A 91660-nucleotide genomic window follows, 5' to 3' on the forward strand; every position below is an offset into this window, starting at 1 on the left:
TATATAACTATTGCTAATTGGGCTTTTTACCTGACGATTAATACTGTACAAGGCGCGTATTGTACGACTCTGGAACTTACACTTCCCATTGGGAAATCCTGCATGAGACTTTGGCCGCGGCTGCCAATGACAACCAGGTCATATCCTCCTTCTTTGCACTCATTAAGTAGAACCTGGGCAGGATGGCCCGTTAACATTTTTTTATTGGTCAATACACCCTCAATTTTAACCTCGTTGATGACATCCTCCAACATAGCTTCGCCCTGTGCCATATATGCCGATTGCAGCTGGTTGTAGTCTTCATTGGAAAGTCTGGAAGAACTATAAATGTCGACCGCTACATAGACAAATGTCACCTCTGCACCGTAATCGGTGGCTATTTGCATTGCTTTCTTAGCGGCTGCTTTTGAACCGATTGAACCATCCACGGGAGCTAAGATCTTTTTAAACATATTTTAAACCTCCTATAAATAAGTAATTAATCAATTATCTTAAGCATATCGACGGTGGACAATACTGTCAAGGTAGAACATTAGATATTTAAAGCAACCAGGTTATGTAGTACATAACAAATAATGTAATGACCTGCTCCGGATTGATAGAGATGTTGTACAGCGTACTGAAAATGATAGCGCTGAAGGCGGGATTATTCTTAAGTTTGTTCGAGGCTTTGATGTGAACAATTATACCTTATTTGTAATAATATGTTACCCAAAAGGGGGTTTTAAAAATGTCTACCGCCATCATAAAGGGTTCTGGATACTCAGTAAATCGATCATCCCTAAGGAAATGGCGTACGTATTTTATGGCCTCCATATATGCCTGTTCAGGAGAATTATCCATTTCCCTGGCTTTAGGCCTCGTACTCCTGGACTTTCCACTAACACCCTTTTTAAATTCATTTTGTTTCCTCCCTCCTACAATGATAGTTATTTTTATTGTTATTTTAATAATAGTAAAATCCTATTGCTATATCAGCGTCACACAAAGCGCAGTTATCAACATAATTTATTATAGGTACCGGTGTATACCGGCTATTGATAAATTTGCAAGGAGAACTGAAAATCATGGCCAAGATAATGGAAGCCCAAATAATTGACCGCAAAATTGAAAACCAGTGCATTGATATCACTTACCCACAGGTTTACGGGTTAAAAGATAAAGAAGTTGAAAATATTATTAATGATTTGATAACAAAACAGGTTAATAGACAAATTCCCCGGGAAGGCTGCGCTGTTTACGCCAATATTTTTGGCAAATACGAAGTGAATTTAAACAATAATGGCGTATTAAGTCTCAATCTTCAATTTTATACCATCAGAAAACAAGCCGCTAACGGCCTGAATGTACAAAAGTCCATCAATGTAGACTTATCAACCGGTAGAAACTACCAACTCTATGAATTATTCAGACGCAACAGTAATTACAGGATGACCATCAATAAAATGATTCAGGAACAAATCAAGAATAAGGATTTGCATCTCATTAAAGAATTCACTGGTATTACTGACTTTGAAGATTATTACCTAACAAATAATGCCCTGGTTATTTACTTTCAGGAACTGGAATACACCATACACGCCGAAGGGATTCCCGAATTTACCATCCCGTATGCCAAAATAAGAAATTTGATCGATGAGGAAGGTCTTTTGAAAAACTTAATTAATTGACAAGGCAGGTTTATTGCGACACGGCTTGAACCCCTAAAATTGGAGAATATACACTTAAGACTTAAGCTTATATAGAATACAACATTTTATCTTGAGCAGCCGCCCTTGACATGGGGCCCCTGGTGTCCGTGTTTCTTTGGGCCGGCCAGGACCCGCTGCAGCTAATGCTTTTGCGGCCCTTTGCCAAAGGCAGGCTAACACGGACACCTTCCCATGTAAAGGGTCTTCGATGAACGGCTGCTAGGCAACCATCTTCTTCCCTGACATCTGGCTGTTCATGATAGCTTTATAATATTTAGCAGGTGCCATGTACCCAATGCTGCCATGCCTGCGACGATTGTTGTAATAATCNNATAAACGTCTATAAGTGATAGCTGGAAAAAGAATCTGTCCATACCCTCAATATAGCCATACTTTAGATCCATTTGCCAGTGTTGGTTCGAGGCAGTTACTTTCTCTCGCTTTGCCAGCTTTATCGGGCGGTTTAGGTATATTTTTCTCTGAGGGCGCAATACATTAAGTTCTTTACAGAGCCTATATGTTTTCTTGTGGTTTATGACAAGCTGGTAATCTTCTTTTAGGGTTGCGTTAATTTTTTTATAACCGTAAGGGAAACCATCTCCGGTAACTATTTCTTTAATGTATTGCTTAATCAATTCGTTAGAAATTTGCTCACCTTCTAGGTTTAGTGAGTACTTTGATATCTTACGCCCCGGTTTATTTTGGGGTAATTCCTTAACGGCAGTTTTAGTTTCTTTGATTTTATTATAGTAGGTGGATGAAGCCAGGCCGACAGAGCTAAGGACCAGAGAAGCTTTATAGCCCTTATCTATCCACCTTTTAGCTATAGCGACTCTGTCGGCTACCGAGGGTTTTGAATGTCTCTTAACTCTCTTAAAATAGCCAACTCAAGCTCTTTATCAGCAAGAAGACGTTTTAGCCTGTCATTCTCAGTACTAATTTCTTTAAGCTGTTTTTCCATAGCTTTTTGACGTTCATCTTTTGCTTTTGGCAGTGTCTTTACGGAGCCGTTCTTGCGTTGTTTGTTTAACCAAGTATGAATAGTATTAGCTGACATTTCATGCCTGCGGGCTACCAAGGCAACATTACCTGTTTCTTGACATTCTTTTATAATTAATTCTTTAAATTCATGACTATATTGCTTGTTTCTCATTAGAACCTACCCCCTGATAATATATTAATGTATTACACGTAGTTTCTCCAATTCTATTAGGGGGCTATATAGGACAGAATTACAGCATACAGGTTTATTACAATAAACCCAGGGGGCGTGTCTATGAATAAATTAAAGCTTTTCGATGCTGAATATAAATTGTTGGATATTGCGCCTCAAAACTTTTTTCCAATGTGGTTATAATAATATTTGTATATTTGAAGTGATTGATAATGAGTTAAAAGTGAATGTTGGTGCATAGATATCTCCCGGTAGCTTCTATTGTAGAGGTTCACACACAGCTTAAGGTTATAAGCGCTTATGTTTACGCATAATAATCCGAGAACTACCCGGCACACGGTACAAGCGCATTAATTGCCTGGAGGGATAGTAATGTATCATAAAGGATATAACTTTATCGACCCTTTACTGACTGAAGCACTCACAAATTTGCAAATTGCTCAAAACCAATTTGACAACGCCAGCACTCCGGCTATGGTAGACATAGCAATCTATGAATTATTAGCTGCCGAAATGCACCTGAGAGCTGTATTTAAAAAAGTGCGCAATGACGACAATTGGCTTGAACATAGGCATGGAAGCGACAATTTCGAAGGAACTTGCTATTATTAATAGAATAATAATAATTGTAAATGACCTGCACATTAAATAATAAATGTGATTGCTTGAATGTTGCTTTAAAGGGGGTCAAATTTTTGAAGGATGTCGTTTTGTATACCACGAAAACCTGACCGCATTGTACAACGGCGAAGAAGTTTCTTGCCCAAAACAAAATTTACTATATTGAAAAGGATATTAATACTGATGCCCAAGCGGCCTCCGATTTAATGAGTAAAGGTATAATGGCAGTACCGTCCTTTAAAATTGGCGAGGATATGGTGGTTGGTTTTGACCGGGCAAAAATCCTGGAGCTGGTCGATCATCGTTTAATTGAATGTGAAGAATGCGGGGCCAAGCTGCGTGTGCCAATCGATAAGGGTAATCTTAAGGTTACTTGTCCAAAGTGCAAGCACGTTTTTGATATGATACCGCAAAAATAGAAATGCAAGCCTCTTAGCACAATGGTGCGCAATGAGGAATGGATATACTATTGGCAATCATAATGAAAGGGGATTGAATTATGTACAAAACAATGGATATTGCAGTCATTGTATATAACAGGGAGGTGTGTGTAAGGTAAAATAAACACATAAAGCCTCCCAAAAGGTGATTATGAATATCATTTTTTAGGAGGAAATAATATTGATAGATAATATTCTTAAAAAATATGGTGTAAGTGAACGTTTTATACAAGAGGCAACTCTATATCCAAATTTGGTCATCGGCCGAATTTGTTTGCAATACAAGGATTTATACCAGGCAGTTACCTGCCAAGGGGAAGTTGTGGCGGAAATATCCGGCAAGTTACGATATGCAGCTGCCAGCTTATCCGATTATCCCGCGGTGGGTGATTTTGTAATGCTTGATCGCAGCGATAATAAAAATGGAAACGCGATTATTCAACATGTTCTAACCAGAAAAAGTTCCTTTGAGCGTAAGGCGGTAGGAATGGAGAATGATGTTCAGGTAGTTGCCGCAAATATTGATACGGTATTTATTTGCATGGCGCTGAATAACGACTACAATCTGCGCCGGTTGGAGCGTTACCTTTCTATAGCGTGGGACAGCTGCGCTATTCCCGTAGTTGTGCTGACCAAATCTGATATTTGCCATAACTTACAGGAGAAGTTAACACAGGTTGCATCTGTGGCAATTGGTGTAGATGTATTGGTCACGTCGGCTATGTCGGAGGACGGGTATAAAAGTATCCTGTCGTATGTTCAGCCCGGTAAAACCGTAGCTTTTATTGGCTCCTCAGGTGTAGGCAAATCCACATTAATTAATCGCTTGGCAGGCAGAGAGATTTTGCATACCAGCGAAATCCGCAGAGATGGTAAAGGCAGGCATACCACTACACGGAGACAATTACTGGTTCTCCAAAATGGTGGAATTGTTATTGATACACCCGGAATGAGAGAGCTGGGCTTTGAAAACGCTGATTTATCAAGGGCATTTGCAGATATTGATATGCTTGCTGAGCAGTGTAAATTCCGTGACTGTTCTCACCAGAGTGAACCGGGGTGTGCGGTGCAAAAGGCTATCCAGAATGGTGAACTTATGGAGCAAAGATTGGCAAGCTACCTAAAGCTTAAAAAAGAAGCGAAGTACGACGGGCTAAACTCAAAGCAAATTGAAGCAGAAAAAATAAACACTATGTTTTCAACCATGGGCGGTATAAAAAACGCCAGGAAATTTATCAAAGCAAAAAGCAAAAAAAGATAACGATGTAAAAAGGCCAGGAAGTCTAACTGATTTCCTGGCCTTCTTCTCTAATACATACAAAAAAAGTTTGTTTATTTAGAATTTAATTCAAGCATGATGACCTTTGGAGCAGCGGAAACTTTTTCAGCCTTTAATGTAAGCTCCTGGTTCACCTGGTAACCGGGGTAGTATTTAATAAATTCGTCAGGTGTACTGATAGGAAAATCAATATAATTAGTTTTGTAATGCATTGGTATTACGTAATTTGGTTTAAGTTGCTCAACAACTTTAACGGCATCCTCTGCGCCAATGGTAAAGTAACCTCCCACAGGAATAAACAGAACATCTGTGCTACCAATTTGTTTAACCTGTTCCGGGTCAAGGATGTGGCCAAGGTCTCCCAGATGACAAGCTCTTAAACCCTCTGCTTCAATAATGAATATAATATTACTACCCCTTTGCTTTCCTTGCCTGGTATCATGATAAGATGGAATACCCGTAATATTAATATCATTAAATGCATATTGGCCTACTGCCTTAACAGCAACCGGATTCCCGGGCACAAGTTGGACAGCATTGTGATCAGAATGCTGGTGGCTTACCGTAACAATATCTGCAGTTAATTGGGGCTGTGGGTAGCCAACATTTTTATCAAACGGGTCAGTAATAATTCTTTTACCATTGGAGAGTGTCAAACTAAAACAGGCATGCCCCAACCATTGGATTTGCATTATTTTAACCTCCTTTATATGGCAATATATGCTTATTATACAATAATTAAACAACCAGCACCAGCCGGCAAGAAACCTGCCTAGCAGCAGATGCTATGAACTTGCATCCTGTCTATCCTTGTCGTCTTGATCATCCGAGTAGGCTTCATGATAGGCCCGCAGTTTGGCAATAACCCGGCCGTGCACGGATTGCGCCGGGTAGACGTCATCCCGGCCCGCCTCGCCGGCAGCGACGCCGGTGAGCAGTTCAATCCCTTCATCCACACTGGTGATTGCATAAATGTGGAATTTACCTTCCCCCACAGCGGCAACCACCTCTTCATTTAACTGCAGATCCTTAACATTCCGGCTGGGTATGATGACACCCTGCCGGCCGGTAAGGCCTTTGATTTTGCAAACCTCGAAAAACCCTTCGATTTTTTCGTTAACCCCACCGATGGGCTGAATTTCTCCTTTTTGGTTTACCGAGCCCGTGACGGCAAGGTCCTGGCGCAGCGGCAGCTCCGCCAGGCTGGACAGAATCGCGTACAGTTCCGCACTGGAAGCACTGTCGCCGTCCACACCGTCGTAGAGCTGTTCAAAGGTCAGGCTGGCCGTGACGGATAGCGGCGTATTCTGAGCATATTTATGACCCAAATAGCTGCTAAGAATGAGCACCCCTTTGCTATGGCTGGCACCGCTCATCCTGGTTTCCCGCTCGATATTAATCACGCCCTCCCGGCCTAGATAAGTGTTGGCGGTAATGCGGGACGGCTTGCCGAAGGCATATTCCCCTGCTCCCATTACGGCCAGGCCATTTACTTGACCCACTTTCGCCCCGTCCGTATCGATGAGATATATTCCTTCCTTGAACATTTCCTGGATACGTTCTTCATAGATGTTGGCCCGGTAGCGTTTTTCCGCGATGGCTTGTCGAACATGGTCAGCATCTATAATTGCTGCCCCTTCCATTGCCGCCCAGGAATCAGCCTCGTAAATGATATCTACGATTTGGTTGAAACGGGCGGTAAACTTGGTTTGACTACCGCTTAACCTTGATGTATATTCGATCACCCGGGCCACCGCGGCGCGAGTGAATTCCCTGAGCTTTTCTTTTTTAACGGTGGCACTGATAAAGGCGGCCAGTTTGCCGATATTATCCGATGTATTATCCATTTGCACGTCGAAGTCTGCGTGAATTTTAAACAGTTTGCGGAAATCCTCGTCGTATTGATACATTAGATGGTACAAATAAGGACTACCCAGCATAATGACCTTTACGTCCACCGGGATAGCTTGAGGCTTCAAAGAAGCCATGGCAATCAGGCCGTATTGTTCGCCCAGGCTTTCAATAGACAGTTTTTTCGTTTTCAAGGTCCGTTTCATCGCTTCCCAAACCCCGGGATTCATCAGCACATCCTTGGCATTTACGATCAAGTACCCGCCGTTGGCCAAATGGAAGGCCCCGGCCTTGATCATGGTGAAATCGGTGCTCACTACACCCATGCGGCTGGAATATTCCACGCGACCGCACAGGTTGTAATAATTGGGGTTGGTCTCAACGATAACCGGCGCGCCCTCACAGTTGCGGTTGTTCACCAGCAAGTTAATTGCATGGCGTTCTTCCACTTTTTCTCTGGTAGTTTTACCGAACATAACCATCTGCCCTTGTTCTTCGCTGGATGAAGTTCGTTTAAAGTCCTTAACATTCTTCACCACATCCTGCTTCAAGGCTTCCAGGTATTTGATCACCTCGGGATTATCCCGGTATTTTTCCTGCAGTTCCTCGATCAGGTTACCTACGACAAATAGCGCCACCTTTTTGACCAGTGCGCGGATCTTGTCCTTCGCTTCCCGCTCCTCGAGCTGCGCTTGCCGTACCTCGGCTATGGTTAGCTCCTGCACCGCCTGCAGGTTAGCTTTGATTATCTCTTTCTGCTCTTCGTCGAGTTTATCAAATTCTTCCTCTGAAACCGGCTCGCCATTCAGCAGCGGCACCAGCATATAGCCGGTATTAGACCACCTGATGGTTATTGATAGCGCTTTAGCCTTTTCAGCCAGGGCCTCCTGCTTGGCGATCTGTTGTTCCTGAAAGGCTTTCCTGATGGCCGCTCTTTTCCGTTCAAAATCCTCGCTGCTCAAGGCTTCAGGTAAATCATTGCGCAGGTTGTCCAGCAGTTCCTTCATATCCTGGCGGAAGGCCTCGCCTGTACCCGCCGGTAAACTGATGGCAATAGGCTGGCTGCTGTCTTCAAAATTATTGACATAGCACCAGTCCCGGGGCACGGGCTGCCCTTTGGCCAGCTTGTGCACCACCTGTTTGGCGTAGGTTAATTTCCCTGTTCCCACCATGCCGGAAACAAAAATATTATAGCCAGGTTTTTTTGTATGCAGGCCGAACTCCATAGCCTTCACCGCACGCTCCTGGCCGATCATCCCTTCCAGGGGAGCGACGGTGGCAGTTGTTTCGAAGTCCAGGTATTCTTCTTTACAAGAAAAGCGAAGCTGTTCTAGACCTAATTCCATTATGGGCAGCAGTTCGATTTGGTTTTTTTCTTCCTTTGACATTTAGTTTCACTCCAATTTAAAATGCTGTTTGTTATGCAAAATAATGTCACCCATACTACATTTTAACTTATTTCCGCTAATCTGTCTGTCTTGTTTTGAGGAAACATTATAGTATATTAATTAGTATATAAAAACCACCAGTTAAAGAGTACATCTCTTTAGCTGATAGTCCATGTACATTGACTATGATGCATGCGAAAATAATTTTATCATAAAATCCTTCTCATAATATATTATCAATAGCTATTTTAATACTTTTAATATTCAATTAAAATGGAAAGCAATGCTATCTTTAACCCTTGTTAATGAAGGCTGTAAGATTTAACATGGAATCTAAAATTAGTGCATTTTCGATTTAAGCCCGAGTCAATCGGGCTTACAAATATTTTCAAGTAACATTTGGTCTACTTATTCGTTTTTAAAGGAAAAGGGATACACCTCACTATGGAGCATAGCCTTAAAGTCGAGGATATCCCAACGATGTAGTAACCGGCAGGGAGAGAAGGTGTCAGGACTTGTGATGACTGTTAATTATCTTAAGAAGGCTCAAGAAGGTGATATCAAATCAATTGAACAGATTTGCATGGCCACTTGGGAACCTCTTTATCGTTTTATATATTTTAAAGTGCAAAACCGTGAGGAGGCAGAGGATATTACCCAGGAAACCTATGTTAAAACCCTGACTTATTTGCAAGAGCATAATATTTCCGTTCAAGATTTTCCGTGTTTTATGAAGACTGTAGCCTTAAATGTATTACGTGACCGTTGGCGCCAAAAGAAACGCCGGGGAGTACCGGTTAATTTTGATGAAATAAATCCACAAGAAACAGTTAATTTGGAACAGGACCAGCAAATTGCCATTACCCAGCGTATGCAAATTGAAAATGCTTTAGCTAGATTAAACGCAAAGCAGCGTACCGTTCTTGATTTAAGAATTATTAAAGGTTACTCGGTAGCTGAGACAGCCAAGCTGGTAGGAAAAACAGAAGCTGCTGTCCGCACGGCTCAATACCGGGCTTTGCAGGCTTTGGCAAAGGTCCTGGATAGCAATGACTAGATAAGGAGGGATGAAAAATGAATAATCCCGAAAACAGACTTTCCGATTATATTGATGATTTGAATGCGGAACACGAGCCCAAAAAAAACCGGGGAATTGCCGATACTCCGGAATTAGAAAAATTGTTGCAAACGGCCAGGCTGGTCCGTACTTTAAGAGAGCCGGCACTACCAAACTCCGGGTATCCACAAAAACTGGCTAAAGCTATAGCCACCGAAATACAAAAAAACAAATTTACCGATGGCCAACAAACGATTAACCCGAATATAAAACGCGACAACCCAAACCGTGAAACCACGGCCGGGCGTCCGCGCCGCAAGTGGGCTTTACCACCTGTTGCGGCATTGGCAGCAGGTATACTATTACTTGCGGTGTTGGCAAGCTGGACCGGCTTATTCAACCGCGATGTGGTGTACGCTATGGAAAAGGCAGTAGCTCAATTATCCAATTATCATGGTGTCCTGGAGATGCGTTCCCAAAACGCAGCCGGAGAGGAATGGATGATCCGCCGGGTGGAACTCTGGTCAGAAGGAGAAAAGTATGCCGTGCGGCTAGACGACGGTACTTTAACCGTCAACAATGGCGAACAAAAATGGCAGGTAAGGCCACAAAGTAAAGAAGTGGCCTTGTTACCGTTGGTACCGGACCCCACACGACATGGGTTTGACTTGCGGGATGAGGCTAAACGGGCTAAACAATACCCTCATACTGTTGCCGGTTCAGATATTGTTGCCGGACGTAAGGCCACAAAGCTTGAAATATTGCCACCGGGAGGCTTAGCCTACTATCTTTGGGTTGATATAGAAACTAATCTTCCCATTCAATTGCAGACAGCTATGCAAAATGCGCTTCAAACCACCTATACATTCGTTAGTTTTGAACCAAACACCAAGATAGATTTTCAAATCTTTGCCTACCAGCCGCCTGAAGGATATAAGTTGGTAGATAAGGATCCGGGACAATTGGTGGCTACAGTGGAAGAAGCGGCTGTTATCAGCAGTCTAACACCATTGCCCCCGAAGGAAGCACCGGACCGTATCTTTGCTTTTAAAGACCGTATCGTTTTGGATTACGGTGATACTACAATTGTTGAAACTAAGGCCCAGGGAGCATTTGAGCCGGTTGCTAATTCAGCCCTTGGCACCGCCGCCGGCGGCCCTCTGGAAATATGGTGGGAACGGTTACGGTGGCGGCAGAATGGCATTGAAATCAAAGTTGAAGGGCTGCGGCGACTGGAGTTAGCCCGTCAAATTGCTGCCGATCTCACTCTGCCGGATACGGGTGCAAATATGGTGAACAAAGCCCAGGTCAAGGTGCCGGTGGATATGGAAATTACCAGCGCTAGCCAGCAGCAAGTGGATAGAGGAAGCAGCCCCTGGCAGCTTGATCCCTTACAAGTATCACTTACTTTTGTTAACTTAAAGGTGACGCCGGAGGGGATTAGCGGCGAACCCGAGATGCCAATGTCATCCTTTAAACTGGTAACAAATAACGGCGCCGAAGCAGTAGTAGAGGTTGCCAATGGCCCGGTTAAACAAGTTTACCTGCAGCGACTTGTCCGGCAGGACGAGACCGGAATTTGGTCGGTTGTTGGGTATGACCCGCGTTAAATGGTTGTAACAAGGTATTGAGTCATACCCCGCATTTCGGAACTTTCTTTAAGTATCCGATATGCGGGGTATAGTTCATAAAAAACACTTAAATCTGTGAATTGTACCATGGACTCCTAGACTTGCTACTGTTTAGAGTTAACACCTGATCTATAAGCACGGCCAGACCGTGCCGGTGAGACTCATTAATCATTTCTCTGAAATCATCCGGAGTGCCGAAGTCCTTTTCCACAGTCATGAAGGTGCACGGCTCATAACCCAGTCCTTGCTTCATAGGCACTTCGGCTGTGGGCATCAGCGCCAGGGCGGTTATGCCCAGCTTATCAAAATAACCGTCTTTGATACGCCGGGTAACAGGTGCATAGCAGCCTCCCTTAGTTTATGGTATATATTTTCTGCTATTTTACACCATCTATACATATTAGTATCTGTTAGACATTGACTCTTAGAATGTTTAACGAGATTTGATTTGGTTGCTGTCGATACATTTTTTCCAGCTTTGTAAAAACGAAAACGCCCCATTTCTGATATTACTGTCAAGTAATGCAGGAACGGGGCGTTTTTAGATAGTTAAAAAAGCATCTTTCCCATGTTATGATCAATGGGTATATAGCCTAGAGCTCTGCTGTCAAGGCTATGATTACGATTATCTCCCATCACAAAGATATGGCCTTCAGGAACAACCCACTTTTCTTCTGGATTATAAAGCATAGCCTCTTTGATATAAGGCTCTATTAACTTTTCACCATTTCGGTATAATACATTGTCTTTAAACTCTATTACATCACCAGGTTTCCCAATTACTCTCTTCACAAAATAAACATGCTCCGTTTTTCCTCGTATCGCTTGAAAAATAGGAAACTCCATAATATCATCCTTTATAGAACGATTGCGGTTAACCCGGCTATCAATAATGACGATATCACCGTATTCCGGCATGCAAGAAAAGGTGTGTTGCAGTTTAGAAACATAAATCCTCTCCTGATCATGCAAAGTCGGGTTCATTGAATGCCCTTCAACCTTATAAGGTTGGAAGATAAAAATGCTAATGAATAATGTCAAAACAAAAACTATTCCACAAGTGCTTATCCAATCCCAAGCCTTGGTTAAAGTTATCATGTCACTATGCTTTCCTTTCAGAGAAATCTATGTAAATAATTTATCTATTTAATTTTATCATAATGCTTTTTAATGAGAAGTTTAATGCAATGCTGTAACGACATATACTTGTAACGACATATACAAGGAACAAAGGTGAGCCAATGCAACTATTATAACATTATCCGGTCTAAAGAAGAAATTCTGTCTGTACAAATCTAGAGTTTGATTGGCTAAAGCCTGGCATTTCGTAGAAGAAGACAGAATCATTCTCGACCAATCCAGGTACTGGCGTTGTGTGATAGCGAGTTTATTAACTATTTAGTCAAGTAAAATAGCTCTCCTTGACCTATTAATTTGCTCAATAATTCGAAAAGCCTTGTTTGCACAAGGCTTTTCAAGTGCATATCCAAGTCAAAACTATTGGTGTAATTAATCGTTTAACGCATCCGGAACAAACAACGGCTGGCCGAAGCGCTCCTCACCATAAGTCAATATAATATTTTGAACTTGCTCGCTGACCATAAATTCAACAAAAGATTCTGCACCCTCTGCGTTTACCTGCGGATTCTTAGCGGGGTTAACTTGCATGACATGATAGTAGTTTTGCAAAATGGGGTCACCTTCCACCAGCAGCTCTAGGTTTAAATTATTTCGTTCGGCCAGGTAAGTACCCCGGTCTGATAAGGTATAACCATTTTGTTCAGAAGCTATTTGCAGAGTATCGGCCATTCCGGCATTTGATCTTCTGTACCATGTTCCCTGGGGTTCAATGCCTGCTTTAGACCAAATTTCCATTTCTTTTTGATTGGTCCCGGAATTATCTCCACGTGATATAAAGGTAGCCCTGCGCTCAGAAATTTTCCTGAAGGCCTGAGCGGCAGATGTTTGCCCTCTTATTGCTGCCGGGTCTGAAGGGGGTCCGACTATAACAAAATCGTTGTGCATTACCGGCCTGTAATTAATAAACTCACCGCTTCTGACCAGAGGCCTTTCTTCTTCTGGAGTGTGGGTAAGCAGTACGTCCACCTGCCCTCTTTGACCCAATGAAATCGCCCTGCCTGAGCCTACTGAATACACCCTGACATTATAGCCATACTCTCTTTCAAATTTAGGGATGAGAACCTCCAGCAAACCGGTATCTACTGTGCTTGTTGTAGTGGCTAAATTAATTGTACCCCTGGTTTCCGTCATTTCATCTTCTACCAGGCTATCTTCTCTAGTGCCCTCTCTCTCCATCTCCTGGCCGTTTTCTGCCAATTCGCTTTTGGTTTGCCCCATGTCTTCTTCCGCGCGTCCCGGAACACATAACACATCGCCAGGCATAATCTGAGCAGGGTTCGTTATATGTGGGTTGGCAGCTATTAAAGAATCCATACTTGTATTATAGCGCCTGGCAATTAAATAAAAAGTATCTCCAGATATTACAGTATATTGCCGATACCCCACCGGGCATGTGGATGGAAATAATGGTTGCCTTGCCATATAAATGCACCTCCTGTGTACATATTATGAATTAATGGTCAATCACGTTACTCAATATACCAACTACGCTAATATTTTCCAGTCCATGTTAATTAGTTAAATTAATGACATGCACCTTTTGTCGCGTATTGCATAACATGAAGTGTTGGTAGAATTAATTAGCTTTTTGAGAGGGCTTCCAGTGGCATATGGTGCTAGTTTCAATCTTTACCAATTCCTATACGTGTTTGGTATTGGCTATTGGGGCCGGCCATGATACTGTGACTGAAGCGTAATTATCTTTTCTTATTGATGTGGAAATGAAAGGAGGGTTGTAAATGGCTTACGGTGGTGGAGGTAGCAGTTCTATTATCTTGTTTCTACTGTTATTGTTAATATTCTTTCCACTTTTTGGTGGTTATGCTGTGGAAGATAAATAATAAAAATTAACAGCAGTATATTATTGATGAGCGGAATGATATAAACGTAAGGTTCGTAATGGCCGAGCCAAGATTGCTACATGCTGGTCATTACGGCTTGAAATAGAAATCCCCCCCCATTTTTTGGGGAAGGGGATTTCTTATTACCTAAGATAGAGGTGCGAAGTTGTGCACAGCTAGGAAGAACAACAGTACAAGGATAAACTAAAGTACGACCCTGCTGGAGCCTGCGATTATGTCTTTTGTGATATAAGCCGGGGCCGCAGAAGCGGGTGGAATTATATCATGGCCTACAATGCCTGGTTAAATTAGAAGTTAATCAAAAATCAATTCGTTTTTATGCAGTAAGCGCATGATAAAACCAGTCAGACCGATAAATAAATTAATCACACCAAAAATAAGGTATATGACACTGAATAAGCCTGTTTGTAAGGCAGCAATGACTATAAATACCACTCCGAGAATGGTGAATAAAAGAGCTCTTTTTTTGGAAGTAATAATATTTTCCTTAATGGAAAGGGCTATTTCTTTCCCAGTCATTCTGATGTCCCTTTCTTCCTCCCATTTTTCCATCGTAAATATGGGGTGCTGGGTACGCTTAGCTAAATGCAATAAACCGTATCCGTCGATCAGGAAAATTTTCACCCGTCCATTCATCCTCCGTACAAACCGGCGAGCATCTTCTGTAAAAGAGCCGCTGGTGATTACTATGCCTTTAGCGAGATGAGCTTGCTTGACTTCCTTTAAGAAGCCTTTAATCTGCTCAGTGTGTACCCTCTGTTCTTCCCCGTTTAGATTTAAGCACATGACACCTATTTTTTGATTGCGCAGGTAACCGGAGATGTCAATTGTCGAATTTACGCCAGGATTGAGGTTTATTAACTTTTCAAAGGGGGCCAGGCCTTCGAGCAGCTGCTTGATAAGCTGGGCAAATTCTCCCCGGTCCTTGATGTTATAGATATTTTGCCGGCATTTGCGGGCACTAAACCAGATGTCCCGGTGAATGTCCAGTGCTTTACTTCTGATCACTTTTACTTTAGTGATAAAAATTAATTCCATTAGCATGATGACGATAACGGTTACTTTGGCTGCAGTTAATCCCAGTGGTAAATACTGAGCGGCAATAATGGTGAGCAACCAGGTAACCAATACTGTCAGTGCAAAATCTACCGCTCTGGCTAACCGTGTGCGTTCATCCCGGGGCGGGTGCTGCATATAATAATTTATGCGATTTTTAGAAATATTTAAAAACCTCCTTGTCAATCTTTTCTATGTGTGCTAAACTTTAATAAGAAAATTATTGCCAATATTGAATTTTTTCATTCATTTTCCATTCCATTAAGCTTAATTACATGAACGTTTTGCTAATTTATCGAATAGAATATAGCAATAATTTATCTATTCAGAGATGTCAAAATTTTCAAGTAAATTAAGTTAAAGGAGGTGTTTTGAATGGAATTATTCAAAATGGTTATAGCAACATCGGCTTACAATAAGCAGCTTGGTTACCTCAATACATTGGAATTTATGCATTACTCAATATACTATTGATTACTCACTTTTAAATTGTCAGAATTTTCGAATTGAACTAAATGGCTTTAAGGGGGGTGATCATTATAGAAAAGATTATATTGGTCGCCAACACCGGCCTTCTGCTCTTGCCCTAGATACCGACCCGCAATTATTATATTTGGCTTAAAAAGATGTTAAATTTCCAGAAAGTTTAAACATGTTTATCATTTCAAAGGGCAACGAAAGGAGATATATAATGTTATATACATCCAAAATGGCAGCAGTCACGGCAGCTTATAGTTCTCATCCTAACTATTATTGTAATACTTTGGAATTTATGTATTACCTGACGTATTGTTAATTTTTTTGGGGTAAAAGTCAAATATTCTGTTTTGAATTGCGATACTTAGTGGAGGGTTCCTTTAATGATATACTGGTTGGCATGGACTCGGGAGGATGCGGCTGCGTTAAGTCTAACGGGTAGTCTGTTAGTAGCCGAATCCCCCTTAGCCCATAGTATAAAGCCGGACCCGTTTAATGGGCCGGCTTAACTATTTTCTCTGCTGCAGGGTTCTTTAGTTCGCCTATCTTAAAGTGTTGAGTCATAACTTCTTCTACAAATCTCCAGGTTTCTTTGGCATTAGTACGCCAGTTAGTGGGGCAGGCAGCAAGTGCTTCGACAAAGGAAAAGCCTCGCCCGTTCATCTGGTTTTCCAGCGCTTTTTTAATGTAGCTTTTTAGCTGCCTTAAGTTGGCAATAGTGCCCCGGGCTACATAGGCGCCTTCCTGGGTGATAGCGGCTACCATTTCCGGTCCCAGCATCGGATAGCCTGTAGGGCCGGTTTCGCGCCCATAAGGGGTGGTTTCAGTTTTTTGGCCTGGCATGGTGGTTGGGGCCATCTGCCCACCGGTCATGGCATATACAGTATTGTTGGCTAAAATCACCGTAATATTTTCATTGCGGCCGGCTGAGTTGACCAGGTGCTGTGAGCCAATGGCATACCCGCCACCGTCGCCCATGTAAGCAATACATATGGTATCAGGGTTCGCCCTTTTAATGCCGGTAACCACCGGGGTGGTGCGCCCGTGGTGAGTTTGCACGCTGTCCACGTTGAAAAAATTATAGGACAGTAGTGAGCAGCCGATATCGCAGCCATAGATGGCGCGATCTTGGATACCCAGCTCGTCGATGGCCTCACCCAGGCATTTTAAAACCAGTCCGTGACCACATCCCGGGCAAAATTTATGCGGCTTGGTTTCTGTGCGCCAGCTGCGGGGCATTACCGGTTGGGGTTCAGGCATAATAGTTCCTCCTCGTAGTTTCATCTTATTTCAATATCACCCGGTTAAGCCCGCGCTATACAATTGAGGGGATTTTTTTTACAGGTAAAGTTCCTTTATTACGGCTATTTCATCGCAATTAGGGAATTTGGGGCAGTTAATGCATTCCTTCCACACCTTTTGGGGCAGGTTTTCTTTATCAATGATTCGAAATCCACATTTGATAAAAAAGGGTGCCTGGTAAGTAAGGGCAAAAACCCTGGGTATTTCCAGGTCTACTGCCTCGGCCAGGAAAGTGTCCACCAGGCCTCGACCGACATTTTGGTTTTGGTAATCTTCATCGATTGCCAGGGAGCGTATTTCTGCTAAATCATCCCAAATGATATGCAGTGAGCCTGCCCCAACCACGCGGCCGCCTACATCAGCAACGCTAAACTCCCGTAAACTTTCATATAAAGACGAACGGGAGCGGGCAAGCATTTGGTTCTTGTCGGCAAAGTAAGTAATTAGTTGATGGATGGCTTCAATATCCGAAATTTTAGCTTTACGAAAAAGCAATTTAATCCCCTGCCTTTTAACGGTATATGCTCGAAAAATTTGCCGGCGCGTCAGCCAGGATACCTGAGACCTGACTTATCTAGTCGTGCCTGCAGTGATAGTTACCACCGGTATCAGCCTGCTAACACCCGGCCCCGGTTTGAGCGGCGTAGGCCACGGCATTACGGAACAGGGGCAGGCCGTGGGGCTCACCCAGTTGAACTCGGCGCCAGTTGGGATGGTGGAATGTTTCCACAAACCTTTCCGGATGTGGCATCAACCCCAGTACCCGTCCGGTTTTATCGCAAATGCCGGCGATGGCGTGCAGCGAACCGTTGGGATTTTGCGGGTAATCCTGTGTCGCCTGCCCGCTGGTAGTGCTGGCATAACGAAACACCACCTGCCCCGACTGCTCGATTTTCTCTAGAGTGACCTCGTCGGTGTAGAATTTGCCCTCCCCGTGGGCCACCTGGTACTGTATCACAGTTCCGGCCATACCCTGAGTGAATACGCAGTTGTTTTGTTCCACTAATAGGTTAGTCCAACGACATTCAAAATGTCCGCTGTCGTTTTCCATGAGCGTAGCTTGAATAGTACCCAGCTCGCCCCAGGGCAAAAGACCGGTGCGTACCAGCACCTGAAAACCGTTACAGATACCCAGCACCAGTTTGCCGTCGTCAACAAACCGACGCAGTTGATCGTTTAAAAAAGAGGCTAGCTCAACAGATAACACTTTACCGGAGTGAATATCATCACCATAGGAAAATCCTCCGGGCACGGCCAGTATTTGGTAATCCGAAAGCTTTTCCGCACCGCTTCTCAGCTGGTTAACATGTACCAGATGGCTTTCCCCGCCTGTTTTATTAAAGGCGTATGCCGTTTCCTGGTCACAATTAGTGCCGTCGGTGCGCAGTATACATACCCGCGGTTTAACTTGGCTTGTATTTAACATCCGCCGAACACCTCCTGCATGGGTTTTTGCCAGGCTGCAAACAGTTTGGCTGTAGCTATATTAAAAAGACTGTTGTTGTCTTGAGTTACTGAAATATTTGGCTCAGCGGTAGTTTTACCCAAAATGCTATAGGGCACATCCATGAAAAGCTCAACGGCCTGGGTTAGGTCGTCCAGTTCCACCAGGAAGCAGCCCGCTGTTTCGTTAAACAGGTAGTAATCTGCCCGCTCGCCGGCAGGTACTTCTATAGAGGCACCCACGCCCCCGCCCAGGCACATTTCAGCCAGCGCAGCCAGCAGCCCGCCCTCGCTGATGTCATGACAGGCCAGTACCTTACCGCTGCGGTTAGCCTGGTAAAGACAACGCAGTGTGGTGATTAGCCGGTCAGGGTCAATTACCGGCACATGGGGCGAGGCTGCACCGGTTATGTCAAAATAGGATGAGCCGCTCATTTGTTGTACTTCGCGTTGGCCAACCAGAACGATAACGCTGCCTGTTTGCTTAAAGTCGGTAGATACAGTTTGAGTGACGTCTGGTATCCGTCCAAAGCAGGAAATGCAAAGTACGGGTGGTATTTTAAGCACTGAGCCGTCCGGTGCCCGGTAGGTACTGCTCAGGCTATCCTTACCCGAAATAAAGGGCATGCCTGTAGCCCGGACAAAATCTACACAGGCATCTACAGCCCTGTCCAAGTCATACATGGATGCTTCATCCGGGTACGGCCAAATGAAATTGTCGATTAACATCAGTTCGTCCGGATTAGCGCCCGAAGCCACAGCGTTAGCCACTGCTTCGGTAGCTGCCCAGATGCTGCCCGCGTATGGGTCGATGGCGTTAAGCACGGGGTTTAACCCGTGAGCAATCACAGCCCCGTATTTTTTACCGGGCACCGGGGCAATGATCACCGCGTCATTGGGGGCGTTCCCCGCTTCTCCTGCAAAAGGCGGCAGTGCGCTGCTGCCCTGAACACCATGGTCGTACATACGCACAATCGGCTCTTTGGAACATACATTAAGGTGCTGCATTACTTGTATACAGGCATGTTCCCAATCCCTTGGATAATCAGGTTCAATCATCTGCACCGGGCGCTCCTGGGGTACTGCCCTCATAACACGTTTGGGCAGGCCGTGATGCAAGAACTCCATGGTCAGTTCCCCGACCAGCTCATCATGATAGAATAGTTCCAACTTACCGGTATCGGTGAACTCACCGATCACGGTTACTTCAACATTATGCTCCCGGCAGATGGCCTCCAGGCGCTCCATATGCTCCGGGGGCACAGCCAGGCCCATTCTTTCCTGGCTTTCCGACACCCAGATTTCCCACGGTGCCAGCCCCTGGTATTTCAGCGGCGCTCGGTCCAAATAAATGCGTACACCGGTGTCCTCACCCATTTCCCCAAAGGCGGAAGCGAAACCGCCCGCCCCGCAGTCGGTGATAGCCCGGATTAATTTTTCCTCTCGTGCCCGCAACAAAGCGTCGCTCATGCGTTTTTCTTCAATAGCATGGCCGATCTGCACAGCGCTGGAGTTGACGTCCATTGTTCGGGAAGTCATTTCACCGCTGGAAAAAGTAGCCCCGTGAATGCCGTCCCGTCCTGTCCGACCTCCGATCGCCACTGCTAGATCACCGGTGACCGGCCGCCTTTTGCCGGCGTCTGCGGCAGGAATAAGCCCGTAGGCGCCCACAATAACAGAGGGTTTAGCTTTAAAATCCCGGTGGAAGTGAACCGAGCCATTGTTAGTGGGGATGCCCATCCGGTTGCCATAATCCCGCACCCCGTCAACCACCCGGCGCAGCAGGTAATGGGGATGCAGACAGCCCGGGGGCACCTCATCATCGGGCAAATCCGGTGGTGCAAAGCAAAACATATCTGTAGAGGCGATTACCTTGGCGCCGGTGCCGGTGCCCATGATATCCCGGAAAACACCGCCGCTGCCTGTCATGGCACCGCCATAGGGCTCAATGGCCGACGGGGAGTTATGGGTTTCCACCTTGCCGCACAGGGCCAAACCGTCGTAAAAGTGCATAACGCCTGAATCGTCTTCGAAGGCGGACAGTACCAACGGATGCGCAGCTTGGTTGGTGGACTCCCGCAACCTTTGGTATAAGGGCTTTTTGGCCTGGCCGTTTACCAGCACGGTGGCCTTAAAGGTTTTATGCCCGCAGTGCTCAGACCAGGTTTGAGCCAGTGTTTCTATCTCGCAGTCGGTGGAGTCGCGATCCAGGTTGATAAAGTAATTACGGATTGCCTGCATTTCTTCAAGACTTAAAAACAGGTTGTCCTTACTCAGCTCCAGCAGTGCCGCGTCATCCATATTTCTTATCGGTATCACCCGTGTGCCGCCGGGCTGGCCTTGAATGATTAAGGTGGCCGGTTTTTCCGTTACCACCTTTTCTACCGTTTCATTAACCAGTAATCTGGATAAGATAAGCTCAGTATCAGTATCTGTTAAATTGCCGTAAAAACCATATTCATAGCTGGAGTCTGCAGCCACCATTTCAGTAATGCCTAAATCAGCGGCTGCCTTTAAAATAGAACCTGCCTCCGGGTTCATCACGCCCGGCTTGTAAGCTACTTCAACCAGTTTATCGGCGTCTTTGATTATGGTTTCGTTGACCGTATAATTCTGAAATACTTCTTCAGCCAGCAGGCGGCGCGCTAAAAATTCAGCCTGCTGGACAGAGATGCCTTCGAGACGGTAGACCTTGGCGGTAACCAGCCCGGTGATACCGTTAATATGCAATGTGTTTTGAATTTCACGCAGCAAATATTTACCCTTGATATCTTCCAAGTAGGGTGTGGTTCGGACTCGCACTTCCTGAATTGCCATGTATAAACACCTCCGGGGTTTTATGCGGTGTTGAAAAAATAAAAATTCCGGCCTGTTCAGGCCGAAAACCATGCAAATTGAAAGGTACTACTGTATTTTATTATATTCCGGCTCTAAAAACAATATCGACTTATTTCTATCTAACCACTAACACCGGACAAGGGGCGTGCTTGGTGACCCGGTTGCTTACGCTGCCCATCAGGTAACCCTTAATTGCACTCAGGCCACGACTACCAGTTACAATTAGATCATACCCGCCCTCATTAGCCTCCTGAATAATCTCCTCGGAGGGATAGCCCCAGACCAGTTTTTTATTGATGTTGACCTGTGTATCTGGAAATTTTGCCAGGGCATCAGCCAGTATCTTTTCACCCTGTACTGTAAACTCTTCTTTAAGCTGGGTATAATCTATGGCCGCATGCATGCTAAATTCGTTCATGAAATTAAAATTAGGGCAGACATGTAATAAAGTTACCTGTGCGCTGTATTTCTCTGCTATATCAATGGCCTGCGCTGCTGCCATCATCGCAGTAGCCGAACCATCCAGGGGAACTAAAATTTTTTTGTACATATTTTAAGCCACCTTTTATGTGCGAATTTTTGTAATTATTGTACTTGATTTTGATTAATTATACAATAATTTAAACCTTTCTATGTTCCGATCAGGCTGGCTGTTGATAAAAGGCATGAAGTTATTGCCAGGAAATAACAGGTGTGATAAAATTACCAGCATGACATAAAGCATGTCCCAGCCTGCAGCACAGTGGTCGGACATGCTGAAGCCGTTTCTGTTTTGTACATTAAGGTGGGTGAAGGAATGAAGGAAGTAGAAATATATACGGATGGGGCATGCAGCGGCAATCCCGGACCCGGTGGTTACGGAACGATACTTAAATATGGTGTCCATGAAAAAGAACTGTCCGGCGCTTATGAAAATACTACCAACAACCGCATGGAGTTGATGTCTGTGATTAAAGGCCTGGAAAGTTTAAAAGAGCCTTGTAAGATTACAATTTACTCGGATAGTAAATATGTAGTTGATGCCGTAACCAAAGGTTGGGTGACCAATTGGCAGTCTAAAGGTTGGATGCGCAATAGTAAAGAAAAGGCAAAAAATGCGGATTTATGGCAAAGACTGCTGCAATTAGCGGAAGGTCATCAGGTGCGGTGGGTGTGGGTAAAAGGCCACGCTGATAACGAATATAACAATCGTTGTGACAGGTTAGCGGTTAACGCTATTAAAAACAATACTCGTTTACCTGACAACCATATTTGACAGTAATTCATTTGAAAGGACCAAGCAGGTAAAGCGCATGCTGTTCACATTAGCTTAACCTGCTTGGTCGTTAGTTAAACAATAATTACAGCTTGTACTTTCTACCTGACTATTAATACTGCACACGGGGCATGTTTGGAAACCCTGCTTGCCACGCTGCCCATTAGGAAATCTTGTATACCGGTAAGGCCACGACTACCCATGACAACTAAATCATATTGTCCTTCTTGGCTCTCTTCAATTATCTGCTTGCCAGGGTCGCCTGATGAAAGTTTCTTAAATATGGTTACACCCTGTGCATCAACTTCTTTAATTGCATTATCTAAAATAGCTTCTGCCTGTGCTTTTAATTCTTCTCGTATTTGATTGTAAGTTTCTGCGGCAAAAATATGAGGAAGGTTTATATAACTTTCTAGACTGTGTTGAACATGAAAAAACGTTACTTCTGCACCAGAACTCTCGGCAATTTTTACTGCACGCTTTGCTGCTTTAATTGAGGGGGTTGAGCCATCTAGCGGAACTAAAATCTTCTTGAACATATCTCTTCCTCCTTTGTAAAAGTGTTAGTCATAATATACTTGGGAAAAAGGTCTTTGTCAATGTTAAAAATTTGAATTTTCAAAATATTAACATTGATACCATTTCTACGTTTTATATATGAGGTGGACGCTATTTCAAGGTCGGAAGCAAAAAGTAGGCAAAGCGTATGCGTTTCAAACATACACTATGCCTACTTGGAGATACTTAACTATTTAATTCGAATATATTAATATATTGTATCCGTGTTAACCATTTAAATAATCAAATTAAGAGCCGGTTACGCTTTTGCTTTCTACCTAACTATTAACACCGGGCAAGAAGCATGATCGGCAATCCTGCTGCTCACGCTGCCCAGTAGAACTTCCTTAGCGCCGGAAAGGCCGCGATTACCCATCACAATCAGGTCATAATTTTCTTCTCTAGCTATTTCCAGAATCTTCATGGCAGGATCGCCCGATTCAAGTTTTCTATCTATGGATAGACCCTTAGTATCAATTTCCTTAAGTGCATTATCCAATATATGTTCACCCTGGGCATAAAATTCTTGGAGCAGCTGGTTGTAACTTTCAGAGGCGTACAACCGCGGAAGGTTAATATAGCTTCCCAGAGTGGGGAGGACATGTAAAAACGTTAATTGCGAGCCTAATGCTGCAGCTATTTCTATAGCTTGCTTGGCTGCATCTAAAGAGGGTGCTGAGCCATCTAGAGGGACTAAAATTTTTTTGTACATAGTTGAATCCTCCTATTAGTAAAAATTTTATTTTAAATATACTATTAATGGAACTACTTGTCAACATAAAGAATTTAGAATTTTCAAAAGAATCATCAAATACTTAATCTCTGGCGCTGGTTTTGTGACTTTATGCTAGTGGTAAAGAGCCCAGAAAAACCAGATTATCATCATAATTTGAATGACCAGCTTGATGATGGTGCCGCTAAGCAGCCCTAGCAGTGTGCCTACACCGGCTTTGAGAGCCATGTCCAGTGGTTTTTGGTTTAGCAGCTCGCCAATGATAGATCCGGCAAACGGACCAAAAATAATACCGGCGGGTCCCATCAAAATAAGGCCGACCACGGTGCCAATAATACTGCCGTAAACAGCATAGCGGGAACCGCCATACCTTCTGGCCCCGTACGCGCCGGACAGGTAATCAAGGGTATAAACCAAAGCAACTGCCAGAGCTTGCCCGATAAAAAAAGCAAGACCTAGCGTGGCAAAATTAGTTAATAGCCCGTAAACCAGCATACCGATCCAAATTAAAACCGCTCCTGGTATTACTGGCAATAACGAACCGGCCAGCCCGACGATGAAGAATAAAATCGCCAGTATCATTGCCAAAACGTGCATGCTTTCACCTCCGAAATAAATTTTTCTATGTAAGATTTTATTTTATTTTATATTACTTAAGGTAGATCGTCTATATTCAGGTAGTTTTTCCGTGTATGTTAAAACGGGGCCAGAGGCCCCGTTTTAACTACTGAATTCTTTTTGTTATGTCTGATTTTCAATATTTTTAAATACAATTTAACTGTTTACTACAGGTCTTCCATTGATTCCTCTGATTCTTCACATGAAGATTCAGATTCTTCTAATGGAGATTCTGATATTAATGATTCATCTTGCTTGGCTGTCTGAATTTCACACCAATCACCCGAGCTAGAGTTTGAACATGAACTTGAGCTTGAATTGGATAAACTATTTTTATCTGACAAAAGTTCGTCACCTCCTGCCTTTATTTTGCCCTGTCAGGTCAGGTTAAATACATATTAATTGCCTTGCGAAACAGCCTTTTCCTGAACCAGTACCTTAAAAATACCGCCCATACCACCGGGCAGTACCAGTTGTTTGATGGCAGAGGTTATTTTAGCAAATTCCGGATCTTGAGTGTAATCCGGTTGTTCTTTTAGGATATCCAAAATGCCCAGATTTATTAAAAACTGAGGTTGGCTTACTAGTTCTTTTTTGCGCAGTTCTAATTGCTCGCCCCAGGTGATTAGGGTGGAAAAATTAACGTGGGCAGTGATATCCTGGCCGCCGAGGTTAGTTAACGGGTTATCCACTAAGTGGTGCTTGTGAAAACATCTCAGAGTTCCGTCATGGCGGAAAGGGGCGTATAGCTCTTCCGAGGTAGCACCGTAGTCGATGGTGAGCAAGTAACCCCGTTGCAGGTGGGCGGTCACCTCGGCCAACCATTCCCTGGCCTGCAGGTTAACTTCGGCTCGCTGGCCTTCTTCAAGCTGTACGTTCTGACTGTTAAAGTATTCAGCCAGCTCCGGAGTGGACAGAGGGCCAGGCACAAATGTGAAGACGCTGTCACCTTCCTTATTGCTTAAGCTTACGTACATTTCCTGCAGCTCGCCGCCGCTTTGCCTGACCAGGTGCACCGGAAAGGCATCCACTAATTCATTGGCTAATATACAGCCGTTTGTTATGTATCCCGGGCTTATTTCTGCCAGTCGGTTAACCCAGTGAAATTTATGGTCTGCACCAGGTTCCCCGGTGGTCAGGGTCTGCTGCTGTAACTCTTTTAATGTGTCGCTAATTTCGATTAAATAATAGTTCAGGGTTGCATATAAATCAGGGTGGTTCCGGCGCAGCGCCGCGACAATGTCCCGGGCCAGTATACCGGTACCGGGGCCGTACTCAGCCACCACCCATTGGGCAGGGCGATCTGCTGCATCCCACATTTGGTAAAGCCAGCGTGCCAGCATAGTTCCAAACAGAGGATTAACAGTTGGCGCAGTGTAAAAGTCTCCGGTGCGGCCGATTTTGGTGCCCGGTGATGTATAATACCCCCATTGTGGATGGTAAAGAGCCTGTTCCATAAACCAGGCAAAGGTTATGGGACCGCTGGTCGCGATTTCTTGCTGGATAAGCTTGGCCAGATCAGACACAAAACCACTCCTTATTTGGTTGCTATTTATTGTTTACAACATTTTCTACTGAGACAATGCCCTGCCTGCCACGCGTTTGTCACCCACCCGGCGGGTAATTTTCTCCTTGTCCATGTACTCCAGCAGCGGTAGTGCGTATTTGCGGGAAGTTTGCAGTATGTCCCTTAATTCCCCCAGCATTAGTTCTCCTTTTTCTGCCAGGTGGTTTTTAACGAGAGCTAATATCTCTGCCAGTGCCCGTTGATGGAAGAACATGCCATCTGCCACTTTCACCAGGGTACCCTGGTTGAGTAAATAGTTTAAAACCTCCTGCTCATCCTTGGTAAGGCCAACTTCCTGAACTGCTTCGCTCCAGCCCGGGGGTTGATAGGGGTTGGCCAGGAAGAATTCCTCAAGCTGTTTAATAGCGATGCTTTGAGCTGAGCTAGGCGTTGGCGTAAAGCCATATATGGCTACGCTGTTAGCCTGTAATTCCAGGTTGCCCGACTGCTCCAGTCCCAGCAGCAGCATCTGAAAATGTTTGTTGCTCAGGGCAGGGAACAAACGGGAGCGCAGCTCTTCCTTGGGATATCCCTCGCGCAGGGGGAATTTTTTATGGTATTCGACCAGCGCTTGCTCAAGCTTGTCCTCCCACTTGGCCAGTACCTGGACAGACAAGTAGGTCTTTTCACCTTCATAGGCCAGTTCCACAGCATCTCCCTGCTCAAGAAGGTCCGACAGGGCGTCCAACACCGTTTCTGTTGTTAAACCGGTGCCTGAAACTAAATCATCTTTGGTACACAAGCGGGCGTTGGCGGCCAGGTATTGCTCTAGCAGCTCGCCAGGGGTGCCTTTTTCCGCCGTGCTCAGGGCTTTAATGAGCTCTTCCCGGTAACGCTTGTGTTTAATCGCGTTGGGCTCGACCACTACTCCCCCTCCAATGGTGCGCATGGGTGAATAGGAACGGATTACCATGTGGTCGCCTCTGGCTGACGCTACCGATTCTTCCATTTGTAACTGAATAAAAGCCTCAGCGCCCGGCTCCAGTTCCTCGCGGTCCAGCAGGATAACCCGGCCCAGTAATTCGGCCGAACCCAGGTAAACCCGCACTCTGGCCCGGTTTTTCAGCGGTTTGGGTGCGCTGGCTAAATACTGCAATTTAACATCCAGCCGGTGGGTGGGCCGCATACTGCCCGGAGCAGCCAGGACCCGCCCGCGTTCTAGCACTCCGGTTTCCAGCCCGGATAAATTAATGGCCACTCGCTGGCCGGCCTCGGCAGTTTGTACCTTTTGCCCGTGCACCTGGATATTGCGCACCCGGTAGGTCCCGCCGTTTGGGTAAATCTGCAGGGTGTCGCCGGTGTTGATTTGTCCTGAAAGCAGCGTGCCCGTGGCCACTGTGCCAAAGCCGGTGATGGTGAAAACCCTGTCTACAGGCAGGCGAGGCGGTCCATTATATTTTTTGGCCTGTTGCTCAGCTTCAACGGCCAGTTGATTGATCACCTTCAGCAGTTCGTCCAGGCCTTCACCTTTGATGGCGGACACACTAACCAGCGGAGCGTTCTCAAGCACGGTATCTTTGACAAAATCACGGGTATCCTCGATAACCATTTCCAACCATTCTTCATCCACCAGGTCTTTTTTGGTGATCACTACCACACCCCGGTCAACCTTGAGCAGCTGAATAATATCCAGGTGCTCTCTGGTTTGAGGCATTACCCCCTCGTCAGCGGCGATGACCAGTAAAACAATATCTATACCGCCAACCCCGGCCAGCATGTTTTTAATAAACCTTTCGTGTCCGGGCACATCAATAATGCCTACTGTCCGACCGTTGTTCAGCTTCAGGTAGGCAAAGCCCAATTCAATGGAAATACCCCGCTCCTTTTCTTCCTTGAGCCGGTCGGTATCCACGCCCGTCAACGCCTTAATTAGCACTGTTTTGCCATGATCTACGTGGCCTGCCGTACCAATAATGATATGTTTTATGGTAAAGCACCTCCCTTAAGCACTCGGGTAAGCACAGCCACTAGGGTGGTTTCCTCGCCCGGCAGAATAGTGCGCAGGTCGAGCAGCAATTTTTCATCCTGCAGCCTGCCAATTACAGCCGGTTCTTGCTCCCGCAACCGGCCGGCTAGATCGAAAACAGTCATGTCCCTGGGGGCTACTTCTACTCCCCAGGAAGGGAGGTCGGCAGTGGGTAGTGCTCCCCCCCCTACGGCTGAATTTGTTTGCACCACTTTGCACAAGGCATATTCACCGGCAGCTGTGTTCAGCTCTGCGGTTACGGCTTCCGCTCTCTGCTTGAGCAGGTTGTTATCGGCGGAGAGCATGGCCAGTGTTGGGATGCGCTGCCAGGCCATCTGTGGCTCAATGTATTCACGCAGAGTGGCTTCTAAAGCGGCAATAGTAAATTTATCTATCCGTACTGCCCTGGTGAGCGGGTTCTTTTTCATGCGATCAATGTATGACTTTTTGCCAACGATGATCCCTGCCTGGGGGCCGCCCAGCAGCTTATCCCCGGAAAAAGTGACCACATCGGCGCCGTCTTTGACCACCTGTTGTACGGTAGGCTCGGCGGGAAGCCCGTAAACACTCAAATCCTTCAGTGAACCGCTGCCCAGGTCAGACATTACCGGTAACTGTCCGGACAAGCCCAGGTCAACAAGCTCGGCAATTGTGGTTTCCCTGGTGAAGCCCATAATGCGGTAATTGCTGGTATGTACGTGCAGCAATAAGGCTGTTTCCGGCGTAATGGCTCGCTGGTAATCGGCGGGATAAGTTTTATTGGTGGTCCCCACTTCTACCAAACGGCAACCGCTCTGGGTCATGACGTCGGGGATACGAAAAGAGCCGCCGATTTCCACCAGTTGCCCCCGGGAGACAATTACTTCCCTCCCGCTGGCCATAGTGCCCAGTGCCAGCAGGACAGCGGCGGCGTTGTTATTGACTACCAGCGCTGCCTCGGCGCCGGTTAATTGGATCAGCAATTGTTCCACCGGGGCATAACGCGAGCCGCGCTTGCCGGTAGCCAAATCCATTTCCAGGTTGGAATAACCCGAGGCGGCATCATTGATCGCTTGCCGGGCACTCTCCCCCAGCACTGCCCGTCCCAGGTTGGTATGCAGCACCACACCGGTGGCATTAATCACCTTGCGCAGGTTGGGACGGTTTCGGGAATGGGCTAGTTTAGTTGTTTTTTCTACAATCAAGGCTAGCAAATAATCCCTGGCTTGGTGCTCAAGCGGAGCCTGCAGCCGTCCGGCCGACAGGTCTGCTCTCAATAAGGTAATCGTGTCCCGAATAGCTTGTAGCACTAAAGGACGCGGTACTGATTGTGCCAGGGTATAGATAACCGGGTTTTGCAGTACCTCATCCACCGGCGGTATATGCCTTAATAGGCTGTTGGGGTTATGTTCATACATAAGAGTCCTCCTGCTATGACTATCTATAATACAGTATATGGCTGTGGCGGCTTATATCTTATAGACCCGCCCGCCGACGTACCCGTTTAATTGCCTCGTTGCACCGCACCAGCAAGTCAGATTCGTCAATAGTAGTTAACCGGTCATTGGCAAAAACTATTTGCCCATCTACCATCGTCAGGGTGACATCGCTGCTTTTGGCTTGGTAGACCAGCTGGCTGTAGATGTTATTGTAGTCAACCGGCGCGCAATGCAGGTTGTTTAAATTAACCAAAGCCAGGTCAGCTTTTTTACCTACTTCCAGGGAGCCAATCTGCTGTTCAAGCCCCATCGCCGCCGCTCCACCCAGGGTAGCCAGCTCAAAGGTTTGCCAGTCAGGCATGGCTGTTGGTCCATGTAGCGGTTTTTGGATTAAAGACGCCGTACGCATTTCTATAAACTGGTCCAGGTTATTGTTGCAAGGGGCACCGTCGGCTCCAAGAGCTACGTGGATGCCTTGAGCCAGCATTTGGGGGATGGGGGCGATGCCCGAGCCAAGTTTCAGGTTGCAGGAGGGACAGTGTACCACTTTTGTACCACTGCGGCGCAGTATTTCAATTTCCTCTTCATCTACCCAAATACAGTGAGCCAGGATTAGGTTGGTGTCGGTTAGACCCAGCTGATCCAAATAAACAATATTGCGCGTGCCCTTTTCAGCCTGCACAATAGCGATTTCGTTCCGGTTTTCCGAAGCGTGAGTATGCACTGCTACGTTATACCGGTCGGCTAAATCGCGCACCTGCACCAGTAACTCCTCACTGCAGGAAATCGCAAAGCGTGGGGTAAAGGCATATTGCAGTCGCCCTTCGGCGGCACCGTGCCATCTTTCCAGCAGGTCGACACTTTGCTGCAGGGAATTACTGGTATTTTCCAGTAAGTTGCCGATACTTGGGGGGCCGCAGTCCATCATAATTTTACCGCTGATAGCCCTGATGCCTGTATCCACAATAGCCTGAAAGGCGTGCTCAGCGTAGTGCACAGACTCCATGTCAATGATGGCGGTGGTACCGCCCCGGAATAATTCGCCGATGCCTAAAAGAGCCGAGTAATAAACCGATTCGGGGTCATGAGCCCCTTCCAGCGGCCAGATGCGGGTTTGCAGCCAATCCATTAACTGCATATCGTCAGCTTGTCCCCGGAAAAGAGTCTGGCAGAGGTGCACATGGGCCTGGATCAACCCGGGGATTAATACTTGCCCCCGGGCATCAATCACCCGGTCGGCGTCCTGGTTAATATCGCCAATAGAGGAGATACGGTCATCTTCGACCAGTAACCCACCCTGCAGTACCTGGCGGTCCTGGTTCATCGTAACGATAAAGGCGTTATTGATTAGAATACTGGACAATCGGTAGTTCTCCTTTATAAGTTTTGCTTGAAAGTTGCTGTAATTTATATTCTGACCTGGTAACTATTTTACACTTCAAGATGATTAAGGTAAATTCCTCTAATGATATTGTTCTGCAAGTTGTTAAAATAAATTCAGACTGTAGCAGTTGTCCATTGACTTCACCCCGTTACAGATATAGTAAATAGTACCGTGGACAAGGACTAAATAAAAATGAGGTGCCGGTCTCTTACACCTGGTACCTCTTGGGTAGATCATCATTTAGCATTAGTATGTTATAACTTCTTATTAACGTGTTTTATTTTTCGATTTCCCATATTGGCTTCTTCAAATTTTTGCAGCTTCGTATTTTTGCCAAAGACCACAATGCTATCACCTTGTTTAAGGAGGGTGTTAGCGGTAGGCTGAACAGGTTCGTAATCATGATATACCAGTAAAACCCACATACCGAACTTTTCAAAGGTATTAATCTTTTCCAAGGTTTTATTAGCAAAGCCCGGTCCTACTTCCAGCTGTTCAACCACAAAGCCCTGGGGCAGTTCCAGGGTTTCAATTTCTGCCTCGGTGGAAATTGCGTGGGCTAGCCGAAGACCCATATCACGCTCCGGGAAAACAACCCGGTCGGCGCCCATCTTCTGTAAAACAGTGCCTCTCCTCTGACTTGGCGCTTTGACAGATACTGTAACACCGGCATCCTTTAATATGCTGGTGGCAATTAAAGCGCCTTCAAAATCTGAACTCATCGCGACCACTGCTTCATCAAAATTTTTTTCGCCTATAATTCTAGCTAATTCATCGTCATTATTGCCCACGTCAAGCACGGCACCCGAAACAATCATATCCCGTACATCATCCAGTTTATCTTCATTCACATCGATAGCGAAGACATCATGCCCTCTGTCATATAGACCTTGAATCACACCCCGGCCAAAACGACCGGCTCCGATGACTAGTACAGATTTTTTCATGATAATTAAAGCACCTGCCTAACTTGCATGGATTGGGGGCGGCTTACCCGATGAGGATGTTTTCCTTCATGAAATGGGATTGACGTTTCTCCCTGCCGGCCAGGATCATTACTGTTGTAAAAATACCTATACGGCCGATTAACATTAAAAGTCCGAGCAGTATAAGTCCAAAGGGAGATAACTGGGACGTTATACCCATTGATAAGCCCACCGTGGACAGTGCAGAGACAACTTCAAACATTACCGGCATCAGTGGCAGGTCTTCTACCGTCATCAGCAGCAAAGTACTGACCATGACCAGCATACCTGCCATGACTACCACGGCAAAAGCTTTGCTTACACTCTTGGGGGCGATTTCCCTTTCAAAAAAAACGACTACCTTTTTGCCGCGTACCAGAGACCAGACCGCTAAAACCACCGTTCCCAGGGTGGTAGTCTTGATGCCCCCACCGACTGATCCCGGGCTGGCCCCAATGAACATCATAATAATCATGAGAAAAATAAATGGTTCGTTCCAGGACGTTACCGGTATGGTAACGAAACCGGCAGTACGAGTAACTGTTTGAAATACGCTGGTCATTATCTTGTCCTCCAGTGGAGTGCCCTCCAGGAGGTGATTGAACTCACTGGTTAAGAAAAACACACTACCCACCAGTATAATAACACCGGTAACCAACAAAACCATACGGCTGTGCAGGCTGAGCCTTTGCCAGTTGCGTATCATAAAAAGTTCTTGTAAAACAACAAAGCCAAGGCTACCCAGAAAAATCAGGACAACTATCACCAGATTGACGCCAAAATTATGGCGGAACGATTCCAGGCTTTGCCCGGTTAGGTCAAACCCGGCGCCGTTAAAGGCGCTAACCGCATGAAAGGCGAGGAACAGCATGCCCTGAATGATCCCGTCCTCCCATACGTCAGGAATAAGAAAACCCATTATAATTGCGCCGATGCCTTGGATAACCAGGGCTAGGAGAATAATGTGACGTACCAGTCGTATAACCCCGGACATGCTATAAGTATTACGGTCTTCGGTAATCAGCATGCGCTGGCCCAAATGAATCCGCAGACCCAGCATAGTCATGATGATAGTGACCAGGACCATGACCCCCAGACCGCCAACTTGCATAAGCACTATGATAACCACATGCCCAAACGTGGTCCAGTGGCTTAATGTGGGAACTACTGTGAGCCCGGTTACCGTAAGGGCTGAGGTGGCGGTAAACCAGGCTTGCATCAAATCGGTTGCTCCAGGCTCTGTAGAGGCTATGGGCAGCATCAGCAGTATAGTGCCAACCAGGTCAACCAGTGCGTAGCCTATTAGCAGCGGTTGACCAAGTTTTATTTTTCTTCGCATTATGACCTCTGTTCGTCAAGTGCCGTTTGAATTATAGAATACCAAAATATAAGTAGTGTCACAAGAGTTGGCATGCAAAAACCCTGCTGCCGTCGGACGGTGCAAGGTTTGGGAAATTTCTTATGTTAACCGGGGTAAAATATGTTTAGTTTGACTCGTCCGTATTCGTGAAGCAAGTTAGCAATTTTTTCAATAATGAGCTGTGTTGTATGGACAAGTTCGAACAATTGCCGACCCTCTCCCATTACATGTAATGAAATCTAATTGACTAGTTGTTCTAACTTATACAACCATGAGCTGCAACTCGGGTTTTTCCGCAGCAAATAAACTCAGCAATGCTTGCAGTGATTCTTTATCTTTGCCCGGCGGCAGCTGATGTAAAATATACTCGGCTTTACCAACATATTCATTGATTTGTGGGGCAGAGTCGTTTCTTGACCAGAGTCCGAAAGCCATGCCAAGATTAAGTCCTAATTGATACAGCATATCTTTAGCCAGGTTGTCTGCACCGGCTAAATCAGCGGCAAGATAGGCACCACAGGCCAGCAGTTCCGCACTCTCGCCGCGGATAGCGTCATTGTAGGCCAGCGGATCAGTGATGGCCAGGTCCGGATTGTTCAATATGGTTACTTCATTTTTATTAATGGTGCAAATCAGTTCCGCCATGTTTCTCAAATAGTGTACTATACCGGCATTGCACAGGGTGGTAAAGAATTTGCCATATAGGAAGTCTCCCACCAGCACGGGAAACTGGCAGTCAGTCCGTGTATCTGTTGGGTTATCTTCATCTGTGCCATCTTCCGAAAGTTTTTCATGCACTTGGGATGCCATAAAAATAAACTGCAGTACGGCTGCCAATGCTACAGTCTGTCTGTTGGCCGGGCTGAACAATCGATGGCAGATCAGGACCAGAGCGGGTCGCAAGTTATTATATAAATAACTAACGTCTTGCTTAACATAATCCTTAATATGACCGTTTCGAATATACAGATTTTTGTGGATTAGATTTTGTACCTGGTCTAAATCATCGTTGATATGCTGGAATATTTGCATTTGGTGTGCAGCCTCCTTTGCTTAAACACTATTATATTCGGTGCTGCGATAGAATTTCCTTCTGCCGGTTTTTTTTTGCCTATAAAAAGCAATAACCTTGCGTTTGTTTGCCAAACAGCAAGGTCATGCTAACCTCCACTTAAGTTGGTACTAATAAATATCCCTCCTAAAGATTTACGGCTTCCTGGTGCAAAATATCAGGAAAAATACCCCGTTTTGTCTCTTTAGCTGTGAGATGCTTGGCGCAGAATTGCTCTGTTAAATAGTTGCACGCATCCCAGGGATCCACCTTGTCTCCACAGGTAAATACATCAACAGCTGCATAACCCAATTCAGGCCAGGTATGAATGGCTAAATGTGATTCAGATATTACAACCACTCCACTGACCCCCTGCGGGCTGAATTTATGGAATACAAATTCTCTGATCTCGGCGCCGGCCTCAAGTGCCGCGTTAACCATGATTCTTTCCACCCTGGCGATATCATTGAGAATATCATATTCACATCCATAGATTTCAGCTAATACATGGCGGCCCAAAGGTTTCATTCCTATTATCTTCCCCCTTTATTTAATTGTATTGGCTTGCTTATGTCAGCAAAAAGCAGCTACCTTATACCAGCCAAACTCAATTTTAGCATAAAATCATGTAATGTCAACAAGATTTTAAGCTTAGTTTGGGATTTACTTTGATTATGTTGTGTTTCAACGTGCTTCCTTTACTTTGCGCAGTTTTTCCTTATTTATAAAAGCAATGTACTTACTTTTGCGCAGGTATTTCCGAGTGCAGCGAACGAATGACCAGGTAAAGCAGCGGTGGGGCGCCAAAAATCATAGCGGTTGCTGCAGCAACTACTCCTGAATCATTGAAAATAAGTGCCATAATACTGGCCGTAGTCACACCGATAAACCCTATATACATATCGGTGTAATGGGAAAATATCCGTTGTATGACTCCTATCGGCCGGTAAAATAAGATGACTAAACTGGCCAGGCTGGCCAGAAAAACCCGGCTCCAAATGGTATATTTGATTAGTTTTATATTCATGCTCAGTTTGCGGTGAATTATGTTTAGCATTTCAACAGGCCCGCTTTGTAAAATCAAGTTGGCTGTACGGCCAATATGAGATTGGCTTTCTAGCGGCCTTTGCAGATCATAGATGATTAATAGCAAAAGCAGTATGCCTACCGAGCCAACCGTTTTGAGGATTGTTTGAAAATTAAATTTAACACGAGCCAGTAGTAAAAAGGTCACCAGTAAAGCAAAAGCTCCGGCTAGCGACCCGCCAACGTTGGTACCATATTCCGGAGCCGCAATGGCATATAAAGTAATTATAAAGTACAAACCAGTACCGGCTAAGATTGCTTTGCGACTGCAGGTAGTAAAACGGGTAATTAAGGCGGTAATACCGATAATGGTAGAACCGAGCAGCACGCCCATATATTCATTGCCAATGCCATAAAATCTAGCCCCGGCTATAGGGTCGTAGCCCAGCAATGACTGCTTTTGCAATGGTGCGCCACAAAACAAATCAATTAAAATACACAGCGATGTAAACAAGCTGATGATAATAAAAGGCTCCCAGACATTAGTATGTCTTACCATCCTTAAACTAATCGCAGCGGTAATACCTATGGTTAAAGTGACTATTTCCAGCACAAGCACCACTAAAGAGTCGTGGGGCAGCAAGGTAACCATCAGTAAAGATACAGGTACGGCCATTATCGCTAGCAGCATTGGTTTGAGCAACTGAACTAGTACCTTATTATGGGGTAGAAAGATAGCTGCCAGAGACAGCAGGACCAGTATCAGCAGGACCAGCACATAATTATGCAATACAGGGGAGCGGGACTGGTATATTAGCTCCAACTGCCCGTACAGCGAGGTTAGCCTGGCTAGGCTTTGGTCGGTGCTTATCACCTGCAATGGGCGTCCATACATTTGAGCCGGCGCGTTTAATTGGTAATAAGCCAGTATTGTTGGCGCCAGGTCGGTGTTTCTGACGATACCCGGCCGCTTGGTGGTGGGTGAGGTTAACAGGCCGGGCGTGATGGAACAACCGGCGGCCAGCACGGGAGTAACATAGTTAGTATCCGGCAGATATTCACCCCTGGGTGTGGGTGAGACCAACAACAGCAAGTCCTTTTCCCGCTCCATTTGCCCTAGCAATTGAGTAAGCAAATTAGCCACCCCGGCCAAGGCTTCCCGACGCTTGATCTGCAGTACGCTTTCTTCGAGAAATTTCCCCTGCACTTCCAAACGCTCCAGGTCACCCAGTTCCACAACCGTCAAACCAGGGTGTCGGTGCCGTTCGAGCAGCAAAGGCAGCAACTTGTCATAATCGGTCCGCATCCCCCCGGGAAAAGACGGGTCATAAACCAGTAAATTATCGCTTACGTCGCCGCTGTTCACTATACCGTCTTTATTCATTGCTAATGCCACAACCGGGCGGGCTGTTTTCCCATTGCTGTCGGCACTGCCCAGTACGGATACGGCAACCCGCTGCTCCTGTAGTAGTGTACCCAGCAAGCCGGGTACGGCCGAGTAACGGTTAGCTTCATTTATTTTTTTGATGCGGGCAATATCCAGCTGCAGCACAGCATCGGCTTGTGCTATAAGTCCGGTCCTCTGCCGGAATATTTCACCGGCCGGAATACCTTGCAGCAGCTCATGGTTATTTAATCCATGTGCACCGGTATCTGATGCATTGACGGGGGCTCCGGCACCGATAGATGTATAAGTATTGTCTGCTGTTAAGCCGCCCTCTACTCCTACACTCATTAGACCAAGGGCAGCCTGCCCGGTTATTTCATTAAATAAATCCGGGTGGCCGGCCAGGTCTTGTAAAGCCAGACGGTCAACTGTGATCAAATAAACATGGCCTGGCCGGGAGGGATAATCCACTGCTTCCGGTTGGAACAATCCGTAGCCATACACAGCAGGCACTTTGGCTGCTTTGTCTGTGCCGGAAGACCAGACAAAGACGGTTAGTATAATAGTTATAGATATGATCATGATAGCCCAGAGGTACGACTTTTTCACGTTAAAATTTTCCTTTCGCAAATTAACATGATTTATTATAGCTAAATTATGGGCGATTGGCCAGACAACAAAACAAAAAGCCCGGCTACTTGAGAGTAGTACCGGGCTTTGTCTGGGCTGTTTTAATTAACGCTGATAGCTTCAGTGGGACAGCCATCGGCGGCCTCTGATGCAAGATCCTCCAAATCACTTGGCACTTCATCCACTATGGAATGGGCTTTTTCATCATTGTTCCAACTAAATACATCCGGGCATGTATCAATACAAGCCCCGCAGCTGATACAAAGGTCCTGGTCTACTTCTGCATGCATTGTGATGCACCTCCGCAAAATTATTGCTGAAACGGTACTATTCTGGCACTTTTTTGCTCATATTATACCTGCAATCAGCATTTTTTAGATATTTTTGCTACAGGTTTGTTGCTCTCCGGTAAGTGCTCCAGAGTTGCTGGTTGACAAAAATTGCTGGTCGGCCAATAATTATAGGCAGGGCTGTCCCGTGATAAGACAGGTTAAATGGAGATACTGGCAGGAAGGAACGGTGGAGAAATGTCCCAAAAGGAAGCTGATCAGGCTAAAAGAAAGATGCTGATGTTTTTAATCTTTGCACCGGGGATTTTTTTTCTTGTTTACTGGCTGTACACTCAGACAACTGATCGGGTCGGAGGCCAGACAGTAGAGCTACCAACCCAATATGTTATGCTAGGACAGCAGGTTTACGTAAACGGTGAACATTACCTGGTCAAAAGTGGTCAGCCACTTTTTATCGATACGGTGGATTTAAATAATAATGTGGCTGTTGCTGAGCCGGGCCGAGTGTTTGTTGGATTAAGCCTGGTTACCGGAGCTCAAGTAGACAAGACTCGAGTCCAGGTAATTGATGACCGGGGACGCTCCTACAGTCCTTTAGATGTGGAGCAAACTGTGGTGTCCAATAATTTTAAACTGCCGGACAGCGAAGGATACCTTTATATGTTCAAGGTCGACTCCCGGCCGGAAGCTTACTATCTGCAGGTAAATAATGATGCAGACTTAACCTGGCGCTTTAAAAATACCTATTCTAAGCATAAGCCGGCAGCATAAAACAGCCAAAAGCCGTTCCTATGCGGTATGAAGCAAGGGAACGGTTTTTTTTAAAACCTGGAGTTAGCAATATAAGCTGACTTTTATTTTTAATTTATATAATTAAACTCATTAAATAATGATTTATTAAGTAGGAATAATAATGAAAGGTGGCTTTATATATAATACCTGGGCACCCGCCGGCAGTTGATGGCACATAGCACTTCATAGGAAATAGTGCCAATTTTTTCGGCGATGTCATCGGCAGTGATTTCTTCACTTCCCTGACGACCCAGCAGCACCACCTCATCTCCTGGTTCCGCATTAGGTATGTTTCCCACGTCAACCATGAACTGGTCCATGCAGATGCGGCCGATGACCGGCATGCGCCGGCCATGGATCAGCACTTCCCCGCGTGATGAAAGCAAGCGGCTGTATCCATCTGCGTAGCCAACCGGGATGGTGGCTATAACTGTGGGGGCAGGGGTGATATAAGTTGCTCCGTAGCTTACCCCGAAGCCTGCTGGCACTTGCTTAATGTGGGCGATCCGGCTTTTAACTGCCATCACGGGCCTCAGGTCTAGGTTCCGATTAACTACCTCGCTGGAAGGCCAAACACCGTATACCGCTATGCCGGCCCGCACCATGTCCAGGTGAGTTTCCGGCATATCCAGGATGGCTGCGCTGTTAGCTGCATGCCGGCAGGGAAATTCAATTCCCGCCCGGGCTAGATCAGCCATAAAGCCGATGAATTCTTGCCACTGCAGCCGGGCATAGCTTTTATCCCGGCTGTCCGCAGTAGCGAAATGGGTAAAGATACCCGCCAATTCCAGATGGGGAAGCCTGGCAATTTCAAGAATATCCCGCATTCCGCTGCGGTCTGGCAAAAAACCTAAGCGGCCCATGCCGGTGTCCACTTTAATGTGTACCAGCGCTTTTTTATTAGCCCGGGAGGCTGTTGCCGATAGCCCCCGGGCTATTTCCACGTTATAAACGGTTTGGATCAGGTTATTATCCAACAAAAGGGAGTATTCTTCCGGCACGGTAAAGCCCAACACCAGTATTGGTGCATCAATGCCGGCTTTGCGCAGCTCAAGCCCTTCGCTAACCCTGGCCACACCAAGTTGGGTAGCCCCACTGGCCAGCGCTATCCTGGCCACCTGTTCAGCGCCGTGGCCATATGCGTTGGCTTTGACCACCGCCATCAGCTCAGCCTGCGGGCTCGTAATGTTCCTCAGCTGGCGAATATTGTGAGCCAGGGCATTAACGTTGATTTCCGACCATACCGGTGTATGGTAGTCCATAATTAAACCTCCGGATATTTTTTACTCCATAATTTTTAGAACAGTGGGCAGCTGCTCCAATAAGTCGCCGGCTAACAAACCGGCCAACCCTTTATCCCGGGCAGCTATATCTCCAGCCTGCCCGTGCAGGTAAACACCTGCCGCTGCTGCGTGCAAGGCAGACATACCCTGGGCTATAAACCCGGAGATGATACCCGTCAGTACATCACCTGAGCCTCCTGCGGCCATGCCCGGGTTACCCGTGTTATTGATAAAAAGCGTGTTATCAGGAGAGGCCACAACTGTACCTGCCCCTTTAAGTACCACTACAGCTCCCCACTGGGCGGCTTTAGCGGCTGCTATACCCAGCCGGTCGTTTTGAATCTGGTCGGTATTGCGACCCGTCAAACGGGCCATCTCTCCCGGGTGTGGAGTTAGTACCAGTTCTGGTTGCACCGCTTTAAAAATATCAGTTTTGCCGGCCAGTACATTAAGTCCATCGGCGTCCAGCACACACGGTATTTTTAATTTCAACAGTATCTCTTTAACTAACTCTGCGGTTTCGTCTCCAGTACCCAGCCCGGGACCTAAGGCCAGTACATCACTATTGCTGGCCCGATCCATAATTTCATCCAAGGCTGCACTACTAAGAGCTCCCCGCTCATTTTGGGGGAGCGGGAAAGTCATCACTTCGGTTAGTTTAGTTTCGGCGATATCGTGGATGCCGGCGGGCACACCTAGCGTGACCAGTCCTGCACCCGACCTGGCTGCTGCCTGTGCGGTCATCACAGCCGCTCCGGACATGCCCCGCGAGCCAGCAATGACCAGCACCCGCCCGAAATTGCCCTTATGCTCGTCACCCGTGCGTCGGGGCCACCAATCGCGCACCAGCCTGTCAGTTATTAAGTAGCGGAAACCGCTGGTGATTTCGCTTTCAGCTGCTGTATAGCCCTCTTTTTTACTCGAATTGGTGATCTTTTTCTTATCTTCTGTACTACCGGTGGTTACTGCTGCGGGTATAGATATATCCGCCACATGCAGCTCTCCTACATATTTTGTAGCTGTAGGCAGTACCAGGCCCAGTTTAGGCAGGGCAAAAGTCACCGTGTGGTTGGCGATTATGCACGGGCCGTTAGCCTTACCTGTATCGGCTTCCAACCCTGAGGGGATATCAATGGCTACAACAGGCTTGCCGCTGGCGTTAATTGCCTCGATAACTGACACCATTTGGTCCCGAACTGTACCTGTGAAGCCTGTACCGTATAGGGCGTCCACTACCAAATCAGCCTTCATTAAGGACAGCCGAAACAGGTTGGTGTCATTACTTTTCAAAAGCGGTAAAACCTTTTGGCCCATCTTCCGCCAGATATTTAAATTAATCAAGGCGTCGCCCTTGATTTTTTCGGGCTCCGCAGCCAGGAAAACCTGAACTTCGGCTCCCCGGTTTAATAAATGCCGGGCCACTACAAAGCCGTCACCGCCGTTGTTGCCCTTGCCCGCAACAATGATAATGGTACGGCGGGTCAGGTTGTCAAAAAGTGCTGAAACTAAATCAGCCACTTTAAGACCTGCATTTTCCATCAGTACCACGCTGGGTATGCCGTATTCCTTGCTGGCTTTTTGGTCCATTGCTCCCATTTCTTGCGCAGTTACCAGCCGCATTCTCATCACTCTCCCTTAGATATCGCCGTGGCAAAGGCAATCGCCCGCTCCCGATCATGGGATACTGACAGCAGTATATTATCAATATGCCTTGACCGGGCAATTTGTGCAGCCGCACCGGTGAGGATTGCTTGCACCGGCTGATTGCCGCCGCCATGGATTTCTACTTCCCGCCAGGCCGTTACCCCACTGCCCAGGGCTTTAAACACCGCCTCTTTGGCGGCAAACCTGGCAGCCAGGCCAGGCCAGGGATTGCGGCGGCGCATGCAAAAAGCAATTTCTCCGGCTGTGAAAACACGGCCGAGAAACCGCTCCCCCCTGGAGGCCGCCGATTTAATTCTATCGATTTCTATTATATCAGTACCAATGCCAATTATCCCATGTAAAATCAACACTCTTTCCAAATATAATTAACTAATCCTTTTCAGGGTTTCAACGCGCAAAATGAAAAACCTGCCTTTAAGCAGGTTTATAGAATATATGCTATTTATATTCTTAACTGGTAATATCGCACCTAAACCTTCTAAGAGAAATGTCGAGTTGTTTAAAACCCCAGTATTTTTCGCAATTTTTTTGCCTGTGCTCTGCTCACGGGTACCTCGCTATGTTCCTTGTCCTCCATCACCAGGTTATAGGTGCCGTTAAAAAAAGGTACTATTTCTATCACTTTGTGTAAATTAACCAGGTAGCAGCGGTGGGTTCGGAAAAAGATCTGGGGATTAAGCTTAGCTTCCAATTCTTTTAAAGTAAAGCGGGTGACCAGCTTGTCTTGATGTGTTTTTATATAAATGTAGTCCTGCTCGGTAAAGGCATAAAAGATATCTGATTCGGGAACCAAAATAGTTTTACCATGGTTTTCTGCCGGTAAACGGTCAATTTTAATTAGAGGTACAGGTTCATGACTGCCGTCTTCCTCTCCGGGGAATTCATCACTGACTGCAGACACCTGGCATATCCTGGTTAATTTTTCAATAGCTTTTTTTAGTCTTTCAGGTTCAACTGGTTTTAACAGGTAATCCACTGCGTTAACCTCAAACGCTTTGTAAGCAAATTCATCATAAGCTGTAACAAATATCACCTTAGGTGGTTTGGGCAATTCCTGGACGGCAGCACCTAGTTCCAGACCTGTCATGCCAGGCATGGACACGTCCAAAAAAAGCACATGGTAATCAAGTGCTTTCACCAGCGCTAGCGCTTCTTGTCCATTGGCAGCCTCACCTAAAATTTCTATGTTTTTAAAGTTGCTTAACATGCAGCGCAGTTCATGGCGAGCGGGGTATTCATCATCAACAATTAAAGCTTTTAGTTTCAATTCTATCCCCCTCCTTTGCGCTGTGCCGCATAATTTCAAAGATTCAAGTTTTCAAAATAAGATTCGACAGTTAAATAACGATTCCTGCAGAAATACAGTTAAAAAGAACCGGTCACCTGTTGGTGATACCGGTTATTCTTAACTATTAACGGTTATAGGTATTTCATTTTGGGATCCGGTATGGTCATTTCCATGATGGCTGTAGTTAACTTCGCTGTCATTGCCCTGGTTGATAATTTCATAACAAATATTGTAGATATGCTCACTGATACGCAAGAATGAGTTAATTAAATCCAGGTGCAGAGAGCTGGCGGATATGGACAGCGCAGTGCCGTCTTTAAGTCGTTTGAAATGTTGTGCCCGCAGGTGTCTTTCCATGCTTGCAAAGGCTGGACACTCTTTAATAGCCTCATTGGCCAACTCGGCATCGTTAGAGGCCAGAGCAACATTAGCTATGCGCATTACATCGACCAGCCGACGGTGCATATCCTTGATTTCTTGCCAGCCCTCCTCAGAAAATTGACACTGCTGGGTGATCTTAGAGCTGGCAAGGTAAGTAATATCCTTTTCAATAATATCGCCAATGTGCTCCAAATCAGCTGCGATATGCATATTACTCATGCATCGTAAAAATTCTTTACGAGACAGTGGCTGACGCATTATACTGGTCAAGTAATCTGACAAGGACTTGCATAGTAAATCCAGGTAGTCTTCTTTTTTATTAATTCTTTCTAAAAGCTGTGTATCGCTTTTTTCAAATATTTTAATAACAGATTGGATCATCATGTAAACCTGGTCGGCGGCGTTTCCGATTTCCTTAGCGGCCAAGCCCAACGCAATGGACGGCGTATTAATTAATTTATCATCCAGGTATTTGGGTTCAAACTGTTTATCAAGGGTTTCTTTACGATCCGGGACAATTATTTGCAGTAATTTAGCGAACTGATTAATAAACGGTATAAACAATATGGCGATACCAATATTAAAAAAAGTATGGGCATTGGCTACTTGATAGCCCGGTACGGCTGTAATTTTGGCCATTAGCAGGGCATAGGCATTAACAAAGGGCAGCAGCACCAGCACACCAACGACTTTAAACAGCAGGTGCGCAGCAGCCACTCGCTGGGCTTCTCTTGACGAGCCCAGGCTGGATAACAGCGCCGTAAAAGAAGTACCAATGTTAGCCCCGAACAAAAGGTAAATGGCGGAGTGCAGCGACACCAGGTCCTGCATGGCCATGATCATGATAACACCCAAGGATGCCGCACTGCTGTGGATTAAAAATGTAAATAAAGCGGCGGCAAAAATGGCCAGCAGCGGGTAGTCACTGGCACTCATCAGCATTTGGCGGAATAAGGGTTCATCTTTCAAAGGATGCATGGTGTCAGCCATAATTTTAAGGCCTAAGAAAAGCAAACCGAAGCCCATCAACACCTGGCCAACTCGCCTGTATTGATCCTTTTTGGTAAAAAATATAATAACGGCACCTATGCCCACTATTGGTAAGGATATTTCAGTTACTTTAAGGGCGATCAACTGGGCTGTAACGGTGGTGCCGATATCTGCGCCCAAAATTACTCCCAGGGTTTGTTTTAAAGACAAAATCGAGGCACTGGTTAAACCAACCAGAATAACTGTGGTGGCGGTACTGCTTTGAAACAGCATAGTTACCACTGCACCCACAATCAGTGCTGTGAAGCGGTTATGTGTAAGGGTGCTCAAAACGCTCCTTAGCCTGTGTCCGGCAATTTTCTGCAGGCCTTCACTCATGATGTACATGCCGTACAGCAAAAGTCCCATGCCGCCCAGCAAGCCCCAAAGTACGGTTTTACCAAGCTCCATTGCCCGACACCTCCTTTGGAGCTTTTTATAATTATATTGCCTCTTTAAAAAAATGTTAAGGGTATCATCTAATATGTATTAAATTGTATCAAAGAAATTGTAACACAATTCCCATTATTTATGCAATATAGCAAGCTGACTATTCAAACTTAGTTTAGCTACATTATCAATTATTAAAATTAGGTGTCAATACTATTTGTTTAACCGGTTAGTGATTATTAATTTTGTATTTTCTTTAAATTTATAATATCTTGCGGGTGTTATATTTTGGGTGACATGATTAAATTTTTTGGCTTTCTTCTTCTCTAAGTATACGCCTGAGTACCTTGCCCATTACGTTTTGAGGCAATGCATTACGGAATTCCACATATTGGGGCACTTTGTACCTGGCCAGATTAGCTCTGCAGTAATGGATGATTTCTTTTGCGTCGGCCTGCATGCCTTCTTTGAGTACAATAAACGCTTTAACGGTTTCACCACGGTATGGATCGGGCACACCAACCGCTACAGCTTCCCGAATTTTAGGATGTTCATACAAAACTTCTTCAATTTCCCGGGGGTATATATTATAGCCTCCCGCGATGATGATATCTTTTTTACGGTCAACGATATAACAATACCCTTCTTCGTCCATTTTAGCGATATCGCCGGTGTAAAGCCATTCATTTTTTAGTGTGTTAGCGGTTTCTTCGGGCATATTCCAATAGCCCTTCATTACCTGAGGTCCTTTGATGCAAAGCTCGCCGATTTCACCTGGCGGCAATTCCCTCAAGCCCGTTTCTAAATCCACTATTTTACAGTCCGTATCGGGCAGCGGGATACCAATGGAACCCACCTTGCGCCGTTCGAGCAGAGGATTACAATGCGTCACCGGGGAGGCCTCCGACAGGCCATAGCCTTCGACCAATAATCCTTCCGTTAGTTTTTCAAATTGCTCCACAACTTCCATCGGTAGGGGAGCTGAACCGCTCATACAGCTCTTAATGGATTTAATGCCGTATCCCTGTGCATTGGGATAGTTATTCACGGCAATGTACATAGTGGGTACGCCCGGGAATATAGTGGGCTTTTCGTGTTTAATCAATTCCATGCATTCCTTGATATTGAACTGGGCCATAATAATCATGGTAGCTGCGTTAATAATACTAAAATTCAGGCAGCCGGTCATGCCGTAGGAATGGAAAAAAGGCAGTGCACATAGCACCTTATCCTTGCCGTACTTCATAGTTTCCATCCACTCTGTTACCTGCAAGGTGTTAGCGGTGAGATTGCGATGGGTCAGCATGGCTCCTTTGGATACGCCGGTGGTACCTCCGGTATACTGGAACACTGCTATATCTTCATCCATGTCTAAGGGCACCTGCTGAAATTGGGTCGGGTACTGGGGCAACAATTCTTCTATTTGAAGGGCGTTACTATCAATGGCAACGGAACCCTTGCCCAGTGTAAAAACAAGCACATTTTGCAAAGCTACGCGGCTGCGCACGTTTTTAATACGCCGGTATAGGGCATCGTAGGCGATGATAGTTTGAGCGCCCGAGTCTTTTAAAATATATTCCAGTTCCCTTTCAACGTACATGGGGTTAACCTGCACCACAACTGCACCTAATTTCAAAGTGGCTAAAAAACCAAGGATATACTGGGGACAGTTGGGGCTCATTATAGCCACTCGGTCACCTTTTTTTACGCCTAAAGCATTCAGAGCACCGGCGCATTGATTAACCAATCCAGCTAGCTTTCGGAAGGAATATTGGGTTTCGGCAAAAACAATAGCAGCCCGCTCCGGGAAATCCTTGGCCGATTTATCCAGATACTGGGGCATAGTCAAGTCCGGGTAATGCAAACGCGGACGTACACGGGGAGAGTAAAATTTATACCAAACCTTGTTTAAATCGACCATTTATTTACACCTCAAATTTTTTTTATTCACCTCCATACTATGTTTAAAATAAAACTTATGCTGTTTGGAAAAATTGGTACAAAAAACAGGCGGAAGCTGGTGTCTCTACCTTGTATTTTGCACCACCTGCTGGTGCAGAAATTAACATGCCTTCTCTACCTTAACAGCGCAGACCTTCAGTTCCGGTATCTTGGATACCATGTCCTGGGCTGGATTGGTTAGTTTGTTGAGGTGGCCACCTCCGGGAATAGAAAGGAGGTAAATACCAACCCTTGGGGCACCACTTTGGAGATGCGGGTTTCTACTTTCACAAGGCCGCAACGGGAAGATACCTGGGCAATATCGCCGTCAGTAATGCCAAGGGCAGCGGCGTCAACCTGGTTAATTTCAAGGTATTCGTTGCCATAGTGCACTTCCAGGGCACCGGTGCGCCAGGTCATGGTACCGGTGTGATAATGGAAATATCGCCGTCCAGTGCTCAGCAACAGCGGGTAACCGGCATCGGGCAGTTCCGCCGGTGGAACGTATACCACCGGATTGAACTTACCCGGGCCATGTGAAAAATTATCCTTGTGCAGGTAGGCCGTACCCGGGTGACCGGAATGGGGACAAGGCCACTGGATGCCGCCCCGCTCCAGACGGGCATAGGATATACCTCTATAGGAAGGGGTCAACGCGGCCATTTCATCAAATATGTCCGAGGCGGTAGCATACTGCATGGGATAGCCCATTGAAATGACATGATTTCAAGTTGTTCCCTCCTTCCGAATATGGTCATAAATTATTAAAACCCGGGTAGCTTCGTTTAACCGCCCGGGTCATGTAATTAATTAATTATATATTCTAGTACCTGTTTTTCACTGCTGATTATTACGGAAATGCAATACCCGTTCCTCGGTAACCAGTATGTGGACTGGTACATCGTGCTCGCCCGGATAAACATCGGACCTGACTTGTAGTTCAAAAGCCAGGGCTACTAGTGTTGTGTTTTCACTAGTGCAAGGCAGAAAACGGTCATAAAAGCCACCCCCATAACCCAATCGATTACCCATGGTATCGAAGGCCACCCCTGGAACGATAACCAAGTCGATTTCTCTTGGGTCTACTGGTCGCATGCACTGGGAACTTGGTTCTAAAATGCCCCAGGTGCCTGGTGTCAAATCTTGGGGATAATGAAGTACCTGCGACGGAATCAACTTTTTATGGGACACGTCTGTAACAGGCAGCACCAGACGTTTGTTTTGCCGCAGTGTGTTTTCCAGGATTTGTGCAGTCTGCACCTCGTTGCGAAAATCTGCGTAAGCCATTACCGTGGCGGCCTGGCGGTATTCAGGCAAATCCAAAAATTTGGTGACAATTGCCGTGCTCAAATCCTGTAAATTCTGCTTGGTCAAGGTGTTGCGCTGGGCTATTACCTGTTTTCTTAATTCAAGCTTTGACACACTTACTCCTCCAAAATCGCCTGTGCTGCAATTAGCAGCGGATAGCATATGGTAGTGACAAAAAAATATGACTATATTAAATATAGTATATCATAGAAATGCATTATTTTGTTAAAAGAAAATAAATCCTCCCTTATTAAGGGAGGTTTTTACCTCGCTATAGTTATGCTGTTTTACCCAACGGCATGTTTACAAGGCATACACCTGGCTGCCCGGCAGAATATTGATGTCTTTTTTCTGCAACACTTCAATAGCTTTGTCGATTTGCTCCACCTTGACTACTACCAGGGCAGCGTTAGATGCTTTTTGTACAAATGCATACAGGTATTCAATGTTAATATCGGCTTGCTGCAATAAATCCAGCACATTGGCCAGACCGCCGGGCTCATCTTTAATTTCCACAGCAATGACATCGGTGGTGCTGCCGGTAAAGTTGGCTTCTTTAAGCAGCCGAATGGCCTTATCGGGGTCACTGACAATTATGCGCAGGATCCCGAAATCAGCAGTATCGGCTATGGACATAGCTCTGATATTAATGTTGTTATCGCCCAATACTTTGGTCACCTGGGCAAGACGTCCTTTTTCGTTTTCCAAAAAGACTGATATTTGTTTTACCTTCATCCAATCCACCCCTTTCTACTCGTTTATAAAAACACTTGTTATTGCATTTCCCGCTCGTATAATATCCTTTTGGCTTTTCATTAATCGGTGCAGCCCATAAAACGCTGCATGCGCACAAAGATACGACCACAGCCGCAGGGAACATCTTTGATTACGGTAATATCTCCAGTATGGTAACTTTACTATAAAAGGATAGCATAACTTTTTATGAAAAAAAAGGTTTATCACAACTTTTCCAATACCTCTTGTACGGTTAGATACTGATATGGTTTTTGTAGCCGGTTGCGAAATTATGCTGCCCGGTAATATGGAAAATAGCGGCTCGTAATAGTTCGCCTGCCAGGGCAGTGAATTTTCACCCACAGTTCAAACTCCTGATTTTAAAGTTATCAACAAACTTATCCACATTATCCACAGGGATAACTAATCAGAACCAGTCTCAGCATAACTATGATCAGCAAAATATAAGAATCTAGATAATTTAATATTCTTAAATCGTAAGGATTGGCGGTTATGTTCCCAACTTTTTTTGTGGATAAGTTGTGGAATCATTTGTGTATAAGTTTAATAACGGTCCTGTCCCAGCGGTAAGCTTGGTACCGCATTTAAGGTCAGGGGGGCGAAATCGCCGCGCCGGTATTTATGGTAGGCGGCGCAGGCTATCATAGCCGCGTTGTCGGTGCACAGTACCGGCGGCGGGTAAATAACTCTCTTGCCCTCCCGGGCTGCATGGTAGGTTATTTCCTGCCTTAAAAGCCGGTTAGCCGCTACCCCGCCGGCCAGCATTATGGTGCTGATCTGATGCTTCCGGGCGGCCAGCAGTGTTTTATCCACCAGCACATCTACAGCGGCGCGACGGAAACTAGCTGCTACATCGGCTTTATTTACCGGCAGCCCTTTTTGTTCAGCACGGTGTAAGTAATTAATCACCGCTGTTTTAAGGCCGCTGAAGCTAAAGTCCAGGCTGCCTTCAGCAAGATAAGCCCGGGGCAGGTGTATAGCAGTATCATCGCCGGATGCAGCTAATGCATCTATTAATGGCCCGCCTGGATAACCCAAGCCCAGCACACGGGCTACCTTATCAAAAGCTTCCCCGGCGGCGTCGTCCCGGGTGGCACCTAATAATTTATACTGGCCAATACTTGTAATTAGTACCAGATCGGTATGACCTCCAGATACCACCAAGCAGATAACCGGTAAAGCAAGTTCTGGTTCAGACAAAAAATTGGCGCTTACGTGACCTTCCAGGTGGTTAATGCCGATTAACGGTTTATCCAGTGCAAAGGCAATTGCCTTGGCGGCGGATACGCCCACCAATAGCGCGCCAACTAAACCGGGGCCGTAGGTTACGGCTACGGCGTCCAGACTGGAAAAATCAAGATTGGCTTCATCGAGTGCTTCCCGGATTACGTGGTTAACCAGCTCCAGGTGCTTGCGAGAGGCGACCTCCGGCACAACACCGCCAAATTTACGATGCACGTCCACCTGGGAGGAGATGATATTAGATTTGACGGTGGTACCGTCAACTACAACGGCCGCCGCGGTTTCATCGCAGGATGTTTCCACGCTTAAGATGGTTACACTCATTTAAATTAATTTCGCTCCTTTAAAATATCTATTGCATTGAATGTATTAGCTACTGTATTAATTTTACTAAGCTTTTGTAACACAGGTTTTGTTTATCTATCGCTTGCATAATAATAATTAAAAACTTTAAGGTGGTCTAATGAGATTACGCATACTTTCTTACAACATCAGACACTGTCGCGGTATGAACGGCAAGGTTTGTTTAAAAGCGGTGGCCTCCACCATTGCCGGTGCGCAGCCTGATTTAGTGGGTCTTCAAGAAGTGGATTATTTCAATCCCCGAAGTGCCTTTGCCGACCAAGCAGCCAAACTGGGGAGAATGCTGGGTATGTACCATGTATACGGGCCCAATGTTACCTGGGGTGGTGTAGCCCGGTTTGGTAACGCCGTACTCTCCCGTTATCCAATAGTAAGATGGCATAACTACCTACTGCCCAGCAAGGGTGAACAAAGAGGCCTGCTCCGGGCGGAAATTCAACTTAACGACCTGTCTGTGGTTTTTTTTAATACCCACCTGGGGTTGGACCATCAAGAACGGCTGCAGCAAGTAGCCAAAATACAGGACATTGTCCGCAGTATGTTCGGGCACCAGCTGCTGGCCGGGGATTTAAATGCTAATCCGGACAGCAAGGAAATAGCCATCCTGCAAACCGTATTGCGGTCCGGTGATTTGTCCGGGACAAAATTTACTTTTCCTTCCAACTATCCCAAATATAAAATTGATTACATTTTTTATTCTGACCACTGGAGGCTGATTGAAACCAAAGTTTACACCAGCCGGGCGTCAGATCACCTTCCGCTGTCAGCGGACGTACAGCTTGACCGGCTTCATTAGTAGCTTGCCGGCATTTTGGGGCGTATTTCTTGCAAGTCTTGATATTTAAAGTGTAACGCCAAGCTTGTGCATGATGTCCCGGAAAACCTTACCGGCACTTTCATGGACAACCACCGCAGCTTCATTATCATAAGGGGTAGAAGTGTTGTTAATGATTACAATTTCCTTGGCATAACTAGGCAAACCGGCCACGGGATATACGGTGAGGCTGCTGCCGACGACCAGCAGGAGCTGGCAGCCCGAAATCTCAAAAGTAACCTGGTAGTAATCATCGTTCATTTGGTCTTCAAACAATACAACATCCGGCCGCAATACACCTCCGCATTTAAGGCAGCGGGGAGGATTTTCACCGTTATCAAAGCTTTGCACCAGGTGGTCAAAACTATGGGACGCCCGGCAATCCATGCAGCGGCAGGTGCGCAAATGGCCATGCACTTCCCATACAGTTTTAGAACCGGCCTTCACGTGCAGGCTGTCGATATTTTGAGTAATTACCCCGTCCAACAGACCCATCTTTTCCAGTTGAGCCAAAGCTGTGTGGGCGGTATTGGGCTGGGCGTCGTTAAAAGCGGTCCAGCGTTTTAAATTGGTGCTGTAAAAAAAAGCGGGATCTCTGCGCAGTGCGGACAGACTGGCCGTTTTAGCCGGGTCTTGCTTTTCCCACAGACCGGTTCCCGGGCTGCGATAGTCGGGAATACCGCTTTCTGTACTGATGCCTGCCCCGGTAAGAGCAAATGTTTTATCGGATCCCTTAATTAAACGAACTATTTCTTGGATTTTGTTTTCATATAACAAATTAATACCTCCATTCTCCTCAATGGTATAATTATTTTGAATACATTTTTTACTGTCAACTTTTAATCATGCAGGAACTAGTATAGTTTTGTTGAAAATTGTAATGATTACTTACAAAAGGAGGAAAGTTTCATGCCTACATTTATTAATAACCTATTAAGCCGGGTCGGGCTGGCTAAAAAGTCCGAAAAAGAAACAAAAAAAGCAGCTACTCCTACTGTAGCAAAGAGTGATGCTTTTTTACAAATTGTCGCGGTAATTGATGCTATGGTTGAAGAGGGTGTTACCAGGCTAAGAAAAGTAGAAGATCGTTATGCTGTTATTTACTTGCTGGGTGATAAAAAGATTTTGCATATCCCTAAAAATGTGGATCCCCCCCGTACATTTTTCCTTTTCTCCGGGGCTAACCGGGTAGCCAAGGGGATGGATGTACCGGGTCTGCGGGTGGTTTCAAAAAATGAGGCTAAACAAAAAAAATATGGGCCAATTAAAGCAGTCTACACGGGTATCAATACAGAAGTGGTGAAGGATATGCTGAAGTTGATGGATAGCGATAAGACGGCCTAACACAAATATTACACCGGTACGATAAGCACTTTAGTACCGGTGTTTATTTTACAATTGTTACATGGGCTATTTGTCAAATAGCGATAATTCAATAACTACTGTTACTCCACCACTTGTTTGCCGCAGAAACTGCAAAACTTACCGCCGGCGGGCAGAACTTTGCCGCAATCCGAGCAAACAGGCACTTCGGGCTGCATATCTTCAATTTGCTTTTCAAGTTCTTTCATTTGCTTTTCCAGTTCCCTGGTGTCACTAAGTAGCCTGGACAATTCTTCGCCTAAACTCACGTCATCCATCCCAGACTGCTGTTGGTAGTACAATGCACCAATGCCGGCCAGGTTATTTTCCATTTCCCTTTCCATCTTTTTAATTTCATATTTCAATTTGGTGACTTCAAACAGTTCTGAAGACTTTTTGGAAATGTCTCTGGCTTTGTCGCCGGCTATACCGCTAAGATCTTTTGCCTGGTTGCCTAAATGCTTGGCACTTTCGGCCATTTTTTGAATAAAACCCATACAATCACCTCCACAAGTAATATTCTGCGTGTTAGCAGACAATCCTTTTCTGAAATTACCCGAAAATACAAAAAAAGAGCGGCTAATTCCGCTCCTTGTTTGATACTTAAAGCAATGATTAGTTACAATTGATGTGGAAGTGATTATGCTGGAGCCTGATCGTATGCATTGCTCCGCAATCAGGACATTGCTTGGACTCCCCGTCCTTATAACGAATCTCACCAATATGTTTGCCACAGCAAGTTATTTCAACGCTGATGATCTGGCCATTCTCACGAAAATTCACCCGGTAATCCATTTTTTTATGGTCCAATTTCAATCACTCCATTTTACCTTATTTTACCTCAATAGTGAAAATATTAAACCTGCAAAGAACTGTTAAATATTACCTTCAACATGGGTATGAACATAAACTCCGGCATATACATTCACTTTAGGTAGTGATCCGCTTAGGTAGTGCTCTGCCTGTTCTGCCTGGAAACTGCAATATTAACGGCTATCAGAGCTTCATACGCCGTATCTATCAAGTGCACACAGCCATCTCCCCGGCCAAGAACTAAGGCGATTTGTTTTTTAACCGGATTGTTGGCATCAAAACCTTGTAACTGCTTTAGAAAAACATTGGCTTCCATGCAAACATCATCCGGTGCACGAAGTAATACACCGTCAGACTTGGTGATTAACAGGTTGCTATCTGTTTCTAGCTCAACGCTCATTTCGTGATAAGAGTCGCTAAATGTAGCGATTACTCGGTAACCACCACCAAGCAGCTCATAAACAGATTGCGAAACAAACCGGTTAAACAAAACATTGGTGCGTGTATAATCAGAATAATCCCATACTTTAGTTATTCTGTCCAGATTGCTATAATAGCGGCAGGTATTGAGATAAAATTCATCCCAATATTTGTTGTAATCTGCAGCTGAGGCATAACCTCGTTCACTTAATAAAAAAGTTTCCGATTGAATAACGCCCCGTACTGTTTCTTTAAACAGTGCTCGTGATAAAGAACCCAGGTGAGCCACTGCCTCACTTATGGCCGGCCCTGAGTTAAAATAGGCCTCTACGCCTTGCAGCCCGGGAATGTCCGTAATGGTCACAGGTAGTGAATAGGTCTCCCAGGTGGCTTCCATGATTTTAAAGCTGATCGGGTCCACCCGCAAACGGGCGCCAACCTCACAATCTGTACCGCAATAAATAGTTTCTGCTTGCAGTTGTCCAATATTGGTCTGCTGCCCTGCACCAATTTCGGCAGCAGTATCATTTAAATTGACTGCACTGGCGGAAGTAGGCGGGTTCAGACGCACAGAGGTATGCCAGTGGCGTTGTAGAATATTTATCATGGTTTCACCCCTTTGACTCATTATACCGAAAAATGTACGTTTTGGTAGACCATGATGCAAAAAAGTAAAAGTAATTATTAATGTGCCTGCCCAAAATGAAAACACCCCGTCTTAACGAAGTGTCTGGAGTGTAAATTTACTTATTGTCCGCGCTGTTTTTTTCTAAGTAGTTTAATGGCCTTGGCACTAAGGACAATGGGGAAATTGTGAATATACTGGGGACGCAAAAACACAGACGGTAAAAAACCTTTGGTGGAAATTAGCTCCTCTTTCATCAGTAACCTGGCTAATTCAATGGCCTGCTGTTCCGATAAACAATACCGATCCATGGTTTTTTTCATAGCATCTTCCATGAAGAAGGAACACTGCTGGGCGGAGTAAAGTTCGTACAGCAAACGAGTTAGGTTTAGTTGAGCGAGATCTAGAATGCCGGCCATTGAATGCACAGCCCCTTGATTGTTATCTTAAACGCAACTCAAAAAAGTCTAACTAATTAGTATTTGGTAGGTTAACCTGGTGTGATAATTTCACATATCTGTGACCAAGAATGCACACGCTGCACCTGACCAATCAAAGGCGCCCGGTTATAAGGAGCATCCAGAAGTATAACCGGTATACCGCGGGAGCTAACCTGCAACGCGTTATTCAGATTGTCTTCAATGAATACATCCAGCTTCAGTTGAACACAGGTATCTGCTTTATCATGGCTGCCCAGCAGGATAAGCTCATCCCAATGAAATCCATACCGTTCAAGCCATTGTTGCGTGCGGTCACGTGCCTTTTCGAAGCGTGCCGATATTAAAACCACATACGCTTTGCCCCTCCAATTATTGATGCAATCCACCGCCTGAGGCACGGGCAGAGGGCCATCCTGCAGAAGACTCCCTTTGGCCTGGATAAACTCTGTGAGTTGATCTTCATTTAAATTATAAATCTTAGCAAGGTCATAACTGATAATGTCATCATAGCTCAAGTTTTTATCAAAAAATCTGTTTAACTCATTCACCAGTAAGGGAAAAGTATTGGCAATTACGCCGTCAATATCAATTCCTATACGCATTTATAGCCTCCTTATCTTTGCCTATACCTGCGCTCTGGATTAAAGGTCTGTTTGCTCCGGGGATGATACTTCATAAAGCTGCGCATCTATACTCTCCAGGAGGCTCAGACCAGAGCCGGGCCGAAGTGAAAATACTCTTATGTTATCCTTATTTACAGCCACCATTGCTACCGGGTCCATGCGGAATCCCCCGCCCCCCGCGCCCTGGAGTGAATTGGTTCCACCATAGGCAGCGGATATGGACAAAACGGGTAACAATGTGGTTTCTTGGACTACCACAGGCTTACCCAGCACCATACCTGCAAATGCATTTTCCAGCCCGGATAACAGGCTGGATAGTTTGTCATCACTCAGCATAATAAATACCTGGTACTTAGGAACAAGCAAAATTTGTCATGGCTCTAATTAAGCTTTCCCTCCCTGACCAGGTGTGCTCCTTTCGGTTTATATATAATTCAGCGATAAATTGATGTCTACTCGTTAAAACTAGTATATCAAGATTTTATGCAAATTACAAAATATGTCCAAATAGATAATCATCGAAATATTTCATAAATATATTTTTATGTATCAAATATATCCAAATTGTCAATTAATAATGTACAATAGAATTAGTTATTATGGAGGGCAGAGCATGCAAACCGCCAATATACTCGAATTCCCCACTACTGATGACCAGCATGTTATGAGAGCTGCTGTTGATACATTTTTAATTGCCCAAACCGGTAAAACCCGGGAAGTTATGTTGAAGACCATCCGGGCCGTACTGGACCGCTATCATATCTCCAAGTTTAGCTTTACTGATTATTATGTATATGCTGCCCGTGAACCGAAATGGTCATTAATTAAAGCAAAGAGTATAATCAACGGAGATAAATGTCCTGGCTGCGGAGACCCAATTTATGACTATAAAAGTAATGTGCGTATATTAAGCATTGAAGAAAACCTTCGGCGCCATTATGTAACCTACGGTTGCCGTTGCGGACGAGTATTCGGTAAATGGGAGCCTGCATCGGAGGACGAGCTCTGAGAATGTGACATTTGGATGGGCAGCTAGCTCGAGCAATTCCGACCGATGCCTAGAACCTAAGCACCAAGGTTTGGGTGGTTGAGGTATATTTGCCTTATGGCCGGTGGTTCCTTTAAGTAAAGGGGAACACTGGCTTTAATTATGACTTTACCTAGTTTCATTGACTACAGCAGCTTTTTAGGTGTTTAATGTAATTGTAAATGAGCGATTATTGGGCAGGAGGAATTGTGTTATGTTATATTCAAGCACTAGAGGCAATTATGGGCCGCTGCCCGCCGCAGAGGCCATTAAATTGGGCATTGCACCCGACGGGGGGCTGTTTGTGCCCATCGAGCGGGTGCAGCTGTCTATGGATGAAATTGCTGCCATGGTTCCGCAGACTTACCAGGAACGAGCTGTTAAAATACTGGAACCTTATTTAACCGGGTTCACTACGGAGGAAATACTCGGCTTTGTAAATGATGCCTATAACAAAGCCAGCTTCGATCATCCTGACGTAGCTCCGCTGACTGATTTGGACGCCAAACTCAGCGTACTGGAGTTGTGGCACGGCCCCACCTGCGCCTTTAAAGATATGGCTCTGCAGATACTGCCTCACCTGCTGGTTAAATCCATGGAAAAAACCGGTGAGAGTTCCGACATTCTAATTTTAGTGGCTACTTCAGGAGATACCGGCAAGGCGGCCCTCGAGGGGTTTAAAGATGTGTCCCACACGGCCATCATGGTGTTTTACCCGGAAAAGGGGGTTAGCGAAGTTCAAAAAGCCCAGATGGTCACCCAGGAGGGCGGTAATGTAGGCGTTTACGCCGTTCGGGGTAACTTTGATGATACCCAGAGCAGTGTCAAGGCTATCTTTGGCGATGCCGTTATGCAACAGTCCGTTGCGGATCTCGGCTTTAAATTTTCCTCAGCCAACTCAATTAACTGGGGCCGGCTAATGCCCCAGATAGTATACTATTTCTCCGCCTACGCCGACCTTTTAGCCCGGGGACGGGTGCAGCTGAGCGAGGCAGTCAATTTTGTCGTACCTACCGGGAACTTTGGCAATATCCTGGCCGGATTCTATGCTAAGCAAATGGGCTTGCCCGTACACAAGCTGGTGTGTGCTGCCAACGAAAACAATGTACTCACAGATTTCATCACCAGCGGCACCTATAACCGCAACCGCGATTTTAAGCGCACCATCTCGCCTTCCATGGACATCCTTATTTCCAGTAACCTGGAGAGGTTGCTGTTTGAGCTCAGTAACCAAGACGCCGACCGGGTGCAACAGTGGATGGCCGACCTTAACGTTAAGGGATACTACACGGTGGATGACGCCACCCGGGATCAGGTACAGTCAGTTTTCTGGTCGGACTATGCCGATGACAAGGCTACCATGTCAGCCATTAAAGAAACCTATCAACGGTACGGTTATGTCGTGGACACCCACACAGCGGTTGGATTATATGTTTACAACCGTTACCGGCAGGGCACCGGTGATGACCGGCCTACCGTGGTACTGTCCACAGCTAGTCCTTTTAAATTCAACGCTAGTGTGGCTAATGCACTAATGAGTGAAGAGCAAACTGCCGGCCGGGATGAATTCGCCCTTCTACAGTTGCTGTCTGATTTCAGCGGCCTGCCTGTACCCTCCGGTTTAAGCGGTTTGGCCAGTCGCCCGGTGAAGCATAACACTGTGGTCGACCGTGAACAAATGCCTGAAGCTGTTTTAGATTTTGTTAAGAAAAGGCGGTAGGAAGTAAAATGAGCAAAACTTTCATGCCCATGCTACTGATATCCGTTGCAGCAATGGGTACATACTACCTGTTAGCGACAGAGGCAGGACTTTCAGAGAGTTTAAGCATGGCCGGTGGCATCGCCATTGGGTTGTTGGGTGCTGTGGTAACCACTAAACTGCTGCGAGGAAAAGGTTAGCACTAAAGGAGGAATTGCATTGTTATGCATTCTTTATTAAACCAAACCCGGGTAGAATTTGTACGAGGTGATATAACCAGACAGGCTACCGAGGCTATTGTGAATGCCGCAAATTCCAGCCTATTGGGGGGCGGCGGAGTGGATGGAGCCATCCACCGGGCTGGTGGTCCCAGGATACTTGAGGAGTGCAAAAAAATCAGGGCACAGCAGGGCGGTTGCCCTACCGGTGAGGCGGTAATTACCACCGGGGGCAATTTACCCGCCCGCTACGTTATTCACACCGTAGGACCGGTATGGCACGGAGGCAGCCATAACGAGTCGATGCTGCTGCGGTCTGCTTACTATAACAGCCTGCGGTTGGCGCAAGAAAACGACATTAACAGCATTGCCTTCCCTTCCATCAGCACCGGGGCTTACGGCTATCCTGTTAAGCAGGCGGCCGCTATTGCTGTGGCTGCGGTGCTTGAATTTGCTGATTCTCATAGCCAGCCCGGACTAATCCGGTTTGTACTGTTTAGCGACCAGGACCTGGTGGTTTACCAGGCGGCTTGGGAAGAGGCAGTTAGCTCCTTTTAATCTTGTAGTCTAACGAACTGAATTGCGTGACTTGAGGGACACGGCAAAAAAGGACAGCACTGGCTGTCCTTTTTTTATATGACTTTGATAGCACTATCATTTAAACAGGTGCATTATGCTTCCGGTCGGGGCTGAAAAAACATGCCTTCCACCTGGACACCTAACTGTTTGGGACTGTAGCTTTGCAAGGTGATGGCCTTGTTGGGACACTCGCCGGCGCAGGAGCCGCAGCCCTGGCAAACAACAGCTTCTATTTCCGCTTTGTGTTCTTTAATGCGAGGGGCCTTAAAGGGACACAAACGCACGCAAGTGAGACAGGCCGCGCAGAGGGCCGGGTCTACTACCGCCACGACTCCGCTGGACTCCAGCTCATCACGGCTTAAGATACTGGTGGCTCGTCCGGCAGCCGCCTTGGCCTGGGAAATGCTCTCCTCTATGGATTTGGGGCCATGCGCCAAACCACACATATAAATACCCTCGGCAGAAAAGTCCACCGGGCGCAACTTCATATGGGCTTCCTGGTAGAAGTTATCCGGGTTCAAAGGCACCTTTAGCAGTTGTGAAAGTTTATGGTTGGACTCGGGCGGTACAATAGGCGCTGCCAGAGTGAGCAGGTCCACGTCGATATCATAGGTTTCGCCCATGATATGATCGGTGGCGGTCACCCGCAGTTTGCCGTCTACAAGTTGCACTTTCGGCTTATTCTCCACATCGTAGCGGAAGAATATTACGCCTTTGGACCGGGCCTCACGGTAAAAGTCCTCGTTAAAGCTGTAAGTACGGATATCCCGGTACAGTACTATAATGGACGCATCGGGATTGATTTCCTTCAGTTTGAGTGCCAGCTTCATGGTCTTAGTGCAGCAAATTCGGCTGCAGTAAGGCCGGTAATCTTCACGGGATCCTACGCATTGGATCATAACAATGTTTTCGGCCGACTTGACTCTGGGATCGTTATTGACGATGGCCTCGTCCAACTCCAACTGGGTCATTACCCGGCTGTCCTGGCCATATAAATATTCGGTGGGCTTGGACTCTTCGGCCCCGGTAGCGATGATGGATATACCGTGCTCCAATACTTCTCCGCTATCTAGTTTAGTTTTAAAGTTGCCTATATAACCGGTTACTTCTTCTATATCATTACCCATGTATAAGTTTATGCTTGGGTTGTTTTTAACCTTGTCAACTAACTGCTGTACAAATACAGGTATGTTTTCACCGTTAAAACCTTCATGGATGCGCAGTGCCATGCCGCCCAGCTGATTGCTCTTTTCCAGCAAGTGCACATTATAACCCTGGTCCGCCAGACTCAGTGCTGAAGTCATTCCGGATACGCCGCCGCCTATGACTAGTGCGGTGTGATTTACTCCCACCGTTATCTTTTTGGTTGCATTCAGGGTAGCAACTTTGGCCACGGCTCCGCTCACCAAATCCTTAGCTTTAAGAGTGGCCTTTTCGGGTTCCTGCGAGTGCACCCAGGAACACTGGTCCCGTATATTGGCCATTTCGAACAAAGCAGGATTTAAACCGGCCTCCTTCATGGTTTCCTGGAATAAGGGCTTATGGGTGCGGATAGTACAAGAGGCTACCACGATGCGGTTGAGCTTGTACTCCTCGATTAATTCTTTCATGGCCAACTGGCTGTCCTGGGCGCAGACATACAAATTATTGGTGGCATAAACCACATAGGGCAGCTGCTTCACATGTTCAACTACTGCGGGCACATCTACCACGCCGGCAATGTTAGTACCGCAGTGACATACAAATACCCCGATGCGCGGCTCTTCCCGGCTGACATCCTTCTCTTGGGGGAATTCCATTGGGGTTACCTGGGTATTGCGTACGGCTGCCAAAAAGGCAGCAGTGTCACCCGCGGCCGCGCTGGCCTGCATAACGGTTTCCGGGATATCTTTGGGACCGCTGAACACACCGGCGACGTAAATCCCTTCTTTGGAGGTCTTTACACCGGACAGTTCCTTAAGTTGGCAGAAATTATATTCGTTTAGCTCAACACCCAGTATTTTAGCTAAATCCACGGCTTCCTGAGTGGGTTTTAAACCAACGGACAGCACCAGCATTTCAAAATCTTCTTCCATCATACCCTCAGGGGTGCGGTAGCGGACCCGTAAATCTTTAGTCTTGGGCAGCTCTTTCACCGATGAAATCATACTCTTAATGTAGCGCACGTTGTATTGATTCTGGGCACGGTTGTAATACTTTTCGTAGTCCTTACCGAAAGCCCTGATGTCCATATTAAAAATAGTCGTGTTCAGACCGGGAACGTGGTCTTGGGCAATCATAGCCTCTTTTGTGGCGTACATACAGCACACCGCTGAACAGTAACCATTGCATAAAGATACATCCCTGGATCCTATGCACTGGATAAAAGCAATTTTCTTGGGGGTAGTACCGTCTGCCTTTTGTACGTGGCCTTCATACGGCCCAGAAGCGCTCAGCATGCGTTCAAACTGCATACTGGTGTATACGTTTTCATACACGCCGTAGCCATATTCACCCCGCAGCTCGGCGTTAAATAATTCATAGCCCGCGCAGAGAATAATCGCTCCCACATTTAAGGTAACGATTTCTTCCTGCATATTATGGTCAATAGCTTTAGACTGGCAGACATCGATACATTTGCCACAGGCTTTGGGATTTTTCTTCCGCAAACATTTGGTGGCGTCAATCGCATAGGCGTTAGGATACGCCTGGGGATAAAGTTTGTAAATGGCTTTGCGCTGGCCCATGTTCTGGTTGAACTCGTTGGGCACTTTTACCGGGCATACCTCTGAGCAGGAACCGCAGCCCACGCATTTTGTGGCATCTACGTAACGGGGGTGTTTTTTTACCTGAACCATGTAGTTGCCGGCCTCTCCAGACAGCCCGATTACTTCAGAGCAGGTTAATATATCTATATTGCGGTGACGTCCGCATTCCACCAGCTTGGGGGAAAGGGTACACATAGCACAATCGTTGGTGGGGAAAGTTTTGTCCAGCATAGGCATGCGGCCGCCAATGCCCGGTGATTTCTCCACAATATAAACCTTGTACCCCACCTCCGCCAGATCCAGGGAGGATTGCATGCCGCTAATGCCCGCGCCGATAACCAGCACGGAGCCTACCATGTTATTACTCACAATCAATCCAGACCTCCATTAATATTTAGTCCGCCAGTGACAATGATTGCAGTAGCGGGTTGGGGTTCACTAAATGCAGATTAGACCATTTTTTAGTGGCAGGCAGTCCCAACGCCAGACCGATCAATTCGGTGAAGTAAAAGGCCGGCAGGTCTGTGCCCTTCGCCTGGCGCATTTCCAGATTAGATTGGCATAATGGACAGGCAGTAACAATAGCCATTGCTTCAACTTCTTTGGCCGCATCAATTATCCGGCCAACCATACCATGTACAACATCTTTGCTGGTTAAACTCAAGCTAGCCCCGCAGCATTCCGTTTTATACGACCATTGAATAGGTTCGGCGCCCAGAGCTTTGACTATATTATCCAAAAACATAGGGTGTTCCGTATTGTCAAAGCAAGTAACTTGGGGTGGCCTGACCATTAGGCACCCGTAATAACAGACAACCTTTAGCCCTTTTAGTGGTTTTTGTACCTTCTCGGCAATGGCCTTTTCACCTAACTGGCCAACCACCTCTACTAGTGAATGAACATTAACGCTGGCGTTGTATTTAAAATCAACGATGTCCTCAACTTTCTGGCGCATAACATCATCATTGCGTAAAACATAATCAGCCTTTTTAACCCGGCTGTAGCAAGCCGCGCAGGGAATAGCCAGGTCCATGCCTGCCCGCTGGGCAAGGGCCACGTTTTGCGAGGGTAGTGCGATAGAAAGCATGTGGTTAGTGCTGTGGGCACAAGTAGCCCCGCAGCAAACCCAGTCATCGAGCTCGACCAGCTCAATACCAAGTCCTTTGCAGGCATCCCGGGCGGACATATCATATTCTTTAGCGGTGGCCTTTAAAGAACATCCGGGGTAATAGGAAAGTCTCAATTTATGTAACCCCTTTCCTTGCATAGCAAATTAATAGTTTGGTTGATAAATCAATGGGCAGTCTTGTTAAAAATATCTTTGATTTTGCCCCTCGCTTTGATCCGGTGTGGCAGCAAGGGTAGTTTGCCTTTTTTTAACATATCCATACCAAAATCCATGTCGGACATTAAATCGCCACTCTTAAGCTTATATAAGCCCATCATACTGGCCTCATGCACCCGGCCGAAAGCTCGTACCGAGCTTAAAAAGGTATTGTGGAACAAGAGAACGTTCTTTTCTTTCACCGTACCGGCCGCAATGGCCATTTCCTTCAGCGCGTCCATCACCTCAGCAGTGTTAATGCCGTTGGGGCATCGTGCCCCACACATTTCACAGCTGGAGCAAATCCAGATGCTGGAGCTGTTTAACACACGTTCTTTTTGGCCTAGCTGAACCAAGCGGATAATCTCATTAGGGTAATAATCAGCGAAACCCGTCGCTATGCAACCTGACGCACACTTCTGGCATTGGTAGCAAAGATCAATAGGTTGTCCACTTTTTTCCCTTACTTCATTGAAGAACTTTCTTTTATCGGCGTCAATGAAGCTCACTTGAATCCCCCTTCCCAAATAAATTAATTTTTATTTATTTATAAAGATTAATGAATAGGTAGATAAATTGTTTAAAATTAAATAGTTGCTATATATTCGTATACTGTATAATATTTATAGTGTCACTATAAAAAAACATAAAAAAAGGCTCACCCGCAACTAAATTATATGATAATTCCTATTAAAAGAAAAGGATTATCTTATCTTTTTACGTATATCCATAAAACTTGAAAATGGCCAATGCGGATAAATTTTTCATATGTATGTATACTGATTAATTTGTGCAATAAGATGGAGATTATCTACAAATGTAGTGACAAATAAAATGAAAAAACATAAATTTCGGACACATGTAATATGCTGACTGAAAAATGCCTTTAGTGTCAAAATATTACCTTACATGACGAATAAACTTTGAATTATGAGCAGTTTTTTCGCTACAAAAGCATAATATAATAAACGGTTAATTTTGTCCACTACCCCTGCTAAGGAGATGTATACTTGAGATCTTAATTTTGTTAACCCTGGTATTTTTTATTAAAATCACCATTAAATAATTAAGATAAATTACATGATAAATGAACCTAAGAATTTGATAGTTCTTGTCATATATATAAACCTGTGGCAACTATAAATAGCACCACAGGTTTATAAAATTCATAAAAAAAATCCTTCTTCGTTCCCGCAGTATTCTTAGAAGGAGTTCGAAGGAGGAATTTAATATGTCTCGTACTAACGTAATGGATTGGTAACTACAAATCCACTGCTAAATTCACTTCTGGTGCGGGCGAGAGGATTTGAACCTCCACGAGTTGCCCCACTGGATCCTAAGTCCAGCGCGTCTGCCGTTCCGCCACGCCCGCAATAATATTACCTTAATCGCGAATACTAATATAACATTTTTTACTCGAAATTACAAGGACCAGATGATGATAAATAAACTAGCTTCGGGAATAATAACAGCGGAATTAAATTATAAAAAAAAGGAGGGATAAACAGTTGAATCAACACATCCACTGCATTATTAATAATTGCCATTACTGGGCAAATGGTAACAAGTGTGAGGCTAATGAAATTTTGGTAGCCAACGATAGCTTTGCCTCAAAGCAGCAGGACAGCATAGATGCCACAATGGCTAAACAATTGACTCCAGCATCAGCCGATTCCTGCATGTCTACTTGTTGTAAAACATTTGTTCATAAAAACTCTGACCAAATTAGTGCCGACAGTATTTATAAAATGTCATAATACCTACCTACACAGGCTGCTATTGGGTGGCCTGTGTAGTATTAATTTTACGGCACAATGATTATTAAAAAACTACACAAGCTTATCGAACCTGCTAATTACTAATTAAACTATCGCGCTGTGAGGATTTCACTTTCTTATAAGATTAATTAAACGCCCCAGTAAAAACCTGCATGATTGGTAAACAGCCAGCAACACCAAAAAGCCTAATAAACCGGCCAAAATATCATCGAGTTCCATGCCGCCGCGTCCCGTCAGCTTTTGTTCAATCTCCAAGACTAAAACCAGGATGGATATAATTGCTGAGGTAAATAAAAAAGAAATCAGGGAAATATTAATTTTAGCCAACCATCTTAAGAAAAAATCTGTAAAGATAAAAAAAATTACGCCCAGCAAGCCGATTATCCAAAAGTGCAAATCCTTATCCGTAAAAGGCAGTCCTAACTGTTCGCTATATCCCCAGATTTGATCATGCAGGTCATTGATTAAATTGACAATTTGATTAATAATCGTTATCATATAAAGCACCAGCTTTCAATGATAAGAGTATGCTTTAAGATATTATTTTGTTAAACTTTATAAATTCCTTTATTCTAAAAATTTAACTTTGACTCAAGAAGAATTTTTCTGTATAATAATATTGTTCGCTTCAGATGGGCGGGTGTAGCTCAATGGTAGAGCGCTGGCCTTCCAAGCCAGTTACGTGGGTTCGATTCCCATCACCCGCTCCAAATAATCTCCCGGTAGCTCAGCTGGATAGAGCAACGGACTTCTAATCCGTAGGTCGCGGGTTCGAATCCCTCCCGGGAGGCCAACAAAGCCAGTATCCGCAAGGTTTGCGGGTACTGGCTTTTTTATTTGAGCAAAAGAACAGCATAATGGGGATTTATATTCGTTAATTCTCTGTCGGCTGTTCATAAATCATAAGTGGTATTTAATGTTCCCATATATAATATTTGAATTACTGAGAGCTTAGTGAATGAACTAGATTTGTGCAATCCATTTGATATACACCTTTATTTGTAGCGGCCAAGGCTATATTATCTTTAATTGCTAAATCAAGAACATCAGCATTAATTTTCGTTTTTTGCCATGTCTGCCCTTTATTCACGCTATAAAAAACAACGCCGTCAAAAGTGCCTGCTAATATTAAGTAATTTGATACTGCTACGGAGGTGATTCTTGAAGGAACGGTACCTTCCCGCCATTTAAAACTGTCTTTCTTAAGGGTTAACCAATTATTACCACCATCAGGGGAAATACAAACCGAACCCGTAGATGCCGGATTAAATGCTACTACAGTATTGTCTTTGGGATAATCTATAGAGGGTACAGCTTTACCAATTATACTCTCTTCAGAAAAAATATTTCCTATATAATATTTGCATATGTTTGCGTCCGAGATTTCAAAGCCTGTATCTTGCCAGTCTTCTAAGTCATTACTAGTTTTTAGTTTATTATCTAAAACTGCAAATATTTTATCGCCCATAAAAGTAACATTATCCCATGGTGCACACCTAGAAGTTATATCGTAATTCCAGCTATTACCACCATTTAATGATTGTTTAAGCAGACCTCTTGAGTTAGCTAACAACGTCTTATTCTTAGGCGCGGTTATCCAATACCGGTAATAATCTGAAGGAGGGTTTAAACCATCACTAACCCATTTAATGCCGTCATTACTAACAAGTAATTTATTTTCATTTTCATAAAATATTGACATATACATTTTTTCAGGTGTTAGTGCCACACCGTAAATATAAAAATGTGCATTTTGGGCGCTTAAATAAATATTATCTGCATATACTTTTGAACTCCAATCACGATTATCTGGTTCCTTAAAGTATAACCTTTCTTCACCCCTAACGATAGCAAACTGCTTATCCTTCCAAAACCAAACTCTATGTATATTTGTCCTGTCTAGTATTTTTTCCCAAATAGGCTTCCATTCAGTTGCATTATTGTGTTGAGTGTTTATGTTATCTATTTTTTCGGTTGTAGCTTGCTCAATCGGTGTTTCGGAAACAGAAGTAATAGTGATGGTTTGAGCAACTCCGTCCCATTTAACGTTTGCGTCCAAAGCTTCAGAAACAAAGCGGAGCGGGACCATAGTGTTACCCTTGATTATTTTGCCCGGTACCTGAAGGGTTACCGCCTGGCCGTTAATATAGGCCGTGCTGGAACCAATCTGCAGCTTTACTGTCGTCTGTGCCTTTGTAGCTGTGACTGTCTGTGAGACTTCGTCCCAGTTAACAATGGCATTAAGAGATTGGAATATAGCCCGTAATGGTATCAAGGTGATACCGCTTTCATTAACTGTTGAAACATTCAATTGTTCGCCGTTCACAAACACCTGTGCTGCCAAAGCCGGTGTTGTTACTGTGAATAATAGAACTAACGCAAGCAATAAATTTTTTAATTTCCCTATCACCCTTAACACTATACTTGTCCTCCCTAGTTATTATTTAATAATCCAGTTATTCATCAGAATAATTGTAATAACCTTCTAATTATAGTATGACTTGCAGACATGTTGTTGCATCATTCGACTTTGCCTCACTAACTTCAATTACTATGTAAGGGAATAAACCTCACAGTTTCTCCTTGCGGAAAGGTTGAAATTGGTATGCGGATTGAGTAGGTAATGGAGGGGCGGTTGGCAACTCGAACCAATAATTGCTGAGTTACCAAAAGTCCAATCCCGCAGTAAAATCTACTCATTTTCATATTGATAATTATATAGACGTGTAATATTATGTTTTTAAGAAAATTCATAAAAGAGGAAGATGTGGATGTATTTTGATGATTTTACAGTTGGACAAGAATTCGAGATAGAAAGTATAACAATCAATAAAGAAAAAATGCTGAAGTTTGCTCAGGATTATGATCCGCAACCTATTCATTTGGATGAGGATTTTGCCAAGAAGTCCAAATTTGGGGTAGTTATCGCCCCCGGCATCATGAGTTTTATGTCCGTGTGGGCTAAATTTGTGGAAAGTAATATTATTACTCAACAGTTTATTGCTGCCTTGAGTTTCAGGGTTGATTGGTTTTCGCCTGTATTTGCTGATGATGTTCTGAAAGGTAAAGCAACGATTAATAAACTAACAGCAAGGAACCGTTATAACGGCATAGTAGAAATCCGCATTACCGTAACCAACCAAGAAGGTACATTGGTGATGGATACTACTACAGAAGCAGTACTGGAAAGAAGGGTCGGGTAAAACTTTACCGGCCTTTCATTCAGAATTATAACGACATGACTGCTGCACTCCCGGCGAGCCAATACTTTTCCAGATACTCCCTTCCATAACCAAGCGTAATTTCTGCACTGTACATTACCTATCTTTTACAACTTTGCTTCGAAATGTTTTTCAGATGTATCCATCATTCATTGCCAACCAATGATTATTAAAGACCACAACTTATTTTGTTTCTAGAGCAGGGGATTTAGAATATCCTCTTTTTTTATTTGTTTTAAAAAACCATGTAATTTTATAAAACCAGGTAAATTGTAAAGTTTTTTAACAAAGGTAATATGATTAACCACATAAATTCAGCCTGTTTCTTTCTTAGACTTATTGCAGAAGAAAACGGGAACCATTATCATAAAGAAGAAATCATGAGTGTAGTGATAATAAGCTTGTATTTACTACCTCATTATTTGACAATGCTTGTATAATGATATTGGTAATTGAGAAATTGTGGAGTGTGTTCGTGTTTATGATAAAAAAGGATGTACCGGCTGAGATTATAAATGACCACGATATTAAACAAACAGATGAGTCGGACCATCGGTATTCATCCCTTATTAATTTAACTCGGCTTGAAAATAACCGGTCGGCAAAAGTCATTGAAATTCAGGGAGGGCATCAAGTAGTAGGCAAACTTGAGGCTATGGGGATAGTACCCGGGGCAACTGTGGTGAAAAAAAGTGCCTCAATAATGAAAGGCCCTATTGTCATTGAAAAAGCCGGCATGCAATTTGCCGTAGGTTATCCAATGGCTGAGAAAATTATTATCGAGCCATTAGCTTGGGACGATGCAGCCGGGCATAGTCCGGTAAAAAAAATTGTACTACTGGGCAATCCAAATGTAGGTAAAACCCTGCTCTTCTCTCGAATCACAGGTACTGGTGTGGTAACGGCTAATTATGCAGGTACAACCATTGATTTGGTGACCGGGAAGTTCAATTATGGTGGTAGAAAATATGAATTAATTGATGCCCCGGGCATTTATTCCCTTGAACATTTTTCTGAGGCCGATGAGATAGCTCTAAAGTTAGTAACGGATAGTGACATTATTATTAACGTTATTGATGCGACCAATTTAGAAAGAAATTTGAATCTAACCCTACAGCTTTTGCAGGCTCGCAAGCCTATGTTGGTATGCCTTAACTTTTGGGATGATACAGAGCATAATGGCATTTCTATTGATGTTCCTGCTCTGCAAAAAATCTTGGATGTACCGGTAGTAACAGTTAGCGCTTTGCGAAAAGAAGGGATAGCCAAACTACTTGAAGCAATACCAAAAGCAAGAATTAGTAACCTAACCTATGATGCCGAAGAACACTGGAACCAAATTGGTAACATAGTCAACACGGTCCAGAAGCTTGAGCACCGGCATCATACTGTTTTGGAGCGCTTAAGCGATTTTACCCTGCACCCGATTGGTGGTATTATAACTGCCCTGGGGGTGCTGCTGACTACCCTGGTAATCGTACGTTTCATTGGAGAAGGTATGATCAACAATCTTTTAGACCCCTTTTATACGAATATTTATGCCCCCTTGATCATGAATCTTGTTGGTCATATTCCCTCGGAATTTATCCAAGGTCTTCTCGTGGGTTATAGTACCGACCCGCTTGAGTCCTTCGGCATTCTTACCAGCGGTATTTATATCGCACTAGTACAGGTATTTCCTTATTTTATTTCTTTTTATTTTGTATTTGGCTTTCTTGAAGATTTGGGATATCTACCCCGCCTAGCGGTTGTAGTTGATAACTTTTTCCACAGGTTTGGGCTGCATGGTTACTCATCAATTCCCGTAATGCTGGGCCTGGGCTGTAAGGTGCCGGCCTTATTATCCACGCGTGTGTTAAACAGTCAGCGAGAAAAAATATTGACCATTGCGTTAATTATGATGAGCGCACCTTGTCTGCCGCAAACCGCAATGATTGTTTCATTAGGAATGCATTATGGAGTAACAACAGTACTTTTCATATTTATAATCCTTTTAATTCTGGCTTTAGGCATCAACATTTTAATCAACAAAAAATTACCTGGCAAATCAGAAGAGTTTTTCACTGAGCTGCCGTCCTATAGAATGCCTTCGCCAAGCTTGATGGCCGTAAAACTACGGGTCAGAATTGTGGAATACTTTTCTGAGATCCTGCCCATGATCACTTTGGGCGTGTTGATTATGAACATCCTGGACTATTTGAAAGTAATCGAATTCGCTACCAACATTCTTAAAAAGCCGGTAGAACTGGTTATGGGATTACCGCCTGAAATCGCCCCGATCATGTTGATGGGTTTTCTCAGAAAAGATGTGTCCATTGCCCTGCTGGCGCCGTTGCATTTGACAGCACATCAATTCATAATTGGAAGTATCTTCTTAGTTCTTTACACGCCCTGTATAGCTTCATTTTTTACCATGTTGAAAGAATTAGGAGCCAAAATTGCCTTAAAGATAATAACACTGGTCTTTATAGTAGCTTTAGCTGTGACATTTATGATACATGCCATCTATATTCTAGTATTTTAACAATTATAATTCACCCATCTAAAAATTAGCCCCCTGCGGAACTCATATTCTGCAAGGGGCTGAGCATTTTAGCGAATAAAATTCATAAATATTTTTCTTTCGCTTTCCGGTGCTTTAATCACTTCTTTTCCATGTTCAATTATCTTCATCAGCCAGGCCATGTTTTTACCAAGAATCCTCATAATTTGCACTCCCTCCAGATCTTGCAATGCATCACCTGGTTTAGTGCCATAAATAACATTCCAGTAATTAGACGTTGGCATAATCATTTCAGAATAACTTATGTAATTGTTCAATTGGGAAATGGCCTCAATCCCTCCTGTACGTCTTACGGCAACAACACCTACAGCAACTTTGTGCCTTAACATGTTATTATTAATCCCTGTAACATAAAATGCCCGATCTAAAAATGCTTTCATTGTAGCTCCAATTGATGAATAGTGCACAGGTGCCCCAAAAATTATGCCGTCGGCATTTTTCATTTTTTGAATCCACTCATTAACCTCATCACCGGGAAGAACGCATTCCTCATTTTTATTGGCAATACATTTACCACATGCGGTGCATCCTCTAATTGACTTGCCCCCTACATGAACTATCTCGGTTTCGATACCTTCCTTTTCCAGTTCATCAACGACTAATTTAACTGCTTGATAGGTATTGCCTTCCTTATTTGGACTTCCATTAAAAGCAACAACTTTCAATTGTCATACCTCCATCTTAAAAAATCAATAGTTATATATTTCTATAATTATTGGTTATTACCTTCAACGTATTCCAAATATTACGTCTTTATTATTGATACTACAGTGATGATACCATTTCATTTGCATCCCTGGATAAAAAGCTGGTCACCCGGTGTGTAGCCGGGGGATCAGCCCCACCATTGTTATTCCTTTCCGTTCCAGCAGTAAGTGCAAATTTTATCCTCGCCGATTCCGATGGCGTCAAGCATGTCGGGCAGATTTTGGTATTTTAGCGTGGAAAAGTTGAGTATTTTTCTGATACAATTAACCATTTCATTGTACTTATCATTAGCGGGATCACAATAGGCTTCGTAAGATTCGGGTTCTTCTCCTTCCAGTTCGATGATAGCTTGTCTGGCTACCAAATCCAGTTCCGATCTTGAAGTGGAGAAGTTTAAGTATTTGCAGCCAAAAACAAGCGGTGGACAGGCCGAGCGAATGTGCACTTCGCGGGCGTTACATTGATAGAGCAAATCCACAGTTTCTCTCAACTGGGTACCGCGAACAATTGAATCATCGCAGAAGAGCAGTCGTTTATCGGTAATTAGATCAGGAATAGGCATCAGTTTCATTCTTGCCACCAGGTTCCTAATTTGCTGATCCTGCGGCATAAAACTCCTGGCCCAAGTTGGTGTATATTTTATAAAGGGACGTCCATACGGGATTTTTGATTCGTTCGAATAGCCAATAGCATGTCCAATACCCGAATCAGGTATTCCGGCTACTATATCGATATCAACGTTGTCTTTTCTAGCCATTGCAGCGCCATTTTTATATCGCACGACCTCTACGTTCATACCCTCGTAGGTTGAAGAAGGGTAGCCATAATAAATCCACAAAAAAGCGCATATCTTCATTTTATCTCTGGGGGGTGCAATTTTCTCAATACCTTCAGGAGTTAGAAGAATTATTTCTCCCGGGCCGAGTTCATATTTGAACTTGTAACCGAGGTTATTAAAAGTACTAGATTCAAAAGAAACGCAGTAGGAACCTTCTTTCTCCCCAACTATTAAAGGCGTTCGGCCGAGTTTATCCCTTGAAGCATATATTCCCTGTGGCGTTAAAAGCAATATCGAACAGGAGCCTTCGATCAACTCCTGCGCCTTCAATAAGCCGTCTTTAAAAGAATTTTCTAGATCAATAATCACAGAAACAAGCTCGGTAGGGTAAATAGCCCCTTTGTTGGTTTCCAAAAAATGAACATGTTGGTTAGCGAACGCCATGTTGACTATATCATATAAATTATTGATGATTCCTACCGTACTGATGGCGTATTGACCAAGGCGTGAACGCACTGTTAAAGGCTGAGGCTCTGTATCGCTGATACATCCAATACCCAAATTACCTGATAACTTGGTTAGTTCAGGTTCGAATTTTGCTCTAAATTGCGTATTTTTGATGTTGTGTATTGCTCTAGTAAAACTGTTACCGTTCCATACCACCATGCCACCCGTATTGGTGCCCAGGTGTGAGTGGTAATCTGTACCAAAATACACGTCCATCACGCAATTTTCTTTTGAGGCAACCCCAAAAAATCCACCCACGTTATTACACCCCCTGCAACGTATACAAACGTTTCAAGTTCCTATTCTTCTAACATTAATAAGGGTACTTCAAACAACCTCCCGAGTCAACGCAAATATACAATTGAAGACTATGAAAACTTTGCGTATTTTGCCACGATGAAAATTTATGAGGCTGTCTTTGGCGGCATATGGACTTGTCTTAAAGCTGTAGCAAAGAGTAAAATTGTATATGTGATTGTAGTGGAAGGAGTGGTTAGAAACGTATGATTCCAAACCACTTTTAAAAAACCGTTTTAATCAATCTGAGTGGGCAGGTGCTTTCGGAGACCTGGGAACTTTGATACCCTTTGTAATTGGTTATATTACTGTAATGAATATGAACCCCCTGGGTGTTCTGTTTACGTTGGGAATACTGTTAGTTATCGCCGGAGCTTATTATAAGACACCTATCCCGGTACAACCCATGAAGGCCATCGGCGGTGCAGCCATAACTCAATCTGCTATTACTTCGGGAATGGTGTGGGGGGCGGGCATATTTACAGGTTTATTCTGGTTAATCATGGGGGCAACCGGAGCGCTTAACCACATCTCTAGAATTTCATCGAAACCAGTTATTAGGGGAATTGTACTTGGACTCGGTCTTTCCTTTATCATGGAAGGAACCAGGATGATGAAAACTGATTTCGCTATAGCTGTGATTGCACTGGTGATGACCTTTATCCTGCTCAGTAATAAGCGAGTTCCGGCCATGTTTGCTTTAATTGTTTTTGGTGTTGCGGTTGCTCTGGTTAAAAACCCCGGCTTAGTGCATGAATTAGCCGGTATCGAATTCGGTTTACAGTTACCCCGGATGACTTTAAGCGAGATGACCTGGAGCGACTTCGTTAAAGGGACTCTTCTCCTTGGTATCCCCCAGATTCCTTTAACACTGGGCAATGCAGTAATCGCCGTAACGGCAGAGAATAACAGGTTGTTTCCTCAGCATCCCGTTACGGAAAAGAAGATAGCAATATCCCAGGGATTGTTAAATTTGTTTTCACCGTTGTTTGGCGGTATCCCCTTATGTCACGGAGCAGGAGGCATGGCAGGCCATGTTCGATTCGGCGCCCGCACCGGCGGGTCTACAATTATTTTAGGGTGTCATTTATTGATCGTGGCGCTTTGCTTAAGTGACTCGGTGCTCACACTTTTTAAAATATTTCCCACTAGTGTGCTTGGCGTAATTTTATTTTTTGCCGGATTGGAACTTGCTGTTTCAGCCAGGGACGTCGGTCCGGGAAAAAACGACTTTTATACCCTGCTGGTTACAGCCGGATTTTCCATTTGGAACATGGGTATCGGCTTTCTAGCCGGTCTGGTTATGCAGGAATGCTTCAAGAGGAAAATTTTTAAAGTTTAATTAAGAAAGCCATTAGCCACAATTACATGGTTAATGGCTATCATGTTAGTGTTTAACAAAAACAACGTTAATTGCTTTGACTAAAGCATTTACTTTATCGCCTTCGGAAAATCCTGCTTCTTCTAAGCTGTCTCGCGTCATCACGGACGTGAGCCGGATAGCATCATCACTTCACCCGCCAACTCACATGACTACCTGGGCCATTACATTATCAACTTTAATTTTTTCAACCTCGCCATTAATATTATTTCGCACGCCGGCTTCTATGACAATCACCTCCTTAGCCGCAATGATTATAAACAAGCTCATAATAATATTTTCTACTGAAAATTTTATGGGTTTAGGGTACGAATTTTGATTGGAATATATACATCTAAAATAAATTAACCGCCCTTATAGCAGGCGGCAGGCATAAGACAATTTTAATTTTACAGACATGAATTATATTTATATGTCAATTATTCGGTTAACGTATAAATTTCTCCTTTCGTAAAAGCCGGTCCAATTTCCAATATACCATAACTGGCAGCTAAACCAGCCGGAGGGCGCGAAGTGCTGCCCGGGTTGAATAAACACACATTATTTTCACATATATTGGCCGGCACATGGGTATGCCCAAAAACCACCACTTGTACTTCCAATTCTTGCGCCCGGTAATTTAGAGACTGAAATGTGTGCTTGACCCGGTAGAAATGGCCGTGGGTGACCAAAATTTTGCATCCGCCCAGCTTAAGGATTAACTCATCCTGCCCCCGGCATTGTGCATCACAGTTGCCGGGCACAGCATAAACAGGCACTTCCAGCATTGAGCCGATACGCAATGCATCGCTATAATAGTCACCGGCATGGATTAATGCATCTATTTTCCCCATTTGCTTGATTGCCTTTACAGCTATGCTAATTGAACCATGCGTATCGCTAATAACACCAACGCGCACGACATTTCCCCTTTCCAAGTACATTTTCCTTGGCCGGCTTAACAACAGCTTCCAGCCTTAATAGTCCGCCCGGAGAAAGTACTGCTCGTTTGACCGGTTTAACCGGTTTGCCGGAGGAGTTCGAGATATAGCGGCGTTTAGTCTTATCTATTACCTTCACCCGCAGCAGCTAAAATAACTCTGACCTTTTGCAGCGCCTGTCCCCGGTGGCTGATCGAGTTTTTGGTAGCGCTGTCCAGCTCGGCAAATGTTTTACCATATCGAGGTATGAGAAATAAGGGGTCATAACCAAACCCGTTTTCCCCTCTTATCTGCTCAATAATAATACCTTCACAGGTTCCCCGGGTGGTGGCCACCTTTCCGTCGGGGGTAGCTATGGCCACCACACAACAAAAACGCGCTGTGCGTTTTTCTCGCGGTACACCGATGAGCAGCTGCAATAGTTTTCGGTTATTGGCAGCGTCATCATGTTCCGGTCCGGCAAAGCGGGCCGAGTGCACCCCGGGAGCACCGGCCAGATAGTCTACTACTAGTCCGGAGTCGTCCGCCAGAGTAGTTGCTCCCAGAGCAGTTGCTACCACTTGAGCTTTTTTTATTGCATTGGCTTCAAAGGTATCGCCATCCTCAACTACTTCAGGCACCCCGGGGAAACTTGCCATAGATACTATTTTAAAACCGGTACCCGATAACAACTGCTGCAATTCTCTCACCTTGCCCTCATTGCGGGTAGCCAAAACAATGGGGTCAGGCTTAAACTTTCTTAAACTAAGTATAATATCCTGATATTCAGATATATCCATGCTCACAGTTTATTCATCCTTTATCAATTTCGTGCAGCAAGTGACTTACCTTTAGTTGCCGATACAGCCGGCTACCGTACCTAGAACGCTTTTCTGGTATTCTATTAACTGCCTGATACCTGTATCGGCTAGATCCAGCAGCTGGTTAGTTTCACTTCTACTAAACGAGGCTTCTTCTCCAGTACCCTGAATCTCCACGAAGTGGCCTCCGCCGGTCATAACTATATTCATATCAACCTCAGCAACGGAATCCTCAGTATAGCAAAGGTCCAGCACCAGCTCGCCGTTGACCCTCCCCACGCTGGTGGCGGCAACGAAATCCTGCAAAGGCATTTTATCCAGCTTACCATTTAACACAAGGTAATAAAGGGCATCTGCCAGTGCTACAAAAGCACCGGTGATGGAAGCCGTACGGGTACCGCCATCTGCCTGGATAACATCACAGTCAAGGGTAATGGTATACTCACCCAAGGCCTGCAAATCAGTAACCGACCGCAGAGCCCGGCCAATGAGGCGCTGTATTTCCAAAGAGCGACCGTTTTGTTTCCCCCGCACGGCATCCCGCATCATGCGCTGTCCCGTACTTCTGGGTAGCATACCATATTCGGCAGTAAGCCAGCCCCCCTTACCTTCCGCCTTGCGCCAGCCGGGCAGGCGCTCTTCAACTGTAGCAGTACAAATTACTTTAGTATCGCCCACCTCAATTAAAACTGATCCTTCGGCATGTTTGTTAACATTCCTGGTTATTATCACCGGTCTTAATTGATTATTTTTTCTTCCATCTGCTCTTTCCATTATTGACCTCCGATGTATTATGTATTATTAAGGTAAGGTAAAAATCTTGTCCTGCGCCGCGGCAAAAACTGCACTCCCAAAGGCTTCCCCGGCCTCCGCCAGTAAATCATCCACATTGTATTCGGGCCAGAAGTGGGTCAGTACCAGCCGTGCTGCCCTGACCTGGCGGGCCAGTTCACCGGCCTGACCGGACGTCATATGAAGCCCGGCCATCTTGTCGGCATCTTTATTTAGTCCGCTGGCCTCGCAAAGCAGTAGATCGACATTGACGGCAGCTCTGCTTATTTCCGGCGTGGGGGCAGTGTCACTGGTAAAAAAGAGCGATTGCTTGCCCTGGCTGATCAGCACCGCATAACCGGGCAGGACGTGCAGTATGGGTATGAAGTATAGGGTAAGCTCGTTAAGCTGGGCTGTTTTAGCCGGCACACTGCTCAGTGGGCTGCCGGGAATCAGTCCACCGGGCAGGGCAGCGGGCAGCTCGCTGGTGGGCAATTCTGCTATATTTATCACATCAAAAGCCTTGGTAAATCCTGACAGCTCCCGGTATATTTCCGATGGTTCCGGTGGTATAAACAGTTTAATCTTATTCTCCATGCGGCCGTCACGCCTGGCCCCTTCAATAGCGTGACGCAGGCAGTGGATGTCGGCATAATGGTCCGGGTGGTAATGGGTAATTACTACCCCGTCCAGTTGCTTGTAATCAATATTTTTGGTTAACCGGGCAAAACTTCCATGACCGGCTTCCAGCATCAGTGCGGTGGAATCGTTTTTCAACAAGTAGCCTGAACAGGCTTCTTCCGGACGGGGATAGGGCGCCCAGCAACCCAGTACAGTTAATTGCATGCAATTCATCTCCATACATTTAACACATATTCTTTCCCACAGCATAATTATGTAATACAGCAAAAGCAAGTGGTTGGAACTCAGACCCACCATATTGTACCACTTTTCCAACAGTTTTTGAAAATTATTTGTTTGGCATCGGTGACGGGCATTAGAAGCAGTTTGGGCCGGTTCAATGCAAATCTTTCGGCGGGAAGGTATTTTGGTATTATTAAAAGAAGAAGATGTTTCCTGGTTAGGAAACACCTTCTGCATATCATACTAATTTGTTTGTCCAAAGTAATTATTAAGTGCCAGGGTGAGAGCTTCGGCCACTTTGACACGTGTCGATTCCTGCCTGAGCAATTTTTCCTCCTCGTAGTTGGATATAAAGGCTACCTCGGCCAGTACCGCCGGTACGGGGGAAGTGCGCAGTACCACAAAGTTGGCCTGCAGCACGCCCAGGCTGCGCCTGCCCAGCGTTTTAACCAATTCGGACTGGACAAGTCCGGCCAGACGCTGGTTGTCAGCCTGGTCTACACCTGCGGGGAACTCCCCGGAATCTCGGCGATAATAGGTACTGGTACCATTAAAGTCCCGGCTGACATTGGCATTAATATGGATGCTTAAGAATACTTCGGCACCTTCCTGTTTAGCAATATCTGTGCGTTCGTATAAATCTACAAACTCGTCGCTGTCCCTGGTCATCACCACCCGGGCACCGTTTTCAATAAGCAATTGTGCCAGCTTGGTAGCAATATCCAGGGTGACATCTTTTTCCTGCAATCCAGTTGGCCCGATAGCGCCCGGGTCACGGCCGCCGTGTCCGGGATCAATAGCGATAATGCGCCCTCTTAAAAATTCACCCAATTCGGGCACGTATATATCCAGGTCAAGCTGCCGGCGATCATCTGAAAGTTTGTCCACGCTGACCACAACGTCGTTTAAATCAAATACCACTCGCACAACCGGTGTTTTTTCGTCTTCTAGTAACCCGGTACGCATCCTGGTCACAGCTTGGGTATTTATCATAGACTCTTCCGGTAAATCACCTATATTCGTATTTTTCAGATCGATAACCAGCCTTTGGGGATTGCCAAGCATAAACATGTTATAGTTCAGTTCTCCGGCGGCTTTGATGGTGATCAGGGTATGAGTGTTTTCCTGACGCACTTCAATTTTTTCCAGATAAATGGCCTCTGTTTGACTGCTTGCATTACTCTGGTCAGTGTCCTCGGTTTCTACCGGTGGATCCCCCTGCGCCGGTGAGGCTTCGGCCTTTTCTACATCACCCAGCCAACCGGCTACCCAGCCGATTACACCGCCTTCCATACTGACCTTATACCAGTTGCCGGTTTGCTCCAGCACACCTAAGCGTTCACCACGGCTCACCTTACCGACGACATTGTGCTCTATGCCAGGTCCACCCCGGACATAAACATCATTATTGTTGATGACAAGATGTACTGTACTGTTGTCATTGCTATCCAAGCCACCGTCATTTGGAGTATTATTACTGCCGGTGCTGACAGAACTACTGTTCTGGGCCGGTGCACTTGGCTGTGCCCCCGCCACTTCGCTGACGCTGGCCAGCCAGCCTGCCAGCCAGGCTGTTTTACCATCGGGGAGTGATATTTTCAGCCACTGGCCGTTTACTTCGTTAACGGTGTATTTTTGGCCTTTATTCACCTGGCCGACTATACCATGTGATGTGCCGGGCCCCGAGCGCAGATTGACGTTAGCAGCGGTTATCGTGGCCTGCTTAATCTTAGCGCCGGCGCTTTCGGTATACCCTGTGGTACTGCTCTCAACCGGCTTTGCCTCGGTTACCGGCCGACTTACCGCCACCTCGCCGACGCTGGCCAGCCAGCCGGCCAGCCAGGCTGTTTTTCCTCCGGGGAGTGATATTTTCAGCCACTGGCCGTTTACCTCGTTAACGGTGTATTTTTGGCCTTTATTCACCTGGCCGACAATACCGTGGGACGTGCCGGGTCCCGAGCGCAGATTGGCGTTTGCAGCGGTTATCGTGGCTTGCTTGACTGTGCCCGTATTGTTTTGGCTACCCGGCGAACCCTGCTGAACCGTATCTTGTTGACCGGAGGATTTTTGTACTTGCACCAGCCAGCCTGCCAACCAACCGGTAGTACCACTGGGCAGCTTAACTTTCACCCAGTCATTGGAAACCGTCAGCACCGGAAGTTTAGTATTTGCATTGACCTTGCTTACCACCGGATAGCTTGTCCCCGGGCCACCGCGAACATTTACCGACTCGGACTTGACCACGGCGAAACTTGTTGGTGTATCGGCTACTGACTTGGCTTGAACCAGCCAGCCGGCAATCCAGCCTTCGGTATTTCCTACTTTTATTTTGTACCAATCGCCGCGCTTATCAAGAGCCGTATACATCTGCCCTTTTTGTACACTGGCAACGATGGCGGTGTTGGTATCCGGCCCGCCACGCACGTTGACGTTGCTGCCGCTAACAGTCAGCTGGGTGGATGCGGGAAGAGCTGAGGGTGTAAGCAGTAGCCCGGCTATAAGCAGGCAGGAAATAATTAGTCCTTGTTTTATCTTCTTTTGCCAGTTACGATGCATTTCCATACAAGTTTCCTCATTTCCAAAATATTATCTTTTTAGGATCTGATTCAACAAAAAGCTTTAAATACCTGTTTGGGATATCTGTTTATAAAGTGCTTAATTATGGATAACTTAAAGACGCATAAAAAAGTCGTTATGTTCCCAATTAGGTAAAAAAAATGGATAGTATGCCTGTTTCGGCTACATAATAAAAGTAATTAATAACAATGGGGGAATACGCTATGGATAAGCTAAAAGTGGGGATTATTGGCACGGGCCTGGCCTTTGAGCGGCTGCATTATCCCGCCTATCAGGAGCTGTCTGATAAATATGAAATCGTTGCCCTTTGCGATCCTGAGCCTGAGAATACCCGCCCCTGGGCTGAGCGGCTGGGATTGGGAGTTAATAATATCTACACGGATTATCGTCCCATGCTCTGGCGGGGTGATATTAATGTGTTTGATATTATGGTGCCCATTGAAAATAATTTCCGGGTCACTGAGGACGTGGCCAGAGCTGTCGCCCACCAACACGGCCGGGCGATTATATGCGAAAAACCACTGGCGGCAAATTATGAACAGGCTAAGGCTCATGCTGAGCTGCCACGCCGCTATGGAGTGCCCATTATGATCGCCGAAAATTACCGTTATAGTGAGGAAATTAATATCATTCGTGATATGGTCAGGGAGAAGAGAATAGGTGAGCCTGTTTATTTCATTAATAACCGGGTGATTTGTTTCCCTGAGGAGATGCTGAAAAATGATTTTGCCCGGACGGAATGGCGCCAGCACCCGGTATTTGCAGGCGGAGTAATTATGGATTCCGGAGTACACGATGTAGCCGCCATGCGACACATATTCGGCGCCATTGATAAACTCCAGGCCTTTGGGGTGCCCCAGCACGACGATTTTGCTCCCTATGCAGTACTTAATGTGAACCTGCGCTTTCACAGTGGTGTAACCGGACAGTTTAGTTTTTACAGCGCCGGCAAAGAAATGCAGCGCCCGCTGGTTGGACTGCGTATATTTGGCACTAGCGGCATGATTTACCTCGAGGAAAGTGATTGCGGTACGATCAACGTATCATATAACGATGGACGGTCTGAACAAGTACGTTACCGCCCACAGCGTGGTTATTATAATGAGCTGCTGAACTTGTATAACGCTTTGACAGGTCGTGAAATAATATCCGTCACACCGGAAATGGAGTACGGTGACGTCAAAACGATTTTAGATATGCTGCGCTCGGCTAAGAACGGCAGCATTGTTGAGGTGGACAGCACTAGTAGTTATATCCCCGCTTACCGCCCCAACTACCAGCCTCAGTTTGAGTACCACCCGGTTACCTGGCATTAGCGGTCAAAGCCCTGCTTCATTCTAGCTGCCGGCCCGGATCAGGTCACTATCGCGGGTCAGCGGTACGCTGACATCCAGGTGTCCGGCAATGGATTCAACAATCGCTCCGTCTACCAGTATCTGCACTTGCTCGATGCTGCTGAACTGAGTTAATGTATTCACTATTGAATAAACGGTAGTATTTTCCGACCCTGACCCGCCACTGTGGTTGGCAACCAGCTCCCGGCTAAAATTTACGGTGCACAGCCCGTCCCGAATGTTTATATCCAGCAACCGGGTGCCGTCTGGTATGGTAGCGCTTAAACCCTGATTGCGTGGACCACAGCATAACTCATGTATAGCTTGCCTGGCTATACCGGCTGTTTTGTTTATGGTCCGCCGTTCGGCTTGTAAGTAACCGTCGGCATCAGCAAAGTAGAGCACAACTGTAGTAGTTGCTCCTTCAGCTGAATCAGAAGAAGAGGTTATTGCACTGCGCGCAGCCTGGTCTGACGCGATGCTTGAGGTTGCCTCCTGTCCACTGGCGATTTTAACCGGTGCCTGATCGTTATCTGCTGTTTGGTTATCAACCGCATTATTTTGCGCCGGCGGTTGTTTGGCTGCGGTTTCTTGGTCACCAGCACAGCCCGAGGAATACATAACAACCAAAATCAGGGTCATGTAGATGAAGAATTTGATGGCTGCCTTCATATGCGGCCCCCTCTCATAAAGTTTGTCCATTTAAGTTTATGGGCTTGGTCACGGGTTTATGACAATAATTCGCAGTATGTGTTCAGTATTAAGAGCTACGTTAAGTTAATATTGTTAATTTACAAAGTTTATGTCTGACCCTGGAGGAAACTATGGCTAAACAACTGAAGGCTAACTATGCATTATTATTTACCACCGGGTGTATATTCGCAATTGTAGTCGTTGTATTAATGGTTCTTAGCACAAAGCCAGTCCAGGCAGCAAATGTCGCTATACCCGGTTGCCCCTGTTACCAAACGGAGCAAGAAGCTGAGCGAGAGTTAACGGCCACTCAACCGGCTCTAAAAGGTGACGATGTAATCCAAGTTCAAGAACGGTTGAAGCAATTAGATTTTTACCATGGGCTGATTGACGGTATCTACGGGCCGGCTACCATAGCAGCGGTGAAAGAATTTCAAAAATCCCATGGTCTTGAGCCTGACGGCGTAGTGGAGGAATTCGTCTGGCAGGAACTTGACCAGGCTCAGTTTGCCTTGGGAGCACACGAGAAAACACCGCCTCCCCCCGGCGAAGTGAGCATAGTTGTAGATACCTACCGGCGAAAGTTGACAGTCATGTCGGATGGTGAACCGTACAAGCAATACCCGGTGGCGCCGGGTAAATATAAAACTCCCACGCCGATAGGTAATTTCAAGGTGCTGCGCAAGGCCGCCCACTGGGGTTCAGGCTTTGGCACCCGCTGGATCGGACTGACAGTGCCCTGGGGTACCTATGGGATTCACGGCACCAATAATCCCGGAGCAATCGGCAGCTATGCCAGCCACGGTTGTATCCGAATGAATAACCGTAATGTCGAGGAGATCTACCCCTGGGTTAAGCCCGGCACACCTGTAATACTAATCGGCAACCCGTTTCGCTACCAACCCAGTCAATACAGGACGATGAGGCGAGATGAGCGGGGTAGTGATGTGATGGAAGTACAACTGCGCCTGCAGCGGCTGGGCTACTACACCGGCCCCATTGATGGTATTTGGGGCGGAGGCATGGAAAGAGCTGTGCTGCAGTTTCGAGAAAATAAAGGGCTGGCCAAGGGTAATGCAGTTGACTATGCGGTTTACCAGGCTTTAGGTTTGCAGTAAAATAATGCTTGCCATAATTATGGCAAGCGAAAAGAAATGAAGTATTAAAAAGCGCGCCCAGGGGGAACCGAATGGGCACGCTTTTCTTAAACCATCAATCCTGTTAATCAGTTCTAGTCTGTTCACCGGACACCGGTCGCCGGCGCGGTCTGATCGTAGTCTTTTTTTCCTGGTAGCAAAGCTTAAGCTCGGGCACTACCACTTTTACATACCAGGTGCACAGCAGCAGGCCAAGGGTGATATATAACAAAACAATGGGAAAACTGGCAAATACAGCCATAGCCAGGCCGGTGAATACTATCGCGCAGATGCCCGGTATAATGTAACCGCCCGGTATGCGGTAGGGGCGATCTGCCTCAGGCATTTTTTTGCGCAGCCTGATCACCGCCAACCCAGCCATGGCATAGATAATGCTCTCCATTGCTGCAGCCATATTCACCAGCATCAAGTACCTTTGTGTCACCAACACAGCAATGGAAATAGTCAAGCCGATAATAAATATGGTTAACACGGCTGTCCACGGGGTAAAAAAACGCAGGCTTATCTTACTGAACACCGGCGGCAGCACATGTTCCCTGGCTGAAGAATATATGAAGCGAGAGACACTGATCAAACCGGCATTAAATGTGGTAATGGAGGCCGCCAGCGTGATGGCCACCATCCAGGTTACCCCGGCCTCGCCCAGTATTCCTCGGGCGAAAAGCAAATGAGGTATGGGTGAGCCTGCCAGCACCTCGCGGGGTGTCGTAGCCGTCATGGCTACAGTAAAAAGCGCGTATGTAACACTTAAGATCCCGATGGCCAGCAGCATGCCCCTGGACACCATGCGGTGGTGGGTTACTTCTTCAGCCAGCGGGGTTACCCATTCGAACCCTACAAAAAGAAAGACTCCCAGTGCTACTGCATTGACCAGCCCTTTCGCGCCAACTGCAGACAAAAAGCCGGTAAGCTGAAAATCTGCTTTAAACAGGGCAATAAAGGCGAAAGCCAGCAGAGATAGGATCAGACCGTAGGTGAGTGCACTTTGAAATCCACCGGCGATTTTAACACCCAGCAAGTTTACCACCGTCACAATGGAAAACATGGTTAGAATCCAAGCCAGCGCGGGCACTGCCGGCCAAACCTCATATAAAACCTGGGCCAGCACGTAACTTTCTGCTCCAATCACACCCATAACGACCATCATGTACAACATGGATACGATAATGGCCAGCTGGTCATTATAAGCCCGGCTGAAATAAAGGCGAATTCCTGCCGCCGAAGGAGTCATACCGTTTAGCTCGCCAAAACAAAGGGCTGCTGTCATACACAGCAGCCCACCGGTTAAAATAGCCAACCAGGCGGCGTCACCCGCCAAAAACCCGGCCACCTGTACTGCCGCAACAAATGTTGAACTGGACAGCGTCAACCCGGCACTGGTGGCCACAATGGTACGCATGGTGAGCACTTTCTTAAGCTGCAAGTTACTCACCCCAAATCATCAGTGAAATAAAATCCAAACGCACAATATCGTCTTCAGACCCTTGAATCACCAGGGTGCCGTTCATATATGGTTCGGTAGGAGTAATATCGCCGTAAAATAAATCCGCCAGTGTCTCGCTGTCCGATGTAACCACTAAATCAGGGTTTTGGTCTGACACACCCTGAGTCACCGTTAACTCTCCGTTTTGCAGGGTCAGGGTATGTTGGGAGTCTATATCGCTGGCAATAATTCTGATCACCCGGTTCCAGTCCCGGTTCATTAGCTTAAGCTTACTGTTTTTTTGGTAGCCTTCGTAAAAAGACTGTAAACCGGCGGATATTTCTTCATGTGTTGCCATAAAAAATCCTCCACTTAATTATCCAATTCAATAATTTTAGGTCTGAAATCCAGCTTATTAATGATATCCAGATAATCCTCGGGAGTAATCTCGCTGCTGGGCTTACCTAATAACACCACCAGCACTCCCTCGATAACATTGGTACCAAAGGAGCGGCCTTCGAAGACCGGGGTAGTGGTCACCAGCCGCCCGGCGCCGTTTTGCCGCAAAAATTCAACATCCGCGGCGGTGGTAGTATTTGTAATGATGGTTTGTCCGTTCAGTTTATCCGGCAAATAGCGTTTGATAAAGTGGAAGTCGCCGGCAATTATCTCAGCATCGTAGTAATACGGGGCAAATTTCTGCGCTTTTTCCTCATCCCTCGATTCCTGCTTCTCGCCGGTGGGATAAAGCATATGGAAAGGCAGCTGGGTCATTTCCGGCAGAAGTTTGGCAGCCATTTCCTTAAGTTCCTGAAGCGTTTTAATGGGATAGGGTATACCTGCAGTAAAAATTAAATCACCAAAGGTAACATCGCACTCAGCTGCTGCGAAAGCCTCGGCCATGCCAAAGCGGTCGACGGCGCTAACCATGAGCACCCGGGTTCCCTTTTTAATAATATCGGTATTTTGCAGTAAAAATGTTACTGTTTCCCGCTCTAAGGTATTTTTAAGTCCGCTACCGTCCACCACCGGGGTACTTTTCACAGCCCCCATTAACCTTAAACCATCCTTAAAGGCATATCTTCTATCGCCTGCATAGACATATACATCTATACCGCCCAGGCCGATGGCATCCACCTGCCCGTCCAACTGCTTCAGCTTGGCTACGGCTTCCTCAAAATCGCCGTTCACACCCAGGCGGCTGATTTCAAACTGTTCGCCCAGCAGTTCAACCTGCACCTGGTGGTCACGCTTGGAGGAACCCAGGCTAATACTGACCACTCGTTTCAAAAGCAGGACCTCCCATCATCTCTCAAGGTGCTTTTTTTATACCCTACCATTGTAACCAATAAATGCAAAAAAAACAAGCTATGCAGCTGTCATGGCATCGATGCGTATCTTCTTCCATCTAGCTAATCAATATACCCTGGGTACCTATATTTCTTATGTGTATCTGCTGAATTTATCTTTGGAGAGTCTTCCAGTACATCTATTGCTTCGTCATATGCATCGATGTAATCTGTTTCCAGCACATTCAGCCATTCCGTACTAAAAAAAGGTATTTCCTGCTCACCGTTTATTTGTTCTGCAATTCCAGTTAAGTCTTTCTGCTCATCATGCATGTTTATTTTCCTCCGTTTTTATTATTAAAAAATGGCTTATCTTTTGCCTATAGTTTACCCCGAAATTTTTCAAAATCTCTTCTGCTTGTCCTGTCCCCTAAGTCTTATCCGGTTACTTTGGTGGCAGTATTATTGTGTGTATAAACATAAACATGTGAGCCCTTGCCATAAATATGGCAAGCATAGTTTATTAAAGTACAAAAAAGGCGCTGTATTAATAACAGCGCCCTAAATTAACTTATATTTGATTTTAATCTATATTACACAGTTTACCTGCAATGTTACCGATTTCTTCAGTATAACGATTGGAACGTTCCATTGTAAATATCTTGGCCTTACCTTTCTTCCCGCTAAAATCCGGGAAATTGGGTAATACCCCGTAAAGGTCTATTCCCAGTGCATCGCTTATCTCCAATGGATCTTGTTCTGCATGGGTAGGATAGCGATTTAGCACTAACCCGAATTGCTCGAGGCTGAATCCTTCGTCGACCAGCAATCGTACATAAGCTTCCGCGTTAGGCAATGTGAAACCAAAAGGTTCGGCAACTAAAAGCACCTTATCCATCCTGAGCAAAATATTCAGTGTATAGTCACGAACCCCTGCACTGCTGTCAAACACCAGCACATCATACGGGGCTTTTAGCAGGCTGTGCAGCATAACATTAACACAGTTGAGCAACAGTGGAGAACCGGCTAAATCGACCATTGTGTTACTGGCAAGTACTGGCAGCCCGTGGAAACTCTGAACATAGGGTTGTATATCATCCCAGGTATAGTTTATGTCCCAGTACGGTAAGCTCTCCAACCTTTTGAATATATCTACTGCCCATAAACCAAGGTTGGGAGTGCTGTTTAGACCTAACTTTTCAGTTAGGCTTCCCTTGACCAGATCCATATCCACCAGCAATGTACTGTGGCCCTGACGATAAAAATAACCGGCCAATTCCTTAGCTACGGAGGTTTTGCCCGTGCATGGTAAATAACTATACACTGCCACAGCTTTCATACCACCACTCCCTTATACAATAATTCACCGGGCATCTTCTACCTCCTTTTAGCTAATCAATAAAATGGATATAAAACTGAAATCACCCTTCATACTACGAAAACAATGCTAAGATTATTCACAAATATCGGACTTTAATAAACTTATTTTATCATAATTGCGCAATGCTTTGACGGTAGTTTTGCTCATTTAGCGAAATACCATAATTATCTTTTTTGTCACATTTTTGGTGTTAACAACATAATCTGGATTAAATTAATTATTGGAATAAATTGCAATGGAGGTATGCGTTTTGAATAACAAAGACGATAAGAAACCAGTTCAGGCTAAGGATGCAGCAGCAACCGGCCTGGGACCGGTTCACAATAAGCCGGGCGCCGGCGGCCCGCCGAAATATGTGCCATTTGACCCGGTGCCGGGTGATTTGCCGCCGTATCCAAGCCACCCTGGCTTCGGTCCAGGCTATCCACCGGCTCACCCGGGGCATCCCGGAGGGCCTGCTTATCCCGGTTACCCGGATCAACCAGGCTTTGCCCCATCCTGCCAGGGTATGGAACTTGCCAGGGCTTATATCTGCATCCAAAGTTGGGGCAATGTCAATTCACCGGCTCGGGCTTTGGAAACAGGAACTTTGTTTCCTGAACTGTACCGGCCATACCCGTACTAAATGTTTGGAGGTGGATTAATATGGATAATCATAATCAAGCGCAAATGTTGTTACAAATACAACAACTAGAATTCGTAACCTTGGAACTAAATTTATTTTTAGACACTCACCCCAATGACCGGCATGCACTGGCTATGTTTAACCAGGTACACAAGGATTTGATGCAAGCTGTGCGAAACTATGAGCAAATCTACGGCCCGCTACTCAATTTTGGTTTTTCTCCAAATAAACAGGATTGCTGGAAATGGACAGATAGCCCGTGGCCCTGGCAAATTTGAGGACCCCAATTTAAAAGGAAAGGATTTGTGAATATGTGGGTTTACGAAAAGAAATTGCAAGTTCCCGTCCGAGTAAGCGGACCCAACCCTAAGCTGGCTAAATACGTGATTACTCAGTACGGCGGGCCTGAAGGTGAACTTTCCGCCTCCCTGCGTTACTTAAATATGCGGTATAACATGCCAACAGATATGGCCAAGGGGATTTAGCCCATGTTGATATGATATTGTAACCCATTATGCTCATAATACATAAGATGTATTATGAAACAAGAACAACTTAACATGGAACAAGAAAAAATTGTCAAGGCGCTTAAGGTTATTTATAAGATAGCTAAACGGATTGTTGAAAATACGGACAAGGCGTCGCAAAATAAATCCCCAAATTCTTAAATTTGTTTGCGTTTATTGATTTTCTAACTGTTTCCGCGGTATCAAAAATGTATTAAGCTTATATATTAAATCTTACATAAAACGTTGTACCACTGGAATTAGTTTCTATATCTATTTTGGCATTATGTTTCTTGGCAATGTTATAGCATACAGCAAGTCCTAAACCTGTACCATCTTCTTTTGTAGTGAAAAACGGCGTGCCGATTTTTTCAAGCACTTCGGGAGTTATCCCATTTCCGTCATCCTGGACAGCTAATACGATTTCCTCATTGGTCATAGATGTTTTTATTCTCAAATTTCCACCAGGTGACATGGCCTGCAAGCCGTTACGAACAAGATTGAGAATTAACTGATTGATTTCTTCTTCGTCCAAGGGGATTTCTGTAACGTCTTCTAATTCAGTATGTATGTACTTTCCGGAAACCATTGCATCAGCTTCTATTAAAGGGAATAAGTTCTCAATTATTTTCTTAAGGCTTTGACTTTTTAATTCGATAAACTTATCTTTAGCCAGGGATAGATAATTTGAAATAATTGCATTTGCCCTGTCCAGTTCCTCTATCATTAAAGAAAAATAATCATAATGATTAGCACACTCCTCCTTACCGGCCAAAACCTGTAGTAAGCCTCGCACAGTAGTCATCGGGTTCCTAACTTCATGGGCAATACCAGCAGCCAATTTGCCCACCGTATTTAGACGATCAATATAGGCCATATCCTTTTCAAGCCGTTTGATTTCGGTAATGTCTCTAAAATAAATAGATAACCCATCAAAAAATGGATAAACATTTACCTCATAGAATGTGTGTTCCGAATCCGGAATTTCAATCTCAAAGCGAACATTTTGCTTGCTTCTAACCGCTTCATTAAATTGCTCATAGAGTTTTGGAAAGATATTTTTCGGTATCAAATCCCTTATACTTCTTCCGATAAGTTCCTCGGGAGATTTGTTAAATATTTGAGCAAATCGAACAGCCTCATGATTAATGTAAGTTATTAAGCAATTGTTATCCAAAGAAATAAATGCATCCGAAATACTTTCTAAAATATTGGTAACCTTCTTATTAGATTCAATTAACTTATCGGCAATTATTTTTCGATGGTTAATTTCCTCAAGCAGTTTCTGATTTGCAACTTGTAATTCTAAGGTCCGCTCTCGCACCAGGGTCTCAAGATTTTCTCGATCTTGATAGAATTTTAGATATACTTCAATCTTTAATTTTAATGTATCCGGGTGAAATGGTTTGATAATATAGTCCGTAGCACCAATTCGGTATCCTTTAATCACAAATTCATTGGCCTGACTGATTGCTGTAATAAATATTATGGGTATATTTTTACACTTATTTCTTTTTCTGATTAACTTGGCTGTTTCAAAACCATCTAATCCCGGCATTTGAACATCCAATAGAATTAGCGAAAAATCCTCGGCAAGAATTAACATTAAAGCCTCTTCCCCGGAACTTGCCCTAACCAAATTATATTGGGGACACATTAATACAGCCTCTAAGGCCACCAAATTTTCCGGCCTGTCATCAACCATTAATATATTTATTTTTTTGTTGCTCATATGGATCCTCCGGTTACAAATATATTTATTTATATTTGCGGTAAATTTTTTCTTTTATATCAACACTATCATAGCAGTGAGCTACATCCGAGAAATCAAGAGTCTCTTTATTGCCTAAACCAAGAAATCCCTGAACGCATAAGCTATCATAAAACAATTTATGCACTTTTTCTTGCAGTACTCGGTTAAAGTAAATTAAAACGTTTCTGCAAATTATTATGTCGAATTCATTAAAGGATTCGTCACTGGCTAAATTATGCTGAGCATAAATAACTTTCCTTACAAGAGACGGTGTAAAGATAGCATTATCATCTATCACTTTATAATAATCGGAAAATGACCTGGTTCCGCCGGAATTTATATAATTCTGGGTATATAACTTCATTTTAGATAAGGGGAAAACCCCTTGCTTGGCCTTTTCTATTATTTTACTGCTCATGTCGGTGGCATAAATCATTGTTTTATCATGCAGGCCTTCTTCAAGTAAAAGAATGGCCATTGAAAATACTTCTTCTCCACTCGCGCATCCTGCACTCCATATGCGGATAAGGGGTTTGTCTTTTAATAGTGGCAGTATCTTTGTTCTTAAAGCCAAGAAAAAACCAGGATCACGAAACATTTCGGTAACATGTATACAAAAATCGGCAAATAAACTTTCCATTGCTTGTTGGTCATGCAATACTTTTTCTTGTAAAGCTGATATATTATTTAAATTTTCAATCCTTATTCTGTGGCGTATTCTTCTGCGCATGGAAGAATAAACATAGTTCCTAAAATCAAAGCCGTAACGCTGGAAAATACCTTCAAGCAAAAGAGTTATTTCAATTTTTTCCAGCTGTTCATCGTAGCTTGGTTGTTCGGCTTTCTTACTTATATCCAAATTACTGCACCACCTATTTATATAACCAAACCTTAATCAAGGACAGAAGTTGCTTTAAGTTTACCGGTTTACTGATATAGTCGGACGCTCCGGCATTAATACATTTTTCCCGATCGTACTTCATAGCCTTGGCCGTCAGGGCTATAATGGGCAAGGCTTGATATTGAGGCATTTGCCGGATACGTCTCATCGCCTCATAGCCGTCCATTTCGGGCAGCATTATATCCATTAGCACCAGGTCAATATCCGGGTTTTCCAGCAAGGTTTTAATGCCGTCTTTACCATCGACAGCAAATAATACATCCATCTTATGGTTTTCCAGCAGAGCAGTTAGGGCAAAAACATTTCGCGGGTCATCATCCACTATTAATATTTTCCGCCCTTCCAGCGGACCCTGTGGATGATCTAGTTCCGGCTGATTTACATCATCACTTAATTCTTCTTCCGTGCCTGCTGCTGCCTCGCTTATTATAATTTCTTTCATGGTGTCAAAAGCTACTAGCGGTATGAATAAGGTAAAAGTGCTGCCTTTACCTTCCTGGCTTTCCAATCTGATAAAACCTCCGAGCAGCTCGGCAATTGTTTTTGAGATTGATAAACCCAGGCCAGTACCACCATACTTGCGGTTAGTGGTTCCATCTGCCTGCTGAAATTCCTCAAATATAATGTTATATTTTTCTTCTGGAATGCCAATACCCGTATCGGTAACCGATATAGCCAGCATAGGAGTTGCGGTAGCTGGCATCGTCGCTTTTTTGATTTGCAGCAGAACACTGCCTTTTTCCGTGAATTTAAAAGCGTTCGATAATAAGTTCTTAAGTATTTGACGTAGTCTTTGTTCGTCAGTGTAGATAACCTCCGGCAGGTCGTCGGCTAGCTGTACGGAAA

Annotated in this window: 88 protein-coding genes, 3 tRNA genes and 3 pseudogenes; 26 read left to right on the top strand and 68 right to left on the bottom strand. The window is 45.1% G+C overall.

The window, feature by feature from the left end; all coding sequences use genetic code 11:
* Nucleotides 1-26: 26 nt before the first annotated feature.
* A complete protein-coding gene (locus tag SPSYN_RS07230) occupies nucleotides 27-452 on the bottom strand; it encodes a universal stress protein (protein WP_161821807.1) in 426 nt (141 codons plus the stop codon).
* A 615-nt stretch (nucleotides 453-1067) separates the two neighbouring features.
* Between SPSYN_RS07230 and SPSYN_RS07235 the strand changes: the two genes are divergently transcribed.
* Nucleotides 1068-1670 carry a DUF3298 and DUF4163 domain-containing protein gene (locus tag SPSYN_RS07235; RefSeq protein WP_161821808.1) on the top strand — a complete coding sequence of 201 codons (603 nt, stop codon included), beginning with the start codon at nucleotides 1068-1070 and terminating at the stop codon, nucleotides 1668-1670.
* A gap of 353 nt (nucleotides 1671-2023) precedes the next feature.
* Here the strand turns inward: SPSYN_RS07235 and SPSYN_RS16475 are convergent.
* Nucleotides 2024-2338 (bottom strand): annotated as a pseudogene (locus tag SPSYN_RS16475) (IS3 family transposase); the annotation flags it as partial.
* Between the two features lie 194 nt (nucleotides 2339-2532).
* Nucleotides 2533-2844 carry a transposase gene (locus SPSYN_RS07245; protein ID WP_161821810.1) on the bottom strand — a complete coding sequence of 104 codons (312 nt, stop codon included), beginning with the start codon at nucleotides 2842-2844 and terminating at the stop codon, nucleotides 2533-2535.
* A 393-nt stretch (nucleotides 2845-3237) separates the two neighbouring features.
* On the opposite strand from SPSYN_RS07245, the gene SPSYN_RS07250 reads away from it, so the two are divergent.
* The 3 genes from SPSYN_RS07250 to rsgA all read left to right on the top strand — a co-directional run bounded on the left by SPSYN_RS07250 (nucleotide 3238) and on the right by rsgA (nucleotide 5187).
* Nucleotides 3238-3477, top strand: a complete 240-nt coding sequence (locus SPSYN_RS07250; protein ID WP_161821811.1) for a hypothetical protein — start codon at nucleotides 3238-3240, stop codon at nucleotides 3475-3477.
* 83 nt (nucleotides 3478-3560) lie between these two features.
* A complete protein-coding gene (locus SPSYN_RS16315; protein WP_161821812.1) occupies nucleotides 3561-3905 on the top strand; it encodes a glutaredoxin domain-containing protein in 345 nt (114 codons plus the stop codon).
* A 205-nt stretch (nucleotides 3906-4110) separates the two neighbouring features.
* A complete protein-coding gene (rsgA, locus tag SPSYN_RS07260; RefSeq protein WP_161822228.1) occupies nucleotides 4111-5187 on the top strand; it encodes a ribosome small subunit-dependent GTPase A in 1077 nt (358 codons plus the stop codon).
* 71 nt (nucleotides 5188-5258) lie between these two features.
* Here rsgA and SPSYN_RS07265 read toward each other — a convergent pair whose 3' ends face one another.
* A complete protein-coding gene (locus tag SPSYN_RS07265; protein ID WP_161821813.1) occupies nucleotides 5259-5897 on the bottom strand; it encodes an MBL fold metallo-hydrolase in 639 nt (212 codons plus the stop codon).
* Nucleotides 5898-5990: 93 nt separating this feature from the next.
* Complete coding sequence (locus SPSYN_RS07270; protein ID WP_202623758.1) at nucleotides 5991-8444, bottom strand: Lon protease family protein; 2454 nt, start codon at nucleotides 8442-8444, stop codon at nucleotides 5991-5993.
* A gap of 520 nt (nucleotides 8445-8964) precedes the next feature.
* Between SPSYN_RS07270 and SPSYN_RS07275 the strand changes: the two genes are divergently transcribed.
* Together SPSYN_RS07275 and SPSYN_RS07280 are read left to right on the top strand one after the other, a co-directional pair.
* A complete protein-coding gene (locus SPSYN_RS07275) occupies nucleotides 8965-9501 on the top strand; it encodes an RNA polymerase sigma factor (protein ID WP_161822230.1) in 537 nt (178 codons plus the stop codon).
* Between the two features lie 17 nt (nucleotides 9502-9518).
* A complete protein-coding gene (locus tag SPSYN_RS07280; RefSeq protein WP_161821814.1) occupies nucleotides 9519-11111 on the top strand; it encodes a LolA family protein in 1593 nt (530 codons plus the stop codon).
* A gap of 88 nt (nucleotides 11112-11199) precedes the next feature.
* Here SPSYN_RS07280 and SPSYN_RS07285 read toward each other — a convergent pair whose 3' ends face one another.
* The 9 genes from SPSYN_RS07285 to SPSYN_RS07325 form a co-directional block, all read right to left on the bottom strand.
* On the bottom strand, nucleotides 11200-11454 hold the full coding sequence (locus tag SPSYN_RS07285; protein ID WP_279279257.1) for an alpha-amylase family glycosyl hydrolase: 255 nt from the start codon (nucleotides 11452-11454) through the stop codon (nucleotides 11200-11202).
* A 227-nt stretch (nucleotides 11455-11681) separates the two neighbouring features.
* Nucleotides 11682-12230: a signal peptidase I gene (gene lepB / locus SPSYN_RS07290; protein ID WP_161821815.1), complete on the bottom strand. Its 549-nt coding sequence runs from the start codon at nucleotides 12228-12230 to the stop codon at nucleotides 11682-11684.
* A 411-nt stretch (nucleotides 12231-12641) separates the two neighbouring features.
* Nucleotides 12642-13694 carry a substrate-binding domain-containing protein gene (locus tag SPSYN_RS07295; protein WP_161821816.1) on the bottom strand — a complete coding sequence of 351 codons (1053 nt, stop codon included), beginning with the start codon at nucleotides 13692-13694 and terminating at the stop codon, nucleotides 12642-12644.
* Nucleotides 13695-14428: 734 nt separating this feature from the next.
* Nucleotides 14429-15328, bottom strand: a complete 900-nt coding sequence (locus SPSYN_RS07300; protein ID WP_161821817.1) for a restriction endonuclease — start codon at nucleotides 15326-15328, stop codon at nucleotides 14429-14431.
* Nucleotides 15329-16159: 831 nt separating this feature from the next.
* On the bottom strand, nucleotides 16160-16927 hold the full coding sequence (locus tag SPSYN_RS07305; RefSeq protein WP_202623759.1) for a thiamine pyrophosphate-dependent enzyme: 768 nt from the start codon (nucleotides 16925-16927) through the stop codon (nucleotides 16160-16162).
* Nucleotides 16928-17005: 78 nt separating this feature from the next.
* Nucleotides 17006-17464, bottom strand: coding sequence for an N-acetyltransferase (locus tag SPSYN_RS07310; RefSeq protein WP_161821818.1), 459 nt, complete (start codon nucleotides 17462-17464; stop codon nucleotides 17006-17008).
* A 121-nt stretch (nucleotides 17465-17585) separates the two neighbouring features.
* Nucleotides 17586-18395: a phosphoribosylformylglycinamidine synthase I gene (gene purQ / locus SPSYN_RS07315; protein WP_161821819.1), complete on the bottom strand. Its 810-nt coding sequence runs from the start codon at nucleotides 18393-18395 to the stop codon at nucleotides 17586-17588.
* Nucleotides 18389-21229 carry an AIR synthase-related protein gene (locus tag SPSYN_RS07320; protein WP_161821820.1) on the bottom strand — a complete coding sequence of 947 codons (2841 nt, stop codon included), beginning with the start codon at nucleotides 21227-21229 and terminating at the stop codon, nucleotides 18389-18391. The genes purQ and SPSYN_RS07320 overlap by 7 nt, the downstream gene beginning before the upstream one ends.
* A 136-nt stretch (nucleotides 21230-21365) precedes the next feature.
* Nucleotides 21366-21800, bottom strand: coding sequence for a universal stress protein (locus SPSYN_RS07325; protein WP_161821821.1), 435 nt, complete (start codon nucleotides 21798-21800; stop codon nucleotides 21366-21368).
* A gap of 246 nt (nucleotides 21801-22046) precedes the next feature.
* On the opposite strand from SPSYN_RS07325, the gene rnhA reads away from it, so the two are divergent.
* The gene (rnhA, locus tag SPSYN_RS07330) at nucleotides 22047-22505 is read left to right on the top strand and encodes a ribonuclease HI (protein WP_161821822.1); all 459 of its coding nucleotides are present in this window, start codon (nucleotides 22047-22049) and stop codon (nucleotides 22503-22505) included.
* Between the two features lie 101 nt (nucleotides 22506-22606).
* On the opposite strand, the gene SPSYN_RS07335 is transcribed toward rnhA, so the two are convergent.
* The 14 genes from SPSYN_RS07335 to SPSYN_RS07400 all read right to left on the bottom strand — a co-directional run bounded on the left by SPSYN_RS07335 (nucleotide 22607) and on the right by SPSYN_RS07400 (nucleotide 37458).
* Complete coding sequence (locus tag SPSYN_RS07335) at nucleotides 22607-23044, bottom strand: universal stress protein (protein ID WP_161821823.1); 438 nt, start codon at nucleotides 23042-23044, stop codon at nucleotides 22607-22609.
* A 293-nt stretch (nucleotides 23045-23337) separates the two neighbouring features.
* Complete coding sequence (locus SPSYN_RS07340; protein ID WP_161821824.1) at nucleotides 23338-23775, bottom strand: universal stress protein; 438 nt, start codon at nucleotides 23773-23775, stop codon at nucleotides 23338-23340.
* A gap of 135 nt (nucleotides 23776-23910) precedes the next feature.
* Nucleotides 23911-24393, bottom strand: a complete 483-nt coding sequence (locus SPSYN_RS07345; protein WP_161821825.1) for a DUF456 domain-containing protein — start codon at nucleotides 24391-24393, stop codon at nucleotides 23911-23913.
* A 188-nt stretch (nucleotides 24394-24581) separates the two neighbouring features.
* A complete protein-coding gene (locus SPSYN_RS07350; RefSeq protein WP_161821826.1) occupies nucleotides 24582-24758 on the bottom strand; it encodes a hypothetical protein in 177 nt (58 codons plus the stop codon).
* Between the two features lie 54 nt (nucleotides 24759-24812).
* The gene (locus SPSYN_RS07355) at nucleotides 24813-25940 is read right to left on the bottom strand and encodes a class I SAM-dependent methyltransferase (RefSeq protein ID WP_161821827.1); all 1128 of its coding nucleotides are present in this window, start codon (nucleotides 25938-25940) and stop codon (nucleotides 24813-24815) included.
* Nucleotides 25941-25985: 45 nt separating this feature from the next.
* Nucleotides 25986-27908, bottom strand: a complete 1923-nt coding sequence (selB, locus tag SPSYN_RS07360) for a selenocysteine-specific translation elongation factor (RefSeq protein ID WP_161822232.1) — start codon at nucleotides 27906-27908, stop codon at nucleotides 25986-25988.
* Complete coding sequence (gene selA / locus SPSYN_RS07365) at nucleotides 27905-29344, bottom strand: L-seryl-tRNA(Sec) selenium transferase (RefSeq protein ID WP_161821828.1); 1440 nt, start codon at nucleotides 29342-29344, stop codon at nucleotides 27905-27907. Before selA ends, selB begins: the two co-directional genes overlap by 4 nt.
* A 58-nt stretch (nucleotides 29345-29402) precedes the next feature.
* A complete protein-coding gene (locus tag SPSYN_RS07370; protein WP_161821829.1) occupies nucleotides 29403-30728 on the bottom strand; it encodes a 5'-deoxyadenosine deaminase in 1326 nt (441 codons plus the stop codon).
* A 275-nt stretch (nucleotides 30729-31003) separates the two neighbouring features.
* The gene (locus SPSYN_RS07375) at nucleotides 31004-31696 is read right to left on the bottom strand and encodes a potassium channel family protein (protein ID WP_161821830.1); all 693 of its coding nucleotides are present in this window, start codon (nucleotides 31694-31696) and stop codon (nucleotides 31004-31006) included.
* 43 nt (nucleotides 31697-31739) lie between these two features.
* Nucleotides 31740-33053, bottom strand: coding sequence for a TrkH family potassium uptake protein (locus tag SPSYN_RS07380; RefSeq protein WP_161821831.1), 1314 nt, complete (start codon nucleotides 33051-33053; stop codon nucleotides 31740-31742).
* Between the two features lie 282 nt (nucleotides 33054-33335).
* The gene (locus tag SPSYN_RS07385; protein WP_161821832.1) at nucleotides 33336-34106 is read right to left on the bottom strand and encodes a polyprenyl synthetase family protein; all 771 of its coding nucleotides are present in this window, start codon (nucleotides 34104-34106) and stop codon (nucleotides 33336-33338) included.
* Between the two features lie 166 nt (nucleotides 34107-34272).
* Nucleotides 34273-34653 (bottom strand): adenosylmethionine decarboxylase, encoded by a 381-nt coding sequence (speD, locus tag SPSYN_RS07390; protein WP_161821833.1) that lies wholly within the window; start codon nucleotides 34651-34653, stop codon nucleotides 34273-34275.
* A gap of 211 nt (nucleotides 34654-34864) precedes the next feature.
* Nucleotides 34865-37147: a hypothetical protein gene (locus SPSYN_RS07395; RefSeq protein ID WP_161821834.1), complete on the bottom strand. Its 2283-nt coding sequence runs from the start codon at nucleotides 37145-37147 to the stop codon at nucleotides 34865-34867.
* 122 nt (nucleotides 37148-37269) lie between these two features.
* Nucleotides 37270-37458: a ferredoxin gene (locus SPSYN_RS07400; RefSeq protein WP_161821835.1), complete on the bottom strand. Its 189-nt coding sequence runs from the start codon at nucleotides 37456-37458 to the stop codon at nucleotides 37270-37272.
* 237 nt (nucleotides 37459-37695) lie between these two features.
* On the opposite strand from SPSYN_RS07400, the gene SPSYN_RS07405 reads away from it, so the two are divergent.
* Nucleotides 37696-38229 (top strand): hypothetical protein, encoded by a 534-nt coding sequence (locus tag SPSYN_RS07405; protein WP_207708552.1) that lies wholly within the window; start codon nucleotides 37696-37698, stop codon nucleotides 38227-38229.
* 155 nt (nucleotides 38230-38384) lie between these two features.
* On the opposite strand, the gene alr is transcribed toward SPSYN_RS07405, so the two are convergent.
* From alr to tsaD, 10 genes are all read right to left on the bottom strand, one after another.
* Nucleotides 38385-39512 carry an alanine racemase gene (gene alr / locus SPSYN_RS07410; protein WP_161821837.1) on the bottom strand — a complete coding sequence of 376 codons (1128 nt, stop codon included), beginning with the start codon at nucleotides 39510-39512 and terminating at the stop codon, nucleotides 38385-38387.
* Between the two features lie 21 nt (nucleotides 39513-39533).
* Nucleotides 39534-41153, bottom strand: coding sequence for an NAD(P)H-hydrate dehydratase (locus tag SPSYN_RS07415; protein WP_161821838.1), 1620 nt, complete (start codon nucleotides 41151-41153; stop codon nucleotides 39534-39536).
* 5 nt (nucleotides 41154-41158) lie between these two features.
* Nucleotides 41159-41548 carry a holo-ACP synthase gene (gene acpS, locus SPSYN_RS07420; protein ID WP_341478871.1) on the bottom strand — a complete coding sequence of 130 codons (390 nt, stop codon included), beginning with the start codon at nucleotides 41546-41548 and terminating at the stop codon, nucleotides 41159-41161.
* A gap of 149 nt (nucleotides 41549-41697) precedes the next feature.
* Complete coding sequence (locus SPSYN_RS07425) at nucleotides 41698-42465, bottom strand: LytR/AlgR family response regulator transcription factor (protein WP_161821839.1); 768 nt, start codon at nucleotides 42463-42465, stop codon at nucleotides 41698-41700.
* A 138-nt stretch (nucleotides 42466-42603) separates the two neighbouring features.
* The gene (locus SPSYN_RS07430; RefSeq protein ID WP_161821840.1) at nucleotides 42604-44307 is read right to left on the bottom strand and encodes a Na/Pi cotransporter family protein; all 1704 of its coding nucleotides are present in this window, start codon (nucleotides 44305-44307) and stop codon (nucleotides 42604-42606) included.
* A 280-nt stretch (nucleotides 44308-44587) separates the two neighbouring features.
* Nucleotides 44588-46207: a long-chain-fatty-acid--CoA ligase gene (locus tag SPSYN_RS07435; RefSeq protein WP_161821841.1), complete on the bottom strand. Its 1620-nt coding sequence runs from the start codon at nucleotides 46205-46207 to the stop codon at nucleotides 44588-44590.
* A 218-nt stretch (nucleotides 46208-46425) separates the two neighbouring features.
* The gene (locus SPSYN_RS07440; protein ID WP_161821842.1) at nucleotides 46426-46926 is read right to left on the bottom strand and encodes a molybdopterin oxidoreductase family protein; all 501 of its coding nucleotides are present in this window, start codon (nucleotides 46924-46926) and stop codon (nucleotides 46426-46428) included.
* Between the two features lie 138 nt (nucleotides 46927-47064).
* Complete coding sequence (locus tag SPSYN_RS07445; RefSeq protein WP_161821843.1) at nucleotides 47065-47649, bottom strand: 5-formyltetrahydrofolate cyclo-ligase; 585 nt, start codon at nucleotides 47647-47649, stop codon at nucleotides 47065-47067.
* Between the two features lie 189 nt (nucleotides 47650-47838).
* A complete protein-coding gene (locus SPSYN_RS07450) occupies nucleotides 47839-48270 on the bottom strand; it encodes an ACT domain-containing protein (RefSeq protein WP_161821844.1) in 432 nt (143 codons plus the stop codon).
* 564 nt (nucleotides 48271-48834) lie between these two features.
* Nucleotides 48835-49857, bottom strand: a complete 1023-nt coding sequence (tsaD, locus tag SPSYN_RS07455) for a tRNA (adenosine(37)-N6)-threonylcarbamoyltransferase complex transferase subunit TsaD (protein ID WP_161821845.1) — start codon at nucleotides 49855-49857, stop codon at nucleotides 48835-48837.
* 139 nt (nucleotides 49858-49996) lie between these two features.
* Here tsaD and SPSYN_RS07460 point away from each other — a divergent pair, with 139 nt between their 5' ends.
* Nucleotides 49997-50692 carry an endonuclease/exonuclease/phosphatase family protein gene (locus SPSYN_RS07460; protein ID WP_161821846.1) on the top strand — a complete coding sequence of 232 codons (696 nt, stop codon included), beginning with the start codon at nucleotides 49997-49999 and terminating at the stop codon, nucleotides 50690-50692.
* 45 nt (nucleotides 50693-50737) lie between these two features.
* Here SPSYN_RS07460 and SPSYN_RS07465 read toward each other — a convergent pair whose 3' ends face one another.
* Entirely contained in the window at nucleotides 50738-51487 is a 750-nt protein-coding gene (locus tag SPSYN_RS07465; protein ID WP_202623760.1) for an SIR2 family NAD-dependent protein deacylase, read from the bottom strand.
* A gap of 132 nt (nucleotides 51488-51619) precedes the next feature.
* Between SPSYN_RS07465 and SPSYN_RS07470 the strand changes: the two genes are divergently transcribed.
* Nucleotides 51620-52054 carry a hypothetical protein gene (locus tag SPSYN_RS07470; RefSeq protein WP_161821847.1) on the top strand — a complete coding sequence of 145 codons (435 nt, stop codon included), beginning with the start codon at nucleotides 51620-51622 and terminating at the stop codon, nucleotides 52052-52054.
* A 101-nt stretch (nucleotides 52055-52155) separates the two neighbouring features.
* On the opposite strand, the gene SPSYN_RS07475 is transcribed toward SPSYN_RS07470, so the two are convergent.
* The 6 genes from SPSYN_RS07475 to SPSYN_RS07500 all read right to left on the bottom strand — a co-directional run bounded on the left by SPSYN_RS07475 (nucleotide 52156) and on the right by SPSYN_RS07500 (nucleotide 55329).
* Nucleotides 52156-52569, bottom strand: a complete 414-nt coding sequence (locus tag SPSYN_RS07475) for a zinc ribbon domain-containing protein (protein WP_161821848.1) — start codon at nucleotides 52567-52569, stop codon at nucleotides 52156-52158.
* Nucleotides 52570-52687: 118 nt separating this feature from the next.
* Nucleotides 52688-52882 (bottom strand): hypothetical protein, encoded by a 195-nt coding sequence (locus SPSYN_RS07480; protein WP_161821849.1) that lies wholly within the window; start codon nucleotides 52880-52882, stop codon nucleotides 52688-52690.
* A gap of 136 nt (nucleotides 52883-53018) precedes the next feature.
* The gene (locus tag SPSYN_RS07485; RefSeq protein WP_161821850.1) at nucleotides 53019-53912 is read right to left on the bottom strand and encodes a DUF2889 domain-containing protein; all 894 of its coding nucleotides are present in this window, start codon (nucleotides 53910-53912) and stop codon (nucleotides 53019-53021) included.
* Nucleotides 53913-54052: 140 nt separating this feature from the next.
* Nucleotides 54053-54349, bottom strand: a complete 297-nt coding sequence (locus SPSYN_RS07490) for a hypothetical protein (RefSeq protein ID WP_161821851.1) — start codon at nucleotides 54347-54349, stop codon at nucleotides 54053-54055.
* A gap of 71 nt (nucleotides 54350-54420) precedes the next feature.
* A complete protein-coding gene (locus tag SPSYN_RS07495) occupies nucleotides 54421-54972 on the bottom strand; it encodes a 5' nucleotidase, NT5C type (RefSeq protein WP_161821852.1) in 552 nt (183 codons plus the stop codon).
* A 39-nt stretch (nucleotides 54973-55011) separates the two neighbouring features.
* Entirely contained in the window at nucleotides 55012-55329 is a 318-nt protein-coding gene (locus tag SPSYN_RS07500; protein WP_161821853.1) for a GerW family sporulation protein, read from the bottom strand.
* 277 nt (nucleotides 55330-55606) lie between these two features.
* Here SPSYN_RS07500 and SPSYN_RS07505 point away from each other — a divergent pair, with 277 nt between their 5' ends.
* The 4 genes from SPSYN_RS07505 (at nucleotide 55607) to SPSYN_RS07520 (ending at nucleotide 58495) form a co-directional block, all read left to right on the top strand.
* Nucleotides 55607-56002, top strand: a complete 396-nt coding sequence (locus SPSYN_RS07505; protein ID WP_161821854.1) for a hypothetical protein — start codon at nucleotides 55607-55609, stop codon at nucleotides 56000-56002.
* A gap of 232 nt (nucleotides 56003-56234) precedes the next feature.
* Nucleotides 56235-57740, top strand: coding sequence for a threonine synthase (gene thrC, locus SPSYN_RS07510; RefSeq protein WP_161821855.1), 1506 nt, complete (start codon nucleotides 56235-56237; stop codon nucleotides 57738-57740).
* Nucleotides 57741-57748: 8 nt separating this feature from the next.
* Entirely contained in the window at nucleotides 57749-57919 is a 171-nt protein-coding gene (locus tag SPSYN_RS07515; protein ID WP_161821856.1) for a hypothetical protein, read from the top strand.
* 24 nt (nucleotides 57920-57943) lie between these two features.
* The gene (locus tag SPSYN_RS07520) at nucleotides 57944-58495 is read left to right on the top strand and encodes an O-acetyl-ADP-ribose deacetylase (protein ID WP_161821857.1); all 552 of its coding nucleotides are present in this window, start codon (nucleotides 57944-57946) and stop codon (nucleotides 58493-58495) included.
* Between the two features lie 113 nt (nucleotides 58496-58608).
* On the opposite strand, the gene SPSYN_RS07525 is transcribed toward SPSYN_RS07520, so the two are convergent.
* The 4 genes from SPSYN_RS07525 to SPSYN_RS07540 form a co-directional block, all read right to left on the bottom strand.
* A complete protein-coding gene (locus tag SPSYN_RS07525; RefSeq protein WP_480935854.1) occupies nucleotides 58609-61632 on the bottom strand; it encodes an FAD-dependent oxidoreductase in 3024 nt (1007 codons plus the stop codon).
* Between the two features lie 25 nt (nucleotides 61633-61657).
* Nucleotides 61658-62506, bottom strand: coding sequence for a CoB--CoM heterodisulfide reductase iron-sulfur subunit B family protein (locus tag SPSYN_RS07530; protein ID WP_161821858.1), 849 nt, complete (start codon nucleotides 62504-62506; stop codon nucleotides 61658-61660).
* Between the two features lie 50 nt (nucleotides 62507-62556).
* Entirely contained in the window at nucleotides 62557-63096 is a 540-nt protein-coding gene (locus SPSYN_RS07535; RefSeq protein ID WP_161821859.1) for a 4Fe-4S dicluster domain-containing protein, read from the bottom strand.
* Nucleotides 63097-63875: 779 nt separating this feature from the next.
* Nucleotides 63876-63959, bottom strand: a tRNA-Leu gene (locus SPSYN_RS07540).
* 136 nt (nucleotides 63960-64095) lie between these two features.
* On the opposite strand from SPSYN_RS07540, the gene SPSYN_RS07545 reads away from it, so the two are divergent.
* The gene (locus SPSYN_RS07545; protein WP_161821860.1) at nucleotides 64096-64344 is read left to right on the top strand and encodes a DUF1540 domain-containing protein; all 249 of its coding nucleotides are present in this window, start codon (nucleotides 64096-64098) and stop codon (nucleotides 64342-64344) included.
* Between the two features lie 129 nt (nucleotides 64345-64473).
* Here the strand turns inward: SPSYN_RS07545 and SPSYN_RS07550 are convergent, their stop codons facing one another.
* A complete protein-coding gene (locus SPSYN_RS07550; protein WP_161821861.1) occupies nucleotides 64474-64863 on the bottom strand; it encodes a hypothetical protein in 390 nt (129 codons plus the stop codon).
* Between the two features lie 138 nt (nucleotides 64864-65001).
* On the opposite strand from SPSYN_RS07550, the gene SPSYN_RS07555 reads away from it, so the two are divergent.
* Nucleotides 65002-65075: transfer RNA gene (locus tag SPSYN_RS07555), tRNA-Gly, on the top strand.
* Between the two features lie 6 nt (nucleotides 65076-65081).
* Nucleotides 65082-65158 (top strand) — tRNA-Arg (locus tag SPSYN_RS07560).
* Nucleotides 65159-65305: 147 nt separating this feature from the next.
* On the opposite strand, the gene SPSYN_RS07565 is transcribed toward SPSYN_RS07560, so the two are convergent.
* Nucleotides 65306-66784 carry a copper amine oxidase N-terminal domain-containing protein gene (locus SPSYN_RS07565; protein WP_243152956.1) on the bottom strand — a complete coding sequence of 493 codons (1479 nt, stop codon included), beginning with the start codon at nucleotides 66782-66784 and terminating at the stop codon, nucleotides 65306-65308.
* 352 nt (nucleotides 66785-67136) lie between these two features.
* On the opposite strand from SPSYN_RS07565, the gene SPSYN_RS07570 reads away from it, so the two are divergent.
* Both SPSYN_RS07570 and SPSYN_RS07575 read left to right on the top strand, forming a co-directional pair.
* Nucleotides 67137-67568: a MaoC family dehydratase gene (locus tag SPSYN_RS07570; RefSeq protein ID WP_161821862.1), complete on the top strand. Its 432-nt coding sequence runs from the start codon at nucleotides 67137-67139 to the stop codon at nucleotides 67566-67568.
* Nucleotides 67569-68067: 499 nt separating this feature from the next.
* On the top strand, nucleotides 68068-70110 hold the full coding sequence (locus tag SPSYN_RS07575) for a fused ferrous iron transport protein A/B (RefSeq protein WP_161821863.1): 2043 nt from the start codon (nucleotides 68068-68070) through the stop codon (nucleotides 70108-70110).
* 68 nt (nucleotides 70111-70178) lie between these two features.
* Here the strand turns inward: SPSYN_RS07575 and SPSYN_RS07580 are convergent, their stop codons facing one another.
* A complete protein-coding gene (locus tag SPSYN_RS07580) occupies nucleotides 70179-70814 on the bottom strand; it encodes a flavodoxin family protein (RefSeq protein ID WP_161821864.1) in 636 nt (211 codons plus the stop codon).
* A gap of 185 nt (nucleotides 70815-70999) precedes the next feature.
* Entirely contained in the window at nucleotides 71000-72400 is a 1401-nt protein-coding gene (locus tag SPSYN_RS07585; RefSeq protein WP_161821865.1) for an amidophosphoribosyltransferase, read from the bottom strand.
* Between the two features lie 298 nt (nucleotides 72401-72698).
* Here SPSYN_RS07585 and SPSYN_RS16180 point away from each other — a divergent pair.
* Both SPSYN_RS16180 and SPSYN_RS07590 read left to right on the top strand, forming a co-directional pair.
* Nucleotides 72699-73019 (top strand): annotated as a pseudogene (locus SPSYN_RS16180) (putative sulfate/molybdate transporter); the annotation flags it as partial.
* Complete coding sequence (locus SPSYN_RS07590) at nucleotides 73005-73781, top strand: putative sulfate/molybdate transporter (protein WP_341478872.1); 777 nt, start codon at nucleotides 73005-73007, stop codon at nucleotides 73779-73781. The pseudogene SPSYN_RS16180 and the gene SPSYN_RS07590, both read left to right, overlap by 15 nt.
* A gap of 183 nt (nucleotides 73782-73964) precedes the next feature.
* Here SPSYN_RS07590 and SPSYN_RS16185 read toward each other — a convergent pair whose 3' ends face one another.
* From SPSYN_RS16185 to SPSYN_RS07615, 6 genes are all read right to left on the bottom strand, one after another.
* Nucleotides 73965-74090, bottom strand: coding sequence for a hypothetical protein (locus SPSYN_RS16185; protein WP_279279250.1), 126 nt, complete (start codon nucleotides 74088-74090; stop codon nucleotides 73965-73967).
* Between the two features lie 149 nt (nucleotides 74091-74239).
* The gene (locus tag SPSYN_RS07595) at nucleotides 74240-74719 is read right to left on the bottom strand and encodes a metallophosphoesterase (protein WP_161821866.1); all 480 of its coding nucleotides are present in this window, start codon (nucleotides 74717-74719) and stop codon (nucleotides 74240-74242) included.
* Between the two features lie 143 nt (nucleotides 74720-74862).
* Complete coding sequence (locus SPSYN_RS07600) at nucleotides 74863-75519, bottom strand: XTP/dITP diphosphatase (RefSeq protein ID WP_161822238.1); 657 nt, start codon at nucleotides 75517-75519, stop codon at nucleotides 74863-74865.
* 51 nt (nucleotides 75520-75570) lie between these two features.
* Nucleotides 75571-76314, bottom strand: coding sequence for a ribonuclease PH (gene rph / locus SPSYN_RS07605; protein ID WP_161821867.1), 744 nt, complete (start codon nucleotides 76312-76314; stop codon nucleotides 75571-75573).
* Nucleotides 76315-76341: 27 nt separating this feature from the next.
* Nucleotides 76342-77157 (bottom strand): MBL fold metallo-hydrolase, encoded by an 816-nt coding sequence (locus tag SPSYN_RS07610; RefSeq protein WP_161821868.1) that lies wholly within the window; start codon nucleotides 77155-77157, stop codon nucleotides 76342-76344.
* Between the two features lie 261 nt (nucleotides 77158-77418).
* Nucleotides 77419-79737 carry an SH3 domain-containing protein gene (locus tag SPSYN_RS07615; protein ID WP_161821869.1) on the bottom strand — a complete coding sequence of 773 codons (2319 nt, stop codon included), beginning with the start codon at nucleotides 79735-79737 and terminating at the stop codon, nucleotides 77419-77421.
* A gap of 218 nt (nucleotides 79738-79955) precedes the next feature.
* On the opposite strand from SPSYN_RS07615, the gene SPSYN_RS07620 reads away from it, so the two are divergent.
* Complete coding sequence (locus tag SPSYN_RS07620) at nucleotides 79956-81068, top strand: Gfo/Idh/MocA family protein (RefSeq protein ID WP_161821870.1); 1113 nt, start codon at nucleotides 79956-79958, stop codon at nucleotides 81066-81068.
* A gap of 21 nt (nucleotides 81069-81089) precedes the next feature.
* Here SPSYN_RS07620 and SPSYN_RS07625 read toward each other — a convergent pair whose 3' ends face one another.
* Nucleotides 81090-81758: a GerMN domain-containing protein gene (locus SPSYN_RS07625; RefSeq protein ID WP_161821871.1), complete on the bottom strand. Its 669-nt coding sequence runs from the start codon at nucleotides 81756-81758 to the stop codon at nucleotides 81090-81092.
* 152 nt (nucleotides 81759-81910) lie between these two features.
* Here SPSYN_RS07625 and SPSYN_RS07630 point away from each other — a divergent pair, with 152 nt between their 5' ends.
* A complete protein-coding gene (locus SPSYN_RS07630; protein ID WP_161821872.1) occupies nucleotides 81911-82897 on the top strand; it encodes a L,D-transpeptidase family protein in 987 nt (328 codons plus the stop codon).
* Between the two features lie 103 nt (nucleotides 82898-83000).
* Here SPSYN_RS07630 and SPSYN_RS07635 read toward each other — a convergent pair whose 3' ends face one another.
* The 5 genes from SPSYN_RS07635 to SPSYN_RS07655 all read right to left on the bottom strand — a co-directional run bounded on the left by SPSYN_RS07635 (nucleotide 83001) and on the right by SPSYN_RS07655 (nucleotide 86987).
* Nucleotides 83001-84359: an APC family permease gene (locus SPSYN_RS07635; protein WP_202623762.1), complete on the bottom strand. Its 1359-nt coding sequence runs from the start codon at nucleotides 84357-84359 to the stop codon at nucleotides 83001-83003.
* A gap of 1 nt (nucleotide 84360) precedes the next feature.
* A complete protein-coding gene (locus SPSYN_RS07640; protein ID WP_161821873.1) occupies nucleotides 84361-84717 on the bottom strand; it encodes an SCP2 sterol-binding domain-containing protein in 357 nt (118 codons plus the stop codon).
* Between the two features lie 14 nt (nucleotides 84718-84731).
* A complete protein-coding gene (locus tag SPSYN_RS07645; protein WP_161821874.1) occupies nucleotides 84732-85649 on the bottom strand; it encodes a quinate 5-dehydrogenase in 918 nt (305 codons plus the stop codon).
* Between the two features lie 122 nt (nucleotides 85650-85771).
* Entirely contained in the window at nucleotides 85772-85981 is a 210-nt protein-coding gene (locus SPSYN_RS07650; RefSeq protein WP_161821875.1) for a hypothetical protein, read from the bottom strand.
* A gap of 250 nt (nucleotides 85982-86231) precedes the next feature.
* Complete coding sequence (locus SPSYN_RS07655) at nucleotides 86232-86987, bottom strand: CpaE/TadZ family protein (RefSeq protein ID WP_161821876.1); 756 nt, start codon at nucleotides 86985-86987, stop codon at nucleotides 86232-86234.
* A gap of 292 nt (nucleotides 86988-87279) precedes the next feature.
* On the opposite strand from SPSYN_RS07655, the gene SPSYN_RS07660 reads away from it, so the two are divergent.
* The 3 genes and pseudogenes from SPSYN_RS07660 to SPSYN_RS07670 all read left to right on the top strand — a co-directional run.
* The gene (locus SPSYN_RS07660) at nucleotides 87280-87654 is read left to right on the top strand and encodes a spore coat associated protein CotJA (RefSeq protein ID WP_243152958.1); all 375 of its coding nucleotides are present in this window, start codon (nucleotides 87280-87282) and stop codon (nucleotides 87652-87654) included.
* Nucleotides 87655-87674: 20 nt separating this feature from the next.
* Nucleotides 87675-87932, top strand: coding sequence for a spore coat protein CotJB (locus SPSYN_RS07665; RefSeq protein WP_161821878.1), 258 nt, complete (start codon nucleotides 87675-87677; stop codon nucleotides 87930-87932).
* A gap of 33 nt (nucleotides 87933-87965) precedes the next feature.
* Nucleotides 87966-88136, top strand: a pseudogene (locus SPSYN_RS07670) (manganese catalase family protein); the annotation flags it as partial.
* A 244-nt stretch (nucleotides 88137-88380) separates the two neighbouring features.
* Here SPSYN_RS07670 and SPSYN_RS07675 read toward each other — a convergent pair.
* The 3 genes from SPSYN_RS07675 to SPSYN_RS07685 all read right to left on the bottom strand — a co-directional run.
* Nucleotides 88381-89892: an ATP-binding response regulator gene (locus tag SPSYN_RS07675; protein WP_161821880.1), complete on the bottom strand. Its 1512-nt coding sequence runs from the start codon at nucleotides 89890-89892 to the stop codon at nucleotides 88381-88383.
* A gap of 25 nt (nucleotides 89893-89917) precedes the next feature.
* A complete protein-coding gene (locus tag SPSYN_RS07680) occupies nucleotides 89918-90772 on the bottom strand; it encodes a CheR family methyltransferase (RefSeq protein WP_243152959.1) in 855 nt (284 codons plus the stop codon).
* A gap of 13 nt (nucleotides 90773-90785) precedes the next feature.
* Nucleotides 90786-91660: ATP-binding protein (locus SPSYN_RS07685; protein WP_161821881.1), on the bottom strand; the 875-nt coding region annotated here is incomplete at its 5' end.

Source organism: Sporotomaculum syntrophicum (assembly GCF_009932395.1).
Classification (GTDB): domain Bacteria; phylum Bacillota; class Desulfotomaculia; order Desulfotomaculales; family Desulfallaceae; genus Sporotomaculum; species Sporotomaculum syntrophicum.

Coding starts and splice junctions, on each gene's coding strand:
- SPSYN_RS07230 (WP_161821807.1), bottom strand. CDS start 452: ATGTTTAAAAAGATCTTAGCTCCCGTGGATGGTTCAATCGGTTCAAAA.
- SPSYN_RS07235 (WP_161821808.1), top strand. CDS start 1,068: ATGGCCAAGATAATGGAAGCCCAAATAATTGACCGCAAAATTGAAAAC.
- SPSYN_RS07245 (WP_161821810.1), bottom strand. CDS start 2,844: ATGAGAAACAAGCAATATAGTCATGAATTTAAAGAATTAATTATAAAA.
- SPSYN_RS07250 (WP_161821811.1), top strand. CDS start 3,238: ATGTATCATAAAGGATATAACTTTATCGACCCTTTACTGACTGAAGCA.
- SPSYN_RS07265 (WP_161821813.1), bottom strand. CDS start 5,897: ATGCAAATCCAATGGTTGGGGCATGCCTGTTTTAGTTTGACACTCTCC.
- SPSYN_RS07270 (WP_202623758.1), bottom strand. CDS start 8,444: ATGTCAAAGGAAGAAAAAAACCAAATCGAACTGCTGCCCATAATGGAA.
- SPSYN_RS07275 (WP_161822230.1), top strand. CDS start 8,965: ATGACTGTTAATTATCTTAAGAAGGCTCAAGAAGGTGATATCAAATCA.
- SPSYN_RS07280 (WP_161821814.1), top strand. CDS start 9,519: ATGAATAATCCCGAAAACAGACTTTCCGATTATATTGATGATTTGAAT.
- lepB (WP_161821815.1), bottom strand. CDS start 12,230: ATGATAACTTTAACCAAGGCTTGGGATTGGATAAGCACTTGTGGAATA.
- SPSYN_RS07295 (WP_161821816.1), bottom strand. CDS start 13,694: ATGGCAAGGCAACCATTATTTCCATCCACATGCCCGGTGGGGTATCGG.
- SPSYN_RS07300 (WP_161821817.1), bottom strand. CDS start 15,328: ATGCAGCACCCGCCCCGGGATGAACGCACACGGTTAGCCAGAGCGGTA.
- SPSYN_RS07305 (WP_202623759.1), bottom strand. CDS start 16,927: ATGCCTGAACCCCAACCGGTAATGCCCCGCAGCTGGCGCACAGAAACC.
- purQ (WP_161821819.1), bottom strand. CDS start 18,395: ATGTTAAATACAAGCCAAGTTAAACCGCGGGTATGTATACTGCGCACC.
- SPSYN_RS07320 (WP_161821820.1), bottom strand. CDS start 21,229: ATGGCAATTCAGGAAGTGCGAGTCCGAACCACACCCTACTTGGAAGAT.
- SPSYN_RS07325 (WP_161821821.1), bottom strand. CDS start 21,800: ATGTACAAAAAAATTTTAGTTCCCCTGGATGGTTCGGCTACTGCGATG.
- rnhA (WP_161821822.1), top strand. CDS start 22,047: ATGAAGGAAGTAGAAATATATACGGATGGGGCATGCAGCGGCAATCCC.
- SPSYN_RS07335 (WP_161821823.1), bottom strand. CDS start 23,044: ATGTTCAAGAAGATTTTAGTTCCGCTAGATGGCTCAACCCCCTCAATT.
- SPSYN_RS07340 (WP_161821824.1), bottom strand. CDS start 23,775: ATGTACAAAAAAATTTTAGTCCCTCTAGATGGCTCAGCACCCTCTTTA.
- SPSYN_RS07345 (WP_161821825.1), bottom strand. CDS start 24,393: ATGCACGTTTTGGCAATGATACTGGCGATTTTATTCTTCATCGTCGGG.
- selA (WP_161821828.1), bottom strand. CDS start 29,344: ATGTATGAACATAACCCCAACAGCCTATTAAGGCATATACCGCCGGTG.
- SPSYN_RS07375 (WP_161821830.1), bottom strand. CDS start 31,696: ATGAAAAAATCTGTACTAGTCATCGGAGCCGGTCGTTTTGGCCGGGGT.
- SPSYN_RS07380 (WP_161821831.1), bottom strand. CDS start 33,053: ATGCGAAGAAAAATAAAACTTGGTCAACCGCTGCTAATAGGCTACGCA.
- SPSYN_RS07385 (WP_161821832.1), bottom strand. CDS start 34,106: ATGCAAATATTCCAGCATATCAACGATGATTTAGACCAGGTACAAAAT.
- speD (WP_161821833.1), bottom strand. CDS start 34,653: ATGAAACCTTTGGGCCGCCATGTATTAGCTGAAATCTATGGATGTGAA.
- SPSYN_RS07400 (WP_161821835.1), bottom strand. CDS start 37,458: ATGCATGCAGAAGTAGACCAGGACCTTTGTATCAGCTGCGGGGCTTGT.
- SPSYN_RS07405 (WP_207708552.1), top strand. CDS start 37,696: ATGTCCCAAAAGGAAGCTGATCAGGCTAAAAGAAAGATGCTGATGTTT.
- alr (WP_161821837.1), bottom strand. CDS start 39,512: ATGGACTACCATACACCGGTATGGTCGGAAATCAACGTTAATGCCCTG.
- SPSYN_RS07415 (WP_161821838.1), bottom strand. CDS start 41,153: ATGCGGCTGGTAACTGCGCAAGAAATGGGAGCAATGGACCAAAAAGCC.
- SPSYN_RS07430 (WP_161821840.1), bottom strand. CDS start 44,307: ATGGAGCTTGGTAAAACCGTACTTTGGGGCTTGCTGGGCGGCATGGGA.
- SPSYN_RS07435 (WP_161821841.1), bottom strand. CDS start 46,207: ATGGTCGATTTAAACAAGGTTTGGTATAAATTTTACTCTCCCCGTGTA.
- SPSYN_RS07440 (WP_161821842.1), bottom strand. CDS start 46,926: ATGCAGTATGCTACCGCCTCGGACATATTTGATGAAATGGCCGCGTTG.
- SPSYN_RS07450 (WP_161821844.1), bottom strand. CDS start 48,270: ATGAAGGTAAAACAAATATCAGTCTTTTTGGAAAACGAAAAAGGACGT.
- tsaD (WP_161821845.1), bottom strand. CDS start 49,857: ATGAGTGTAACCATCTTAAGCGTGGAAACATCCTGCGATGAAACCGCG.
- SPSYN_RS07460 (WP_161821846.1), top strand. CDS start 49,997: ATGAGATTACGCATACTTTCTTACAACATCAGACACTGTCGCGGTATG.
- SPSYN_RS07470 (WP_161821847.1), top strand. CDS start 51,620: ATGCCTACATTTATTAATAACCTATTAAGCCGGGTCGGGCTGGCTAAA.
- SPSYN_RS07475 (WP_161821848.1), bottom strand. CDS start 52,569: ATGGGTTTTATTCAAAAAATGGCCGAAAGTGCCAAGCATTTAGGCAAC.
- SPSYN_RS07485 (WP_161821850.1), bottom strand. CDS start 53,912: ATGATAAATATTCTACAACGCCACTGGCATACCTCTGTGCGTCTGAAC.
- SPSYN_RS07490 (WP_161821851.1), bottom strand. CDS start 54,349: ATGGCCGGCATTCTAGATCTCGCTCAACTAAACCTAACTCGTTTGCTG.
- SPSYN_RS07495 (WP_161821852.1), bottom strand. CDS start 54,972: ATGCGTATAGGAATTGATATTGACGGCGTAATTGCCAATACTTTTCCC.
- SPSYN_RS07500 (WP_161821853.1), bottom strand. CDS start 55,329: ATGCTGAGTGATGACAAACTATCCAGCCTGTTATCCGGGCTGGAAAAT.
- SPSYN_RS07505 (WP_161821854.1), top strand. CDS start 55,607: ATGCAAACCGCCAATATACTCGAATTCCCCACTACTGATGACCAGCAT.
- thrC (WP_161821855.1), top strand. CDS start 56,235: ATGTTATATTCAAGCACTAGAGGCAATTATGGGCCGCTGCCCGCCGCA.
- SPSYN_RS07515 (WP_161821856.1), top strand. CDS start 57,749: ATGAGCAAAACTTTCATGCCCATGCTACTGATATCCGTTGCAGCAATG.
- SPSYN_RS07520 (WP_161821857.1), top strand. CDS start 57,944: ATGCATTCTTTATTAAACCAAACCCGGGTAGAATTTGTACGAGGTGAT.
- SPSYN_RS07550 (WP_161821861.1), bottom strand. CDS start 64,863: ATGATAACGATTATTAATCAAATTGTCAATTTAATCAATGACCTGCAT.
- SPSYN_RS07570 (WP_161821862.1), top strand. CDS start 67,137: ATGTATTTTGATGATTTTACAGTTGGACAAGAATTCGAGATAGAAAGT.
- SPSYN_RS07575 (WP_161821863.1), top strand. CDS start 68,068: ATGATAAAAAAGGATGTACCGGCTGAGATTATAAATGACCACGATATT.
- SPSYN_RS16185 (WP_279279250.1), bottom strand. CDS start 74,090: ATGAGCTTGTTTATAATCATTGCGGCTAAGGAGGTGATTGTCATAGAA.
- SPSYN_RS07600 (WP_161822238.1), bottom strand. CDS start 75,519: ATGGATATATCTGAATATCAGGATATTATACTTAGTTTAAGAAAGTTT.
- rph (WP_161821867.1), bottom strand. CDS start 76,314: ATGGAAAGAGCAGATGGAAGAAAAAATAATCAATTAAGACCGGTGATA.
- SPSYN_RS07610 (WP_161821868.1), bottom strand. CDS start 77,157: ATGCAATTAACTGTACTGGGTTGCTGGGCGCCCTATCCCCGTCCGGAA.
- SPSYN_RS07615 (WP_161821869.1), bottom strand. CDS start 79,737: ATGGAAATGCATCGTAACTGGCAAAAGAAGATAAAACAAGGACTAATT.
- SPSYN_RS07620 (WP_161821870.1), top strand. CDS start 79,956: ATGGATAAGCTAAAAGTGGGGATTATTGGCACGGGCCTGGCCTTTGAG.
- SPSYN_RS07625 (WP_161821871.1), bottom strand. CDS start 81,758: ATGAAGGCAGCCATCAAATTCTTCATCTACATGACCCTGATTTTGGTT.
- SPSYN_RS07630 (WP_161821872.1), top strand. CDS start 81,911: ATGGCTAAACAACTGAAGGCTAACTATGCATTATTATTTACCACCGGG.
- SPSYN_RS07640 (WP_161821873.1), bottom strand. CDS start 84,717: ATGGCAACACATGAAGAAATATCCGCCGGTTTACAGTCTTTTTACGAA.
- SPSYN_RS07650 (WP_161821875.1), bottom strand. CDS start 85,981: ATGCATGATGAGCAGAAAGACTTAACTGGAATTGCAGAACAAATAAAC.
- SPSYN_RS07655 (WP_161821876.1), bottom strand. CDS start 86,987: ATGAAAGCTGTGGCAGTGTATAGTTATTTACCATGCACGGGCAAAACC.
- SPSYN_RS07665 (WP_161821878.1), top strand. CDS start 87,675: ATGGATAATCATAATCAAGCGCAAATGTTGTTACAAATACAACAACTA.
- SPSYN_RS07675 (WP_161821880.1), bottom strand. CDS start 89,892: ATGAGCAACAAAAAAATAAATATATTAATGGTTGATGACAGGCCGGAA.